The following is a 114450-nucleotide window of genomic DNA, read 5'->3' as shown; positions in this document are numbered from 1 at the left end:
TTTCTATATAAATAGCTCGATAAGCTTTATTTAAGCGAATGGAGCGTTGACCCATCCGATCTCCTTTCAATGGCTCATCATGATAGCCCGGGACAGTTCTCACTTTACTAATCCCTAAACGCTCTACCGAATCAATCCACAAGAGTAACTTTTCCTTTATGTAGGTTGGAATTTTATTAATATCCTTTTGAGCCCCTCTAGTTAACTCAATTTCGCATGGCTTTATCAATTTCAATTCTACCTACTTTTTTATTTAATAGTACACTAAATAAGTGTACTTATCAATTAACTTAGCTGGGTAAATACAAAAAATTTCAAGCCCATTCGCCCTAAACAATCTTTACGAGTGATGTAAATATGTTACACTAGATCGCATAATCAAGAACAAAATTAAACTTTATGCCAACGAAGAATCCACGAATCAATATTACTTTTGAAGAAACAACAGCTAAGTTGTTATCCGAAATTTCCAAGAAAGAGCATAAGTCTGTTTCTGGCTTGGCAAAAGAATTGGTACTGGAGGCATTGGATAGACGAGAGGACTTGTTTTTATCATCTGTTGCCAAGGAAAGAGATTGCTCCACTCCTACACATAAAGCAAAAAATGTCTGACTATAAATTATATCAAATACATTATTTGCAATCGGTTCTTGAAGAAGATATACCAAATTTGACAATGGCAGCAAAAAAAGTAATTAAAAGTGCAGTCGTGGAACAACTAATGATTGACCCTATTGGCTTTGGCAAACCATTGCGTTACAGCCTCAACGGTCATCGGCGATTACGCGTATGTGAATATCGAATTGTGTATCGCGTTGAAGTAGGCGCTCACTTAGTAATCATCATTGCTATTAAGAACCACCGGGAAACCCATAACATAAGGAATGGATAAATCAGAAATTGATGTTGTAAAAAAACTTCTTCAGAAAGAAATTACAGGTTATTTAAGGAGAGACTGTATTGATGGCCTTAAAGGCTTTGCCGATGCCATTAACACCGTATTTCCGGAAACAAAAATCCAGCTTTGTATTGTCCATATGGTACGCAACGCCATCAAATATGTGCTTTGGAAAGACTACAAGGCTGTAACCGCGGATTTGAAGCTGATTTATAACTCTGCAACTGAGGAAGAGGCATTGCTGGCGCTAGAGCAGTTTTCCGAGCGATGGGATAACAAATATCCGCAAATAAGCCGTTCGTGGCGTAGCCATTGGCCTAATCTCAATACCTTGTTTAATTATCCAGAGGACATCCGAAAGGCTATTTATACAACAAATGCTATTGAGTCATTGAACAGTGTTATTCGAAAGGCTATCAAAAAAAGAAAGCTCTTTCCTTCTGACGACTCTGCTAAAAAAGTCGTTTATCTTGCTATAATGGATGCATCCAAAAAATGGACTATGCCCATTAGAAATTGGAAGGCCGCTTTAAACCGATTTATGATCGAGTTTGAAGAGCGATTGATTGATTTTGTTTAACCAATGGCAGTTACACAGAATTGTTTACAGGGTCTTCACAACCAGTAATACATGCTCCTCTTTACATTGCTCACTGTACTTAAGTTCACGTTCTTTTTTGCGCGTTTAAGACAATCCTCTTTCCATTCGCGCCATTCACGCTCTTTTGCTTCTGGATCATTTTTAAGCTCTTCCTGACTTGCATCAGGAAACTGATTGCGCAAATCATAAAGACTGAATGGAATACATTGTCCGTAAACGCTTGTTTACTTTACTTTAACAGTATACCTGGTCCTGCACGGCCTTTTGTTACGAGCTATAAACAATGATCCTGAACGTGTTTGGCTGCGCAGGTTTCTCTGTAGTGATGATTTTTATTTTTTTGAGCACACCAAGCAACGATCCCTCAACGCATTTGAAGTGCGATTAATGTGAGGTGATTTAATGGAATTGGACACACCAAGTTAAGAGCTAATAAGTTAACTGGAGTAAACAAGATGATTAACGCCCTTTTACTGCCTTAGCCTGTATGCTTTTTTTCAATAACTCCATAATATCGGTGACTTTTTCCCTTGCTGGTGCAGGTTTTGCTGTTTTCACTTTTTTTCCCTTTGCTTTAGCCTCAATAAGTTTTTTAAGATCATCCATATAAGTATCTTTAAACACTTCTGGTTTAAATTCTTCTGTTAATTGCTCGATCAATTGCATCGCCATCTTTAATTCAGCAGGTTTGATGTGTTGAGCTTCGGGTAAATTTAATGATTTGGTTTCGCGAATATCATCCTTATAGCGCAGTTTGTTTAGCAATAGTGCATCATGGTAGGGCTTGATGATTACCAGGCTTTCGTGGGTACGTAATACAAATTCGCCTACACCAACTTTTTTGGTTTTTTTCAGCGCTTCACGCAGCAAAGCATAGGCTTTTATGCCGTCTTTCTGGGGTGCCAAATAGTATGGCGTTTCATAGAAAATAGAATCAATTTCTTCTTGCAACACAAATTCACTGATTTCTATAGCGTGTGTTTTTTTTACATTGGCTTCTGCAAAATCTTTTTTTTCCAGGAGTACAATGTCACCATTGCGATACTCATATCCTTTCGCAATATCTTCCCAAGGCACTTCTTTTCCATCCGTTTGGCACACGCGGGAATAGCGGATAGGACATAAATCCTGACGACGCAATAAATCCAAATTTAAAGTATGGTTTTCTACGGCGCTATAGATTTTGACGGGAATATTAACCAAGCCAAACGAAATGGATCCTGACCAAATGGCGCGCATATTAATCCTTATCCGTGTGGGGAGCTTCATTGCCAGCCGGTTTAATTTGACTATCTTTTAAATTTTGTAGCCATTGATTGCGGATTTCATCTCCCATATCCGTTTCTTTAATTACATAATGCAAGACATAAAATCCATCTTTGCCCTTGGTTATCTTTTGCAACTCGTCTTGTTTAAGATTCTCTGGAGATGCAATGCTAAATTCAAAAATCACTTGCTCAGGTGTTTTTTGATGAAAGGTAATCTTGGGGCTCAAACCTGAGTTTTGCAAATTTTCAATCACTGAATTTGCAAAATCCATAGGGGTAATCGAGTCTTGAATGCCTGGAATGAATTGGCTGGTAACTAATTCACGCCATTCCATAATTTTTCCCTCAGCCGGTATGTATTCAATCGTCACCACTGCATCAGTTTTTTTCCCCCAGGCAGCACGCCAGGTGCGCGAGTCAAACAAAATGTCTTGTTTCTCGTCGGTTAATACATCGACATCGATTGCCCCAGTGCTTAATGCTTTCGTACTGCAATATACCTGGCCCGCGTAATTATAATATTCTACACACCGGGGGTTGTTTTCTTTGGAAACTTTAATCAAATCTTTAAGGCTCACCTCAGCAAAAAGCGGGGTGGAAGCAGACACCAGCAACAAAATTAACCATCTGAATTTATTTTTCATTTTCCATTCCCTGGAATTTTATATCCCGCTATAAATTAGTTTATACAGAATTAGCAAATTTTCACGGGCGGCTATTTCCGCTTGATTTTTCATGTACGACAGGAAAGGGAGAACAATATATGTTGCAAGTGAAAACACATTTAATTATTGATATCCATGCGCTTGTTATCATTCGCGAAAACCCGTTTTCACCTGGGGAATGTGAACTGAATTTTAATTCTAACTTTAAAGATTTATTAAATTCTTGCTTGAACAAGATTGCATCTGCTAATACTCCTCAACCAACAGAAGATATAATTCTCCACTGTTTAGTAAGCCCAATAGAAAAAACAAATAAAAAATTTAAGAAAAAAACTTACCAGGAGGAATTTTTAGAAGTCCCCTTGCAATGGCTATATAACACCCTGGCAGAAGAGGAAATTCATTTTTCCAAGGAACCTATATCTTTATGCAAAGACCAGGCTGGACATTTTATTTACGATAAAGTGAGTATTAAAAAACAGATAGACAGGCAATTCCCTGCTGAAAAATTTAAAAATCAATATATTTTTATTACCTTAGACAAATTTTTTTATCAATCTTTATGCGAGAAAAATGTTAAATCTTTATGTTTATATGACAGCGGTGATATTAATGCAGATGATCAAAAAATTTTTAATCAATTAAGCTTTGCCAGTAAAAAAAAATATATATCGCTGGACATCGATGATACTACTTTCCTGCGCTCCCACTCCATTTTATCGGAAGAAACAATAATTAATAAGAATATTGTGCCGCTATATGAAAAAATGGGACAAGATACTTACGCTGCTTTCCTTACTGCAAGAGGGAATCCGCAACAAATATTAAACGGATTACCTAAAAGCATCCAAGCGTTTAAAAAAGAAATCAAACAGTGCAAATTCGACAGCCAAAACTTGAAAAACCGAGTACAAAATAATGGGAAATTTTTTTCCAACGAGCTGGTCAAAACCACCACATCTGCCACGTTCTTGCAAACTACCATGCAGGCATATGAGTATAAAACTACCTACGCTTTACGCAATTTAACTCAAAAACTTGACGACATGGAGCAATGGTTAACTGAAGCTAATGCGCTGGTGCAAGCGTATAAACAGGAACAACAAAAATTTTATTCCGCCCACGCTGTCGCTGCGAAGTATAAAGAACATAATATGACCATTCATATTCGCCCTGAATGTTTTATGAGTACCGTCAACACACGCCAGCCTAAAATTACAAGACTGGCGGCCATTGCCCAGGAAATGGGTGAGGGAATTCTGATTCATCTCGATGATAATATTGAAGAACTGAATTTGATGCAAAAGGAAGTTCATTCGATTAAAGAGCAGTACAATGTCACTTTTATACCCATGCGCGTGCATTTTTGCGGTGAATTTGCAGAGCATCATAGTGAGCGCTTGCAACACTTCATCATGCAAGGCTACACCGAAAAAAATGAATATTCCTTATTAACTAAACCTATTCGCTCCGATGGATATTTTCCTTTACCAAACTCTTTGGGAGATGAAAACGACACCGAAGAAGATACGCATGCGGGTTGCTGTTTTTGTATTACTTCCTAACATAACAAAAAAATTCTGGCTGTGTGGCACCTACGGCCAGAATTTAACAATTTATCTTAATTTTACGCTCATTATTAGCGAGGCGGATTAATCGACATTTGCTGCTCTGGAGTAAGCGGTGCAACTTGTTTGCTGGTACAATACTCCAAATTAATTCGCTCTGCCGCTGTACCATTACAAACGATCATGAGTCCTTGTTTGTTAAATAAAGTCAGGGTAAAAGACGACACCAGATATTCATTGGGATCATCCATATTCATATACACTTGATAACCATCCGGATTTTTAGTTTGTTTTAAAACAGATAATACGCATTTTGCCAGTTCAGCTTTTCTTTTTCCTTGCAACTCATAACATCCATTTAAAGTTTCCAATACAAATTTAAGTTGCACAACTGGCTCTTCCGCACGTAGCGGCATCGCGAGCAGCAGACAAATGAAGGTGAGACTCAAACGTTTCATAACGCATCCTTTCGCAAATTATAATCAAAATATAGTTTAATTTTATAAAATTTGGCTAAAATTAGCCTTCTCATTACGGCCCTTGTGAATTTAAAATGTCAAACCTTCGCATAGATCGCACCCCACGCCAATTAAGCCTGTGCACTTATGGGACTGAGATACAACAACACACGCATGGGTTTGCTCAATTTGTACTGCCTGTCCAAGGGAGTCTTGAACTGGAAATGGGTGGAGCAGCAGGAAAAGTTACCACTGAAACCGCGGCACTTATTTTGCCCGACACGGTTCACAGTTTTGCCGGCAGCCCGAATAATTCATTTATAGTTTTTAATGTGCCGGAACAAGACATCTGCTTAAGTCAGGTCCCAACTTCAGGGTTCATCAATTTAAATGAAGTTACAAAAAAATTTCTGCACTTTACGCAAACATATCTGGCTTTAAATAATCCTTCTCATGCAATTTTGGATACGGACATTTTGTTACAAAATTTATTGCTGAATCTTCTGCATAGATTCCCTCGCAACGAGGATAAATTAGTCGGGCAAATTAAAAAATGGATTGATAAAAATTATGCGGCCAAAATTCAGCTAAAAGAATTGGCTAAAATTTTCCACTTAAGTCAGTGCCAGCTACAGCGCCGCTTCAAACATTGCACGGGTTTGGGGCTAGCGGAATATTGGCGTAATAGACGGATAGAACACGCAAAATTGCTTTTGGAATTTTCAAATTCAAACGTTAAAACCATTGCTTATACTGTGGGTTATGAGAATATTTCAGCATTTACCCGGCGCTTCACTGCCCTATATGGCATTCCACCTTGTACATGGCGAAAAATAAAACGCAACCATTTTTAAGCCTATAGGTTTAGTAAGGACATTGACTCTGGTGTGCATTTAATTATATAATTGCGCCATTATTAAGCAAAATTCACAAAGCAGACCTTTCTTCCCATTAACTTTTGAGAATTTATGCTGATTTTATCCCATTGTTATTCATTTTAATTGTCATCCGGCTTTATTTTCAGGATGCATCATCGTGCAATCCCTGGCGCTTTTTTCTTGGTTAACTCATCTTATCGGTGAAATACCTTGGGTCTAATAATGCGATAATCTAGCAGCAATTATTGCAAAATTTGGAGCAATTTAAATGAGCGCTTTTTTCCCAAAAACACTAACCATCCGGGAATTCTTATGGAGCATTATTAAACCGTATCGCTGGTGGTATATCCTGCTTTTCCAAGCGTCTTTCGTAACCGCTTTATATGTATTTGCTAATAACTATTCCTTAAAGTTACTGGTGGACGCTTTTTCCCTAGAAACCAGTGCAGGCGAAATGCATCATCTTATCTACCCGATTACGCTGTTCATTGCAGCACAGATTATATTGGATATTTCCTGGCGCCTGAGCAATATTGCAGCCTGGAAGGCGGAACCGCATATCCGCCGCAATTTATTATTAACTGCCTATGATTATGTTCAACATCATTCATATGCTTATTTCCAAAATACACAAAGTGGTTCTGTAGTTAGCAAGTTAAAAGGATTATTAGATAAATACGACAGCATTTTAAACAATATTAACCATGTAATCGGCAAAAATTTCTTTGTGGTTGTTCTATCTATTTTTGTACTTTTATTGGTGAATACTGCTGTATTTATTTTTATGCTGGGATGGTGTGCCCTGGTAGTGGCAGTCCTGTATCCAATGGGCTTAAAGCTTAATCAGTTGTCAGAAGATGCGGCGGAAAGCAAGCATACGGTCATAGGCTTATTTGCAGACAACATCACCAATATTTTCTCCTTATTTCATTTTGCAACCCGCCGTCTGGAATTGGAGCGTGCTCAACAATTTATGTCTAAAGATTATGTGCCGCGCCATGTCAACCTGCATAAATATGATTTTAAATTCAACCTGGTGGGGACTTTCCTATACTGGTTCATGATCATTGCGGTTTTTATCTTTATGGTCTATCTACGCGAACAAGGAAAAATCTCCATCGGTGATTTTGTATTTGTCATGCTGACCGCAATTGCGATTTCTTTTGACTTATGGGCACTTATCGCAGGGTTATGTGAGTTTATGAAGGAAGTTGGCGATTTTAAATCTTCTTTCTCGGTGTTAGCCACACCCCACAGTATGCTCGATCATCCCACAGCTAAACCCGCCACCCTGGTAAAAGGGGCGATTGAATTTAAAAACTTGTCATTTAAATACGATGCTGAAAACACGGTATTCGAAAATCTGAATCTAACTATCGCGGCCGGTGAAAAAATTGGCTTAATCGGTCATTCCGGTGCCGGAAAATCAACGCTGATTTCATTACTTCTTAAAAATTTCCGTCCCGCTTCAGGGGAGATTTTGCTCGATGGACAAAACATTGAAATCATTACTGCCGATTCCTTGCGCAGGCAAATTGCCTTGATACCACAAGATATCATGCTTTTTCATCGTAGCATCGGGGAAAATATTGCTTATGCCAAAGAAGATGCGTCCCAGGCAGAAGTACAAGAAGCAGCGCAACTGGCCAATATCCATGCCTTTATTATGTCGCTCCCGCAACAATACGGCACTGCAGTCGGTGAGCGTGGCGTGAAATTATCAGGAGGGCAAAGGCAGCGTATCGCCATTGCACGCGCTTTTTTGAAGAAAGCACCGATTATCGTCCTTGATGAAGCCACATCGAGTCTTGATAGCATCACGGAACAACAAATTCAGCAATCGATTGATGCCATGCTGACCCAAAATAACGCGACCGTGATTGCGATTGCCCATCGCCTATCAACTATACGCCACATGGATAGGATTATTGTTTTAGGGGACGGAAAAATTATTGAACAAGGCAGCTTTAACGAGCTTATTGATAATGCGGGTTATTTCAAAAAGCTTTGGGACAGTCAAGTGAATGGCATGGTCTTATAACTTCAATGCGGATAAATTCTGGCCATGAGGATGCGTGACGCCCGCATTTTTTCAATCACCACATCAAATTCTTCAAAGTGGATTCTATCGCCTACTTTCGGGATTGAGTGCAAACGCGTAAAAACTAGCCCTGAGAAAGTTTCAATCTCTTCTTCGCCGGGATCAATTTCAAGATTTAATGCCCGCTCCAGGGAATAAATAGAACAATCACCTTTTACGGATAAACTGCCGTCTGGGTTAATCGTCCAATCTTCCTGGGTGCGGTGAAACTCATCTTTGATGCGCCCTATTAACACATGCAATAAGTTATCCAAAGTTACAAATCCCAACAATGCTCCTTTTTTACTGTAGACTAAAGCAAAATGTGGCATGCCTTCACGAAACTTATGCAATAAATCCAGAGTAGACCAACGCTGCGGTACTTTAAGCACGGGACGCAACAACAACTTAAAATCTGGAATTTTCCCATGCTGATATAACGCGGTAAATAAATCTTTCACATGAATGATGCCGCTAATTTCTTGTGTAGCGGCATCATAAACGGGATAACGACTGTAACGGTGCTGCATCACGATGTTCATATTCTTTTGAACCGACTCATTTAAATTCAGCATGACCATTTCTTCCCGCGGCCTTATCACTTCCGTTACTTTAAGATCGGCAAAATCTAAAGTATGTTCAAGGATTTCCACTTCTTCTTTACTCAATTCACCATGCAAATGGCTGGCGCTTAAAATCAGCTTAATCTCATCCGTAGAATAAAAGTGCTCGCCATGCTGACTTCGTGCCAAGCCTGTTATTTTTAATAAAAAATTTGAACAGAAATTTAAAAACCAAATGGCAGGATACATCAGCCAGTAAAATCCATATAAGGGAACCGCTGTCCATATGGAAACTTTTTCCGATTGCCGTATGGCCAGGGATTTAGGCATTAACTCACCCACCACGATATGCAAGAAAGAAAGAATGGAAAATGCGATGATAAAGGAAACGGCAGAAGCATAGTGCGGCTTTATCCCTAAAAAGGAAAAAATTGGTTGCAGCAATTCGGCAACGGCTGGCTCGCCAACCCATCCCAGCCCGAGGGAAGCCAAGGTGATGCCCAGCTGGCAAGCGGAGAGGTATGCATCCAAATGTTGATGGATGTAAGAAAGAATACGACCGCGGAATCCATATAATTCCATAATCACGGCGACCCGGGTATGCCGTAATTTTACCATCCCAAATTCGGCAGCAACAAAAAACGCATTCAACAATACCAATGCGAACGCTATTAAAAGCAAAACTATCTGCATCATGGCTGCGTCCTTATCTTTGTGGCTTGTTTATTTCTATACAAATAAAAAGTTCTAAAGCAAAATAGCGAAATTTACAAAAACATGTGCCCACCAAAGAGTATACATGAGAGAATTCGAGCAAAACATCATGAACCTGTTCGGCTCCCAAGGCAAATCTTGGTTGCAGGCATTACCTGCAACCTTGAAAAAATTAGCGACAGAATGGAAATTATCTGATTTAAAACCCTTGCCTAATTTGAGCTACAACTTCGTCGTAAAAGCCATGCACGGCCAGCAACTCCCTGTAGTTTTAAAACTAAGTTGTGATGCAACCTCCATGCGAAATGAAGTTAAGGCATTACAGCACTTTCAGGGACATGGTTGCATTAAGCTTTTAAAAATAAATTGGCAGCACCATGCCATTTTGCTGGAACAAGCCATTCCAGGCCAAACATTAAAAACTCATTACCCGCTACAATTTTCTGAAGCCGTGAATGCTTATGCAAGTGTTGTAGAAACACTTCTTCATAAAGCTACTATTTCACAACGATTTCCAATGGTACATGATTGGTTAAAAGCACTGGACGAAGCTTGCAATTCCCATATTCCAAACTCACTACTCTTGCAGGCAATTGCCCTGAAAAATGATCTTTTAAACTCTCCCGAAAGCTATTTTGTGCTGCATGGTGACTTGCACCATGACAATATTCTCATGCATAAAGGCCAATGGGTTGCTATCGACCCCAAAGGCATCGTTGGAGAAAAAGCATTTGAAGCTGCGGCATTTGACTTCATAACTCGAGCTGAATTAGCCAATGAAGCAGATGTTAAAGACATCTTGCAAATGCGGATCCATATTTTGGCAAACACTCTTAATTTAAGTCCTGTACGGTTAACCCAATGGATTTTTGTGCGCCTGATACTTGCAGCAGCCTGGTTTGCCGAGGATAAAGGTGATCCTTCCTATCCACTTATCTTGGCCAGGATTTTGCGTCCCCTGCTTTAGCGATCAGCCCAATTTGCCCGATCTATTGAGTTATTTAATCGTTCTTACCTACCCATAAAAATTTTCCCTGTTTATCCCATGCATTTTTCGGCAAAGTAATTGCATCTTGCGGGTAATCCCTACCATCCTTAACGCGGATATAATGAAAGTTTTTATACTTAAGGAGTAAATATGATGCTGTCCTATCAAGAATTCGCACAAATTGATATCCGCACCGGCACCATAGTAAAAGCAGAACCCTTCCCGCGTGTTAAGAAGCCTGCCTATAAAGTGTGGGTAGATTTTGGTGCGGAACTGGGGATATTGCAAACTTCCGCGCAAATTACCATCCGGTATGCTCTTAAGACGCTTATTGGCCGCCAAGTGTTGGGGTGCATTAATCTTGGTGAAAAAAATATTGCCGGGTTTATTTCACAATTTTTATTATTAGGATTTGCTGATGAAAATGGCGCTATTTGTTTGGCGACTGTGGATCCGCGTGTACCTAATGGGCAAAAAATGCACTAATCTTATTCATAGAACCCTGCGAGATATTATGAAACTGGTTATTAAAGTTGGAACACAAAGCATTCTGGCGGCGGACGGCACCCCATTTGAGCCGGTTATGGAACATTTGGTCGAGCAAATTGCGCTGTTTAAGAAAGATGGACACCAGGTGGTATTGGTCAGTTCCGGAGCCGTTGGCTCCGGACGCAAAATTGCAGAGCAGCTTCTTGGCCGCACTTATGGCAATGCAATTGGTGAAAAGCAAGTGCTGGCTTCATTGGGCCAACCTGAACTCATGCACCGCTATGCCCTCATGTGTAAAAAACATGGATTATTAGCTGCGCAATTGCTGCTGACTAAGCAAGATTTCCATACCCGCCAGCATTACTTAAATATTGCAAGGCTTTTGCATGAAGTATTTAACCACAAGATCATCATCCCCATCATCAATGAAAATGACAGCGTCGCCATCGAAGAGCTGATGTTTACCGATAATGATGAATTGGCAGGATTAATCGCAGCACAAGTAAATGCCGATAAATTGATCATTTTGAGCAATATTTCCGGAGTATATACAGCTCATCCTGCAAAAGCTGGAGCAGAGTTAATTTCCTGCATTCATCCAGATGATCAGTGGCCGGAAGTTTCCGCGCTTAAAAGTCAACATGGACGTGGCGGCATGCTGAGCAAATTGGCGATTGCGCGGAAAATGTCAAGCTTAGGCATTACCACCCATATTCTTAGCATGGATATGCCGTCCGTTCTTACACGCATCTTAAATGATGAGCCAATCGGAACTAAAATTTTGCCGCGCAAGAAAAAATCCCCCCTAAAACGCTGGATTGCATTCAGTGAAAAACAAGCAGGCTCGATAACAGTCAATCCTTGTTTATTTGCTATCTTAAAAGAAAACTTACGGATCATCAGTTTACTGCCGGTAGGCATTCAATCCTGCCACGGAAATTTTAAAAGAGGGGATTTAATTGAAATTTTAGGCCCTAATCAGGAACGACTAGGGGTTGGAATTGCCCGCTATGGTGCCGAAAAACTACAAGAACTTCTTGGTCAAAAGGGTAAACCAGTCTTTATTCATTATGATCATTTGCATATTTTTTAGGAATTCAAGATGGATGAAGTTTTACGTCGCTTAACTCAAATAAAAGCAGGAAGCCATTGCCTGAGCTTAATGCCCGCAGAAATCCGGCAAAAAATCTTGTTGGATTTAGCCAAAACATTAAGGGAAGAAAGCATCACTATTATTTCCGAAAACCAAAAAGATTTGCTTTTAATGCAGGAAGATGATCCCCGCCACGATCGGTTGTTGCTGAGCCAGGAACGCATTGATTCCATAGCAAACGATGTAGAGTCCGTGGCTTCTTTACCTAACCCTCTCGGGGGCATCCTTGAAAATAAAAAGCTTCCCAATGGCTTGGTGCTGCAAAAAGTCCCGGTGCCGCTTGGTGTTGTATCGGTGATTTATGAATCCAGGCCCAACGTGACCGTGGATGTATTTGCTTTGTGCTTTAAAACCGGCAATGCCTGCGTTTTGAAAGGAGGGAAGGAAGCGTATCACAGCAATGCCTGCCTGGTTTCCTTAATCCATAACGTGTTAAAAAAACACTCTGTTTCGCCTTTAGCCATTTATTTGTTGCCTGCAGAGCGCGAAGCTTTGCACGTGTTATTAAAAGCTGTGCATCTGGTGGATGTTTGCATTCCCAGAGGCGGACAATCCTTGATAAATTTTGTACGGGAACATGCCCGGATCCCTGTCATCGAAACCGGAGCAGGCATTGTCCACACGTATTTTGATGTCAGCGGCGATCTCGAAAAAGGACGGCTGATTGTACACAATGCAAAAACCAGGCGCGTTAGCGTATGTAATGCCTTGGATACATTGATTATTCATCAAGGACGCTTATCCAGCCTGCCTGCCTTGGTGGAGCTACTGGCAGCAAAACAAGTGGAATTATATGCTGATGAGACGAGCCATCAGGCTCTTTTGGGGAGTTACCCACAAGCCTTATTACAGCACGCGCAGAAAGAAGATTTCGGACGCGAATTTTTATCTTACAAAATGGCAATTAAAGCCGTTCCTTCTCTGGAAAGAGCGGTGCGGCATATTCAGCAATATACATCCGGACACAGCGAAGCCATTATTGCCGAGGATAAATCAGCCATTGCTTATTTTACCCAGCAAGTGGATGCAGCAGCCGTGTATGTGAATGCTTCAACGGCATTTACCGACGGCGGACAATTTGGGTTGGGCGCTGAGATTGGCATCAGCACACAAAAACTGCATGCACGCGGCCCCATGGCTTTGGAAGCCTTAACCAGCTACAAATGGCTGGTTTTCGGCGAAGGACAGATACGCAGTTAACTGGCATGATTTACTAAAACAGTATTATCCGTGCAAGATCATGCACGATGTGCTGAGTTTACTATTTACCAAGCAATATTTGCGGGGCGGAAGAATCAGATTGTACGGACGGTTCCGTTGCTTTGTTAAAAAATGTCTGGCGCAGGCTTTCCAGAGTATCTTTGCTCAAATGTTTAGGATCAACATTCGTGGGATTGAGGAGGGAAATTTTTCTACCCGGCTGGTTTTTATCTTGCGGGCTTTTCAAACTCCAGTTAAAAAACATCGAGGAAGAAGACGAAGTCATTTCTTTAACCTCTAATTGAGCTCTTACCTCGCTCCAATTACCTTCTGGGAATATTTTCTTTTCTTGAAAAGCTTTTAGTCTTCGGCCGAGAATCTGATAGGAAACACCAAGATGCGCAGCAGCTTCGCTTAATGAATTGCAGTCACGCAATAAACCATGCATTTGCTCTGCAGTTATTTTAAATTGTGTTTTAGGATTAAGATAGTTTTCAGGTGTGGTTACAGACCATCGCCTTGGCGATCGTTGTGGAGCAGTTTTAGTTTTCATTGTGCACCATTGATTATTAAATAAAAACAAGATCGTTAAATTTTAATCCTATTGAATTTTTTGTGCAACTACTGTCTTTTTTTTGACACTTAAGTTATGGAAGCATAGCAGGGTTTTAAACATAAGTAAGATAGGATAACCATAAATTTTTACCAATCGAGATTGAAATTACCAAGCTAAGGTTGCACGCTACATCCTATTTTTCACTTATGCAGCTTGAAGCAAGTCATAAACATTACGTGTAACCTTTGTGCTGCATAATAAGGTCTTTGCAATATTTACCATTCTTCCGTGAGTTCCAATTGATTTTGATATTCTAAAATACGCCGCTTTGTGGCCGGTGAAACATCGGGTGGCAATTTCTTGAGTGGGAACCATTTTTGCTCTGCAATTTCCGGAGAATTTACTGCTTCCTGTATAAAGTGTTTGCATATAAACAAAATGATGTAATCATCCCAATGATGACGTTTATGATAAACAGAAAATAATTGTGGTTTGTGCGTTAAAATGATGCCGACTTCTTCCTTTAATTCCCGGATAATTGCTTGCGTTGGAGTTTCCCCTGCCTGAATACCGCCCCCTACTGTATACCATCCGGCAGCATACGTGTGTCTTACTAAAAGTACTTTATCATTGTCGATGATTAATGCTCGGGCGCCCAAGGTTTTTTTGGCAAAAAAGAAACAAAATACATTTCTTAAATAATGAAGGATTTTCCACATGGCTTAAGATGAACAATGATTTACAATTCACTATAGCAGCAAATGCATTTAAGCTCACTTGCACTTTAAGTAAAGCCGTCTAGGCTTTATTTGCCCACTTGCAGAGAAAGGAGCCGAAAAATGTCGCATGAAAACTATCAATCCTGCATTGATGCCTGCCATGCCTGTGCCACAGCGTGTGAACATTGCGCCAATAGCTGCCTTGAAGAGCAAACCATTCAACAGCTCGCGTCTTGTATTAAGCTGGACATCGATTGTGCCGACATTTGCATTTTGACCGCCAAATTGCTAGCTCGCGGCTCAGAGTTTGCCTTACCTGTTTCCTTGCTCTGTGCGGATATTTGTAAAACTTGTGGCGATGAATGCTCAAAACATCAAGATATGGAACATTGCAAGCGTTGCGCCGAAGCATGTTACCGCTGTGAAGCAGAATGCAGAAAAATAGCATCGGCCTAACCATGCTACCATGGTAGCACCTTAATTACTGTGGTTTGATAAGCATGGCAATTCCATGCTGTTCTAGCCCCGTTAATGAGAAAGTAAACTTGTGTAGCTTGGTCAAATACGGCATCGGTTTGCGTATTTAAAGTACATATTTTATCAACGCCATCCATAGTAATATATAAATAAGTTGTATTAGGCGAAATAACTTTTGCAGGAGGAAGAAGATAAACCTCATTCCTGTATTCCAATGCCATGGGCAATCCTTTAATGAAGATCGTCGCTCCAGCTGAGACGGAACACATACTCATGAACATAAAAAATAGAACAGGCTTCATACCAATCCTTTGCAACGCCATTATTGATCATATTATACGCAAATTGTTACGTTTTTTCATGATAAATGCGGACGGTATGAACGACAAGACAAACAACTGGTTAAATACAAATAACCCTGGCGCGACCTAAACAACAGGTCTCGTCAGGCCAAGGAATGAAGTCTAAGCCTCACCACCTTTCTTACCCATTTTAACAAAAGCATCCGGGTCTTTCTTTTTGCGGGTTTTCGCAGCTTTCCGTGCAATTTCGGTTTCTTCTTCGGCAGAAATATTATGCCGTGCTTGCGCGCCAAGTTTACCTGCTTTTGAGCGACTCATGGTGTGATACTCATCTTCTCGCCCACTACCACTTCTTCCCTCGTCTTCATTCTCATCATAATCACGACCCCAACGCGCCTCAGCACCCCGTCTGCCTGCTTCTTCCCGGCTCATGCGATGCTCATCATCGTCACGGGAACTGCGGCCTTGGCGGCTTCTTTCATAATCATCATCGTAATCACGGCCCCAGCGCGCCTCAGCACCCCGCCTGCCTGCTTCCTCCCGGCTCATGCGATGTTCATCATCGTCACGGGAACTGCGCCGTTGACTGCTTCTTTCATAATCATCATCGTAATCATGACCCCAGCGCGCCTCGGCACCCCGTCTGCCTGCTTCTTCCCGGCTCATGCGATGTTCATCATCGTCACGGGAACTGCGCCGTTGACTGCTTCTTTCATAATCATCATCGTAATCACGGCCCCAGCGCGCCTCGGCTCCCCGCCTGCCTGCTTCTTCCCGGCTCATGCGATAATCATCATCGTCACGGGAACTGCGACGTTGGCGGCTTCTTTCATAATCATCATCGTAATCACGGCCCCAGCGCGCCTCAGCACCCCGTCTGCCTGCTTCTTCCCGGCTCATGCGATAATCATCATCGTCGCGGGAACTGCGCCGTTGGCGGCTTCTTTCATAATCATCATCGTAATCGCGGCCCCAGCGCGCCTCGGCTCCCCGCCTGCCTGCTTCTTCCCGGCTCATGCGATAATCATCATCGTCGCGGGAACTGCGCCGTTGGCGGCTTCTTTCATAATCATCATCGTAATCGCGGCCCCAGCGCGCCTCAGCACCCCGTCTGCCTGCTTCTTCCCGGCTCATGCGATAATCATCATCGTCGCGGGAACTGCGGCGTTGGCTGCTTCTTTCATAATCATCATCGTAATCACGGCCCCAGCGCGCCTCAGCACCCCGTCTGCCTGCTTCTTCCCGGCTCATGCGATGTTCATCATCGTCACGGGAACTGCGCCGTTGGCTGCTTCTTTCATAATCATCATCGTAATCACGGCCCCAGCGCGCCTCGGCTCCACGCCTGCCTGCTTCCTCCCGGCTCATAGAACCATTATTCTCCTTGTAACGACTCATAACTCCTCCTTGTCAATCCATTAGAAAATATCTGTAGTCTTATCTGTATTGCGCAAATACTTATAAGCTCAGGTAAGCTTAGACTAAGAAAAAAAATGTGCCATCTCGAAAAAAGGTTAAGAATTTCGGTGCAAGGTTTGCCCGATTTTATTAGCTTGATAACAAATATTATTTTCGTAAAAATAATATTTTTCTTAATTAGAAAAGAAATAAAGAAGCGCGCAAAGATAACAACTCAACAGCACGCTATAAAAAATAAGATAATAAGGTCTTTAAAAACAATTAATGAAAAACGCTTCATACTAGGCTCAGCTCAGAGAACGGAGCCATACCCCCCATTAAGCATCTAACAGCTTTTTCACCAATAATGCTATATCTATATTATTTTGCTTGAATGATGTCATATCAAATCAAGTAAATATGCTGCAAAAATGTTGAAGTCACCAGAGCCACTTTTTTTAACGGTGTGTGTAACAGGATAGGAAGTAAAGGGCATAGATGCACGTACTAAAATTTATTAATTGGTTGGACGTAGCGAAGCCAAAATGTATCTCCTTTTGGTCAAATCCTGAAATTTGAGGATAGTAATAATTTTGTAAGTTAAATGCTTGCATATTGCTAAAGGATTATTCGTTTGCGCTAAATCTTCAGTAGCAGTTGCCTGTGACGTAAAAATAATAACGGCGGTAATTTACCACCAATCTAAAAAAATTCATGAATGTCCTTTAGAAGAAAAGAGAAAGCCTCACCCTTTATCTGATAAGGCTCTGAGTTTTTATTGGTTTGGGGTCACAATGTTAAACCAAAAATCAAAGTTATCGATAAAGCCTAACAACTGCTTTAATGATTCTTGGTTACCATCAATTTTTAGTTCTTTATTTGCTAAAGTACTTTCCACTGTTTTTTGTTTGAGAATAATTTGATTTAACGTTTCTCTGTTAATGCTAATCGTTGCATCTGCTTTGTCTGATTGATAGCCCTGAATATGATGTAAACTACCATTATTAAGTTCGACAATGTATTTTTCATTGATATCAGGAAAAACAAAATTTAAGGTGATTGTAGTGTTTGCAGCCTTATCTCCATTTAACTTAACTCCCATATAATCAAAAAATAAGTCAGTGCTCATTGCGCGAATAGTATCAGGGCTTGCAGTATCGGGAGTTGCCAGTTTTTGTACCCCATTACGCAATTCCTTAGCTCCGCTAAGATAAAAGTTGCGCCAAGGGCCTGATTCCGCTTGATAGCCTAATTGTTCTAATGCATCCGCTTCAAGATTTCTGGCTTCTTGATTATTCGGTTCAGCAAAAACTACATGGTTCATTACTTCAGCAACCCAGCGATAATTTCCTTGTTCATAATCTTTGCGGGCTAGTTCCATAATTTTTGCAGCCCCACCCATGTAGTCTACATATTTTTTGCTGCCTTCTACAGGCTCAAGGGGATGCAAGGTTGCAGGATTGCCACTAAACCAGCCTAAATATTTCACATAAGTCGCTTTGGTATTATGATTCATCGTCCCATAATAGCCTCTATTTGACCAATAATGACTTAAACTCTCAGGAAGCATCACTTTTTCAGCGATTTCATCCATGGTGAAACCCTGATTCGCATAATGCAAGGTTTGGTCATTAATAAAACGATACATATCGCGCTGTAGTTTTAAATGTTTGACGATGTTTTCTTTATCCCAAACAGGCCAATGATGTGGTGCAAATAAGACTTGCACATCATTTCCCCAAAGATACATTGCTTCATTTAAGTATTTTGACCACGCGAATGGATCTCTGATTTTTGCACCTCGTAGAGAGTAGGTATTATGCAAGGTATGTGTTGCATCTTCAGCTGTGCATAAAGCATGAAATTCAGGTATATAGAAAAACATTTCAGATGGTGCTTCAGAATCAGGGGCCATATAGAAAACAAAATCAAGGCCTGCTAATTTTAGGTGTTGTTTATTGGTTTTGATAATCTCAGTAGGAGGAATAAGTGACACGGTTCCCGAAGAGGTCGTCATGCCTAAACCTGCCCCTACCTGACCCGTCGGTGACATAGGTAATAAATTGCCATACATATAACTGGCACGTCGACTCATGGCATTACCTGCCATTACGTTTTCTGCAGCAGCACTTTCAATAAAGCCAATAGGCGCTACAATTTTTACCTTTCCTGACTTTACGTCGTCTTCAGAAACAACGCCTTTAACACCACCGTAATGGTCTACATGACTGTGAGTATAGATGACTGCAACGATAGGTTGTTTCGGTCTATGTTTAAAATATAAATCCAATGATGCTTTTGCTGTTTCTGTTGAAATTAATGGGTCAACAATAACGATACCTTGCGGCCCTTCAATAAAGGTAATATTGGATAGATCTGCCGTTCGCACTTGATAGATATGTTCATTAACTTGAAATAAACCACCCATTTTTACAAGCTGGGCTTGTCGCCATAAACTGGGATTGACCGTAGTGGGTGATGAAATGTCATTTTTGATGAAAGAGAAATTACCTAAATCCCATATCACATCCCCATTAGTATTTTTAATAATTCCATTATTAGGTAACGGGGCTATAAATCCTTTGGATGCATTGTTAAACGATTCCTTATCGCTGAAAGGCAGTTTTTTTAATAATTCATTATTTAAGGTTGTTGTTGATGAAGAAGCTTCTTTGGGGGACTCACTTGCATGAGCAGTATTTAAAAAAAAATAGAGGGGATGCAGCTAGAATGCTGAAAGCCAGTTTTTTCATTTTCATATCAATCCTTTGATTATTTAGAAAGTATAATATTATCATTCAGAAAAAATAGGTTTAGTCTTCATTGTTTCATTTTAATGTCAAGGAGTATCCTCACTTATAAAAAACTTAATAGCAACATAAACATCACCAAATACAGAACCAATAAATGAGTAAGGTCACAAGCACCCACGGCAACCCCTATTTTTACGGCCATATGCCCAAGGCCGCTTAACCCCACAACCCCTACCCGGCTTTCAGGCCTGGCATTCAAGATGCGCAAGGGAGAAATAAGCAGTAATGCCTGCACATAAAATGGGGCACAATTGCCAATACCAAACCTCCGGAAACACGTAAAACGAATTCTTCACGCACGGCAAATATACTTAGAATATCCGCCCTTGGTAGACTCTCCTGTAATGCGATCTATTCCGCAATAGTTCCTGTGTTTCCTTCCTGGCAAAATTGTTCCTGGCTCTTATGACATCGATCACATTCTGGCAGCTATCCACCATGTAACCTACCGCAACGCAATCGCCCGCTTTGTATTTTTACCGCAGATCCCACTTCCATAACTCGGCCTAAAATTTCATGCCCTGGTACGATAAGGTGTTCAGTCCAACCCCAATCATTTCGAACAATATGCAGATCGGAATGACAAACTCCGCAATATAAAATCTCTATCGCCACATCATTTTCACGTAAATTACAGCGTTCAAAATGATATGGACAATTTATCTGTAGTTGAATGGGCAGCGTATCCTATAGTTTTCATGAGCAATTTTACTTAACGTTTAAGTAAGCTTATATCTTTTTCCGCAAAAAATGTGAGCAATTTATAGGAAGATTAGTGCACACGATAACAGGTATTTTGTTTACTGTATTTAGGGAGATTACCGGGATTCGGCCAGTTTGTTTGTTGCGTATCCTTCTTGGCCCCCGCTAGAATTTACTTTTAAAACTTGGCATGTGAGTCAATATCCCTTCGCCGCTTAAATTAATTCACTTCACCCAAGCACGTGCGATGAAGTGAATTAAATGGTAGGAGCTTATTTACATTTTACAGCGAATTGTGCTTTCTCCAAGCCGGCACAAAATGCAGCTTTTGCTTCACCGTTTAGGGAAACAAAAGAGCCGTTTTCATAAGAATTACCATCATCAAGTAACCTTGCATCATTGAACCAACCCACATTAAATGGCACACATCCGCCTATGCTGCTTTGAGTTTGCGTCTCTGATTTACAATCTGGCGAAGACCGTTGGGCACCATCAAAGCCATAGCGAAAATCATTGTTTATATACACTATCGCTTTTATCGTTGAAGATAAATCAATGACAGGATTGTCTTTGTCTGACTTACATGCCGGGGATTTATTCGGATTCGCCGGATTACAATTTATCGGCACCACACCATTGTAATTAATTAAAGCAAACAAGCGATTCACCCAAGTTGTAGATGCTTGTTTGTAGGCAGTTTGCCAAACAAAATTATTCCCGTCATGAGGATGGCTTGCCGATCTATCAACATAGTTTGTAAGCGCCGACTCGGATAGGATAACTGGTTTCCCCACCGCATTTGCAAAAGCCACGGCTCCGAGAATATTCCCATCGATTGGTAAACGCTCATTACCGATATTACAAGTTGAATTGGCAACATAATTAGTTGCAGGAAAACCATTATACCCATAACTTGACCCATTAAAATGAGGCAGACATAAGTCGTGCTCAAATACACTCAAACCGATCCAGTCAACTACATCATTTCCTGGATATAAATCTTGATATTCGCCACGCACTGGATGATATACGTAATATACTTTCGCACCGCTCTCTTTCGTGCCATTGCTAATTAAATTACGTAAATGTTTAAATGCTTGCTTGTATACCGCGCAGCCAATTTTGGGATCTGTATTTGGATCGCAAAAAAAGTTTGAACTGACTTCATAGTCTAAGCGTATCAGGTAAATAGGCTTTGGATTGGCATTAATATATTTAATTAAATTTTGGTACAATCCATCGCTTTTTCCATCCGCAACATCATGAACGGCAGCAACGGATGCCTCGAGAGTGGTACATTCCCCTGGCTTCGCACCATGTGGACAGCGGGTACTATTTGGCGGATTATCCTTAATACTCACAGCCAATTGAATATATATGTCTTTTTGCGCTTGATTGGCCTTATCAACCAAATAGGCATAATTCTCTTTGGCGCTACTCAATAAATCGCCGGAAGTGTCACCTTCATTGGGCCTGGATTGATAATAGATGGAACCACCGTCTGGTATTTGTCCATCAGCTAATATTGCCGCTAAATTATCCCAAGCTTCATTATTATTTTGACCAGTTAAAAGTAAACGTTGATTAGGGATTAAAGAATTGGTTGCAGAACCAGAAATATGATTGGACACTGCTTCATGAGTGCTGTCAGCGCAATAACCATTTGCTGCCAATGTTAATGCCAGAATAACGGGGAATTTTTTTTTGTTAACTTTCATGCTTTATCCTTAAGTCACGAGTTAAAAGAGAGATACTACTAACAATGATTAGTTAAAATTTTAGAGAGAATTATTCTGTAGGCTGTTTCTTAGCCAATGGTCCCACCCCCTGAAATAGCATGATGATTATCAGAACTGTTTACCATTTTTATCTGCGCAGGTAACAAATAATAATGAGAGCGAACTATCTAACAGATTAAAGCTGATTTACCTATACCATTCAAACACTTAAATTGTAGTAAGCCAATCCTTTTTTTCCAGCTTTAATGGCTTTATATGAAAATAAAATAGTCAAATATAAATATATGTTATTGATATTTAATGAAAAAAATTCAAATATTTGTTCAGATTATTTTACAAATTTTATTTCGCAACCACTCTTTAGCATTAAAGAGTACAACGCTTTATGCTTCCTGCTAAAGAATCAATTTCCCCAGTGCATTTTATTAATGCACTGGGAGTCATGTAATTGGCTAGCATCTGTCGCAGAGTTGAGTTGATGTGCTGACTATTCTGATAATATTCATGTAAATCTGAATTTCCCAATGCCTCAATAATCAATTGACTGGCATGTTGAATAATATCCCGCGCCAACAGCAGTACTTCTTCCGAGGTAAAATCGGTTTTTTCATAATTGCATGCAATAGGTAACTTCTTAGTAGACACAATCTGGCGCAGTTGCATATAAGCATTATTAACGAGCAGCTTAAAGTCACGCTGGCCATAATGACATTTCCAGATCACATCGTAGTAAGGCGACTGAATATTTTCTGCCAATGTAATATTTTGTAGAAAAAGATTCGCTACCATTTCCACATTTTTTATTTCTTTTTCATTCGCCAACTCCCGCACATGCACCAGAACTTTTTCAATTTGCGCTTTATCATTTATTGGCTTACCGAGCGGCAATTTCGCAGCAGCCACAGCCCGCATGCATTGAAATCTTAAATCCAATGCTTCCAATAACTGCTTGGAAGAACTAGAGTCGATCACCTCTTGCAATACCTGCTGCTTTTTAAGTCGATACGTTTTAAAAAAGCCTTGTATTTTAAGTGCTGCTATGTCCTGCTGCATCATTATTCCCTACTTCACGCAATTTATGCTTGGAAGCGTCATCCGCCTATGATCTACTATTTGTCATTCATTTGGCTACAAGTTGCTTCAGATTGTATGCCATCCTCAAAGCAAATGGTATTACCATAATTTTTTTTCGCTTTGTAACAAGCCGCATCAGCCTTTTTCAGAGCGGAATCAATAGAAGGTGAGCTATGAATCAATTGGCTGATGCCAATGGAACAACCTAATATTAAATTGCCTTGCTTTAAAATTTCCTTGGTTAGTTGCGATGTGATTTTAATTATTTTTTGTCCAATTAACCCTGCTTTTTTTAAATTGATATTTTCAATTAATACCACAAACTCATCACCACCGTAGCGCGCCATAACATCTTCTTTACGAAGCTGTTGCCTTAATAAATGACAAAATCGCTGCAGGATATGGTCTCCAAAATCATGACCATATTCATCATTAACTTTCTTAAAGCCATCCAAATCAATGAAAATAACGATTAAATGACCGCTATTTAATTTAATTTTTTGGTAACGATTGTCTAATATTTCCATTAGATAATGACGGTTATAACACCCGGTCAGCTTATCGTGTTCAGCTTGATAGCGAATTTTTTCATATTTTAATATTAAATCATCTATTATCTTTGTTTTTTCAATGGTTTTTGCGCTCAAATAACTGACCCAGAAGACATAAATTCCCCCCAGTAAAAAAATCGTAGAATAAAAATAATTGGTAAAAAAAGGGTTGCCCCATACACCATAGATGATGGCAAAGAGATAACTGCATAAAAAGAAACAGATAAGGGTAAAATTAGCTACCCATTGTTGCTGATAATGAGACGTTTTCTTTAGAAGAGGCCAGGTGAAATAAGCTCCTCCGGCAAGAAGAAATGCTCCGATAATAATCATGAAGTGCGATAAATGCATCAAGCTGGATTATAGGATGATTTATTTTATATATAGCAAACAATAGCGCACATTTTAAAGACACGCTTGAAGCTCCCGACCTTTTGGCTCAAAAACCTGATGCTTTGGACTAAAATATTGCAACGGCTGATTAGACGAAAAATTAAACATATTCAAGGCAACCACTTCATTGCGGTGTTACCTTTTCCCAGATATAAGTCTTTTTATTCGAAAGTTTCTGGCTTTTTCCTAAACCCTTTTAATTCACTTCGTTTTGATTTTTCATCTAAAATTTTTTGTTTCGCGCGCCTTGAACGTCGTTTCTTTTGGCGTTTTATTTTTTCAACTTTTTGCTGTTCCTTCGTTTTTTCATCACTAATCAACGCATGTAATTTTTCACAGAGGCGTACCCTTGCAAAATAGCGATTATCCTCGCGGCTTCTGGATTCCTGACATTTTATTTCCAAACCCGATGGCGCGTGTTTTAAATAAACAGTAGCCGCCGTTTTATGCAATTTCTGCCCACCCTTACCGCTGCCCAGAATAAATTTTTCGACAAGATCAATTTCATCGATATGAAGCTTCGTCATCCATTCTGTCAATTTCTTCCATTTCTCTTTACCGACCATACTTTCCTGCGAAAATAAAATTTAATGGCATCACCCTGTAATATATAGGCACGAATTAAATACAATGAGATACAGCTAAAAACTGCATTTAGACGTACTTTATTTGCCGCATCATTCTCCCATTGACTTTTATATGTAATCTTTTAATTCTCTGAGCGCAAAAGCAACCGAAGTCCCTACAGAAAAACATTGATATTTTTTGTCATTAATTTGGCTTACTGGTTGAATACCTATGAGCGCATTGGTCAAAAAAACCTCATCGGCACTCAGTAACTCAGCAGGTGTGATGGATTTCTCAATAATGGAAAATTTAACCGTTAATTCTTTCAAAAGAATATTTCTAATAACCCCAGGCAATGCTCCATCAGCAATGGGCGGCGTATAAATTTGCCCATTTTTAACCATGAACACATTGGTAATGGCTCCATCAGCCACATTCGATCCCGTATTCAATAAAATAGCTTCATCAAATCCTTGCATCATGGCTTCTTGTTTCGCAAGAATGTTGTCTAAATAACTAATTGATTTAATCCTTGCAGCGATTGTTTTTTCATTCTTTCTTGTGCTTACAATCCGTGCCGAATAAGCCAGTTTGGCAGGATGAGCAAACGCAAAAGCAAAAATAGTAAAATTTGGTTCTGGACGTGCCTCAGGGAAGATACCCCTTATAGATTCCCCGGCAGTAATCGTTATTCTTGCACCGGCAATTGTTTCCTCTAAATTATTTTCTGCGATTAAAAAAAGAAGCATTTCTGTTAATGCTTCTTTAGAAAATGGCAAATTCATGCTAATCAGTGGTGCACTTGTTTCAAGCCGATGCCAGTGATAATCGAACGCAGGCATTGCACCTTTATTAATTAGTATCGTTTCAAAAAGACCGTGACCCAATGTAAAGCCGCGATCATTATGTTTAATGCATGGCTGATTTGAGGAAAGCGGATTACCGTTGTAGATAATTATCGACATGTAAAACCAAGTTTATGGATGTGGATTACGATTATACTAAGGGTTCTAAAATTACTTGCATCGAACTGCAGCAAATACTTTGTATCAAGTTCATGATTATATAACGCCCAGAAGTTTACCTCCCTTTGGAGCCGCTGATTAAATCTTTAAGCAAAACGCCAAACTCCTTAAAGTCTCGTGTCTGAACTGCAAGCACTACCATGACCTGGGCCACGTTTTAACAAACCTAATTATGACACTTAAATCTGTGGCTGCAATTTAAAGTCTTCTTGACTTATGACTTAATAAATTCATTTAGAAAAAGCTTGGGATGGTTTAAGCAATTCCCATATTTTTTCAGGCGGTCTGGCAATGATAGCCTGGCCGTTACAAGTCACGATTGGGCGTTGCATTAAAATCGGCTCTTTCAGCATGACTTCTAAAATTTTAGCCTCATCCTCTAAAACCAAACCCAAATTCTTAAAAACAGGTTCATTCGTCCTAACAAAGTCTTTTAAATCAAAATGTGATCGTAACTCAAGCAATTGCTCTATATTAAGCGGTGTCTTAAGGTACTCCACTATAGTCGGGTTAATATGACAACTTTGTAATATTTGCAAAACTTGTCTTGATTTAGAACAGTTCGGATTATGATAAACTATAAATTCTTTCATTTAAATTCTAGCTCTTTAGATGATTCAGCTTCTTAACAAGCAATAAGATAACACTGATCTGTTTTTCTTAAAAAAAGTTCTTTTACCGCCATGTGTATGCAGTTAATACTTTTTAGTTAGCCAATAATTCTTTAAAGAGTTCGCTGGAATTTTGGTGTATCCTCTGGCTATTAGATTCTTGGCCCTGCAATATTTAAGATACGAATATTATTTTTACTTATCCATTCTTTAATTTTTTCTACTGCATCTGCCTTTTTATCCAAGCTAACAATCAGATATGGTTTTTGTTGACGCTTGTGTTCTCAATGGTTAAAGCATTCACCTTTCTTTACTCAGCAAAAGCTCTTAACGGATGGCAAACGATAGTGTACAATTCATGTTCCTTTTGCTCAAAACTTACAAATTACTCACAAAACAAGCCATGACTTATGTTGAATTGTTTAAATGCTGTTTTGCATAATGGATCCCCGTTTGTAAGTTTATAACCAAAGTATAATTATGAATCGTATTAACGTATTATTTTTTAGTCTGAAAGTTATTGTTTGCTTAGTCTTGCTTACGCCCTTGGCTAATGCAGAAGATGTTGAGTTAATTGGCTCGTTAAATCAAACGTTGAAAATTCATGCCTCAGGCAATCAATTGGAACAAGATTCCAGGGGATTGGAGCTAACTGAAAAAACCATTAAATTGCTGCATGTGCGCTTAGCTGAGGATAAAAAAGCAGAGCTTAAATCCCAAGCACAAGATTTGAATAAACATAGAAATGGATTTACATCAAGCAATCGGGCAGCTGCTTCGCTGGAATTACCGAAAGCGGTTTCATTAAATATGAACAACGTACCCGTATTAGACCAGGGAACTCATGGTACTTGTGTTACCTTTGCTGTTTCCGGTGGTTTAGATGCTGTAATAGGAAAAGGCGACTATATTAGCCAATTGTGCCAATTGCAATTAGGAAATTATCTGGAGCAACATGGTTATGGCATTAGCGGTTGGGATGGTTCTTTTTCTGGTGAAGTTTTTGGCCAAATGGCCCAATACGGTGTTATAAATGTGGACAATCAATGGAAGAATGGATGCGGTGGTTATTATGACTACCCGAAATATTCGAAAAGACCACAAACTTATATCGCTCCTGAAGATTTTGCTAAGATGAGTGAACCAGTTTTAGGGACTTATGCTGCCATTAAGGACATTCGCGTTGCAAGGAATTTTGAAGCTACTTTGGACAATGTGAAAAACGCACTGCATGCGGGTGATCGCGTTGTATTTGGCGTTTTACTTCCCAGAGTGGATTTAGGAACAGCTGGGGCAGTAGGGAAATATCGTACTTGGTTTACCCAAGATACCTGGGTTTTAAGTAAGGAAGTTATGGATGGAATCAGTGATATTGAAGCCGCGCATGAAATGATCATCACCGGTTATGATGATAATGCAACCGTATATGATGACCATGGGGTTGCGCATAAAGGTTTGTTGACACTAAGAAATTCCTGGGGAACTTCTGTTGGTTATTGGGGCGAGTTTTATATGTCTTATGATTATTTTAAATTGCTAAATTTAGAAGTCACCGAAATTCTTCCAATCAATCATTAGCATTTAACGATAAACTAACTTACTAAACAGCCTGCACCAAAAATTCAACATGGTGCAGGTTGCAATAGCGCTTTGCTCGAAAAAAAATGTTGGCCAGTACGAGTGCTTTCAGAGTCTGCTAAAGAGCTATTTGACACCTATTCCTCATGAAAGTAGTCCAAAATGAGCCTTCCCTTGCTCATCCAACTTGCCCCCTGTTTTAATTGAAGGCACTGTAGTTCCTTTGAGGGAAGAAAGGTGATGCATTGTCAAGATAGCAATCGAATAGAAAAGTAATATTGTATAAATTTCTTGCCAAATGTGATTTGATAAAACTCCTGCAAAATAGTCTATGGGAGCGTTCGCAAATGCCATCCGTTTGCAGTGATTGCACCTTGGTTTTGGTGTGTTCGATATTGTTGCGGAAGCAAACACAACTATTTTACCCATCGACGTAATAATAGCTAATATGCTGGCTGGGTGGAATGGCCATTGAGGGACCTCCGATTGGTGTTCAGACTCCACATCAAGGAGTCTGACCTCATCCATGCTCGATATCTCTAAATAATTAAAATCTTAGTTCCGGGGTTGGCTTTGACCCAGTTAGCCACATACTCAATATAGTTATTCTTGCCAACAGCAATGCAACCCCGGGTGGAGCCTGGTAAGTTGCTTAGCCAACCCAACAAACGAGATGACTGATTGGGGCCATGAATCCCAACATCCCTACCTGTATATCCTGCAGCTAATTGCTTTGCTGTGGGATAGAGAATTGGAATAAAAATTTTAAACTGAGCGGATTTTCTTGGATAAGCTAACCCGTATAAACCAAGGGGGGTTTTATTATCACCCGCCCTTTTTTTACCAAGGCCTTTATTCCCGAGCGCTACTTTAAAGGTTTTAATGACAGTGCCACGTTTACAAATATTTAAGACTCGCTTAGTGGTCAGTACATTGATTCCGTTTGCTAAAGGACAAATCACGTTACTAGCAAATAAAGAAATGGGGAATAAACTAATAACGATCAAAAAAACTGCTTTAATTTTCATATAAATAAACAAATATTATTGAGGTTGGACAATAATTATTCCATAATTTTACTTTTATTTATAGAGCATTAATTCCGCACTTGTTAGGATTAAAATGATTGAGCCGGATTAATTCATTCAGCATATCGTCGAATAGATGCACTTGTTTCAGCGAGCCCGAATGTTTATATAGGAAAGGGGGAGGGGACTTTATCCGTAATAACCGATTAAATGTCTGATAATCAACTTGGAAATTTCGCCGGAGAACCATAATTCATCCTGCTCGTTTGCTTAGTTTTACGATTAATCAGACTTTGTAAAATTAATATAGATATGAATATACAATACCGTTTTCCTTGGAAAACTATTTTTGAAATATTATGGATAAAAGATCTAGTACCTTATTTTGGTCTTTTTTTTCAATAACGCCTAATTTTTTTAAAATACGAGTCCGATCAATTGACCTCAGTTGATCAAGCGCAATCTGCCCTTTTTTATCTTTAAATTCTGTTAATATTCTTGTTGGAAAATTGTCTTTGATGGTGCTTGTCATCGGCGCTATAATAACTGTTTTTAACCTGCTCAAGTTCATTGAGTCCGGTGATATAATTACTGCTGGGCGTGTTTTTGTAATTTCAGAACCAATTGTAGGATCGAGGTTTACTAAAAAAACATCAAACCTTTTTATTTTTACCATGTCCATTCATCCAGATCGAAATCATTGCTTAAATTTAAATGAGCCTCATCATTGCTATTATCTACAACAGCATTGAATTGCTCTAACCATCCTTCTTGCTGATTTTTGATTGGAATTAATGTGAGCACACCCTTTTCATCTGCTCTAATTTCCAATTCTTCACCCGGATGTAAATGAGCTTCTTTAATGATAACAGAGGGGATACGAATCCCGATTGAATTTCCCCATTTGGTTAGCGTAACTGTAGACATTGTAATTCCCCATATGTATATTCATAGTATAATTATACATGGTATATACACATATTCAAGCTATTTCAAACGAAAATGAATAGCTTATAAATCCGTGTAATAAAAATAAATTAAGGGGGAAGTTCTTTAACTCCCCCACCACACTCTAGAACGTATAGCAGCATTGAATTTGGTCGTCCTAATGAACGAAGAGCAAAATTATTAATTCCTCTCTTCCTTTCAAGAAATGCCCGTAACTCGCTGTAATAATTATGCGTGGAAGAAAGCATTACTTAGAGCGAGTATAGAGGATTTTCGTTGGCATGATTTACGCCACACATGGGCCAGTTGGCATATGCAAAGCGGGACGGCCTTACATGAGCTACAACAATTGGGGGCTCTCCTCCAAATGAACACATCATTACCCATAAGTATAAAAAGCAGTTATTTTTTATAATAATTCGTATACTGCAATGCCCAATAAGTCAGGATGATAATCATGAGCTGGGCAGCAGAGGAAATGCAACAATTGATTTAGGCGATAAAAGACTTAATGCTCGGTTACTTTCTTTATTTGATAAGTTAGGCAATGCCCCCAATCTAAGTATACCTGCGGCATGTGGAGGCTGGCATGAAACCAAAGCAGCCTATCGGTTCTTTGATCATGAACAAGTCAACACAGAAAATATTTTAGCGCCCCATATAACCTCTACGCTTTAACCAAACGTAATCGCTATTTGGAACAGCAGCCCGCCATTGCTGCCATTTATGATTTTAAACAACAACTGCATCAACTATTAACCAAGAAGCATTGTACGGCTAAAGAGTGCAAGCGTTTGCTACCACAATTCTTGGAAATGGTGAAAGAACTAAGGCAGAGCCCCTTTCAATCACTTAAAACATTAGGTAATACATTATTTAAATGGAGAGAAGAAGTCGTTAGAATGCTTCGCTTTACGAAGAACAATGGAATAACTGAAGGGTTTCATCGGAAGATGAAATTGATTCAGAGAAGAGCTTACGGATTTAGAAATTTTGAAAATTATAGGTTGAGAGTTAGAGTGCTGTGCGGATAAGTGAAGTGCCCCCGGATTTGGGGAAGACCCGAAAATTATAGGTTGAGAGTTAGAGTGCTGTGCGGATGAGTGAAGTGCCCCCGGATTTGGGGAAGACCCGGGAAGACCCTTTAAATGGCGCGCTCGGAGGGACTCGAACCCCCGACACCTTGGTTCGAAGCCAAGTACTCTATCCAGCTGAGCTACGAGCGCCTTTGTAAGAGGTGTGATGGTGGGCCGTATAGGATTCGAACCTATGACACAGAGGTTAAAAGCCTCCTGCTCTACCAACTGAGCTAACGGCCCGTAGTTCTTATTTTAAATTAAACACGTTGTACTTCGAGCATTCGGAAATGCAAGCTATCTAAATATTTTACCACGCCCAGCAAAAAGTAGCCAAATACTGGTGGGCCGTATAGGATTCGAACCTATGACACAGAGGTTAAAAGCCTCCTGCTCTACCAACTGAGCTAACGGCCCTAAAGAGGCTGAAATCATACCGGATCAAGGTGAAATTTCAAGTGTTTTGCGCGGATTATTTTCAATTAATGGAGATTTTGTGTACAAATTTTCACTGGTCGCTAAAATAGGCCATTCATCTTGCTGCAAAACATTGCAAAAAGAAGATAATTTTTCCGCGGGCACTAATAATAGTAAAACATCCGCTCCTAATGCCCCGCACCCTTTTGCAGCAGCTACCTGTGGATACTTATTGAGAATCTGCAGCAATTGCAAACTGTGTTGGCTTACTAAATTAAATTTTGCTAATTGCTGATGATATTGCTTCACTGCATCAATCAAGCGCCCGCTGTCTTTGCATGCAAATGCTTCCCTGGCCAAACATACGATTGATGCCAATTCTTCCACATGCAAGAAGCGGCGGCTTTGCTGTAAATGCTCGTGAGTGGCTAATTTTTTGCCCGTGTGCAGCAAAACAAAACTCAAGTCTGCAAAAACCCAAGGCAAACTTTCACAAATCCCCTGCTGCTTATGAATATAAACACAACCCTGCATGGATTGGGCCAACACATCATAGCCGCTGGGAGGAAGTCCTTGCCCCTGCCAAGCGCAGGATAGATATGCTTCCAACAAATGCTGGTGGCCAGGCTCTTTTTTTTGTACGGTTTGGCAGGCTAGATACACCCCTAAAAATTGTGCGCTGGAAGCTCCCATGCCACCTCGTCCATGATAAGGATCATGCCATGACAATCCGGCATTTTCAGGAGCATTTTTTGCCCACCACACCCCAGCTGGAGATAAAGCATGCACCCCATCCGTATTGCCTGCGTAAGTTAAGTTTACTGCAAAACAAGGTTCTGTGGTCAGCAACAGAGCAGGACCACCGGCAAGCGCTGCATACTCTCCTAAAAGAAAGGTTTTTGCCGGTATTTGCCATTTCATAAAATGGATTGCGCCTGTCTGATTTCAGCCAATAATTCGCAAGCTTTATGCAAACTTACCCGCTTGTGTAAAACCAACCATTGTTTTAAGCGCTCTTTTAAAAGCGGCATTTCTCCATCATTTGCCCCAGCCACCAACAGTAAATTATCAATATGTAATTTCATATGCCCCTGAATGATTCCCTCAGTGCATAACGCTTTAATAGCACCTAAGTTTTGCACCAACCCCACCGCAGCTATCACTCTTGATAAATGATTAGCGGATTCGATGCCCATCATGCGCAAACACATTTTGGCTGTAGGGTGCACCGCGGTTACCCCCCCCACTGTGCCTACAATAACCGGTGCTGTAAGCTCCCCTTTGAGAATGCCATCCTGGTAACGCCAGCGCGTGATCGCTTGATAATGTCCGGAGCGGGCGGCATAAGCATGCACACCAGCTTCCACTGCCCGCCAATCATTGCCTGTGGCAATCAAGACTGCGTCCATACCATTCATGACCCCTTTATTATGGGTAGCGGCGCGGTAAGGATCTAATTCTGCAAACAAAGATGCTTCTTGCAAGCGTTCACCGAGGGATGGGTCGATATCATGGATTTGCACCTGGGCCGTTGTCAGCTTTTGATCATTTAAGTTAGATAAAATGCATATGCTGACGTGCTCACCGCTTAAATTTTCTATCGGTGTTTTTAGGTATTCCAATACTTGATTGATGATGTTAGCGCCCATAGCATCGCAGCTGTTCATGGTGAGATGGATCACAGCCATATCACCGCCATCTGGTCGGGCTAAATGGCGCAATTGCAAATCCATTACTCCACCACCGCGACGCACCATGTTACCCGCCACATCCTCATTGGCTTTTTCAATCAAAAATGCCTTATTTTCAGTGAAAATTTGCGAAAAACGCGCGAAATCTTTAACTTTCGCCAATTGAATCTGACCTACAATGCATTCACCCGCTACCGAAGTCGTAATTTCGCCGCACTGGCGGATCCATCGCGCTGTTTTGGACAAAGCCGCTACGATAGACGTTTCTTCAACGGCCATGGGGATGACATAATCGCAGCCATCGATGCAAAAGTTGGTGGCAACACCTAAGGGAAGTTGAAAATAGCCAATGACATTCTCAATGAGTTTATCGGCGAGGTCGGTATCTCGCACACCGCCTTGATTTAAATAAACAATGTCTTCAGACGTCATCGCACCCATTTGCAATAAGCGCTGGAAACGTTCTTCGCGATTTAATTTAGAAAAACCTTGAAACAATTCACCGGCATTATTTATTAACGACATGCCTTCTCCTTCAAATCATCTAAAACGCGGCTGCCTGTACAAAACATAGCGACCCTTAGTTCGTATTCAATTGCAACCATGAGTTCACTTACCGCTTGCGCTGACTGTAAAGCAGCATCCAGCATGGGCTTGGCAAAGCCAATGGTCGTGGCTCCCAGTGCAATTAATTTGGCTGCATCCAAACCATGCCGTACACCGCCAGATCCCCAAATTTCAAATCCAGGTGCTAAAGAATGGGCGTCGCATACGCTTTGCACTGTATTAATTCCCCAATTGCGAAATGTGGCGGCAGCCTTATGGCGTAATGGTTCATCCACGGCTCGATGCCCTTCAATGCGCCCCCAGTGCGTACCTCCCAATCCGCTCACATCCACTGCTGCGACTCCAATATCATTTAAACGAAGCAGTGTTGTATAGGAAAAACCACACCCGGTTTCCTTCACAATGACCGGTAAGGGCATGTTTTTAACGAGATTCTCCAACGCCTGCCAACATCCCTTAAATAAAGGCGTGCCCTCCGGTTGAATGCACTCTTGTAAAGGGTTGCAATGAATAATTAACGCATCTGCCTGTAACGCATCGGTCAAACGCTTAATCTGCACTATTGGAGTGGTAATCAGTTGCGCTATGCCTAAGTTACTGAATAAACTGACTTCTGGAAACTCATGCCTTAAAGGTTGCCATTCGTATGCAGCCTGACTATCCGTAAGTTCCCGGCGCTGCGAACCAACCCCCATCGCCCACCCATTTTGTGCGCAAGCAGTAATAAGGTGGCGGTTGATATCCAGTGCATGCCGATGTCCTGCCGTCATGGAAGCAACCATAAACGGCGTAGATACCTGCTCTCCAAAGCGACTTGCAGAAATATCTATGTCGTTAAAATCAAGGTCGGGCAATGCTTCGTGGATTAAAGTGACGCCATCGAGCGCATTTAACTCCTGCGCCTGATTGTCCGGCATCAATGCAAGCTCAATATGATCTTGTTTGCGTTTTTCAAATTGACTGTAATCGTCCGTCATGCCCGTCACACAGTAATAAAATGGTTTGAATTTTACCATAAAACCATTCGGTTTTGCGATGATATACGGTTTCGTATTATCCTAGAGTATTTTACGCATGCAATCTCTTTATGACAGCGAACGAGTCACCTGCTCAACTGCAATTTATAGAAGAAAAAAACCTTTACTGTTGTCAGGGGAACTGGTCCATACTTGCTATGGATAATTTATTTAAACAATTCCTGCGCACGCAATTACCTTCCTCACAAAAAATCACCATAAGTGGCAAAGAAATTACTCATTTTGACAGTGCAGGTGCTCTGACGCTATTGCGTTGCATTGAAGAGTTGAACAAAAAAGACAATTTAGTCGAACGTGTGGATTTTAGCCCGGCACAAGAAGATTTATATAAATTGGTAGAGGCAAAGCGCGAAATACTCGATTATTCTCCCCCAAAACCTAAAAAAGAAACTATTTTATATCAAGTTGGCGAAGAAACCGTACATAAATTAAATCAGGCCCGAGGCTTGATCGTTTTGATTGGTGATTTAAGCGATAAATTATTCAGAGCATTTGGCCAATGGCGGCGTTTTCAATTTCCAAGCATTGTGCATACTGTGTACACGACTGGAGTAACTGCCTTGCCCATTATTGCCTTACTTTCATTTTTAATTGGAGTAGTCCTTGCCTATCAAATGGGATTGCAATTGGAAACCTATGGGGCAAATATTTTTATTGCTTATCTCTCGGGTATGGCGATTTTCCGTGAATTTGCGCCTTTAATTACAGCGATTATCGTGGCAGGACGTACCAGTTCCGCTTTTACCGCGCAGATTGGCAGCATGAAAATTAATGAAGAAATTGATGCATTGTGTACGATGGGGTTATCCCCTACGGAATTATTAGTAGTGCCTAAGGTGCTTGGATTATTGCTTTTTTTCCCGATGCTTATTTTCTGGTCTGATTTTTTCAGTACCCTAGGTGCTATGCTCATGTCTAAATTCATGTTAAACGTGGGTTATGTTGAATTTATGCGCCGCTTGCAGGATTCAGTAGGCTTAAAACAATTAATGCTTGGTTTATACAAAGCCCCGGCTTTTGCCTTGCTCATTGCCCTAGTCGGCTGTTTTCAGGGGTTTCGCGTACAATCCAACGCAGCAAGCATTGGCACACAAACCACGAAAAGCGTGGTACAGGCACTGTTTTTAATCATTATCGCCGATGCTCTGTATTCGGTGATCTACAGCTGGCTGGACGTGTAACATGTCTGAGCCTGTCATTGAAATTAAAGGATTAAAAAATTATCTGGGCAATCAATGGGTGCATTCGGATGTTAATTTAACCGTCAACCGCGGCGAGATTCTCGCTATAATCGGTGGCAGCGGCAGCGGAAAAACCACCATTTTACGCAGCATTCTCATGCTATTGCAGCCAACCGCAGGTACCATCCGCGTTTTCGGTAACGATTTGGCACACTTGGATGAAGCCTCCGCAAATGCTATACGGCGGCGCTGGGGAATGTTATTTCAGCATAGTGCTCTTTTTTCTTCGATGACTGTGCTTGAAAACATCATGTTCCCAATGCGTGAGCTTGCTGTGCTTGATAAAAAATTTATGCAAGAATTAGCAATGCTTAAGCTTTTGATGGTGGGTTTGCCTAAGGAAGCCGCGGAAAAATACCCTGCTGAATTAAGCGGAGGAATGCAGCGCCGCGCTGCCGCAGCGCGAGCCATTGCCATGGACCCTGAACTTTTATTCTTAGATGAACCAACATCGGGTCTTGATCCGCTAAGTGCCAAACAGTTTGATGAATTAATCGTATTTCTGCGCAATGCACTAAATTTGACGATCGTCATCGTAAGCCATGATATTGAATCATTGCAACGCACTACCGATCGCGTGGCATTTGTGGGGAAAGGCAAAATAATAAGCGTGGAGCCAATAAAAGAATTGATGCAAAATAAAAACCCTCTCATTGCTGATTATTTCAGTAAAATTTAAACTGTTTGAGGTTCAATCAAGAGCTATCTTCCTCTTGATGCATAGGAGACAGGCTTGGAGTCAAATGCTAATTACACCATAGTAGGCTTAACGGTTTTAATCTTAACCGCTGGATTAATTATTGCGAGCCTATGGTTATCCATTGGGTTTGAAAGAAAAAAATATAATTATTACACCGTCTATACGCATGAATCCGTCGCAGGATTGACCGAGGAATCATTGGTGAAATATAACGGCGTGAAAGTGGGCATGGTCGATAAAATCGAACTCAGTCATTTTGATCCACAACAGGTAAAAATTCTGTTAAAGATAAAAGAAGGTACCCCAATTACGGTGAGTACGCATGCCATGCTGATCACTCAGGGCATTACCGGAACCACCTACCTTGGGCTGTCTGCGGATTCTTCCTCGTTTGTACCATTGCAACGCACACCCGGCGAACCCTATCCTGTCATCCCTTCGAAACCGTCTTTCTTCAACCGCCTTGAAAAAAATATTAATGATATTGCCACCGGGTTTAAGCGCGTTTTTAATGCGGAAAATGCCAAGAATTTAAATAAGTCTCTCGTGAATTTGGAAAAAATTACCGAAGCCATTGCCAAAAACGATAATAATATCAATAAAACATTGCGAGATTTACCCCTGGTAACAAAAGAACTCAAGGCCGCTATCCATAAATTTACTGCTATGGCAACGGATATGTCGGTGGCAGGCCGTCAAGTTACCGCCACCATGAAAGCTGGTAAAAATGGCATCGATAAAATTTCCCAGCAGGCAATTCCTCCTACCATTTTACTTCTAAGACGTCTGGATTTAATTGCAACCAATTTGGAAAAAGTCAGTGCCCAGATGCGGCAAAATCCTGCCGTTTTAATTCGTGGCAGCACGGCTCCAAAACCTGGTCCTGGAGAATAATGTGAAAAAATCAAGCACTATTTTTTTAATTTGCATCCAGGTTTTTTTACTCGGTTGCGCGGTTAAAACTACGGTAAATAACCAGTATAAACTAGACGCGTTTAGCCGTAAGATGCATACGACAAAAAGTGCGACCACCATCCTGGTGACCCAACCTGAAGCGGCTGCAGGGTATCAAACAGAACAAATGCTCTATAGCGTCAAACCCTATGAAGTTAGTGCTTTTGCACGCAATGCCTGGGTAGGAGCGCCTGCCAACATGCTGGCGCCGTTGATCATGCAAAGCCTGCAGGCAACGGGTTATTTCCATGCAGTGACCTCCACCCCCTACTCCGATAAAGCAGACTACAGGCTGGATACGCAACTTATCAAGCTGCAGCAAAATTTCATTTGTAAACCAAGCCATATTGAAATGGTCGTGAAAGTCGTATTGACGCATGTAGAAGATAATCAGGTTCTCGCCTCGAAAATCATTACAGAAAAAATCCCCTGTCCTGCCGATACTCCTTATGGCGGCGTCATAGCAGCGAACCATGCCAGCAAAGCACTTACAGCTATTTTGGCTGAGTTTGTCATAGCACAAATCAAACACTTTAAACAGAAGTGAGTCATACCAACTTCCAAGTCCATGCACTAAGCTCTCATGACCCTATGTGTACTTTATTTTTCAAATATGCTGAAATAAATTGACTTGTGTATTATAATTTATCAATTTTTACGCTTTAATATAAAAATGCCTACCTTTTTTGCCAAAGTCCAAAAAATTAAAGAAATTTCCACAGCTTATATTACCCATAATAAAAAAGAGCTGGAAAATCAGAATTCTCCTTTAGGAAAAGGATTTGATCATTGGCTGGATCATTTCAATCAAAATATAAATTCTATCCTTTATCCCAATACAGCACCTCAGCTTCAACCACGTGAACACGCAAAATCTTCTCTTGACGGGGAAGGAGAGCGAAAATACGAGCTTGCAACTCTTCTAACAAGCATCATGACGTCTATTCAAATTGAATGTGAAACAAGACATTTCAAATTTAACTCAGCAAGTTGCTTCAGTTTTGCCTCCAAGGAATTGCTCGATCAAGTTAACATACTAGATCGTGTGTTTAGGCAAATAGATGAGATACCTGTTGCTACTAAAGCAGGTGAAGAAAGCAAGCACTTTAACAATTTTAAAATCAAAGTCGCGCGATTAAAGAGCGAACTCGATGCTGCAAAACCTGTTTTCTATGCTTATGCGAAAAGGCTGGTGATGCAAGAACTCGTCGAACGTTTAACCTTATTTAACCATGTTGACTTCGATAGCAATCTCCGGGAGAGTTTTGCAGAACATACTTTATATAATCTTAAAACTGAGTATTTAAATAAAAAAATTATCAATGAAACGCTTCGCTTAAATCGGCAAAGCTTCATGGAAGTTTTCTTAAAAATTCTTTCCTGCGTTTCCATACCCCTAGGGATCGGTATTTTAACCACCCTCATCTTGATTATAAAACGCCATATTGATTCACAAGGCGCAAGTTGGAATTTTTTCAAGCCACTTTCAGAAAACGTACTGGAAAATATTGAACAATTACTCGATGATGTAGAAGAGCCGACAATAACCACCCCGCCTATTGATATTGAAAACCAGTATGGCGATATTGATTTAGATGATGAGGTTTTCAAAGCCTGGGGGATAGAACCTCTGTTTCCCTGGCATTAAGGGCACGTTCATTTATCTCTAATCTCTGCAATAATCCATTACCTTGAATTCCGTGCGTCATGGTCGATGAAATAAGGCCCGCGCAAGCAGGCCATCCCAGCGCAAATTCTGAAAAACAAAGCTTGAATTTACTGCAGCAAAACATTCTGAATAATCCAATTCAAGCAATAGCAAAAAATTCAAAACAATTGTACAATGTGCCACCATCAAACTAGGCCTGTTACTGACAGAAAAAATATAATAAGGAGAACTTAGGATGAATATACGAACCATGATTAAATTGGGCTTTTTAGCAGCCAGCATTTTGCTTGCTTCTTGTTCAAAAACCCCTGGCAGTGCAGATGGCATCCCGGATGACGGTGATATGTCAGCCCGCGGCCTTGGTCAGCTAAACAGCCGCTTTGCAGGACAAGAGCAAGGTGAAATCTACACCACGCAAGCCCCGCATAATCAAATTTATTTGTTTAATTATGACGACAGTAACTTGGCTGCAAAATACGTACCTTCAGTAAATGCCCAAGCTGAATATTTGAAATCTCATCCTGGTGCACGTATTCTGATTGCTGGTCACACAGATGAGCGTGGCAGCCGTGAATACAACGTTGCCTTGGGCGAGCGGCGTGCCAATACCGTTGCACAATTGATGCGCATGGCTGGTGTAAGTCCACAACAAATGCGCGTGGTCAGCTATGGTAAAGAGCGTCCCGTTTATTTTGGCCATGATGAAGCGTCTCACCGTCAAAATCGACGCGTGGAATTAACTTATGAGGCTACCCGATGATTAAATCCCGATTTCTTCTTGCGGCATGTTTGAGCTGTTTTCTGATACCTTCTTTTGCCGCAGCGCCGGTGATTGATGACAGCGAAAACTTCATGCTTCTGGAAGAGCAACAGGATGCTTATGAGCAGCCTGTTGCTCGGGCTCCTGTAGAAATTTACGACAACGACGATGAACCGGCTTTAGCTTATGATACTGCCGAACCGCACAATAGAAATGACAATTCCATGCTGCTTGCTAAAATTCAAGGGTTACAGCAAGAAATACAAGAGTTGCGCGGCCAGTTAGAAATACAAACCCATGATTTAAAATTGTTGCAGCAACAGCAATTAACTTTTTATAAAGATTTAGATGAACGCATAAGAAATGCAGCGGCGCAGCAAGCGCAAAAAGCACCAGCGCAATTATCAGCAAAAGAACTGAGCGAGAAGCAGCCAAGCCCGCATTTATCTACACCCACTGCGCAAGCACCCAAAGCGCCAACAGCAAACGCTCCTGCAATTGTAAAATCCCAGCCTGCAAACGCGGCTAGCCACCATAATCCAGCCGATGAACAAATTAGTTACCTTGCAGCTTATGAATTGGTAAAAAATAAAAAATACGATGATGCTTTAACCGCCATGCAAAATTTTGTTAATCAATATCCGCAAGGTGGCTATACGGCAAATGCTCAATATTGGTTGGGCGAACTTTATATGGTTAAGAAAAATTATTCACAAGCCATCAGCCATTTTGAAGCAGTGTTGCAACAATTCCCATCATCCAGCAAATCCGCTGCAAGCCTTTTAAAAATTGGTTACGCTTTGGCTGCATCAGGCAAGAAAACTGAAGCAAAACAACGTTTGCAAGAAGTAATTAAAAATTATCCTGATACCAATACAGCACAGCTTGCCACCGCAAAATTGGAAACGTTAGGCAGTTAATGAACCGCAGAGCAAATCAACTACGAATTACTGAAATTTTTCATTCCCTGCAAGGTGAATCCGTTACCATGGGTTTGCCCACTGTTTTTGTGCGCCTTACCGGCTGCCCACTGCGCTGCCAATATTGCGATACAGCTTATGCTTTTCATGGTGGTCAGCTACGGGATATAAGTGACATTCTGGCCGATGTTGCCGCTTTCAACTGTTCTCACGTCTGCGTTACAGGCGGAGAACCTTTAGCGCAGCCTGGCTGCATTGATTTGCTGCAGCAATTATGTGAGAACGGTTACCACGTTTCATTGGAAACCAGTGGGGCACGGGATCTTGCAGGAGTCGATCCTAGGGTTATGATCGTCATGGATTTAAAAACTCCAGATTCAGGAGAGTGTGAAAAAAATAAATATACAAATCTTTCCTACCTCAAAGCAACCGATCAAATTAAGTTTGTATTATGCAGCCGGGAAGATTATTTATGGGCCTGCGCCATAATATCCGAATATAAATTAACCAAGCGCGTTCATATTCTTTTTTCCCCAAGCTGGGGCCAGTTACATCCCACTGAACTCGCCAATTGGATAATAGAAGATAAGCTTTCCGTACGCTTTCAATTGCAATTGCATAAAATATTATGGAATGACGCACCTGGGCACTAAAATAGGCGCTACGTAAATTTAGGAGAATAAACATGCCGTGGTTCGCGCAAGCACCATCGAATATTGCTCTGATTAAATACATGGGAAAAAAAGAAGGAAAAACCAATTTACCCATCAATTCATCATTATCTTATACTTTAAACAATTTATTAAGCAGCGTTGCACTGGAAACCCAACCTGGAAAAAAAGATTTCTGGGAACCGTTGAATATTCCCGGTGCTTTAAATTTTGAGTTATCGACAACAAGTCAGGAACGATTCCTCAACCATTTGGCGCGCCTGAAAGCTTTTTTTAACTACCAGGGTGCATTTGTGGTGCGTTCCAGTAATAATTTTCCACACGGCAGCGGACTAGCAAGTTCAGCATCCAGTTTCGCCGCCTTGACCAAATGCGCTGTCCTTGCTTTAAGTGAATTAACCAATACTCCCCTCCCATCGATTGAAATCCAAGCCAGCCTGAGCCGCGAAGGTTCCGGCTCCTCATGCCGCTCATTTTTTTCCCCTTGGGCTTTATGGCAGGAAGATAGAGTAGAAGCCATTGAATTACCATATAAAAATTTACTGCATCAAGTGATCATCATCAGCCACGAAGAAAAGAAAATCCCTTCGAGCGAAGCTCACATCCGCATTCGTACCAGTCCATTGTATGCTAAACGCGTGCAACGCGCCGAAAACAATTTAAAATTATTACTTGCCGCATTGGAAACAAAGGATTGGGCATGCGCCTACCAAATTTGTTGGCGCGAATTCCAGGATATCCATGAATTGTTTGCCAGCAGTTCCCCTGCCTTTTCATACATGACCAAAGAAGCGCGTGAAGTCCTTAGAACTCTCGAAGAATTCTGGCAACAGACAGGCGATGGCCCGCTGGTGACCATGGATGCCGGCCCTAATATTCACCTTCTGTACCGTCCTGAGCAAGCCAGCATGGCAAACCAATTTAAAAAAGATTATTTGGTGGGCAATTACGATGTTTTATGATTTTCAAACAACCACTTATGGAAAGTGGATTCTCGCCGGCGAACATGCTGTTATTCGCGGGCACGCAGCACTGGTATTTCCTGTCAAAGATAAAAAGCTTACCTTAAGCTATCATCGTTCCACCTCAGAGTTGAATGCCCATTATGAAGGCGAAAGCGGTGCAGATACTCACTTGCTATTTTGGAGCGTGCTCGAACAAGGCATGCACTTGGTGGGGAAATCATTAAATACGCTAAATGGGCACTTTCAGTTATATAGTAATATTCCCGTTGGTGTAGGCATGGGAGCTTCAGCAGCCCTTTGCGTTGCAGTAGCCCGCTGGTTTTCAGCGCAACAATTATTAGCTGACTGGGACATTTATCACTTTGCCAAAGAATTGGAAAATTTATTCCATGGAAAAAGTAGCGGACTTGATATTGCCGGAGTTTCTGCGGAAAACGGTATTTTCTTTCAAGAAGGTCAGTACCACCCTATTAAACAAGTTTGGCAACCGCAATGGTATTTATCATCTTGCGGACAAATAGGCATCACATCCCATTGCATTCAGCAAGTGCAAACGTTGTGGGAAGAAGCCCCTGAGCAAGCCTCTCAACTTGATGTGCAAATGATGCAAAGCGTGCTGAGAGCGGCAGATGCTTTAGAACAACCTGCTGCCCTGGAACTGCTGGCGCAGGCAATCAATCAAGCTTCCGATTGTTTTAAGGCATGGGGCTTAATCAGTGAAAGCTTACAAAAGCATATGCAAACACTGCGAAATGCAGGTGCCGTAGCAGTCAAGCCCACAGGATCAGGCGGCGGCGGTTACACCCTCAGTTTATGGGCTTCCCCTCCCCCGGCAGACTTTAAGGATGCCATGATTAAAGTATAAATTCGTAATGGCTGCCAATAATATATTAAATTTCAACTGCATGCTGTTTTTATATGCAATCTAGGTGAATTCCAGTCAAATATTTTATATACTGTTCATGCGTTTAAATCCAGCGTCTTGCCGGCGTTGTGATTTGGATTTAATAACAAGAATTCAGGATTACCATGAAACGCATCATGACATATGTTCTTCTTTTCATTGCAGCATTTAGCCATTTTTCGGCACACGCATACGGATATGGGAATTATCCGGAGAGACATTACCATGGACATAATGACTATTATAATTATTGGGGTGAGCCGCAAATCATCGTGTCCGTGCCGAGAACCCCAAGACCTTATGTATATGAATGTGAAACCATCGAAGTATGTGATGATTACACGGATGAATGCTGGTTAGAGCGCCATTGCCGCTAAAGCCTACTGCGTCTACATCCGTTTATTCCTGAACTCGCGTCTGCTCAAAAAGATAGCTGCATGGCATGCCTACCTTTTCAACGCAGGTTATTCGATAACATGATAATAAGTCTCACCCTTTTTAATCATACCCAATTCAAAGCGCGCCTGTTCTTCGAGAGCCTGCTCCCCAGATTTAAGTTCTAGAATATCGGCTTCAATATGGCGATTGCGTGCAGCCAGCTTCTTATTTTCTTGTTTTTGCATTGCCAGTTTTTTTTCCAGTTGCAGCCAGTGCAAAATGCTGCCATCGCCCAGCCATAACTTGTATTGCAAACCTATGAGTGCAAGCAGTAAGCAAGCTATGATGATGCGCATGAAACCTCTCGAAATAGACTCTTGTCTTATTGTAGCTGTATAAAAAGTTAAATAAAAAGCCGTTCATCAATCTTCGGCAGGGTTAAATTGAATACTTTTTACGATGCGGTGCGTTTTGTTATCAATGATTTCGCCTGTTATTTCGCTAAATTTTTTTTGTGCCAACTCATGCATCCAACGCACCAACTCATCCACATTGTTTGCAAAATGTTTAGCAATGTGGTCATCTTCAAAATGCACCTTTCCCAAGTATTTATATTTCATTTTTCATCCTGAAAATTTTGCTACTGCTCACTCATTGAGCATTGTCCCATCCCTTGACCGGAGCTTTAGTTTATCTTTAGATGGCCAATAAAGAAATAGGATTTCTTCGCATTATTTCATCTTGGCGACTCACAGAAATGCCAAATTCGGTAAATAATTTACGCGAGTGATTAATCCAGTGCGCAACACCCATTTGCTTGGGCTGTCCTAAATCTGAGCTGTAAATCACTCGCGGCAGAGAAGCAAGCACTGTTAAAAAATCAGCCTCGCTTTGATGCCCGAGAACATAAGTTAAAAAAGTTTGCTCTATCCACACAAATTCGTGTTTTGCCAGCGCCCGTAATTCTTCTGCCGGAAGCCCCGTCAACGGATTAGCAGGTTGATTTAACAACAATGCCGGCACATTGTATTGAGAGCATGCCTCAATCAAGGCATAAATTTCCTCTTTGCAAGCATGGCCAGTCGTCAGCACAATGGGATAATCTCTGGCCATTTTCAAAATATCAATGACTTCTTTACGCAGTTGCTGGCGTTCATCAAACACAGTTTCCGCAGCAAGGGTAAATTTTTCCAAAGCTGGGTGCAACAATTGTCTTGGAAGTTTGGACGTGTATTTACGCCCGGTAATAGTCGGGAAATCAACCAGCATGCGGGTATGCGGATGTGCCTTATATTCAGCCAAGGCACGGCATATGACGCGATAATCAATGCCACCGGCAATTGCATTTAATGCTACCGAAGGGAAAACGGGCAAGCCATGATGTTGGGCAATTTGTGCCTGTATACTGGTTGCGCCTAAATGGCTTTTCAAAAACACAGCCCCTTGCAATGCCTGATATTGTTTGCCTGCTCCCCATACATCCAGACTGCGTCGATATAAATCGGGATCAGCATGGTAATGAATATCAATGAAGCGGTACTGTTCCAATTCATGCAAGCGCATAATGAGTTCCCTGATTAGTTATCCGATTTGTTGAACCATGGCATATCATAACAGTAATCTTTGCGCGCTTGCCTCAAGCTCGCCCCTGCATCGATTGCGGCAATAATTTTTTTCTCATTATCCTGAATAGCTTGTGCTTTGTGCAAAACTTCCTGCAGGCGGGAAACGGGAATGACTACTACACCATTCTCATCAGCAAAAATGATGTCTCCTGGTGTAACGGGAACGCCATTGATGATAACCCTGCATTGCTCGCCGTCTTTATACACGCGATTTTTTCCAGAACGCATATAAACAGCAGAGCAAAATACGGGATAGTTGCTGGCACGGATGAATGCCGCATCGCGTATAGCACCGTGAACGACAGTGCCGGCCAAATCTTTTTTTAGTGCCGTATGCGTCAGGATGCTGCCCCAGGTAGTACAATCAATGCGTCCTCCATTGTCTATCACCACAACATGCCGTGCAGGTATGGCATCAATATAATCAGCAGCACCTTGAAAACCAGTTGGTTTTGCCGAATATGGAGCATATTTAATCGTGTAAGCGGGACCGATGATGCGCACTCCAGGGACTAGGGCGTGAAGATTGAGTAGAGCACCCTCGCAACCACAGGCGTCTAAGGCATCGGAAATTTCCGCTGTGTTAAAAGCAGCTAACTGTTCCATCGAATTCATATTCCCTCACTATGCACCGCCTGCTCGATAATGGCTGCAGCCATTTCCTGGGTGGTGGCATGCCCACCCACATCATAGGTTATAAATTGCTTTTGCATGACCACCCTGACAATTGCCTGGCGAATTTGTTTTGCTTCCTTATGATAGCCTAATTGTGCCAGTAACAAGCTTATGGTTAAAAACATGGCGCTTGGATTCGCCGCATTTGGCCGCATGCGTAAGCCGCTGCCGTGAACCGGTTCAAAATAACTGTAAGTTTCCCCTATATTTGCACTAGGGGAAAATCCCAACCCACCCATAACTCCAGCGCCTACATCGGATAAAATATCACCAAACATATTTTCCGTTACAATAACGCCAAACTCTTCTGGTCTTCGTATAAGCCATAGTGCCACCGCATCGATATTTAATATATCGGCTGTGACTTGGGGAAATTGCTGCGCGACTTCTTCAAATAAGATGCGCGCGAACGCGCTGCTTTCACGCAAGACATTGGGCTTATCTGCAAAAGTCACTCGCTTAAACCCATGTTGCTCGGCATACGCAAAAGCAAATTGAAAAATTCTTTGCAAACCTTTCTTACTCTGCAAGCGTAAGGTACAACTTGCGCCACTTCGAGAAACATGCCGCCAGGATTGCTTTAACTGGATTAGCTCATGCAAATATTCTGGCAATGGATAATAATCAAACCCGGCATATAAACCTTCGGTATTTTCGCGAATGATGCAAAAATTAAATGCTTTCGTATCCTGTTTAATATTAAAACAAGGCCTGACATTGGCGAATAAATCCAGTTTTTGTCTAAGTTGAATAATGGGAGAAACATATTGCGGCGGGGAAATTTGTAAATGCGCAGGCAACTCCTGCATGGCTTCGCGGGTAGGCTTGCTGGTAATAGCCCCCAACAAAGCAGCATCGGAGCGTTTAAGCAAATCCCAAGTTTTATCAGGAACCGGTGTACCCTCTTTCTGCCAGCAAGACCAGCCAATTTCACCGAATTCAAGATTAAGTGGCAAGGCGAATGCCTTAAAGACAGGCAATGCTGCAGTGAGCACTTCAACGCCAATTCCATCGCCGGGAAGAATGGCTATTTTAAATGTGGTCTTGTGCATCACCATTTAACCTTTGCCAAATCAGTGCCTGGCAATGTTGGGGATTATCTTGTAGTACCCGCATCCCTGCATTCGGAATGACACAAAGCCGCCCGCGTTTGGCAACAACAACATTCTGTAAATTAACCAGATTCGATTGTGCCCCGATAAAATGCCAATATCTCACTTCCGTTGTATGGAGTATTGCCCTGGAATCGCTGCTCAAAACGCGCTCAAGCCCCAAGATCAAGCGCCTGGCAGCCGCGGAAGAGTCATCCAGCTTAAAATTTGCAGGGCCAGGCTTACAGGCAACATAATGGTGAAGCTGCAATAAAGCAGCCTGCACCTGATTTTCCTTGCACAAGCGAATCACTTCGCCCAATTTTTGCACCAAGGTTTCATCTGCAAAAGATGGCGTTGAAAACAGCATGATAGTTTTTTGTGCCGATGCGAATATGGGGAAACATTGCTGCAAGATAACCCCACCAAAAGAAAAGCCTAAAAATACTTCGTAAGAATTTATTGCCTCGCTTAATTTTTTTTGCCATTGCAGATAAAATTCTGCAGGCGAAGCATCCCTATACTGCGACAATGGATCAATATAATCCAATTCATACTCCCCTGCGAGGAAAGCTAATGAGTTCGCAATGGCCTTAATATCCGTGCTTTGTGCGAGGACCGGGGCGATAACCAACATTCTTTTTTTAGTTGAAATCATGATGCCTTATTATTAGTAGAATTCTTAGTTTTTATTTCAGCCGTGGATAAATCCAAAATTCCACGCTCAAACTCATCCATAGGAATATTTTCCTGTTCAGTGTGAAACATTTTACGCACATAATTGGCGGCTGGTAATATACTCTCAAGCCTGTATTTCTTAATATTCAGCGCATGCAGATAAGCAGTAAAATATTCCGTGCGCAAATTTCCTATTCCCTTTCCCATCCCAGCCAAAGAAAAATCAATGTAGCTAACGCCAGCCCCTGCGGCGGCAATTGCATTAGCCTGTGCTAAACCTAAGTTATCATGCGCGTGAAAGCCAAATGCCATCGAATATGCATTGACGTATTTTTCATACATTTTCTTCACTTTTGCGGGCAAAAGACTGCCATTTGAATCGGCAAAATAAACAATATCAGGAGAAATTTGGCTGATTTGCTCGACCGCCTCATCCAGTTCAGGCTCATGATATTGTGAAATATGAATAAAATTGGCAGAAGTGATAAAACCCAGTTTACGGCAGTCTTGCATGATGGAATATGCAGCCTGCACGCCGCCTTTTGCAATGCAAATCCTTATCATGGAAATGCCGAAAGACTTTAATTCCTCAAGATCAGCCTGCGTTAAATTTTGCGGATGCGCCATCACTGCAATCCGGCTGTGATGAATGAGCGACGTACAATAGGCTAAATAATTTTTTGCGCACAATCCCGCTCTACCTAAATCAGGAATGGGATGAATGGAGCCATTGCGATAACCAATTTCAATGTATTCGATCCCGGAATTATCTAGTCCGCTTAAAATATGCTGAATGTCTTCGTCGCTAAAATGAAAATTGGTGCGATTGCCTCCATCGCGCAATGTCACGTCTAAAGCTTGAATGTTCATAGCAATAACTGGTAGCCCAGCCCTAAAAACAATAATAATATGAGTAACTTCACATAAAGGCTCGCTTGTTTATGTTTATAAAGCCCATAAACATAGGCGAAAGGATGACGCAAAATAAGCCGCCGCAGTATTTTTTTAGTTACATAGTTAGGTGCACCCTCGATAGGTTCTTCATGAATGCGGATGCTAGGATTGTAATTCGCTTCAACTAGGATACCCGACGACTTTTCAATGGGTGTATTAATATGTTTACAAAGCACATCTAACCCTACCAATTTCAAGTTTAAAACCCCGGCGGCGCGGGTGAGCAATTTCTTGTTTTCTTTACAAATTTTTGTACTTAACGTCTTGTACATTCCACCGCGTGTTGCATTAGAAGTATAGCACAAAGTAACCCGTTCATCCGGGGCGGGAACAGCGTCGACGCTAAGTCCTAATTCACGCAAGCGGATGCGACACTCATCATCAATGACAATGGGTTTTAAAATTTCATTTGTTTGCTGGCGTTGCACATTCGTGAGTTCGACCAATTCTTTTACGCTATGCTTGCCATCGCCAATAACATACGCTGCTTCGCGTAAAACAACCCCAATGATTTTTCCGTAGAAAATTAAAACCCGGTAACATGTCAGGTTAGCATGAAACTCTTCAATGCTGACTTCATGATAAGTTTTCAAATAAGAACTTAAATGGCTTTTTAATTCTGCCAGCGTCTGAATGTTACACAGCACATCCATCCCCTGGCTCGTGCCAGCCGTTGGTTTGATGACTAGCGGGAAAGCAAGGCCGGCAATTTTTGCCTCCCATTCACCCTGGGTAAATTCATGCCGCTGGATGCATGTAGCCTTGGCGACTGGAAAGCCGGCTTCCCGCAATAAACGATTGGTACGATATTTACTATCTACCAAGCCTACGCTACCCGCATTATTAAAAGGAGTTAAGCAACCTCTGAAAAAATATCGTTTTTTACCCAAGCTAATTGCAAAACCATATATACTGGCGACTGGAGTAGCAGGCATGCCTAAATTCAGTGCACTTTCATAATAGCGCTGTGCATTTTTATTCATAACGGTTACCTGTTACTCCACTTGCACGTATAATAAAACCGAATCGAATTAAACTTCAAATTCGTCAGCCTTTTTTACACACTCTTTGCATTCTTGCCTAAATTTGGAGTAACGATGCATACTGAAGAACTTATTTATTGCGACGGTCCACTCACTTGCAGAGGGTTTATCGCTTACCAAAGCGATGGCAGGGAATTTAAACCTTGCGTTTTAATCGCTCATGACTGGACTGGAAGAAGTGAAGCCATGTGCCAAAAAGCCATGCAGCTAGCGCAAGAAGGCTATGTGGGCTTCGCGATCGATGTCTACGGAGATGGCAAACTGGCGCAAACAACAGAAGAAAAAAGAGCATGGCTTTATCCTTTCAAAGAAAATCGCCTTTTAGTCGCCCAACGCATGCTCATGGCTTATCATAGTGCCGCTGCCTTGCCTATGGTTAACCGCAAGCAAATAGCTGCCATCGGTTATTGTTTTGGCGGTATGTGCGTGCTGGATCTCGCACGTACAGGAATCGACATAAAAGGAGTGGTGAGCTTTCATGGCTTATTGAACGCCCCACCAGAATCAAAATCCGATTCTATAAATGCAAAAATTTTAGTATTGCATGGTTATGAAGATGCTTTTGTACCCCCACCGCAAATTTATCAATTTGCAGAAGAGATGAGCAGTAAAAAAGCCGATTGGCAATTCCATACGTACGGCCTCATTCATCACTCATTTACCAATCCCTTGGCTGACGATGCTGAATTAGGCTTGCATTATAATAAAGCGGCCGATCAACGCTCCTGGCAGAGCATGAAGCAATTTTTGCAGGAGTTATTTTGTTAAAACGCATGCACCTATTCACACCCGGTTGTCCCAATAACTAAAAAGTTTTGCAAAGACATGCAACCCCCTGTATCTTCTGCTTGCTTGCACCAGGGATCTTAACCTGAGATTGGAGGTTTACATTCATGAATTCTAACACCTCGATAAGGCTCGCCACGATAAGCGATGCCGCAGCAATTGCTCACGTCCATATTCGCTCCTGGCAAATGATGTACAAAGATTTTATTCCTGAATCCATCTTGATGAACTTATCCTTGAAAGAACGTACGCAACAATGGCAAACGTTAATTCAGCAAAATGTTAATGTCTTGGTTACTACGGTTGATGATCGTATCGTGGGTTTTGCAAGCTTTTGTGCTTTTCGCGACGCAGCCGCTAAATCTTCTGCAGGCGAGATAAGCGCTATTTACTTGCTCCCTGATTATTGGCGCCAAGGCTTGGGAACAAAGCTTTGCCAAATGGCACTTGCAGAACTGATGCAGTTGGAATTCAAAGTAGTTTATCTTTGGGTGTTAAAAGCTAACGCACAGGCAAGAAGTTTTTATGAGTCGCTGGGGTTTACCGAACTCCCCGACACGAAATTGGAAGAATTTTATGAAGGCGGCGCATTATTAACAGAAATCCTTTATAAAAAAACTCTATAAGCCGCTTCTGACTTGCATAAGGCAGAGAGAATTGCCAGTTTAAAATAAGTTGTCACTTGTAACCACGACTGCAGAAACAGCGATAACCGCTGCTTCTGCTTGTTTGCTAGCGTGACTTGCCTGCAATATAAGACATCCCTGCAAAGGGTAACGCCGCCAATTCATGAATCCGCAGCAATTCGTTGTATTTTGCCACGCGATCAGTACGGCAAAGTGAACCAGTTTTTATTTGTCCGCACCCGGTCGCCACAGCCAGATCGGCGATGAAGGCATCTTCCGTTTCCCCTGAGCGATGGGAAACCACACAATTGTAACCATGCTGGGCAGCAAGACGCATGGTTTGCCGGGTTTCGGTTAAGGTGCCGATTTGATTCAATTTAATCAATACGGCGTTTGCCACTTGTTGTTCGATGCCTTTTTGCAAAATGCGCACATTGGTTACGAATAAATCATCGCCCACTAACTGCACTTTATGCCCTAATACGCGTGTAAGCTGCTGCCAGCCGCTCCAGTCGCTTTCATCCAATCCGTCTTCGATACTGGCAATAGGATAATGATGCAGCAAGTCACTGTAATAATGAATCATATCTTCACTGGAGAAACTTTTACCCTCCAGTTGATAACGCCCGTTTTTATACAATTCGGACGCCGCCACATCCAACGCAAAAACCAGATCCTTACCTAAACGAAACCCGGCCAGATCAATCGCCGCTGACAGCATATCCAAAGCTTGCCGATTGGATTGCAAATTAGGCGCAAATCCCCCTTCATCACCTACAGCGGTGTTTAATCCTTGTTTTTTAAGCACGGATTTTAAAGCGTGGAATGTTTCTACCCCCATACGCAAAGCAGTTAAAAAATCGGGGGCACCGACAGGCATGATCATAAATTCTTGAATATCGACATTATTATCTGCATGTGCGCCGCCATTTAGCACGTTCATCATAGGGACCGGCAACGACATGGTTTCATCCTGGTTCAAGACTGCAAATAAAGGCAATTGTGCTGCATTGGCATGCGCTCTGGCACAGGCCAGTGACACGGCAAGGATTGCATTAGCGCCCAACCGTGATTTATTTTCCGTACCATCCAACTCACATAAGCGGGCATCAATTTTCTCCTGCTCGGTCACTGCAAAACCTTGCAGAGCATGGCAAATATCTTCATTGATGTGCTTAACCGCGTGCAGCACGCCTTTTCCTGCATAACGACTCGCATCCTGATCGCGCAGTTCACAAGCTTCGCGGCTGCCAGTGGAAGCCCCGGAGGGCACGCTGGCGCGCCCTATCGTGCCGCTTTCCAAAATAACATCCGCCTCAACCGTCGGGTTACCGCGAGAATCTAAAATTTCACGTCCTTTAATACTGGCAATTCGCATAATCCATCCTCACAATTTTTTGCTGTATTGTTTTGGCAGGAAGAAGATATGTCAAGTAACGCGTTCCAGTGGCACGTTTTAAGCTTGTTGAGTCATCGCATGAATGCATATACAACATAGGGGCGCACGATATTTTTCATCTTTTCATACATGCCTGTCTGCTTGCTCGCCTAATGGCAATAAGGTTTGTGAAGCTTGAAAAAACAATGTCGAATGTATTTTCAGGATAAGTAAGACTTGCATTTCGAATCAGTTTAAAACAATGTTTAAAGGATCTTTTAAATTACAGGTTTCTTTTTTTATAAATTTTTCGATATAATCCTCCTAGTTTTAAGCCAACAGGTATCTTGATTCTATGAGTCGCATATTTAACATGTTCGGGCCTTCTCCCATTAGGCCAATTGAGCAGCATATGCGCAAAGTGTACCACTGCGCCAAGCAGCTTTATCCTTTTTTTGAGGCTGTACTTAGGCAAGATTGGCAAACGGCAGAAACCATTAAAGAAAAGATTATCGCCGCCGAAAAAGAAGCGGATTTAATAAAACGTGATTTGCGCCTGCATTTGCCTACCGGTTTATTTCTTCCCGTCTCAAGAACTGATTTGTTGGAATTGTTGGGCGCGCAAGATCGCATCGCAAACAAAGCCGAAGATATCGCCGGCCTTATCATCAGCAGGCGCATGGTCATTCCTCAAGCTCTTTCCATCTTGTTTATGCCCTTCCTAGCCCGCTGCCTCGATGCCGCCAAGCAAGCTTGCAAAGCCATCAATGAACTGGATGAATTGCTGGAAACGGGATTTCGCGGCAGTGAAGTGAATATCGTTGAAGATATGATAGTAACCCTCGACGAAATCGAACATGACAGCGATGATAAATTAGCTGAAATTAGACACAAAATTTTTGAGTTGGAAAAGGACTTGCCTGCTATTGAGGTAATTTTTCTCTATAAACTGGTTCAATGGATTGGCGAGTTGGCTGACCATGCCCAAATTGTGGGCGGTAGGCTGCAAATTCTCATTGCCCGGTAATTTCCTATGGATTTTTCAATTGTATATGTAGTTCTAGCGGTTACTCTTTGTTTTTTAATGACATGGGGTGTAGGTGCTAATGATCTCGCCAATGTGATGAGCACCACCATGGGATCCAAAGCAGTTACGGTCAGGCAAGCCATGCTCATCGCTGTGATATTCGAATTCGCTGGCGCTTTTCTGGGCGGCACAGGCGTAACCGAAACCATGCGCGACGGCATCATCAACACCAGTGAATTATCCGGACAGCCTCTCATTCTAATTGAAGGAATGCTGGGAGTGCTGCTGGCTTGCACCATTTGGATGAACCTCGCCAGCTATCTGGGCGTTCCTGTTTCCATCACCAATGCTTTAGTTGGCTCCATGGTGGGCTTTGGCAGCATGGTTTTAGGCAGCGATGCCATACATTGGAATCAAGTATCGCACATCGCCATTGGCTGGGTAACCTCGCCGCTCATCTCCGGTACAGCCGCCTATGCTTTGTTTATCAGTATCCAGCAAGCCATATTTGTAAAAAGCGATCCTTTAAGCAAAGCTAAATTTTATATTCCAGTTTATTTGTTTCTCATCGGTTGTATCCTTTCCTTCATTACCGTATTTAAAGGCTTAAACCACTTCGACATTCATTTAAATTTTAAACAAGACATAGCTGTAACCCTGGCAACCAGCATCACCATCACCTTTCTTGGCATTTTATTCATTAAACGGCTACCGGAAAAAGCTAACTTGCGCCGGCGCGAACGCTTCTTACAAGTTGAAAAATATTTTGCTGTACTCATGGCAATGACGGCATGTGCCATGGTATTTGCGCACGGCTCAAATGATGTGGCCTTAGCGGTGGGTCCTCTGACCATTATCTACAGTTTGGTTATGAAGGCAAATCAACCGTTTGCCGTTACAGATTATCCGTCCTGGATTATTTTACTGGGCTGTTTTGGAGTCATCACCGGATTGCTCATGTATGGTAAAAAAGTCATTGAAACCGTGGGCAGTGCAATTACGGCTTTAACACCCAGCCGTGCTTTTGCCGCAACACTTGCCGCCGCCACCACCGTGGTTGTGGCAACCAGCCTGGGAATTCCCGTATCCGCCACGCAAACGCTGGTTGGCGCCGTTTTAGGCGTAGGGCTTGCACGTGGTATCGGTGCATTAAACTTGATCGTTATCCGCAATATTTTTACCTCCTGGATCCTGACTCTACCAGCAGCCTCATTGTTAACGATTATTTTTTACAAGATGTTGCATGCTCTTTTGGGATAGGAAAATCAGCGCATTGCCCAGGCGCCATTTGACTGAAAAATAAATTTGCAATACGCTTAATCTATATGCAATGCAAGCGGGGTTGGTTATTGCCCGACCCTATCTTCTCGCAGCAAGCCTTATATTAAGCGAGACTGAATAAATACCATCCATATTCAGTTGCAGTGATGGAGGTGCTAAAACATGCCTTTGCCGAATATTGGTTGGAATTTTGACAACACTTATACAAGACTCCCTACGCATCTTTTTACCCGCATACTTCCGACTGGCGTTTACAAACCGCAGCTGCTGATGTTTAATCATGCCTTGAGCCAGGAACTTGGGCTTAAGCTTAGCTTGCTTGACAACGAACAACAGGCGCAATTGTTTTCAGGAAATATATTGCCGCAGGGTGCAGAACCCATTGCCCAAGCCTATGCAGGACATCAATTCGGCCATTTTACTTGTTTGGGCGATGGAAGAGCTCATTTGCTTGGCGAGCATAAAATATCGGACGGCAGGCGAGTCGACATCCAGCTTAAGGGCTCGGGAAAAACACCTTATAGCCGCAGCGGCGATGGCCGGGCGGCACTTGCCCCCATGTTAAGAGAATACCTCATCAGTGAAGCCATGCATGGTTTGCGTATTCCCACTACACGTAGCTTGGCAGTCGTAACCACAGGCGAACAAGTTTATCGGGAAACCGTATTGCCGGGAGCTATTCTTACCCGCGTCGCTGCAAGTCACCTTAGAATAGGAACTTTCGAATATGCAGCGGCAAAAAACGATACAAGGACTCTCAAGGCACTTGCAGACTATACTATTGCCAAACATTTTCCTGCTCTCAATGCATCGTTGCAACCTTATCTGCAACTGTTGCACGCAGTCATAAAAAAACAAGTTGATTTAATTGTGCATTGGATGCGCATTGGCTTTATTCATGGGGTGATGAATACCGACAATATGGCATTATCTGGAGAAACCATCGATTACGGACCTTGCGCCTTTATGGATGTTTATTACCCAGCCACCGTGTTTAGCTCTATAGATCGCCTGGGCCGGTATGCTTACGCCAATCAGCCGCTGATTGCGCAATGGAATCTAGCGCGCTTTGCGGAAACCCTGCTCCCTCTTTTGCATAGTAATCAGGAGAGAGCGATTGCTATGGCTGAAGAAATCTTAAATGAGTTTCCTGAGCTATACCACAATAAATGGCTGACTATGATGCGTGCCAAACTTGGCCTTTTTGGCAGGCAACAAGAAGATGAACAATTAATTATTGATTTATTAAGCTTAATGCAGCAACACCATGCAGATTACACGAATACCTTCCGCGATTTAAGCCAAGCAGTAAAACCTGGCGGTAAATTTTACGATGATAACCATCTATTTCAAACTTGGTATGAACGCTGGCAGCTACGCTTAAAGCAAAATAAACAACCACTGGCGACGTCGTTTCGTCTGATGCGTGAAATGAACCCTGCCGTGATCCCCCGCAATCATCAAGTAGAACAATCGCTGCAAGCAGCTATGCGTGGTGATATGAAACCATTGCAGGATTTCCTGATTGTGCTTAAAGAGCCTTACACGGAACGTCCAGAACTCAAACCCTATCAAGCTACGCCAACAGCAAGCGAGCGAGTCTATCAAACGTTTTGCGGGACATGATGAAATTTTTTAACACAAATCAACTATTAAGCTTTTTGAAATTTGACTGATGCTCGTTTACTTCTTCAAGAAATCGCTCCCCCGCTCCTTTAAAAAAATTACCATAAGTACGGGAAATAGAGCCGGTTGTGGCATGGACGGCTATCAAGGCTGTTATGCCGGGAAGGATGAAAACCAGAAAAGCAGCCACCGTGGCCAAAATTGCCGCAACACCTTTCCAGTATTCTTTACCTGAGTCGTCACGAAGGAGACAAGTCACACCCGTTTCATAGAAATTAGACTCATGAACCGGGGAATTCAGCACTTCATAAAATTCTTTAACTTTATTTACTGCATCCATTTCTTTGTTTTCTAAAATTGCTTTTAATTTTTTTGTTAGAACATATTGTGGATCAGACGTTTTATTGGCTGCCAGAAGATGGGCGCGATAAGTTTCGGTCTTAATGAAGAGTTTGCATAAATTTAATTCCAATAAATCCAATTCTTCTTTGGGAAGAGAATAATGGCTCCCTCCTCCCGGTTGTTGAATACTTGCCGATGCAGGTTGGGAAGCTACGCGCTCAATGGGGTTTATTTGCTGCAATTGTTCAACTATTTCTTTGGCCTTATATACTTGCGGATACATCACCACTGGAAGGCATTTGCTACAATTTTCCTTTATAGCGGGAGCAATCTCTGGCGGTAGGTTGGCAAAGAAATCCTGACGTTCAGAGGAGGATGCTTTACTTATGAACAGGGCAATATGCATTTTGCATTTAGTTAAAACTTCTTTTTTCAATTCAAGCTGTTGGCAGCGGTTAAAAAAACTGGAGTAATCTTCTAACGATTTGGGCAAGATCGAAAAATACCGATATAATTCCTGATACTCTAAGTCCTCCGTACGCGGTGTGAAGACAACTCCTCGATTACGAGCCATTTCCATTAAGTTACCCATTAAAAACTTTTGCGTCTGTGCATCCTGTCGATAAAAAGTTTTCTCAAACCGTTCGAAACTGTCATACAGTAATGAACAAAGAGTCGCAGCGCCTCCACCTTTTGCCCCGGCAAAGATAGCCTCGATTTGCTCTTTATTGCCTGAAAGCAAAATCTTATCGAAAAATTCAGGATTTTTGCAGCAAAACACATGGCCAAGTCCAATTAAAACCGCTGTCTGTTGCTTTGCACTGAGTTCATTATAAAAAGGAGCCAGATAATTAAATACATAGTTTTCAGCAATTGGGTTTTGGCTAAGAAAACGATTGTCACGAATACTTGTAAATACCAAGGTAATATCTTCATTACTGATATTCTGAAGGAAGAATTTTATATCGGCTGGATTTTTAAATACCATATGCAACGGCTGTGAGGAATCTTTAAAAATTTCATCTAAAATTTCAGCCTTGACTTCAGGGTCTTGAGAACTTAATTGATAACTTAATTCCCCTAAAGTTGTTAAATGACTTGGCATAAAATCAATCCAAAAATATATCTTTTCATTATACAATGTGCCTATTTTTTGTCAACACTGTCCATGCGCATTGTCGTACCTTCATAAAAAATGTCACACGCCATACTTTCTAATCGGTCGTGCTGAATCAAAACATAAGGCTTTAGATAGGCAGCAACAATGCTCACTTGGCAGAGTGGCATGAACCCCCAACAATCATTAGCTTGATTCACTGGCTGCTCATTTATGGTTGTACAAGTCAATCTTGGTTTCCATGCATGTAAAATTACACACAGGCATAGGCTCGGGTACTTAGCATAAGCGTAGTTAGCTATTGCGGAATAGATAACACAAGATTCCTCACCTTTATTGATTTAAAGAATAAGAAGCCTTGGCATGAATAGCTTGTGAGAATTGGATAAAAATAGTAAAAGCACACTTTGCTTAACGGAGGAAACATTATTCCGTGGTTTATTAAGATTGTTTTGGTAAGGAGTTATCTTATATTGCCAGACGGGTACAAGTCATGGAGCCAATTTTTTATAAATAGCCAGCGAAACCGTATCAGTGCGCTGGCATTGATAATATCTTTAAAGCAAAGGATAATTAAAAAGTGGTTTATCTTTTTAAAAATCTTTCCAAATTTCTTCTCCCTCTTTTTGCACCGGCGCATGATCCCGTAATGCCGAAATACGGCGGTATTTCTCAATTTCACGCATTTGTGAAGCTGATTTCTGATGGGTTAAGTCAAATTCAAACAAAAATCGATCAATGGGGCTAATGTATGCTTTATCAATATCAGAACTGCTCATAATCTTCACTCACGACCAAACTTGCTGGTAATTTTAACGGGTTTTTATTAAAGTTGCCATGTTCTATAACCTGGAGAAAAACCATGGCAGTAAAAAAGGCGGAATTGCACGTGCATCTTGAAGGAACGATTTCTCCTGCATTGGCAAAAACCCTGGCAAAACGAAATAAATTATCCCTTCCTGATAATTTAATTTCAGCAGATGGTAAAAGCTACCTCTCACGTGATTTTATGCACTTTCTGAGTGTTTATGATATCGTTGCCGATCTTATTAAAAGCCCGCAAGATTATTATGATGTGACCTTCGATTATCTGCGCTCCAATGCGCTGGAAGACACGATTTATGTTGAGATGATGTATTCTCCTGATCATGCGGAAAAAGCCACGGGGATTCCCTCCATCGAACATTTAAATGCAATCCAGCAAGCCATTCGTGACGCTGAACATCAATTTGCTATTGTGGGGCGCATTATTATTACCGCCGTACGGCATTTTGGCGAAGAAGCAGCTATCCGGGTTGCTGAATATGCGCACAAACATCCTGTTGCATGCGCCACCGGCTTCGGCTTAGGCGGGGATGAAGTGAATTTTCCGCCAAAATTATTCCGCAAGGCTTATGAAATAGCTGCAGCTTCCGGTTTATCTTGTACCGTGCACGCAGGCGAATTCGCTCCAGCAAGCGGCATGCTGGAAGCCATTGCGCATTTACCCATCAAACGCATTGGACACGGGGTGCAAGCCATCCATTCGCCGGAAACAATGGCCATTCTAAAAGAAAGAGATATCGCCCTGGAAATATGCCCTTCCAGCAATGTTAAATTCAATCTCTTTAATGACTTGAGCGTCCATCCCTTCCCCGAATTGCTGGCAGCAGGCATTAAGGTAAGCATTAATTCAGATGATCCGCCCTTTATCCCAACGACACTGGCGCATGAGTATGCACGCGTACAAGAAGTCTATAACTACAGTGATGAAACGATGCAATCCATTACTAGAACAGCAATTGATTGTGCCTTCATTGATGAGGAAACTAAAAAGAAATTACATGCAAAAATAAAATAACAGAAGGCTGGGCGGCATAAAGCCGCCCATAATTTGTATTACATTTCTTCCATATATTGACGCAATTTTTTCATGGCATTTTTTTCAAGCTGACGTACCCGTTCTGCTGATACACCATATTTTTCTGCAAGGGCATGCAAAGTAGCCGCTTTATCATCAACCAGCCAGCGCTGCTGCAAGATATCCTGGCTGCGTGCATCCAGGCGTTCCAAAGCCACATGCAACTTCTCATTACCTTGCACGTTACTGTCTTGCCGTTCCAGTAAATAGGCTGGATCCGTATGCGGATCGTGCAGATAGTTCGCAGGGACTTTATAGGATTCATCGTCCTCTTCCGAGCTCGTCATATCATAACAAGTATCCATGGCATTCAAACGTTGTTCCATGATTAAAACGTCTTCACGGCTGACGCCTAAATCCTGCGCCACAGCATCCACTTCTTCATTGGTAAGCCAGCCTAATCGTTTTTTCATTTGGCGCATGTTAAAAAATAATTTACGCTGGGCTTTAGTAGTGGCAATTTTAACGATGCGCCAGTTTTGGATAACAAACTCATGGATTTCAGCTTTAATCCAATGTACAGCAAAAGAAACCAGGCGCACGCCTATGCTTGGATCAAAACGCTTGACGGCCTTCATTAAACCGATATTGCCTTCTTGAATGAGATCACCCAGTGGTAACCCATACCCTAGGTAACCGCGCGCCACGCGCACAACGTATCGCAGATGGGCAAGAACGAGGCGGCGCGCCCCTTCCAAGTCACCATCCTCCCGAAAACGGCGAGCGCATTCGTTTTCCTCTTCTGCGGAAAGCATGGGGATTTGATTGACCCGATGAATATACGCATCAAGACTACCGATAGGTAAATTCATTTGCGAAAGTTGCATTTGCAGACTCATGTTATCCCTCTTTTAAATTACACGGTCAAAATCAGGAACCAACACAATTTTGAAAAATAATTATACACTAATTATAAGGTTCGATAGAAGATAGTTGCCTTTTCACGGACAACCTGGCTCCGAGCCAACCTAGTATAGTGGCAGAAAGAATGAGGAGCAAGGCTTGCCGGACAGACAACCCCAGCAGCGGATAATGCATCTGATAAACGGCAGCTAATTGTTTCACAGCCACCGCTAAACTCAGCATGAAAATATTAACTAAAAAAACCGCAAGCACAGCGCCGGCAAGTCCATACCAAATCCCTGCATATAAAAAAGGCCGAGCAATAAAAGGATCGGCTCCGCCAATTAATTTTAATACTTGTATCTCCTCATGGCGATTCTGAATAGCCAAACGCAAGGTATTGCCGATGATCAAAATAACAGCGGAAGCAAGCAATATAATTAAGCCATAAGCCATTTTGGCTACCAATCCCAATACAGCATGTAGGCGACTAACCCATTGTATATCCAGTTTGGCTTGTTCTACTTCCGGATTGGCTTTCAATTCATTGTGCAATTGTTGCAATTTTTCAGGCGTGCTCATGTTTGCTGCCGGAGTGACTTCAATAACGGCAGGCAGTGGATTTTCAAGCAGAAAATTGGTTATATCCGGCATCCCTTCTTGCGATTGCAGTTCGGCTAGCCCTTGAGCTGGCGTTTTCAAATCTGCATGGGCGACACCTTGCAAAGCTGAAACTTTTCTTAATACAGCTTCTTCCTGTACTGGAGTAGAAGGCAGCTTCAAGTAAAGAGAAATGCGACCACCTTGCTTCCAATTTGCCGTCAAAGTTTGCAAATTGTCAGCAAACACCCAAAATAATGCAGGCAAAGCGAGCGTAATCGCAATCACCACAATAGTCATCATCGTAGCAAATGGCTTATTGCACAAGTAGTTAAAGCTGCTTGCAGCCGCTTGCATGTGTTGTGGAAAAGAGACGCGAAAATATTTCAGCACAATCGCCCCCCTTTTAACATGACAATTCGATGGCGCATTCCCGCAATCAATGCCAAATCATGCGTGGCAACTATAACGCTTACGCCAACCTGGTTAAACTGTTCAAACAGCTTAATCACCTCAATCGATAAAGTAGGGTCTAGGTTGCCGGTTGGCTCATCGGCTAATAATACAGACGGTTTATGCACCACGGCCCGTGCTATCCCCACGCGCTGTTGTTCGCCGCCCGACAAATGAAGAGGCAGCATTTTTTCACGGCTTAACAAACCCACCATGTCCAGAGCGGCATGCACCCTTTTGCTGATCATTTGCGCTGTGTATCCCTGAATTTGCAAAGGCAAAGCAACGTTCTCAAAAACAGTCCTGTCATTTAGCAGATGGGGGGATTGAAATATAATACCCAAAGAACAACGATAATGAGCCACCTCATGTTTTTTAAGTTGGTTCAAACGTGTCCCATTTACAATGATTTGCCCGGCGGTAGGGAGTTCCAACATGCCGATTAATTTCAGCAGGGTGCTTTTCCCAGCCCCCGAAGGACCTGTGAGAAAAGCCATTTCCCCTTTCTCTAAGGAAAAGCTAACCTCGCTTAATGCCTCGAAGCCACCGGGGTATCGTTTGCTTACCTGATTAAATGTGATCATCATTAAAAATTGCATCTACAAATTGCGAAGCGCTAAAGGGCCGCAAATCATCAATCCCTTCACCCACACCAATATAGCGAAATGGTATTTCCAGTTCATTGGCAATAGCAAACAATATACCGCCTTTCGCTGTGCCATCAAGCTTTGTCATGGTAATTCCTGTGACACCTACAGCTTCATGAAACTGACGTGCCTGATTCAATGCATTTTGCCCGATACTCGCATCTAAAACCAGCATGGTTTCATGTGGTGCGGTGGGATCAAGCTTTTGCATGACGCGTTTAACTTTTTTTAATTCTTCCATTAAATTTTGCTGCGTGTGTAACCTGCCGGCCGTATCAGCTAGCAAAACATCCACATTGCGAGCCTTTGCAGCTTGCAATGCATCATAAATCACGGAAGCACTATCTGCCCCAGTATGTTGCGCGATGACAGTAATTTGGTTTCGCTCGCCCCAAGCCTGCAATTGCTCAATTGCCGCTGCACGGAAAGTATCGCCTGCAGCCAGCATCACTTTTTTGCCCATGGCTTGATATTGTTTAGCCAACTTGCCGATCGTTGTGGTTTTCCCGGCACCATTAACGCCAACCATTAATATGACAAAAGGGCGGTGAGTAGCCATATCAAGCGCAAATGGCTGCTTTTCACCAGTCAGGATGGTTTGCAATTGCGTTTTAAGAGCGGCAAAGACAGCTTCTCCGTCAGCCAGTTGTTTTCTTGCCAAGCCATCGCTTAATTGCTGCACGATATTTTTTGTGGTTTCAATTCCTATATCCGCACTAAGAAGTATGGTTTCGAGTTCTTCCAGCAAGGATGCATCAATTTCTTTTTTTCCAAGTAACAAACGGCCAATCCCGTCGCCCAGTTGGTGCCGGGTTTTACTCAAGCCTTGCTTGAAACGGGTAAACAAAGTTTGTTTGGGCTGTTTCTCTTCTGGAGCTTGCTGCAAATCCGTTGCCGGGGTCATAAGCTCGGTATCGGCAGTTTTTTGCGGGTCTGGTGTATGTTGATTGCGCTTAAACCATTTGATCATAAGTCTTTGCCTCATGGAATAGATGAATATTTGACAAAATTTTATTAAAAAAGAGCAAATCCTTTATCTTCAGTCTTGGAAAGTATACAAAATAAACGAAATATGGAATTCTATCACTCTTTTTTCAAATTGGGGGTGTATCATGCGTCCTGTGTTAATTCTGTTATTAACACTGCTTTCCTGCCAATCCTATAGTCAAACGCAACAGTTTACCTTAGATAATGGCTTGAAAGTAGTAGTAAAAGAAGATCATCGCGCCCCTGTGGCTGTAGCCATGATCTGGTATAATGTAGGCTCTGCGGATGAACCGGGCGGCATTACCGGAATTTCGCATGCGCTGGAACATCTGATGTTTAAAGGCACAGAAAAATTCCCTTTGGGTGTGTTCTCCAAAACCATTGCTGCCTTGGGGGGACAGGAAAATGCCTTTACCAATAACGATTACACAGCTTATTTTGAAAAAATTGCCACTCCCCATTTAAAAACCAGCTTTGAACTCGAAGCTGACCGCATGCAAAATTTATTGCTGGATAAAGAAGAATTTGGCAAGGAAATCAAGGTTATCCAAGAAGAACGTCGGCTGCGCACTGACGACAACCCGCAGGCATTGACCTTTGAACGCTTCATGGCCGCAGCGCACCTGGCTTCTCCTTACCATCATCCTGTCATAGGCTGGATGAGTGATTTGGAGCAAATGAGCGTGGAAGACGCGAGAGCATGGCACCAAAAATACTATGCGCCCAATAATGCAACTTTGGTAGTTGTCGGCGATGTTATTCCTGCACAAGTCTACGAATTGGCAAAAACATATTTCGGCAAAATCCCTGCGCGAACTTCTGCCCCACGCAAATTGCAATTGGAGCCGCCAGCCTTGGGCAAAAAAACCATAGAAGTTCATGCCCCGGCGCAGATCCCTATGCTTATGCTTGGCTACACGGTCCCTTCCGTGAAAACAACCAGCCCTGAAAATGAAGTTGAACCGTACGCCCTGGAAATCCTTGCCGGCATCTTAGATGCGGGTGACAGTGGGCGCTTCACCAAAAATTTAGTACGCGGCAAGCAAATCGCCAGCACCGCAGATATTTATTACAATTTATACACCCGCTATCAAACTCAATTTATTCTCTATGGCACGCCAAGCCAGGGACATACGCTCGATGATTTAAGAAAAGGGTTTTTAGCCGAAATCGAACGTTTAAAAACTGAAAAAATCAGCGAGCCGGAATTACAACGCGTAAAAACCCAAATCATTGCGCAAAAAACGTTTGAGAAAGATTCTATTTTTGGGCAAGCCATGGAAATTGGTTTATTGGAAACAATAGGGCTTGGTTGGCAAACAGCTGATCGCTACGTTGAACGCATCAATCGCGTAACCCCGGAACAATTGCAAAGAGCAGCACAACGGTATTTTGCTGAAAATTATCTTACGGAAGCACGTTTAATTCCAGAATCCTAATTTAAGGGGTAAGTATGAAACCGTTTTACATTCGTATTTTTTTGTTTTTAGCCTGTTGTACATTTAACCTTTCCGAGCAAGCGATAGCTGCCAAATCTTTCCAGACCGAACAGTGGCTAACTGCAAACGGTGCCCGTGTCATTTTTTATCAAGCGATGGAAGTACCTATGCTGGAAATCAGTGTAGCCTTTGCCGCAGGCTCTGCTTATGATGGGAAATACCCTGGCTTAAGCGCTTTAACCACCCGCATGTTGAATCAGGGGAATGCCGGTTTAAATGCCACGGTAATTGCCGAAAAGCTTGCCGATACAGGAGCTCAGTATAGCAGCGAAGGCAACCGTGATATGATTGAGTTGAGTTTAAAAACCTTAATCACCCCAAAAGCACTCAAAGAATCCTTAGACATTTTTTCTTTAATCATTAACAAACCTGATTTTCCTGAACAAGCTTTTTCCCGGGAAAAAAACCAGCAGTTAATGGCTATAGCCCAAGCAAAAGAATCGCCGGATGAAATAGCCAATTTGACCTTTTTTAAAGCCCTTTACCAAAATCATCCTTATGCACATCCGATAAACGGTTATGAAGACAGTGTCAAAACATTAAACGTTATGAATACACGTAATTTTTACCGGCAATTTTTTGTAGGTAAAAACGCCGTAATTGTGCTGGCAGGTGCTATCGATACCAATACAGCACACCAAATAGCGGAACAATTGGTTGGCCAATTGCCAGTGGGACAAGAGGCGCCACAAATTCCAAAAGCTAAACCATTAAGCAAAGAGCATAATATTGAAATCCAATTTCCCTCATCCCAAACCGTGCTGCGTTTAGGCCAAATAGGAATTAACCATAACGACAAAAATTATTTCCCCTTACTGGTTGGTAACTACACCTTAGGTGGTGGCTCTTTAGTTTCAAGACTTGCACTTGAAGTTCGTGAAAAAAGAGGTTTAACCTATGGAGTTTACAGCCAATTTATTCCCATGCCTGGCCTTGGACCGTTTATTATTAGCCTTGCCACTCAAAACAAGCAAACGCTAAATGCCGTTGAGTTGACCCGCGAAATATTATCTTCTTTCCGAAATTCAGGGCCTAGCGAGGCAGAATTGCTCGCCGCCAAACAATATTTAGCAGGCAGTTTTCCCTTGGCTCTTGCCAGCAACCGCAGCATAGCAGACATGTTGCTGAAAATTGCCTTCTACCGGCTGCCTAATGATTATTTAGATACTTATGTTTCCCGTGTTAATGCAGTAACCGCTGCAGAAATCCAACAAGCTTTTCAGGAACTTATTAAACCTGAGCAATTGGTGCAAGTTACAGTAGGCAAAATGTGAAGCAAAATGTACGTATAATTGGTGGGAAATATAGAGGCAAAAAATTATATTTCCCGGAAGCACCAGGATTAAGGCCAACACCTGATCGGGTGCGTGAAACTCTTTTTAATTGGTTAATGCATGATATACGCGGGACACGCTGTCTTGATGCTTTTGCAGGAAGTGGAGCCTTAGGCTTTGAAGCCTATTCCCGTGGCGCCTTAAAAGTCACCTTGATTGAGCAATCCCCGTTAGTCTTTGCCAATCTTTGCAAGAATGCCTCCGCATTTAACGACCCTGGCATATCCGTTGTGAAAGCAGACGCTTGCACTTATCTTTGCGAAAGCAAGGAACAATTTGATATTGTATTCTTAGACCCCCCTTTCGCCCGGGATTATTTGCCGCAATGCATTTCCTTGCTGGCTGAGAAGGATATTTTAATTGCAAATGGACTTTTATATGTTGAATCACCCGTTGAACTTGAACTGGAATCCAAACAATGGGAAACCGTTAAGCTAAAACGTGCAGGGCAAGTTGTATACGGGTTATACAGAAAATGCTGAGCAGCCTTTTATCCTGCTTCATTAATAATGTGTAAAAAATGTATATCCGCTTGACAAGCTCTCATGCTCCTGTTTCAATCAATGCTAATCTCATAGTTTATAAAACGTAGGATGAATAACAAGCTTGTTATGCTTTTTTTGGCATGCACCATACTTGCCGGTTGCACTACTGCCTCTTATAAAAAGCCACCTTATAATGAACCAAGCGACGATGCCACGATTAAACTAGCAGAGGCTGCCAATTCCGTTAGTGATTCGATGCTGGAAATGGCACGCATTGAAAAAACCATTTTGCCGGCAAACAAAGATAACACGCTTACTATTCCTAATGCTTTTAATTTACAAGCCCGTGCAACTGTAGATTGGTCTGGTCCCATCCAAGAACTGACAGCGCGCGTAGCTAAAGCCGCACACTACCGCTTGCGTGTTTTGGGCAGAGAACCGGCCATCCCCGTGTTGATCAGCCTCAATGCTAAAGACCAAAGTTTAGCTGAAATTTTGCGCGATATAGATTATCAAGCTGGAAAAAAAGCCAGTATTTACGTTTATCCTAATAGCCAGGTTGTTGAATTGCGTTATGCCAAACTTTACTCATAGTCTCCCGGTCATCCTGGCAGGATTACTGATGGCCTGCTCTTCGCAAACCTCCATGCAAGCGGGAAATACAGATTCCCTTGCTGGCTTGCAGGCTATGGCTGCCGCAGGCAAAAAAGGTGCTCTTACCCGTTCCAGACCCGGCATGGGTAAAATTAGAGAAATGGCTTTACGGGAAACTGCTTTGAGTTTAGGGGCACAATCCGGATTGGCTTGGCGTGCAAAATTCATCGACGAGGAACTCACTCGCGAAGCCCGCAATCTCGACGCTATTTTCGATTTTAATTCACTTATCCTCCCCCACAATATTTTACCTCCCGTGCTTTTAGAGGGCAGAAATACCTTGAATTTGGCTGACACACAAACCATTCGTATTTCCGATAGAACATATAAAGTCGCGAAACAAGCACGATTTGTAACTACTCCTCCCAACTGGCGTCAATATTTATGGATGGATTATAAAAAACCCGATTATCCTGACGTAACACTTTTACCAAAAACAAGGGAAGAGCGAATTGTTTGGATGCAATGCGTGGAAAAAGGCTGGAAAGATGGCGTTGAACAAGCCAATGTCATTTTGGAAGAAAGCATTGCCCGCATTAAAGAAGATTTCAATGGTATGATTCTTTATCGGAAATTGCTGGCCATGAATATGGTGTCAGCGCCTTTTGTATCGCACACTGACCTTGGCGTAACCGGTGACGGCGCAGAAATCCATATTGACGACAGGGTGTTGCGTATAACGGCTCTGCCGGCATTGAATACAAACAGCAAAGAATGGCGCGCCGCTGTTGCCAAAGATGAAGATGCCCTTGAACAATTCCGACACATGGAAAAATTGGTAAAAGGAGCTAAAATTACTGTAACCAGTAAAGCTTGGCAACCTGTTATTGCGCCGATCCCTGAATAACCGAGAAATACTTATTTTAATTAGGATTTCCAGAGTACTTCTAGAAAACCTAATTTCTTGGTGAGCATCCAGTTGTATGAAGCACTAGAAGCATCAGATCCTCTTGCACTAAGTACGGCGTCGCGCATTATACTTGGGCAAGCTTAATCATGTGAGGAATGAAGCTTGGATACTAAGATAACACAAACTAATTTAATGCCAGATGAACCCACCCGTTTCACCCCTGGTTTCATGGATAAAATGCTTGAGCATGCCGAAAGGCTTAATGCGTCTGACATTACCATTCAAACCGGCGAACCCATTTATGCTGAGGTTTATGGGCGTTTGCTTAAATTAACCAATCGTCGCCTCTCGAATACGGAACTCGGCGATTTAATCAATTCCATATATGGCCCCAATGCCACCACGCAATTACTCTCAGGGGTAGACATTGATACTCATTATGAATTCCGCCCAAACCGAGGGGTTCGTTACCGCTATCGCGTCAATGCTACTGCCTGTCTGGTAGAAGGCCATGATGCCATACAAATTACATTGCGTACCATTCCAACAACGCCTCCAAAAATTGAAACCATGGGATTGCCCGATCACATCCTGGAAGCCATTGAACCGCAAGAGGGAATTGTATTCATTACCGGCGCGACCGGCTCCGGTAAGTCTACACTGCTTGCCTCAATTATCCGCAGCCTCATTGAAAAAGAAGATTCCCACCGTAAAGTGCTAACTTATGAAGCACCCATCGAATTTGTTTATGATGAAATTGAAACCACCTCGGCTGTCGTCAGTCAATCGGAAGTGCCTCGACATATCCCTACATTCGCGGAAGGAGTTCGCAATGCTTTACGACGCAAGCCACGCTTAATCATGGTAGGTGAATGCCGTGACGCAGAAACTATAAGCGCTGCTTTAGAAGCAGCGCTTACCGGGCATCCCGTGTATACCACCTTGCACACGTCTGGCGTAGCAGAAACGATGCGCCGCCTGGTAACCTCATTTTCCGGAGAAGAGCGCATAGGGCGCACCATTGATATTTTGGAAACCATCCGCTTATGCATCTGGCAGAAACTTGTGCCTACGGTAGACGGCAAACGGGTGGCTTTGCGTGAATATTTAGTATTCGATGAAGAAACAAGGGATATTCTTTTGGAAAGCGATCCGAATGAAGTAACCAATGTCACGCGTAAATTGGTGCGCCAAAAAGGCCATCTGATGACGGTAGATGCTACGGAAAAATTTCAACAAGGCCTAATTAGCGAGCGCGTATACAAACTGATTATTGCCGGAACCAAAGAATACGCAAAATCTTTTTCGTAAGCCGGTGCATGCAGCTTATTGGGCTTGTCGGGCTTAGCCCGGTGCAACTGTACCGCTACTGCTTGCCGAAGCACTCGCCTCACCACTAGTTCCAGCACCGCTGCTCGTACTAGTGCTGGAACTTGTACTAGTATTGCTGCTGGTACTGGTGTTTCCGGACGTATTCCCGCCTGAATTGCCCACTTGGCCAGAATCATCCTGTGATTGTTGCTGCTGACTTTCTGGCTGGTTTTCAGCCTTAATAGAACCGCCACCAGAACCTTCGTATGCTTCCCGAAGCTTCCCGGCACCTTTTGCAGCATAACCTGAGAGCGCTTTCTCACCAGCAGCCTTGGCACCTTGCACTTTTTCACCTTCGCGTTCTACTTTACCTTTAACTTCTTCACCCCATTGCGCAGCTTCTTGGCCTATGCTTTCGGGTTGTCCGCCGATCCAGCGCAGTACCTTATCCGGAAGATAAGAAATTAATGAGAAGGAACGTTGCACAATGACCAGATATAGCGATGTATAAATAAGAATCGAGAAAAAGTAGGCAAAAACAGCTGCCCAACTGCTATACCCGCCCGAAATAACTCCTGCTTGCGTCGGCACTGGCGTTAAATTTATATTTAAGCCGCGCGCCAAATCAAAGGAGCTCCCTGTACCTGGCAGCTCATAGGCATTTGTATCCCCTTTAAATAAACTTTGGAAAGCATCTCCGATGGTACCTGCTTTGCTACCGAATTCAGCGCCACCTTGCATGAATGCTACCGCATTATCAAATCCTGCATTCAATATCCACACCCCCACATACGATAAGGCGATACCGGCAATATAACCAATAATCATCATGGACGGTCTTAAAAAAACGTTCATTAAAATCATGATGGCCTGCTCGCCCTTACCAAAGGCTTCATGCCCTTCAGGATGTGTCACGCCAAGAGCAACGATAGGAGCCGCCACCATGGCTTCAATAACTGAAATCAACCAAGCTATCGAACCAAACGTAAATATTATGTAGGGCAATACGGGAACATAATAAGCAGTGACAAAACCCACTAATACCATGATACTGGTCCAAGCCATCAACAATGGCATGGAGAGAGCGATGATCACCATGATGGCAATTCCAAAACCGGGTATTAAAATAGTGGCTATTGAAAGCTCCAATAAAAGCAACCAAAGTTGTGAAGAAAAATTAATGTAGTAAGTACCCATATTGGCCAGTGCTACAATCGGGTTAACCCCGGGTGCGGAAATAATTGCAATGCCTTCCCTAAAAATCGCAGCCATTCCCTGGAGAGGGATCAATAGGAAAGCCATGATGATTTGTTCAATCATTTGGTTAAAGAAACTCAAGAAAAGGTTATAGATTAAGCGGAACAGGATGTTATAAAACAAGTTTCCTAACATTTCTCCAACGCAGATCGTAATAAAACCAATTTTTATTCCACCACAATCAAAATTAGACCATGGCAACTGGAATGGCTCAGGATGAATAGTGGTTTTCATGGTAGAGGCAAAGCTTAATGGCTTTTGCCCAGGCTGGCCAGGTAATTGGATAATCGTGGAATTGTTTGTAAAGCCATAAACGGTTGAAGAAGCCAGACCATCGGTAACAGCGCGAGTTTTCCCTGGGCTTAAGTCTTGCGCATTAATGGCAGGAACTGAGCCACCGCCTGTAATTAAATATACCACTGGCTGTACCTTGGTGACGTCCCCACCAAATAACTCACACATAAACATTTGGTAAGTCTCGGTACCCGTGCACTGCTTGCCCGTGCCGAATGCATTAGTAAGCATGCTCACATTGAACTTGCTTTTCTCAAGCCCCGTATTTTCATCAAACAAAGAAGAGCCGGTCGTTGCAGCTTGGTTTAAATTAACCAAATTAAAAAAGTAACTTCCCGCCATGATCCATCCTTGCGCGGAAGCTTTTTGTATGAAAGCCCGGCTGGCATTTGCAGCCCCTACATTTCCTGCCTGCCTCAGCAAATTTAAAGCGGGCAGCATGATGCCATTGTAATCAGCTAACGCACCCTGGAATTCTGTGCCATTAAATAAAGCGCCAGTCGTCGTGCCGGAAGAAGATCCCCAGGCTGTGCACCCTTGCTCCCTCGTATCCACGCAAACTTTTCCAGATCGATTTTTTGGCACGCCAAATTGTTGTTGGGCAATGGGGGAAAAATAGTTAGCATCTTTAGGAGGAGCTCTTCCTGATAATGCCGGATTATTATTGATCATCACTTGAGCAACCAAGGAAAGATCGATATACAATTGCTGGATGGCGATAGCGCGCGACATTTTTGCCGTGTTGACGTCTTCTGTGCCAATAGTACTTATTCTTTTAATGTTATCGGTGTTGAAGGTAGCCCAGGAAATCTCACCACACACACCATTTAATTTTGCATAGATACCACTGCTAAAATTAGGCATGGTAACTGTGTATGGCCCCGTCTCACTATTTGATTGTACGGAAATGATGTTGACGGTATTCATGAAATCCGGGACGGCTGAACTGCAAAAAGCTTGCATGTCAGCCGATGACGGTTCATAGCAAGGGCCCGTTTTATCCTGTTTTTGCCGTAAATAAATTTGGCGCTGATTTTCTAATTGCTTTTGCAGCCCAAGCATGCACACTTGGCCGGCCAAGATGGTTTGCGCAGCACCGCTTACTCCCATATTACCGGAAGCGATCAAACCGCGGGTCGGATCTTGTTGCGCTTGGATAATCACTCCACCCCGATTTAAATAATTTAAAGCCGCATTCCAAACTTTATCTGCAGCACCGACGCCTTGCACAATAATCCACATTACAAAAATCTGCATCAAGCAATAACCGGATGCTTTGGGGATTAATAAAGCCAAACCTATTGTTGTTCTGATAGGAACCCAGAGAGAAGACCACTTCTGCCCTAAAAATTGGCCTTCGTGAGCGGTGTTCATCGTAGAAACTAACAGCGTATACATAATGATGATGCCGCCAATAGCCAGCACGGCTGCGTTGAACACTGCAAACATGCTGCCCATAATTTGGCTGCCTGTTCCATGCAATACGCCATCTACCACGCCAAAAATATTACCCAGAAAAATTACAGAATAGTCGCCGGGAGGTGGGGTAAACCCCAAGGTATTATCCGCAGCGAAAGCTAGGAAAGGACATAATGCAAGCAATAAGCTGAATATAAATCTAATCATTATTTTCACCCATTATGCCCTGTCTAAACCATTCATTTAGAGTGCACCCTAATTTCCGCTTTTTAATTTGAAAGTACCAAAAGTGATAGCGAAAGGCTAAGACTGCTGCAATTAACATGACGATGAAACTGAGCAAGAAAGCGAGGACATTAAAAAATATAAGTTGGTAAACCGCATAAAGAAATAAAAAAATTGCGATGGCAAACATAAGCACGCTTAGGCGGAACAACCCATTTTGCCTAGCCAGCAACTCGCTTTCGGTTAAACGCAACCGTGCCTTTGCGGCTTCGAACGATTCGCTGCGCCGCCCGCGTTGCGGGATAAATAACTTACGAAATCCAGCGGCTAGGTATTGTGTAAATCCTTTTATGCGCTCCCAGTCAGCCCATCTGCGAATATTAAAAATTCGTTTTATGACCGAAGCCGTTCGCGAGCCAAATTTTTTCTTCATAAGAATTTACTCTTAAGAGCGTTATTTTCTTACTATATTATACCCATTTATAAATCCGCAATGACTCCGCACTTTTGTAAAAACGGTAAAAAAAGAGTAAAAAAATTAAAAGAAGCAGTTTTTTTATGCGCTTTTTGCGAAATTTTAACTTTTTCTGCGTAGACTTTTCTTTTTCACCTTTTATATTATATAAATACTATATGTTTGAATTGTTTATCCCGCAAGAGAAACGATGCCTGATTTAAGTCATAAAGCTTCCGCCCAATATTGGCACGAATACGTTGATCCCATGATTTATCGCGTTGTAACTTTTATGGAAAGCGTTGAAGATTGGACTTTGGATGGCGACCCTAAGCTTGAAGAAGCACTCACACAACTTGGAAAAGAACTGGATGATATAGAAGCTGTGGACATGAACATGCTTGGCCATGAGAACAAATTCATCCGGCTGGTTGGCAATATTAAATCCGGACGTGGTCTTAGGCTACTGCAGGCTATTGATACCGTTCACCCGGGGAGTGCTTCCAAAATCCTTATCTACGCAGAAGAACACAGCTTGTCAAGTACAGATCCCGCCGGCTTTTTTCTTAAAAGAAATATCATTTTTGAACGATTACGTTTACTGTCCCGGGTATTTTCTGAATATCGACTTAAACTCGTAGCGCGTGCTTTTGAAGGGGAAGAATAATGAACGCTATTTCGCGTCTAGCTGTATCTGGTTTACTGTTCGCAGCAATTTTGCCGGCAACTGCACAAAATTATGACTCCTATTATGGGGAAGAAAGCAGTCGTAATCTAAAAGAACTTATAAAAATGTTCGAAACACTGGGTAAATACTTAGGCTTTGACTTAAAGCAGGAAGCGCCCTCTAGCATTGAAACGGCAAAAGAAGCGCTTGCGAAAACCCGCTCCAGAACAGATAATGCTTTTGCAGTAAGTTTCATGGTGGGTGCCATCCCTGTCAATGCATTCAGCAGTGCCTTGGCTTTTTTTGTACCCAATAACTCAGCGCTGCAAGCTTTTAACCGGCTCGCGAATCAAACGTTTAACTCACAAAATTATCAAAGCGAAAGCGGACGGAAGGATGGCAAGGTATCTGTCAGTCCCCTTATCGACCAAAAAATCTACCAGACAGACCCAGTAAGTCAAAGCCTCCTCAATATTGTCGGCACCCCCAGTTATACTTATTGCATGGATGAGACTGAAACAGCAATATCCCCTGATTGTCAACTGCTTAGTGAATCGCAAGTATTAAGTAATGTAGTTGGAAGCCTGCCCAAGCCAAGAGACTTTTTTTCTTATGATTACAACCAGCGGTTTCTGGCGCAGTTAAACAGCAATTCTTTAATAGCACCTTTCCGCTATTCTGACGAAACCGCACCACCTTCTGGCAGCTCTGGAGGCGATAGCGGGCAAAGTCAAGGGCTGGAAGCCCAAACGCAAGCCCAGGTAGCCCAAAATTTTATTCGTTATGCCACGGGCTCGGTAAGCCCTATTCCCTTGCCGAAGCTTAGGGATTATACGGCTTTGTACAATCAAGCCGTAAAATTAGACCCAACTACCACAGAGGCAGCACAAAAACAGGCGCAAAGGATACTTACCACTTATCTAACGGACTTACGCGTTTATGCCGCGCAAACTTCCGTGGCATATGGAAATTTATATTCCATTTTGTCTAAAAGATTAACGCAAGACATGGGAGATAGAAATAACGCCACCAGCCAAGCACAAAGCGAATTTGAAATGGCCACCTGGCGGTTGTTCAAACCTGGCCAAGACGAAAATGAAGATTGGATTTATCAAATCAATAATGCACCTGATTCTGCCGTACAACGCCAAATAGCCATACTGCTAGCAGAAATTAATTATCAATTATATTTAAGCAGGCAACAGCAAGAGCGGTTATTGTTAACGAACAGCATCCTGTTACTGCAAAATGCACGGCAATTGCAACCAAGTTTAATCACTAACCCAAGCGTGCAGCAATAACCTCCATTGCCGGGGATAAACCATAGCCTTGTCTTTCGGCAAAGCTGCGGTACACAAGCGTATTTGCATACACTATCTACTCCGGTGCGTTACAAGCGAGAAGTCAAACGCTGCGGCGGCTATATCCCAACTGCGACAATACTTCATCTATTTTTTGAATCACTGCTTCTACCGGAATCAACTTCATGGTCTCATCACCGTGGACATGGGTTCCCCAAACGTTATCTTGTGGCGAAATTTTTAAAATTTTCTCCACCGCTTCGGTGTAAAAATCAACGGCAAGATTACGGTAAACATAAGGACCCGAGACATCCGCACTAGTCACTGCATGTAATGCGATCACCGGAGTGGATACGGCAGCAGCCATATGAGAGGGGCCTGTATCTGGACATAAAACCAAATCACACTGCTGGATAACGGCCAATAGCTGCTTGGGCTTGGTCTTACCAACCAGATCCGTGGCCTCGACTGCCTGCATGATAACATCGGCAATGGCACGGTCTTCTGCACCTGGGCCACCAGTCAATACAACCTGCGCTCTCCAGGAGGTTTGCACGTATCTAATCACTTCAATATAGCGTTCGAGCGGCCAATTACGCTCCTGCTTACTGGCTGCCGGATTAAGCAATAAAATCGGGCCATTTTTTTGCGGAAGATGTGCTTGCGCCCATTGCCGGTGTTCCAGGGCAATCGGTAAATTCCATTGAATGACCTTTTGCTCAATCCCTAAAGTACTTGCAAATTTTAAAAATCCATCCAAGGTGTGATCATTTCCCGGGGTTATGGCTTCATGAATAAACCATCCATGCCCATCTTTGGCGCGCAGGCTATCATAACCTATTTTGCGTTTGGCTCGCACGAAAGGATATAGCAAGTTGGCACGAAAGCTGGCTTGTGCCGCCAGCAATACATCAAAATGCCTGCCACGCATTTTCTGTCTAAATTGCCAGTAATCGGCAAGCGTGTTGGGTTTATCGATGACAATAAATTCAACACCATCCATCCCCGCCACCAAGTCATACGCTGGACGCGAAATGATCCAGGTGAGTGCTGCATTGGGAAGACGGGCTTGTAAGGTGCGCACCAAGGGTACCAGCATTAATACATCCCCCAATGCGGAAAGACGCACGATGCAAATCGAATCAATCATGGGTAATTCGCTGAAAATCAATTAAAAAAAGCTAAGCTTATTCTTTATGTAGAACAAAACGCGCCCCGCAATAAGGGCAAACCTCAACACCCGTTCGTTCAATAGGTAAATAAACTTTAGGGTGGGCATTCCATAATTCCATTTTATCCGTAGGACAACTTAGCGGCAGTTCATGTGGATAAACAACATAGTTTTTTTCTGTACATGCTGGCTCTTTTTTTACTGGTTCAGACATTCATTTCTCCTAGATAAATTCAACATGCCATGCTAGTTGCCGGGCTATGAAATTTTGCGCTTATTATCCAGTATTTTCTTAATAATGACTATGATTTCGCCGAAAACGCCGGGATTTTCCGCAACACAGGTGAAACCCTCTGGCCAATGCCGCAACCAAGTCAATTGTCTTTTTGCCAGTTGCCGGGTAGCGGCAATCCCTTTCGCGCAAAAAGTGGGATAATCATATTCCCCTCTAAGATATAAAAATGCCTGGCGATAGCCCACGCTGCGTAAAGCGGGACAATCCAGAGTCAAGCTCCATTTGTCCAGTAATTGCCGCACTTCATCAAGAAAACCTGCATCTAACATATGGGTAAAACGCGTGGCAATGCGTTCATGTAGCCATTGCCTATTTTCAGGCATTAACATGAGATTGATAAATTGATAATCCGAGGCATGCATTTCTGCCTTTAAACATTCTGAAAGGGGCTTTGTCGTTATTGCATACACTTCCAAAGCCCGCTGTATACGCTGCGTATCATGTGCGTGAATCCTTTGTGCGGAGACTGGGTCTACCTTCTTAAGTAATTCATGCATATACGCCCAGCCGTGCTCCTGAGCTTGTGCTGAAAGTGTTTTCCGAATCGCATCATCCGCTTGTGGTAAAGCAGACAATCCTTGCTGCAAGGCACGGAAATACATCATGGTCCCCCCTACCAATAACGGGATGTTGCCTCTATCATAAATTTCGCTGCAGAGTTTCTCAACGTCATCGCAAAAATTCGCTGCTGAATAATGGTCAGGAGGATTAAGAATATCCAGCAAGTGATGGGGGGCTTTCGCTAAAATCTGAGCGTCGGGCTTGGCTGTGCCAATATCCATCTCACGATAGATTAAAGCGGAATCCACGCTAATGATTTCAAATGGAAATTGCTGTAACAACTTACATGCAATATCGGTTTTTCCAGAAGCAGTAGGCCCCATTAAACAAAAAACAAGTTTTGCCATTATTTACAAATTCAACAATTATTTGCCAATTATAGCTTTAGAGAGCAGAAGCCGACAATTTTCTCGGGTTAATTGCAGATAAAATGAAGTATTCTTTTCAGGAAAGGATGCCAGATGAGCATATAACTCATCCTTTTCATCCAAGCTTAATTGCTCGGCATGGAATGCCTGACATTGGACCAGAAATTTTAACCAATCGTCGCGAGCATCAAGACGTTGTTCGCTTAAATTTAGAAAAACCTGCTTTATATCAAGATGCGGCAAACATTTTGGAATGCTGCGTATTGCAATTTGCACATCGCTGACAAAATCAAATTGTATACCTACTTTCAGTAATGCCTGTTGCTGTATTGCCACTGCCTTCACCTGGGCAGGCTGCAACGCAATGATAATCGGTACAAGCAATGGCCTATGCGGCAAAGGAAACCCTGCCTCCATTAAAAAAGCCAATTTTTGTTGGTATTGCAATTGTTTAATGTCCACAAGAAATGGCACATCTTTTATAAATATTAAGGTAAATTCATCATTTAAGGGCAGCCATGCGCTGGTGTTGTCTTTGCCTATAGGGGAGATGGAAAAATCTGCATGAGGCTCACGCAATTCTGTAAATTTGTTAGCAACAGGCGGTTTAATAAAATGATTTACAGCAATTTTTTCTTCCGGGATTAAAACTCGTTTGAGTTCAGTAGTAATGAAATCATGCACAGCTCTTGGCTGCTGAAAGCGCACTTCATGCTTGGTCGGATGCACATTGACATCAACTTGCTCGGCCGGCAATGCTAAATATAATACGCAAACAGGAAAGCGACCTGGATGTAATATCTCCTCATAGGCTTGCCTGATTGCATGCTGTACCAATTTATCTCTTACCATACGCTGGTTAATATAAAACCATTGCTTATCATTTTGGCTGCGCTGCAGATTCGGATTGCTAACCCAACCTTCAAGTGAAAATTGCCCCTGTTTCACATTGATGTAAATTGCATTTTCAAGAAATCCTTTGCCCAGCAATTTTTTTATGCGTAACAATTTTGTATTTTCACAAGCCGCTGCAGCGAGTGCAAATATTTGTTTGTCGTTGTGTTTTAATGTCAAGGCGATATGCGGATTCCCCAAGGCAAACCGCTTGGCTACTTGTTCAATTGCCAGGAACTCATGACGTTCAGTTTTGAGGAATTTTTTGCGCACGGGCGCGTTAAAAAAAAGGTCCAACACTTCAACGGTCGTGCCGGGAGCACGCGCACAAGGCATTATATTTATAATAGAATTTTCAACTTGCAAATGCATGGCATGCGGTTGCAAAGCAGGTCGTGAATAAAGGTCTAACCGGGATACGGAGGCAATACTTGCCAAGGCTTCTCCGCGAAATCCCATGCTGGTTATGGCGTATAAATCTTCCAGTTTTGTAATTTTACTGGTTGCATGCGCCATAACAGCCAACGGTAAATCTTCAGCAAGGATTCCACAGCCATTATCACTGACTTTAATGCGGTTTAAACCACCGAAATCCACTTCAATGTGGATTGCATCAGCACCGGCATCCGTCGAGTTTTCCAATAATTCTTTTACTACAGATGCCGGGCGCTCCACCACTTCACCGGCAGCAATTTGATTGGCGATTTCAGGAGGAAGTTGATGGATACGGTAGCTCATCTTGCCGACACAATGAGTTTTTGTCCAACGCGGATGCTTTCACTGTTTAAGTGATTTAAAGCTTGCAAGCGGGCAGTGCTTAAATGATAGCGTGCGGCTATTTTAGATAATGATTCTCCACGCTGCACAATATGCCGCGTGGGAGCTGGGGCGCTCGCTCTGAAAGCAGCAACATTTGTTCTTTTCTGTGGAGGATGTTGCATGAAATATTGCTTAATGCCGCGAAAGATAGCTTGTGTCATCCGCGCCTGATAACGACTATTGGTCAAATTGCTCTCTTCACGGGGGTTGGAAATAAAACCTGTCTCGATCAAAATCGATGGGATGTCCGGGGATTTTAAAACCACAAAACGGGCTTGCTCGACTGCATTGTGATGTAAATTTGTAATATTGTCCAAGCTCCTTAGCACGCTAGCCCCCATCTGCAAACTTGCGGTAATCGTAGCAGTCTGCGAAAGATCGATTAAAACCGTTCTAACCAAGCCATTTTGATCATCCAAGCCGGATAAATTGACTCCTCCCAATTCTGAGTAGTTTTCTTTTTCAGCAAGCCACCGGGCAGCTTCACTCGTTGCTCCAGTTTGTGAAAGCGCAAACACCGAGGCGCCACTGGAATGTTGATTAATGAATGCATCTGCATGGATGGATATAAAAATATCAGCATTGTATTTGCGCGCAATGTTCAAACGCTCGCGTAATCCTACATAATAATCACCATCACGCGTAAGCACCGCTTTCATGCCTGGCTCGCGATCGATAATTTGTTTTAGCTTCTGGGCAATAGCCAGTACAACGTGTTTTTCAGCATGGCGATTTGGCCCGACAGCTCCGGGATCTTTACCACCATGACCAGGATCTAAAACCACCACAATGTCGCGAGATGATGCGCGCAGATTTTGCGTTACGCGCAAGGGAGGCGGTTTCTTGCCTGCAGGCATTGCCTTGCTGATATCCATTTTCAGTGGCGATGGTCTAACTAAAGTTCTTGGCGCGGCTTGTTTTTCGAGTTCTAAACGTAATTCACGTGCTGCCGGCAGTGAGCGCAAGCGAATAGGATTGCTGAGATCAAACACAATGCGAAGATTTTTTCTATCATCATAGCCGCTGCGTACCCGCGTTATTAACGGGTGTCCATGGATTAAATTTTGCAAATCTAGCGCATTGGCGGATTTACCTAAATCCACCACCAGACGTTCTGGGTTGGGCAAAATAAACACATGATGAATGTACGGATGATTAAATTTAAAATGGATTGCCGTAACATTTTTTTGTTCGCTAACTGCAAATGACTTCAATTCGGTCACCATGCCTGCCGGCCTTGAGTTTGCCTGGGCTGCCCATGAGAAACTAAACAAGGCGAGAAGCAAAAAGACAAACTCGAAATATGCAAAAGCGCGTTCAACAGTGCTCGGTATGTCTCTTGCGATTGACATTTGTATGGGAGCTGGTTGCATGCTCATGATTCACCTGCAAGGCAAGTCAAAATTTCAATACCCGCAGGACTAAAAGCATGAGCATGCATTTCTCGTCCTACGCCTTTCATCATTAAAGTAAAGCCAATATCTGCAAAATCAAGACAATGAACACGCTCTGGCCACTCGATACAACAAATTACATTATCTGCAAAATAATCGCGAAAACCAATGTATTCAAGTTCTGATTCATCGTGAATTCGATATAAATCAAAATGATGAATATGCATGTTAGGGAGTTGATAGCTTTCTACCAAAGAAAACGTCGGGCTTTTTATCGCTGCTTTTATGCCCAAACTTTGCAGCAGGGCGCGGATGAACGTGGTTTTCCCGGCACCGATTTCGCCACTGAATGTAAGAGTCAACGGTGCGTACAAGCACGCAGCCAAGCGCTGGGCTGTGTATTTACTCGCGTCTTCATTTGCTAAATTAATTATTAAGTTCATCGAGAATTGATTAATTGACGTAAATAAGGCATCAAGTCACTTGCCAATAAACCACGCTCACCTTTTTCGTGAACGGCTCTATCGGCTGCATAAGCATGCAGCCATACCCCAAGCTTTGCCGCATCCTGCAGCGTCAACCCCTGGGCAATTAAACCACCAAGCACACCGCTTAACACATCGCCCATGCCAGCACTTGCCATGCCAGGGTTTCCGGCAGTACACAAATAAACTTTATCTGCACTGGTGCACACCACCGTACCCGCGCCCTTCAAAACGATTTGGCCGCCATATTGTTGCTGGATGTGTTCTGCTGCCTTTAAACGATTATTTTGAATCTCCGTGGCTGTACATGCTAATAAGGCAGCCGCTTCGCCAGGATGCGGCGTTAATATCCAATTATCATCGTACTGGGGATTTTGTGCGAGCATATGCAAAGCTGAAGCATCAATCACCAAAGGTAATTGGGCGGCTATAACCGTCGCAAACAAAGCTTTTGCCCAGGCATTATCTCCAAGGCCGGGTCCCACTATACAAATCGAAGCACGCGCCAGCAGAGGCATTAAGTCATTAGCATCTGCGACCCCGTAAATCATCGCTTCAGGTAAAAGCGGTAAAACCTTACCGGCATGCTCTGGCCATGTGGCCACCGTTACCATCCCTGCCCCAATTTTTAACGCAGCCAGGGCAGCCAAATACACGGCTCCCGGCATGCCTGGTCCGCCGCCAATTACAAGAACATGGCCAAACATACCTTTGTGTGAATTCCTTGGACGCGCAACGATACCGGTTAATAATTGTTTATCCAAGGCACAAATAGCGGGGATTTTCGCTAAACAAGGCTCTAATTTCAAGCTGTCGCAAATAATTTTTCCACAAAAATCAGGACCATTTAAAGTATAAAGACCAAATTTACGGGCAATAAACGTGACGGTGACTGTAGCCCGAACACAAGTTCCAAATATCCGTCCCGTATCGGCATCTAATCCTGATGGAACATCAATAGCTAAAACCGGCAAACCGCTGTCATTAATATGGTTTATGGCTTGTGCAATAGGCCCTTTTACCTCGCCTTGAACGCCTATACCCAATAACCCATCAACAATCAGTTCAATGTTATCCTCGATGGGATCTTCAATATATTGGCAAGGAATGCCAGCAGCAATTGCGGTCACAGCGGCATGCCGTGCGGCAGGTGGCAAATTTTCGATGGACTTATATTGATAAATAGTAACCGCTAATCCATGTTGACGGGCAAGATATGCTAAAACGTAAGCATCCCCGGCATTATTTCCTCCACCGCAAAATACAGCAATGGAGTGAACTTCACGGTAGAAGGTTTGCAATGCAGCAAATGCCGCTTGGCCGGCACGAGCCATCAACTCATCCTCAGTCAATCCCAGCTCATCAACGGCATTGCGTTCGCAAATACGAATATCCTTGATTAAATAAAATCCAGTTGCAGCCATGTGATTATGCTCCTGCCCAGAGGATTGCAGCAGTCGGTAAAAACAACTGCTGTAACATGCAGAATTATTTAACCAATTTTAACTTAGGTTTCCCAGTTCCCTTCTCGGAGTTGCTCGCAGGTGGAGGAGTTGTACCGCCTTCATCGTCTTCTGCAAACTCCATCCCCCTGCCATTTTCTTTTGCATAAATTGCCAGAACAGCGCTTGGTGGCAAACAAATTTGCGTAGCTATTCCAGAAAACCGGGCAGTAAATAAAATTTTATCGTTTTCCAGATGCAAACCACGACATGCTTTTGGAGATATGTTCAGCACAATACGGCCACCGTCTACATATTCCTGGGGCACTTGCACAGAAGCCGCATCCGCATTGACCAAAAGATATGGCGTCAAGTCATGATCGATAATCCAATCATAAATTGCCCGAATGAGGTAGGGTTTGTTGGAAGTCATTGTCGTCATTATGCTGCCCTTAGTTGCCTCTCTGCATCGGTAAGGCTGGTTTGAAACGAATCCTTCTTAAACAAGCGTTGCATGTAAGCATGCAAACCTTTGGCTTCAGCAGGAATATTTATACCCAATTGCGGCAAACGCCAAAGCAGCGGTGCCAAAGTGCAATCAAGCAAGGAAAATTCTTCACTGATGAAATAAGGTTTGTCTGCAAACACTGGTTCAAGATTTAATAAACTTTCAAGCAATAATCCACGAGCACCGTCTGCATCTTCATTCTTGTAGATGCGATGCAACAATGAATACCAATCTTGCTCGATGCGGTGCATCATTTTACGCGTTTCTGCACGCGCTACCGGATAAACTGGTAGTAACGGCGGGTGCGGGAAGCGCTCGTCCAGATATTCCATAATAATCCGCGCTTCATACAATACTAATTCACGGTCGATTAAAGTAGGTACGGTACCGTAGGGATTTACTGCCAACAAATCGCCAGGCACCTCCCCTTGTTTGGCCGGCATGATTTCAACATTCACACCTTTTTCGGCAAGTACAATTCTGACTTGATGACTGTAAACATCATCACTGTCAGAATACAAAGACATAATAGTACGCTTTGCAACAATAGCCATTCAAAACTCCTCATTATTCATTAGCACGGGCAGCAGCATTGGATCCTGAAATAATTAACCAGAATATTCATAACACGCGCCATTACTTATAATTCATTACCGAGATGAAACGGCCTGGGAATAAAGATAGACCGTTGTATTTCAGCTACAGATTCATCATCTGCCAGCAAAACTTAATTAAAATATTTAAACCAAAGGTCACTATTTTAGCATATTTTCATCATTCGTGCTGACTTTAGACATAATTAAGATAAATTAATGTATTTTACGCCAATATATTCTTTTTAACAGATAAGCTAAAACCGCAAGCATGCTTAAGAAAATAATTACAATAACTCCCAGTTGATAACGGATCAATTTGACCGGTTCACCGACATACACCAGAAAAGTAATCAAATCCTCCAGCGCACTGTCGAATTGTTGCTGTGTCATTTCTCCACTTTCCAACAATATCAAATTAAAGTTGTCAGGTTCTTGCGAAGCACCATGACGCCTCACTGCAATTACCTCGCCCTGCAATGGAGCCAAAACATTGGGCATTGCCACATCCTGAATGAGTAAGTTATTGGCGCCGAAAGGTCTTTTTTTGTCAATGTAAAAACTTTTCAAGTACGTATATAACCAGTTTGGCCCGCGTTCGCGAGCCGATAAAGACAGGTCAGGTGGCAATCTGCCAAACCACTGTCTGGCATCTTCTTCAGGCATGCTGATTTGAATCGGGTCGTATACGGTTGCTGCAGTAAAAATGAGATTGTTTTTTAATAAATCGCTGTCGATTTGACCATCAAATGTAGTCAAGCCCAAATCTTTTGCCATATGGTTATAACGCATGTGCCGCAATGCATGGCAGCCGGAACAATAATTCATAAACATTTTGGCTCCACGCTGCAATTTGGTTTTATCCCGCAAATCAATTTTTATGGATTTTAACTCCACTTCCGCCGCCGCTTGCACCGAGCTTGCCAGCACCAATGCCAGAAAATAAAAAATAGTTTTCCTCATATGCTTATCCTTTCTGGTAAGGGTTTGCAATTTTCACGGCGTGTATAAAAGGGCATCAGTAAAAAATATGCAAAATAAATAACCGTGCAAATCCGTGTCAACCATTGTTTTGCAGGCGTGATGTTCACTGTGCCCATATAGCCTAAAATAAAAAAGCTCATGACAAATAGGGCTAAAGCAACTTTTGAATAAATCCCCTTGTAGCGGATTGAGCGAACAGGACTGCGATCAAGCCAGGGGACAAAAAATAAAATGACTATACTGGCTAGCATCACAATAACACCGAATAATTTATCCGGAATGCCTCGTAACATGGCATAAAAAGGTGTCATATACCAAACAGGGGCAATGTGCTCAGGGGTAGTTAATGGATTGGCAGGGGCAAAGTTTGCATGTTCCAGGAAGTAACCTCCCATTTCGGGTGAGAAAAAAACAATAGCAAAAAAAAGAATGAAAAAAACCACAATGCCAAAAAAATCCTTTACCGTATAGTAAGGATGAAATGGGATGCCATCAAGCGGTCGTCCTTGCCCATCATGAAATTTCTTAATATCCACACCTAACGGGTTATTTGAACCCACTTTATGCAGCGCAACCAAATGTAAAAATACGAGCAAAAGCAACATGAGCGGAACACCAATCACATGCAAGGCAAAAAATCGTTGTAGCGTGGCATTAGCCACATTGTAATCCCCACGCAGCCACGTCATCACACTTTCACCGACAAAAGGTATGGCCCCGAAGAGAGAGGTGATAACTTGCGCCCCCCAATAAGACATTTGCCCCCACGGCAGCAAATATCCGAAAAAAGCCTCAGCCAAGAGTAAAACAAACAAAAAAACCCCTAAAATCCATACCAATTCACGGGGTTTTTGATGCGATCCGTACAGCAGACTGCGAAACATGTGCAAATAAACTACAATGAAAAAAGCGGATGCTCCCGTTGAATGCATGTAACGCAGTAACCACCCGTAATTTACATCGCGCATGATGTATTCGACCGAATTAAACGCATCAGCAGCCGTGGGTGTGTAAAACATCGTCAACCATAATCCGGTAATGAGCTGGTTGGCCAATACGACTATGGCTAATGAACCGAAAAAATAATAAAAATTAAAATTTTTTGGCGCATAATACTCACTCGCATGCTGCTTCCAAGTAGTCAGCAATGGAAAGCGATCGTCAAGCCACTTCAACAATCCGTTCATTGTTAATAATCCTATTTTTCGTCTTCGCCGATTATAATGGTATGGTCGTTGATAAAACGATAAGGAGGAACAGCCAAATTGATTGGCGCCGGCACACTCTTAAAGACCCGCCCCGCCAGATCAAAGCTGGAACCATGGCATGGGCAAAAAAAACCACCTGGCCAGTCGGGGCCTAATTCTTTTTCGTACGGCTTATATTTGGGAGAACAGCCAAGATGAGTGCATATGCCGATTAGCACCAAATATTCAGGCTTAATGGAACGATATTGATTGCGTGCATACTCAGGTTGCTGCTCAACTAAGGATTCTGGATCGCGCAAACGGGATTCGATATCGTTTAAATGCTTCAGCATTTCTTGGGTGCGACGGATAATCCAGACGGGCTTGCCCCGCCACTCGACAGTTGCTTGCTGTCCCGGTTCGAGTTTAGATAAATCGACTTCAACAGGGGCGCCCGCCGCTTGTGCTTTCGCACTTGGCATCCATGATGAAATAAATGGAGTAAGCGCGCAAACAGCTCCAACTCCCCCCAACACGCCGGTTGCTGTTAGCAAAAAACGCCTTCGTTGTTCATCGACAAGATCATCGTGGACTTCGGAATTTGAGCCGGGTTCAATTTCATGATTCACGCCACATCATCCTGATATGCAAAGATTAGTATTTTATATCAAAGAATTGCATGTTTGGAAACGACATAAATAAAAAACCCCGCATGATGCGGGGTTTTTTGCATAATTTTGCCTTAACGCTTGGAGTATTGGGTTGCACGTCTTGCTTTGTGTAAACCCACTTTTTTTCTTTCTACGCGACGAGGATCACGTGTGAGCAAACCACGAGCGCGGAGTTTTCTTCTAAATGAATCTGGATTTGGTTCAGAAGCTTCAGGCAGATCCTGCTCGTCATACTCGACCAGGGCTCGAGCAATACCTAAACGAATTGCACCAGCTTGACCAGAAATTCCGCCGCCGACAACGGTTGCATAAATGTCAAACTTATTTAGAACATCAACTGTTTCTAATGGTTGTCTTATAATCATGCACGCGGTTTCACGACCAAAATATTCTTCCAAAGCACGGTTATTGACTTTTATTTGACCTTTACCAGGGCGTAAAAAAACCCTTGCTACCGAGCTCTTTCTACGACCAGTGCCATAGTATTGCTGCATTTCAGCCATAATACTTATTCCTCAATCTCAAGTTTTTTAGGTTGCTGTGCAGCATGCGGATGCTCAGCACCTACGTAAATTTTTAACTTACGATACATTTCTCGGCCCAGTGGGTTTTTCGGAAGCATGCCTTTCACTGCGCGCTCAATGATTCGCTCAGGATTTGTTTCCTGTAATTTATCAAAAGAAACAGATTTTATACCACCAGGAAAACCAGAATGGTGATAATACATTTTTTCTTTAAACTTACGGCCTGTTACCATCACTTTTTCTGCATTGGTAACAATGATGTAATCGCCGGTATCCACGTGAGGGGTATATTCGGCCTTATGTTTGCCACGTAAACGTCGTGCGATTTCAGTGGCAAGACGCCCCAACACTTGTTCGCTGGCATCGACCACATACCAATCACGCTTTACTTCATGTGGCTTGGCGCTAAATGTTTTCATTAACTAACTCCGTACCGCCTTAAAATAGTAATCTTCAATCTTGGACGGGCGATTTTAACCAAAACTGGATGAACCTACAAGTAGGAAAACAAAATTTATGACATAGTATTTTATTGAGATCGGATTTTTAACCTTGAGCCGGGAAATCTGAATCGATTAATAACCGCTGTACGACTTCTCCATTAATCAACTGACTGCTGATGATCTCATCTATGTCATCGGAAGAAGCGTAAGTATACCATACTCCTTCCGGATAAATCACTATGCAAGGCCCTAAACTGCAACGTCCCAAACATCCTGATTGGCTCACTCGTACCTTTCCCGGACCAAACAAGTTCAGGTCTTTTAATTTATCTTTTAAATAATCAAAATAATGCTCAGCGCCTGCATTTGCACAGCATTTTTTGCCGGGGGCTTTCTGATTAGTGCATATAAAAATATGTTTTGCATAAAAAGACAAAATCAAATCCTCGTGAAAATTAGGAAAGTTGGCGGCTTAGAATTTGGACAAGATAAATCTACTCAGCGTTCAGTTATTGCCGTGTTTCTATTTTGGTTTTTAATTTAAGCCCCGGCTTAAACGTAACGACCCGGCGTGCTTCAACCGGGATTTCTTGCCCAGTTTTTGGATTTCTGCCCGGCCGCTGGGGTTTGTCGCGTAAGGTAAAATTACCAAACCCGGACAATTTTACATGCTGGCCATTTTCCAAGGCATAGCGGAGCTCTTCAAAAAATTGCTCAACAATTTCCTTGGCATCCGGTTTGGCCAGTCCGATTTCACTACATAAGGCATCAGCAATAATGGCTTTACTCAAGGCATTCACGATTAGTCCCTCAATGTAATGGCAAACTTTTGATCCAGTGTTGTAATTATAGCATCGATTGCCGCATTGATCTCTGCATCGACCAGAGTGCGATTATCATCTTGCAAAATCAATGTGATAGCCAGGCTTTTTTTATCTGCAGGTATAGAACCGCCTTTATAAACGTCAAACACATCAAATGCCTTCAACCAACCTGGCTGCACCGTTTCCCGCACAATTTCTTCGATTTGTTGTGCCGTGATTTCCTCACTTACCAACAAAGACAGATCGCGTTTAATTTGTGGGTATTTGGAAATGGGCTTGTAGCGCCTATCTGTTTTTTCTAAAAAGGGAACAGCTGAGAGTTCAAATGCAAATACTTCACTGCTTAAATCCAAAGCATCCAACAATCGGGGGTGTAAGGCACCTAGCCAACCTGCTTTCTTGCCATTAAGAATAATCTGCGCAGATTGCCCTGGATGTAGGGCCGGATGTACAGCAGGTACAAATCGCACGTCTTGGATATGAAACGCTGCAAACAGCGCTTGTAAATCGCCTTTTACATCATAAAAATCGAATTTTCTGGACATTTCACTCCAGTTTTGTGTGCCATGCTCTCCTGCGGCTAATCCTGCCAAGCATAATTCTTCCTGTAAGTTTTCTTCATCCACTTTAAAAACCACGCCTGCTTCAAAAAGCCGAATGCTGGTTTGCTGGCGATGCGCATTATAAATCATCGACGCAAGCAACCCTGGCCACATTCCCGCACGCATTTGCGACAGCTCCTGCGAAATAGGATTTAACAATTGCATGGCGTGGGCCTGCGGGTAAATTGCTTCTTGCAGTTCCGGATCAACGAAACTGTAACTAATTGTTTCAAAATAGCCGCGGGATTTAAAAAAAACAGATGCCTGTGTTATAAATTGCTCTTCAGGATTTATTTCTCCTGCCGTAACGGTGCTTATCATCGGGTCTGCAATAATATTTTCATAACCGTGCAAACGAATAATTTCCTCAACCAAATCAACTTCATGCCGAATATCGAAGCGATGCGCAGGCACTTGTATCTCCCAGTTGGCTTCACTGCACATCACATTCATGCCCAGGTTTTGTAAAATCGTCTCCATTTCAGCCTGCGACACGTGCACACCACTCAAACGTTCGACTTTTTCCGGGTTAAACTGGATGACTACCGCTTGTGGGAGGAATTCCGTTTTATTGCAAACAGAAATCGGGCCTGCCTCACCGCCTGCAATTGCTTGCAATAATTCCGTAGCGCGTTCCAGTGCCAAGGTCTGGATGCTCGGATCCACACCCCGTTCAAAGCGCTGTGAAGAATCCGTACATAAGCCATAACGTCTGGCAACACCTGCAATAGTGGTCGGATTGAAAAAAGCGCTTTCCAAGAAAATATGAGTTGTTTCTGCTTGTACTGAACTGGCTTCGCCGCCCATTATCCCAGCAATTGCTAATGGTTTTTCTTGATCAGCAATGACCAAAACATCTTTCCCCAGGCGTACAGCTTGTCCATTTAGCAATTCCAACTCTTCGTTTTCCTCGCTGAAACGGACTTGAATATTTCCTGCAAGCGTTTGCAAATCAAATGCGTGCATGGGCTGCCCTAATTCCAGCATTACAAAATTGGTCACATCAACCACCGGATGCAATGGACGAATACCGCTGCGCCGTAAGCGCTCTTTCATCCACACAGGCGTAACCGCATGTGCACTAATCCCTGTAATCACCCGGCCGCAATATTGTGGGCACGCGTGTTCTGCTATTAAGTCTATTTTTACCATTGCATCGGTTTGCGGTTGTACTGATTTAACCGATACGGGTTTTAAGGTAAGCTTGGTTAACGCAGCCACTTCTCGCGCGATCCCTATTACGCTAAAACAATCGGCACGATTGGGAGTTAAATCAATGTCCAAGACATGATCGTGCAACGATAAATATTCGCGCACATCGATGCCTGGCGGTGCATCTTCTGGTAATTCCAAAATGCCATTTGAGCTTTCTTCCAATTTAAGCTCCGCTGCCGAACACAGCATTCCTTGAGAAATTTCACCGCGCAACTTCGTTTCTTTTATATGAAGACCCCCAGGCAAATGAGCTCCTGGTAGAGCCAATGCAACTTTAAGATTTGCTCGCACATTTGCAGCGCCGCACACCACTTTAAGCATGCCGCTTCCTGTGTTCACTTCGCACAGGGTTAATTTATCGGCTTGCGGGTGCGGTTTGGTTTCTACCACTTCCGCAACAATGACGTGGTCAAATTCGCCAGCCACAGGATTGCGTGCATCAACCTCCAATCCAGCCATGGTCAACTGAGCAGCCAACTGCTCCCCCGTCAAAGCGGGATTAACCCATTCACGCAACCACAATTCACTTACTTTCATGAAAATTCCTCAGATTCTGGCTAGATTAGAATTGCTTTAAGAAAGCCATGTCATTCTCAAACATCATGCGCAAGTCATCGATGCCGAAATACAGCATGGCCAAGCGATCCATGCCCATCCCGAAAGCCCATCCTTGATATTCATCAGGTGATATTTGCACCGCTTTAAGGACGTTGGGATGCACCATTCCGCAACCAAGGACTTCAAGCCAACCGGTATATTTACAGGAGCGGCATCCTTCTCCTGAACACTGTGTGCATTCAATATCAACTTCCGCAGAAGGCTCTGTAAATGGAAAATAAGAAGCTCGGAAACGTACCGCTAATTTACGCCCGAAAAAATGGGTAAAAAAATCTTGCAACAATCCTTTTAACCCAGCCAACGTGGCTTGTTTGTCAATAAGCAACCCTTCCACTTGATGGAACATGGGAGTATGGGTCATGTCCGAATCGCAACGGTATACACGACCTGGAGCAATTAAGCGAAACGGTGGCTTGCGATTTTCCATCACATGGATTTGTACCGGGGAAGTATGGGTTCGCAGCAGGCGGCCATCACCAAAATAAAACGTATCGTGCATTGCACGCGCCGGATGATGTTCCGGAATATTTAATGCTTCAAAATTATAAAATTCGGTTTCAATTTCAGGGCCTGAGACAATATCAAAACCTAAGCGACTAAAGTAGTCATTAATGAGTTGTTTGACTTGGGTGACTGGGTGCAGCGATCCGGATTGTTTTAAACGTCCCGGTAAAGTGACGTCTATTTTTTCTGCAGATAATTTTTGTTGCAGCAGTTCTTCTTTAAGTTGCAGCAATTTATGTTCTATGCGTGCGCTGATTTCACGCTTTGCTTCGTTAACCAATTGGCCTGCTTTAGGCTTTTCTGCGGCAGGCAATTGTGCCAATCCTTTTAACAGATCGGTTAATTTGCCTTTTTTACCTAGATAATCGACGCGAATAGTTTCCAGGTTGCTTATATCAGCAGCATTGTCGATGGCTGCAAACGCTTCTTGTTGTAACCTCGTGATGTCTTGCATAGTGAGCCTACAAGAAAAAGGAGGCCAAAGCCTCCTAGTTAGAATTTATGGTACATTAGGATGCAAGTGCTGCTTTGGCAAGCTCTGCAATGGCTGCGAAAGTTGTTTTATCGTGAACGGCCATATCTGCCAGTACCTTACGATCCAATTCGATTTCGGCTTTCTTCAAACCATCGATCAAACGGCTGTAGGATAAACCGCACTCTCTAGCTTGTGCATTAATACGGGTAATCCATAACGCACGAAACTGTCTTTTTCTTTGGCGGCGGTCACGATAAGCATATTGACCTGCCTTAATAACGGCTTGCTTGGCAACTCGATAAACCCGGCTGCGGGCACCGTAATAACCTTTGGCTTGGCTTAAAACTTTTTTATGACGAGCTTTTGCTGTCACTCCGCGTTTAACTCTTGGCATAATTCATTCTCCCCCTTAACTACCATGCAACATGCGCTCAGCAAGACGAGCATCACATGATTTTAAAGTGCCTGAAGCAACACGCAGATGACGTTTTTGCTTGGTTGATTTCTTAGTGAGGATATGGTTGCGGTACGCACCACGACGCTTCACTGCCCCACTTGCTGTTTTTCGGAAGCGTTTATGCGCTCCACGATGTGATTTTAATTTCGGCATAACAAATACTCCGCATTAATGATTTGTCTGAAGGCGGACACATTCGGCTATAAACTGCAGAATGTGAATTTCAGTCATGCTTGGTGAAGTGAATCATTCAGATTAACAGAAAGCACCCAGACAAATTTACAATTGCTACTTCGTTTTCTTTGGGGACAACACCATCATCAACTGGCGACCTTCGCGTTTGGCTTGCTGCTCAACTACTGCGAACTCAGCCGTATCCTGCTGCAAACGCTCGATAATTTTCATGCCAATATCTTGGTGCGCTACTTCACGTCCACGAAAACGCAGCGTGATTTTGACTTTATCCCCGTGATTAAGGAAACGTATCAGGTTGCGTAGCTTGACCTGATAATCCCCTTCTTCCGTCGTGGGACGGAATTTCAGCTCTTTGACTTGAATTTGCTTTTGCTTTTTTCGAGCTTCTGCTTGCTTCTTGCTTATTTCAAAGAGAAATTTACCATAATCCATAATCCGGCATACAGGTGGCTTGGCCGTTGGTGAAATTTCTACCAAATCCAAACCACTTTCCTCTGCAGCACGCAAAGCTTCCCGTGTTGATACTATCCCCGCCTGGTTGCCATCTACATCAATTAAGCGTACTTCAGGTACATTGATCTGTTCATTAATTCGCGCGCGATCGCCGTCACGCTTAGTTGATGCACTAATGGTCAACCCTCCTCAACGTTAGTTTGCACAACACTCTTTGCATTAATTTCCTGCTGCAGAGTACTATAAATATCATCGATTGTCATTGTGCCCAAATCCCGACCATCGCGACTGCGCACAGTAACCAAATTATTTTCTACCTCTTTATCACCAATAATGAGCAAATAAGGTATCTTTTGCAAAGTATGCTCGCGAATTTTAAAGCCAATTTTCTCATTTCTCAAGTCAAAATTGGCACGAACCCCTTTATTTTGTAAAAATTGCTTCACTTTTGCAGCATATTCATGCTGCTTTTCGCTGATGGTCAACACTGAAACTTGCATCGGTGCAAGCCATAATGGCAAATTACCAGCATAATGTTCAATTAAAATCCCCATGAACCGCTCAAACGATCCCAGGATAGCACGATGCAGCATAACGGGAGTTTGTTTGCTATTGTCTTCTGCCACAAATTGCGCCCCCAGGCGCTCTGGCATGGAAAAATCCACCTGAATGGTACCACACTGCCAAATACGGCCCAGGCAATCCGTGAGCGAGCACTCGATTTTTGGCCCATAAAATGCCCCTTCGCCATGCGCATCTTGCCACTCAATGCCCCGGCTCCTCATGGCTTGTTGCAAAGCGGCTTCTGCCTTGTCCCAGACAGCATCTGCACCTACGCGCTTTTCAGGGCGTAATGCCAAGCGATAAATGATATTGCTAAAGCCAAAATCAGCATATACTGATTGCACAAGTTCGAGCATCATGGCTACTTCAGATTGAATTTGATCCTCAGTACAAAAAATATGCGCGTCATCTTGTACCATATTGCGTACACGCATTAGCCCATGCAATGCGCCTGAAGGTTCGCAACGGTGACAATTACCAAATTCGGCTAGACGCAAAGGTAAATCACGGTAACTTTTAAGCCCTTGATTATAGACTTGAATATGGCAAGGGCAATTCATTGGTTTCACCGCATAAAGCCGGTTTTCGGTTTCGGTAATAAACATTTCATCGCGGAAATTATCCCAATGCCCTGATTTCTCCCATAGGGAACGGTCAACTAATTGTGGGGTTTTAATTTCTTCATAACCGAAATCCTTGAGCCGACCGCGCATGTATTCTTCAAGGATCCTATAAATAGTCCATCCTTTCGCATGCCAAAACACCATGCCGGGCGCAATGTCCTGAAAATGAAATAAATCCAATGCCTTGCCTAATTTTCGATGATCGCGTTTTTCCGCTTCTTCCAAACGATGCAAGTAAGCATCCAGCGATTTTTTGTCGGCCCAAGCAGTACCATAGATGCGCTGCAGCATTTCATTGCGAGCATCACCTCGCCAATAAGCCCCTGCCAGCTTGGTCAATTTAAATGCCTTTAAAAAACCAGTTGCCGGAACATGCGGCCCGCGGCATAAATCTTCAAAATCACCCTGACGATACAAAGAAATGGTTTGGTTTTCCGGAATTTCAGCAATAATTTTCGCCTTATATTCTTCTCCCAATCCTTTGAAATAGTTTATCGCTTCATCCCGCGGTAATTCACGCCGGGTTACAGGATAATTGGCTTTCGCCAACTCTTTCATTTTATTTTCGATGGCTTCTAAATCTTCTGGGGTAAAAGGACGCGCATAGGCAAAATCATAATAAAATCCATCTGCAACCACAGGACCGATGGTTACTTGAGCTGTTGGAAACAATAACTTTACGGCTTGAGCCAATAAATGCGCCGTGGAATGCCGAATAACCTCAAGGCTTTCCAGATCTTTCTCGGTCAGAATAATCAACGAGCAATCTTGCGTGAGAGGGTAGCTAACATCAACCATACACCCGTCCACCTTTCCGGCAATGGCTGCTCTTGCCAATCCAGGACTAATGTTGGCTGCGACGTCTAAAACAGTTAAAGGGTTTTCAAAATGTTTAACGCTTCCGTCAGGCAATTTAATATTGGGCATCTTGTTCCCTCTTGATTCGCAATGAAAATAAGCTTGTTAGCTTACAAGCTTAATGTAAGAGATCCAACAAAAAAAAACCCTGCATAGCAGGGTTAACTTGGTAGGCACGAGTGGGATCGAACCACCGACCACCACCATGTCAAGGTGGTGCTCTACCACTGAGCTACGTGCCTATAATTCATTCTACAATAGTAATTGTTGGCTATTATATCAAGGTACTTATGCAAAGCAAACTCTTTTGTAGATTAATCTCATTAATCCTTACCATTGTGGAAATGATTTATTTGTGTAAATGCGAGTTTGAGCGCATCATGGTCCAACTCGGTTTTTACAAGTCGCCCATGTAAATCCTCCAGGCGGAAAAATCCTAGCGGATGGGTAATGGCAACCAAGCCTTGCAGTGGGGAAAATACAGCAGTCTTGGCATAGCTTCCTAATAAAATAATTTCTCGTGGCTCGGCAGAATTGAGGTTTTTCCCCAAGCTGTAATCGTGCAGCGGATTTTTAACTTTTAATATCTCCTGCAAAAGAGTTGGCACGAAATCGTAGTGGCTGGTCACGTGCTGATAGTCAACACGTTCATGCTGCCTGGGCCAATGAACTACCATGGGGACATGAGTTTGCGCTGCAGTAAAATTACTGTTATGCCCCCAGTAGCCTAAACCATTGTCATCAAATTCTTCGCCGTGATCGGAAGTAAATACGATCAAGGTGTTATCCAAAGAATTTTGCCGGCTTAACTCGGACAAAATTTCTTTGACCAAGCCATCTATAAAGTACAATGCGTTGTAATATTGATTACGATACTGCAATTGGGCTTTTTTATTATGCAAGCCTAAATGGCTAACTCGGGCGGCAGGCTTAAATGGCGGATTGAATGCTTCATCCGGATAAGTGTAGGAATGTGCGCTGTCATAAAAAATGAAAGCAAAATAAGGCTTTTTATTCGCACTGGATTTTCTCATGAATTCTTTAAGGCGTTGTGTAGCTGCCTTATCACGCTCAGCGCTATTATTTCCGGGAGTATTGGGTTCAAATTCGCGCACATTCACAAAAGCCGTGCGATGAAATGGCGGCGATATAGCCGATGCGCTGGGGAAAACACCGACTTCATAACCTTGCCGATAAAGCATATTGAATAATACGGGACCTATTCCGGCTTGATAAAACGCATCAAAATCACCCGGATTGACACTATAAAAAAGGCTGAATAATCCGGCGCGGGTGCAATTGCCGCCACTATAATGCTGGGTATAATGGCTGGCACGCTCACTGAATGCTGCTATGTTTGGAGTATATTGTTCATTTAACCCATCATAGCGCCATGCATCAATGGCAATGACTAAGATGTTGGGTTTTTCTACCATTTCCTGGGTTTGCAAAGGCTGCAACGGATATTGCAGCCGTGCGGAAGGCATTGTTAATTGCGCTTGTCTATTATTAACGTCAAGCAAATGATAACGGGCAAAAAATCGTTTTGCCGTTATACCAAAAAAACCAGGTGACAATTCCGTGGGCAATAATATTCTGGGTTCATAAACCGCATCTGCCCAAGCATAAGCACTTTGCGTTAAGATAATAAAAGTCATTACCGCGACTTGGGTAAAAATTGCAAACCGATGTACATTCGCCTGCACGTTTCGAGCGATTTTATATAATGCTATTTGCAGCATAAAAATTAATGCAAACACAGCGCTTAAACTTAAGTATTCACTCATGGTGAGGGCAAATATTTGTCCCCGAGCCGGACTCAGCATCATGGCAAGCAAAGTCATATTAATGTGGGTACGGAAATAAAGGTAAGTAAATGCATCCAAAACCAGGCAAAATAAACCCGTGACTGCAAAACTTAAGGCAAGCTTCGCCGCACTTAGCCTTTTAAAGCTTGCCCAATATAACAAATACGGTGCGGCAAACAGCAGCAACCAAGAAATCAAACCGGCATGGCCCAGGCTTAACAGGATAAAATAAAGCAAAGATACGGTATCTTGCGCTAAGGATTTATCACCATACGCCAAAAAAAGAATGCAAAACAAAGGATAATTGAACAGCCAAAATAAAATTAATTGCCGCTGCCTGGCCATAAGATTTTTCATGAAGTTACCAATCGAAAACAAGCGCTATCACCGCAAGAACGCATTTACAAGCATAATTTTTATCCATTGTAAAACAGTTACCCTTTTTTGCGCAATTTTATGGCAGCGTTTTAGTTTATATATCGATTGGGCAATGATATGATCGTTTTTTTTATGAGCAGTCATTATGGTTCTACATTATTTATTTATTATCGGCATCTGTGTAGAAGCCATTACTGGCGCGATTGCCGCCGGGCGTAAAAAAATGGATTTCTTTGGGGTAATGCTTATTGCTTCGGTTACCGCTTTGGGAGGGGGCACTGTACGCGATGTGTTATTTAATACGCCGCCCCTGACTTGGATTGCACACCCGCATTATCTGCTCTATACCTGCATCGCTGCTTTTTTGACTATTTTCGTGGCCCACTCACTGGTTCGCATCATGAAAGTTTTTTTAATTCTGGATGCATTAGGCTTGGCTGCTTTCGTCATCCTTGGTACACAAAAGATTCTTACCTTCGGGATGTCGCCCATTGTTGCTGTCATAGGCGGAATGATTACCGGGATTAGCGGCGGCATGCTGCGCGATATTTTGTGCAATGATATTCCTTTGGTATTACGCAAAGAATTATATGCAGTAATTGCATTGGCGGGCGCTTTATTGTTTATTATTTTGGATTACCTTAACATCCCTGAAAATATAAATATTGTTATTACCTTGTCTTGTATTTTTATTACCCGCGTTTTGGCAATTATTTTTCACATAGAAATCCCTAAATTTGATTTTGCAAACAGCTTGCGGAAACGCAGTTAAGCCGCTGTCCAATCGAGTCTTACGGTTACTATCGAAACGGCCGTTAGCCTGTAACCTTCTTGCAAAACCGACCATGGCGGAAATTTAAAAGTCTATACTTCGTAGCCGTTTAAGATTATATTTTTTAATGGGATTTAACTTATAAGGATATTTTATGACTGTAAAAACAACAAAAATTCCTGCTGGGCTACAGCGCAGCTGGGGTTGGTTATTGGGCTTGGGGATTTTGTTCGTCCTTCTGGGCGCAATCGGGCTAGGCATGGTGGTTGGGCTAACCCTGGCTAGTGTTTTAGTTTTAGGTGTTTTATTAATCATCGCTGGCGTTATGCAAATTATTGATGCCTTTAAATGCCGTGACTGGAATGGTGTTTTGTGGCATGCCTTGATTGGCGTTTTATACATCGTCGGGGGCGGCATCATTGTTTATGATCCGATTTTTGCATCGACAGTACTCACCGCATTGATCGCTGCTGTATTAATCGTCATAGGAACCATTCGGGTCATCATGGCACTTGCCTTACGCCATTCCCGCGGGTGGGGCTGGCTTTTATTAGCTGGTTTAATTGCGGTCCTGCTCGGCATCCTCATCCTCATGCAATGGCCGTGGAGTGGGTTTTGGGTAATCGGTTTATTTGTGGCAGTGGATTTGATGATAAGCGGCTGGACTTATATTTTCATGGCGCTTGCCTTGAAACGAGTTTAAGCAAAAAATCTTGATTAGCATGCCAGCAATGGCCAAGCATATAGCCATCCTGGGTAGCGATTCATGCCACCCAGGATGCAGAACTTACTGTTTAGAATGGTTTTCTTGGTAACGTGCAACACTCCCCAGTATTTCTTCATGCGCCGCCTTCGGGCCTTCCCAGCCATCAACCTTCACCCATTTCCCCTCTTCCAAATCTTTATAATGTTTGAAAAAATGCTCAATGGATAAAAGCAATGGTTGCGGCAAATCTTTATACGTTTCCACGTTTTCATACATTTTACTGAGTTTGCTGATAGGAACTGCAATTAATTTCGCATCAACCCCTGATTCATCCGTCATTTTAAGGACGCCTACGGCACGGCAACGGATCACGGCACCACTAATCAAAGGAACTGGCGTTACCACCAACACATCAACCGGGTCGCCGTCTTCGGATAATGTATTTGGGATATATCCGTAGTTTGCCGGATAATACATAGCCGTTGTCATAAAGCGGTCAACAAACAACGCACCTGTTTGTTTATCCACTTCATACTTAACGGGCTCCCCGTGCATTGGGATCTCAATGATGACGTTAATTTCATTGGGCACGTCACGGCCGCATTTGATTTCCATTAAACCCATTATCATACCTGTAGGCTATTAAAAAGACGCAATATTATGCGCAATTTACTGATGAAAGGCAAAAACTGGGCGTTTTTCCGATTCTACGCTCGCCTCATCGTCCCCTTCTACCGTTTTTTTATCCACCACAAATTTTCCAAATTGCCTCGTCAGTTTCTGCGGACTTTCTTCCAGAAAAAAATTCACTCTTTTTTTAAATTTTGCAGCGGGTGGGGACATTAGTATTGGGATAGGTTTTCTTTCTGTACCCATTAAATCATCCTGATTTTCTTCTAGCGCAGCCAAAGGCTTCAGGGGCGAAACCAACGTTATTTCTGCACCTTGCGTTTTTACGTTTTTGTTAATCGAGATAGAAATATTTGCACCTGCTACCTCTTTAACCTTGATTGGTTTTGAAAAATCTTCCAATATTTCGCCATCAATAAAATAAGCGAGAAAAATAGGTAAACCTTTCCCGGCGCCGCCGAAAAAATAATTTTCCTGTTTTTCACTGGGTTTAGCCTGGAATTTATATGACTTCTCATGCAGATAATTTTGAAAATTCCTCATATACTCTTCAGGAAAACCGCAACCATTATCAATCATAGAGATAACCAAATCATCCCTGCACTCTTCGCAATCTCCACCCACCTTGCTCTTAACCAGCTTGCAAGCAATTAACACCTCTAAAGTCGTGGTTTTTCCATCGCTTAAATATTTCTTAATAAGAGCATCAACCCAATTTTTAAGCAATTCTGGAAAACTACCATTCAGGCTTTCAAGCGCGTGGGGAGTGCCATTTTCTTCATTGGACCTTAAATAACTGGAAAGCAGATTGTGTTCCACAATACTTTTATCGCATTGCTCGGCGATAAGTTCTTTGATGGCAATCCAGATGACATCAGCGGAAAGATCGAGAATGGCATCTTCCAATTTTTTCCGCTCTTCGGCAAACTCATTTAAGCTGTCCGCCTCGAGTGGAACCAGAGTATCCAACGGGATGAGGGGTGAAGAAATAGGTATGTTTTTTAAGTACTTGGTTAAATCCAATTTCATCCTAACACTTAAATTTCCTTCCTTGTGCAAGTTTACTTTATACATAGGCACCTCCTCATGGATGGTTTATCATTATGTAAACGGATTTTAAAAATCGTCAACTAATCCTGCCTATAAAATTCAAAACCGGTTGCATACATCATTAGCTCAGACCTTTACAGCATATTTTTTGAAAAATTAAACAAGCAGCGGTATCTCTGACTAAAAAGAAGTTTTTTGTTATAATCAATGCATTGTTAACAATAATCAGGACGATTATGAGCTGTTTATTTTGTAAAATTACCAGGGGGGAAATTCCTGCAAATATTGTCTTTGAGGATACGGAAATCATGGCGTTCCGTGACATAAACCCGCAAGCGCCTACGCATATATTGGTTATACCCAAGCAGCACATTGCCACGATTAACGATGCGGATACAAAAGATGAGCAGTTATTAGGAAGAATGCTGTTAGCAGCCCGTAAAATTGCACAAATAGAAGGATTGGCTAAAGGTTACCGGCTTGTTTTCAATGTAAATTCGGATGGCGGACAAGAAGTTTACCATATTCATTTACACGTTTTAGGTGGCCGCCAGATGACATGGCCACCCGGCTAGTCAAAACCAGCGAGCAGGCTAAAACAAATCATCCAAGAAAAAGTTTCGGTAAAAGGGTTAAAAGGCGAAAAATAATTGATAGTTTTCGCCTAATTGCCCTGCAATAAATATTTCAAATCGAGTTTTTGCTCGATATCAGGTATGTATAGGAAGCCTGGGGGGTTCAGTGCATCCGACCCCAAAAATAATTATTAAGTGATAACCCAGGTATCATCAAAGTAAAATATTCTGCTTAATAATACACTTGCTCCGTTTTCCAAATCGACTCTAATCCCGGATGGTAAAACAATAGGCGTATAAATTTGTCCTTGAAAATCAAGCTTATCCCCATCCACATTAAAATCAGCAATTGTATTAAGCCCAGCTGTTAAGGTGGTTGGAAAAATAAAGACATTTTTCCCTCCGTCACCATAAATAGTATTGTCAAAAGAACGGGTAATTTTTAAGGTATTCCCCAATTTTCCCCCCCAGATAGGCATTCCTGAGCGTTGAATTCGGGAAGTAATGGTTATCTCTTTCGCATTCCACTTCCTTTGGTGATAAGTATTATTTTCGTTATCGCGTAAGAGATTGTATTCAAATGCATTATCAGGACCAGTCGCCGGTCTTAAAATAAAATCTTTTTTAAGATAACGCGATACCTTGCGAAAACCAGGAGGCAGGATGGCCGCATCAAAAGCAGCTTTAACATCAGTCGGATTATCCTGGGCTGATGCATGCATGATGTATTCATTTCCCCATGGGTCGATCAGATAAAATCGAAGAATAGGCACAGCCCCTGGTGTTCCAGGAGGTACGCCATTTTCATTCGCATAAAACTTCATTTCTTGTGCTTTGTAATTAGCAGTGACTTTAACCACACCGGCAGGTGGGGTCGTGGTAAAGTTTCCAGCTTCAAAAGGGCCAAGGTTAGACGGAGGATCTGGATATTGCGCGGCATCGTAAGGCCACATGGCATTTATCGCATTAGACATCGCACCCCGAGTGTAGCCTGAAGGGGTTCCTGCTGTGTTAATGTAAGTGGTGGAGCCCACGGGTTGCCCAGGTGAGGCCAGGAAAATTTGTTCATTAAACTGTAAATAGCGTGTTGTATTTTTGGTGTAGCCGTCTGGAGGAATAAATGCATTCCACTCTGCATCTGTAGATACTGGATTAGGACCGGCATCTTTATACGTTTGTACAAAAGAGCGTGGATTAGTTGCGGCATTTGCTATGTAAACGATTTCATACGCCACAGATAAAGGAATCCAAGGGTCCACTAATTTCACATTCAGTTGGGGAGATGCTCCAGCACAACTCAACCCACCTGGAAAACAAACAAAAATCAGATGATTGGGATTGGTATCATTTCCATCTATCGCACCCAGAATATTAAGTTGTAAGGTACAGCTATCCCCACGAGCACCTTGAGGAGCAAGATGAAACTGGGCTCCGCACGTGTCTGGATAAGTTCCATTGCTGCGCACTTGTACAGCATTTTTAGGTAAACTACGCACAAAATTCCCACTGCGGGGAGAAGCTGTATTATTGGTAACGGTATAATATGCGGTTGTTGGAATTACACCGTTATAGGTAGTCGGTAACGTGGTGCCGGCTTTACTTGCCCTTATAATATGGTGATTTTTCATATTCACCTGAGTCATGATAAATTTTAACTGCCTGCGTCCCTAATCCCAAATTAGCGGGTTTAGCAAAAGCAAATTGAGCAAACGCAAGAGCACATACCAGACTAAAAGTTAAATTTAGGTGGTGGATTAATAATCAAGTCTTAAAAATAACTCAAATTGAATCAGTAATGGGTATTCTTTGCTGTACCCAATTTTCGAAGGAATTGCAGTTCTTGCATAAGCCAACACTTCTTTTTTCTGTGAATATTTTTTTTCGAAATGATTGATACTTTTCCCCATTCCATACGTTAAGAAAACCACTCTCGGTAATATTTCCTAAAGGTACTTTCGCATAGGCATCATAGCAACAAGGTACGACCTCTCCATCCCAAAAAACACAAGAGCTGGAATACATCATGAAACAAGATTGATCAATGCTTCTTTTGTAATCAGCAATACCATTGCAAGACGTGTAAATCGCATATTCATCATTACTAGGCTTATATTTATCCAATAATGCTTTTAATAGAGCTGGCCGTACTGCCTAAAAATAAAATAACGTAATGTGACTTCATTCGCTCCAACTATTTTTGCTAATTGCACAATATCATCCACTTCGTGCTCATTGGTTTTCATTAAAATAAATTGCAATTCAATGAAAGGGGTTTTAGAGCCCAATCTTTTTCTAGCCTCACTTAACTTTGAACGCCGTCACGAACGGTTTCAAACATATTCTTGCCTCTAAATTCCTTATAGGAATGATTGGTAACACCATCCAGTGATATGGTTATTCGGTCGAGGCCGGTTTTAACAATTTTTTCGCAATTAGCCACGTTATTTAATGTGGTTCCATTTGTATCCATTTGAATATAAATATTTTTTTCTTGGCATAAGTCAGCATTTCAGCATAATGGGGATTTAATGTGGGTTCCCCATAATTCCAGAAAAATAGCTGCACAAGATAATCACCCACTTCATTCCATTAGATTTTTAAATAAATCCAATGACATATGACCTTTTTTTCTGGTGAGGGTATTATTACCAGTTGGGCAAGAAGGACAGCTTAAATTACAATGTTAGGGCGTGTTTTTAAAGTTTTTCAAACTATTAAAAATCTGATAAAAAGCCTCCATAGTGAAAATGGAGCAAATGGATGTCAAGATTTGTTATTGATGACAAAATGTGGAACAAATTAGAACAATTACTGCCATCTCCTAAAGGTCGCCATGGGGAAAATGATCGATTATTTATTGAGGCAGTTGGCGAAACGTGGTGTTGAGGCCGTTATTCCAAGTAAAAAGAATCGAATTATTTTTATTGAGCATGATTCCCATATTTATAAAGAAAGGAATCATGTCGAACGATTTTTTAACAGAATAAAAGGTTTCAGAAGAATTGCTACGCGGTATGATAAAACTGCCGCCATGTTTTTGGGTGCATTAATTGTAATAGGTATTTTGCTGTGGCTGAAACTTTAAAAACACGCCCTACATTAATATTTTTTAAAGCATAACGACTCAATGCGAGCTCATATTTTGATGCTCCTGTATCTAAGATAACGGGTATCTTTTTTCCCTGTATTTCTATATCGCATGAAGGTAAGCCATGTATTTCATTACCCGTGTTAAATTTTAATGGTAATACAGCTTCTTTAATTTCTGCATATAATGCACCATGAAAAACAATATAAGTTAGAAAAGCAATTACAATATTTCTTAGAAAACTTTGCACTTATTACTCCATGTTATTATTTCTCTAGCAATAAATTATTAGTAGGTTTGTTCAGGCAAAAAACCACCTACTTGCACATTCCACAAAGATTGATATTCTTTTGATTTAATTAATAAATCTTCATGCGAACCATCACTAATAATTTTTCCTCTATCAAACACAATAATACGATCCATTTCTAACAATGTAGATAGACGATGAGCAATAACAAGAGCTGTTTTTCCTTGCATAAAGCTCCATAACGAATCGTGTATGTTTTTTTCAGTAACAGAGTCTAATTGTGAGGTTGCCTCGTCTAGTATAAGAATTGAGGCATTTTTAAGAATACATCTGGCAATGGCTATGCGCTGCCGTTGTCCGCCAGACAGTTTCAATCCTCTCTCACCCACTATTGTGTTATATCCTAAAGGAAGCGAAGAAATAAACTCATGAATTTGTGCTTGTTTACATGCATCAATAACCTCGTCATCACTTGCATTAATTTTTCCATAACGTACATTATCCATTATTGTACGATGAAATAATGAGGGTTCTTGCGGAATAACACTAATAGCAGAGTGTAATGATGTTTGAGCCACATTCCGAATATCATGCCCATCGATAAAAATACTTCCCTCATTAACGTCATATAATCGAAGAATTAAATTAACAAATGTCGATTTTCCTCCCCCAGAATGACCCACCAAACCTATTTTTTCTCCTGCTTTAATAGTGATTGTTTTATTTTGGAAAAGAGGTGATAATTCGTGATACTGAAAACTCACTTTATCAAATAAAATTTCACCCTTGCCCACAGAAAAATTTATAGCATCGGCTTTATCTAAGATTTCAGGGGTTGTGTTTAATGTTTTTAATGCTTGATCAACAGTACTCCAGTTTGTTGTAAAATCACGAAGATGATTAGAAAGTTCAAACATCGTATCTGAGATCTTGAAGTTAAGCATAAAAATTAAAACAAAATCTCCAGGAGAAATTAGATTTTTATGCTGTAAATAAATAAGTCCTATTAAAAATGACAGGGTGTAAATAGAAAGCGTACCTCCTTGTATCATATAAAACCGCATCAAAAAATAACCTTGAACACGTCCCTCTTTTCTAAAATGTTCTGCTATAGCGCGAAGTTTGCTCTTTTCCATCGGTACATTTGTAAACAACTTCACATTCAATATATTTACTAAATAATCTGTTAAATACCCCCAAAGTTTAGATCGCGCTTCGGCATAACTCTTTGAAACGGGGACGACTTTTTGTAATCCTATAAAAGTCATTAAAGAAAAAAATAACATCCATACAAATAGCCCTACTGCAAATAAGACATGAATCTTAGCTAGCAATAATAAGGTTAGAAAAAATGTAACTCCAAATTGAATAAACTGATGACCGATAGTAGTAATGAGAGTAGGAGTAAGACTAAAAGCATCACTAATTTTGGCCAAGATACTTCCACTTAAATTGTTCTGAAAAAAAGCATACGAATAATAACTCACTTTATCAGCCAATATTGATGCTATACGCGCTCTATACGATGGTACAAAATTAGCGTGCAGCCAATCGCTAAAGGTCCAAGCTAACGTTGTAAGAATTTGAAATCCGGCATATGTATAAACTAAGCTCCAAAAATTAAATTTGCTATATCCAGAAGCAGTATCTACTAGCAGCTTAATAAGATAGGGTTTAACATTATTATCTAAAGAAATAACACATACCACTAAAAACATACCTGATCCCTCCTCGATTAGCCGTACACCTTGTTTAAGAGATATAATCTCATCAACAAGGAGTAGCAATGGTCAGAAGTATCTACACAAAAGAGTTCAAAGTTAAAGCAATTGAATTTCTAGAGCAAAGTAATAAGCCATTAAGACAAGTAGCGAGAGAGCTAGGAGTGGCAGAAAATAGAAGTCGTTAGAATGCTTCGCTTTACGAAGAACAATGGAATAACTGAAGGGTTTCATCGGAAGATGAAATTGATTCAGAGAAGAGCTTACGGATTTAGAAATTTTGAAAATTATAGGTTGAGAGTTAGAGTGCTGTGCGGATAAGTGAAGTGCCCCCGGATTTGGGGAAGACCCAATTACCCGGCATGTATTCACAACACAGTTATGGACGCGCCATTGATATTAACCCGCGAATTAATCCCTACGTAAAAGGGAAAATCATATTGCCTTTAAATGGCACCAAATTTATAGACAGACAGGAAACCTATCCTGGGAAAATTACCAGCATCAGCTTAGTTTATACAATTTTTAAACAGCATGGGTGGGATTGGGGCGGCGATTGGTACGATGTGCAAGACTATCAGCATTTTGAAAAAAGAGTTCATGGTGAAAAACGTAATCCTTACGGATATAAACCATGGCTATGGGAATAAATAACCGCGACAATTGGCTTTCGCGGGCGATGTTGAAAATATAATTCCAGGGATGCTTATGCGGTTTCAGTAAAGATAAGAGGATCAACGACTATAATGCCTTCAGGGCCCTTCAATAAAGTGATGATGGATAGATCCGCTGTACGCACTTGAAAATGTTTACAGGCTCCTTGAACAACCCGACCAAACTAATCAGCTTCGCCTGACGCCACAAGTTGGGATTTACAGTTTTTGGCACATCTGCATTATTCCGAATGAAAATTTCTCTAACAGACTCTTATGATAACGACATGCTTCTTTTAATAGCAATATATTAAATTACAAATTAACTTATCTAATCAGGTATAAGCAAAATTTAGACATAATTTATTAAAATATAGTACATTTTTGGTAAGCAAGCCGTACGATAAACCGACTTGCTTGTGCTTGAATGAAACAAAAAGGTCAGTTAAATATTTATGCTTTGATAATACTGAAGCTTCCTGTCATGCATTTGTTCTTTAATCATGTAGGCATCTTCCTCAGACAATACGTCTTTGGCTTGATCAAAGATTTCGCTTTCTTCTTCGTCTACATGGTGCTCCACAATTTCCTTAAGCTTCTGCACCTTTTTTTCCAAATCAGCCATGGAATCCATAGAATTCATGACTTCTTTTAGCTGCTTTTCAATGTCTTGATGCTCTTTTCTGCCGTGCAATACTTCTTCTTTGCTTTCATTAAAACTTTCTAGCAATTTGTAAAAAGTATCTTGCTCGGACCGAGCATGCACCAGTAATTCTTGCGCCAGAAAATCAATAATTTCTTTTTTGCGCTCATGCGTTTTAGCATCTGCAAATTGTTTAAATAAATCAGAAACTTTCCTGTGGTCCTTCTTTAAATAGTCATAAATATCCATAGCCTACTCCTTATGGCGTCATTACCACTTTAATGCAGCCATTTTCCTTTTCATTAAATGTTTCATAAGCTTTGGGAGCATCTTTTAATTTGATTCGATGCGTAATAATGGCTGAGGGATCAATTTTGTCATCGACAATGGTTTTAAGTAGAGGCTTTAGATAACGCTGTACATGCGTTTGCCCCATTTTAAATGTTAATCCTTTATTCATGGCTGCACCAAAAGGAATATTATCCAGATTTTGCAGGTAAACTCCGGGTATGGAAATTGTCCCTCCTTTAGCACAGCACCGAATTGCCTCTCTTAATACATGCGACCGATCAGTTAATAAATAAGCCGCTTGTTTTATTCTATCCATAATCGAATCAAATGTTGGACCTACATGAGCCTCGCAGCCTACAGCATCGATGCAGCATTCTGGACCCTTGCCCTTAGTGATAGCCATTAACGCATCGTATACATCTTCTTCGGTAAAATTAATAGTTTCCGCCTTCCCTAATTTCTCTGCCATTTTTAGGCGCTCGGGTACGCAATCTATAGCTATAACCCGCCCAGCTCCCAACATCCAGGCACTTTGAATGGCGAATTGTCCTACCGGCCCGCAACCCCAAATAGCGACTGTATCACCTTCCTGAATGTTGCAATTTTCAGCTGCCATATATCCCGTGGGAAAAATATCTGTTAAAAATAAAACTTTTTCATCCGGTATTTCATTTGGAATTTTAATAGGACCAACGTGCGAGTAAGGTACGCGTACGAATTCAGCTTGACCGCCGGAGAAACCGCCCAATAAATGCGAATAGCCAAAGATACCAGAAGGCGACATGCCCATTTGCTCGCGAGCCAATTCAGCATTGGGATTGGTATGATCACAGTGTGAAAATAATTTCTGTTCGCAATAATTGCAGTGCCCGCACGAAATCGTAAAGGGTACGACCACCTTATCGCCGACTTTTAATTTGCGGTTTCCGCGCCCTACTTCCACCACTTCGCCCATAAATTCATGGCCTAAAATGTCTCCTGATTCCATCATCGGGAGCAAACCATTAAAAATATGAAGATCAGAGCCACAAATCGCGGTCGATGTAACACGTATTATCGCATCATGATCATTGATTAATTTGGGCTCAGGCACTTCATCAATTCTTACATCCCTTTTTCCATGCCAACATAACGCTTTCATAACCACCTCCATGTTTTTTGCGTGCTCCTATCCTTTAAGTACGCTAAAGTTAGTATAGCAAACTCAAATTGCTTATCAAAAAGTCATTTTGGATTAAAATATTCCAATTGACATGGCAATACCATTTCTTTTCTTATTCTTTGGCGAGAATGAATGCTTCTTCGAGCCACAATGACAGCAATTAATCAGGTCAAATTTTACTCGCAACATAGAATTTGTTTTTGTAAAAAAATAAGCAATTTTTTTACAATTCTGGTGAATTATTTTATCATCTTGCCTCCCGGCTACTTAGTTATTTCCTCAACGGATCAGATTGAATGCAAGACTGCACCAAAACAGATATTTGGAAAAAATTAGAAGAGCTTGCTCGCCTAATTCCATTCAATAAATCCACGGTAAATGCCGCAAAATTAGTTTCTGCTTGCAATATTACCCTTGATTATCGCCATCAATACTTAAATGAGGAAATATTTGAACTGTTGCTAGTCCTAGCCAATCATTGTGAATTAAAACAAAAAATTGAAGCTTTAATGCAAGGTGAGCAAGTAAATCACAGCGAACAAAGACCTGCACTGCATACTGCTTTGCGTGCGCCTGATCACTTGTCTATTCAGGTCAACGGCCAAGACGTGATGCAACAAGTGCGTCAAACCAGACATGATATTAAACTCATTGCTGAAAAAATTCGTAGCAAAAAATGGTTGGGATATTCAGGAAAACCCATCACTGATATCATTAACATAGGCATTGGCGGCTCTGATTTAGGACCGCGGTTTTGCCTGCAAGCCCTAGCCGAATTCACTGCCCCTGAACTCAATTATCATTTTATTTCAGATGCCGATCCGAATCGCTTTGAGAAAACAGTAGCCCGTTTGCACCCGGAAACCACCCTTTTCATTGTTGCTTCCAAATCATTCACCACTCAGGAAACGCTGTGGAATGCCCAAAAAGCTATAGCCTGGATTGGAAAAAAAACTAATTGGCAGCAACATTTCATTGGTGTAACAGCCAATCTTGACGCAGCACATGCATTTGGATTACGTACCGTCTTGCCCATATGGCCTTGGGTAGGAGGACGCTACTCCTTTTGTTCGGCAATTAATCTTATTGCAGCCATCGCACTTGGCTATGAGCAATTTAATCATTTGTTGGCAGGCGCCCACAGCATGGATGAGCATTTTGCCCAAACGTCTTTTGGCGATAATCTGCCGGTCTTACTAGCCTTGTTTGGTATCTGGAACAATAATTTTCTAGCCATTCATAATTTACTCATCCTGACTTACGCACAACAACTCGAACAATTTGTCCCTTATATTCAGCAATTGGATATGGAAAGCAATGGCAAATCGATAGACCAACAGGGTAAAAGCGTACATTATGCTACCGGGCCTTTAGTGTGGGGAGGTTCAGGCAATCAAGTGCAGCACAGTTATTACCAATTGCTTTGCCAGGGAACTCATAAGATCACTGCAGATTTTATCACCATGGATGCCTTCAATGGTCAGTTTATCAATGAAATAGCAGCGGCGAAGATGCAGGTACTGGCTCACGGCGTAGCTTCTCATGACAATCCCAACGGGTTTATCCCAGGGATCCCTTTAAACCACATTCGCATGAAAAATTGCACGCCCTATAGCATTGGCGCTTTAGTGGCTTTATATGAGCATAAGATTTTCACGCAAAGCGTTATATGGAATATCAACCCTTTTGATCAACCCGGAGTGGAAAGTGCAAAACAGAATGCGGCATTCGCAACCAAAATAAATACTGCGATTTCATAAAATGAATTGCTTTATTTTTTGACAAATTGCTCCCATGTACTATACTTAAATTGAAGATAAGTGATTCCTTTATGGAATTGGATCTTCGACAGAAACCACCCTTGCGGTGGTTTTTGCCTTTTATAGGATTATTCTTCATAAGGATGCTCATGAAACATTCAAAATATAACCCGCAACCGCACATGGAAAAAAGTTCAAAAATCAATCGCCAGGATAAACAAAGCAATTTACACGGTAGCGAAATGGATAAAACGGATAAAAAAAATAAAACCATGACAAGGGAGCACAATCGCAAACAGGATTAAGGGATACAAGGGAGCTTGTCACTCAGCCACTTGAGTAAAATTTTATCTTTATTACGGCTGCGGATTAACACATGATTTTCCTCAATCCATTTTTCTAACCGTTTGTCTTGCCACCAGGCGATGATATCGGGCTCAATATAGCTTTTTTGACAGACAGCAACGGTATGGCCCAGTAATTGAGCCACTTGTTTAATGACGGCTTTAAGCTTTCCTTTTTCTGTAGGAAGTTGCAGCTTATGAGCACAGATAAGCCCATATAGAGTTTCGCGGCATGCAGTCCAAGTCCTGAAATCTTTTGCCGTGAAGGGCTGTTGTGTTATCTCTTGCAAATAACCGTTTACGTCTTGTGACGTGATTACATTAATTTGATTTTGCGCATCAAGATATTTAAATATTTCATACCCAGGAATTTCTTCACATTTTTTAATAAGATTGATTATTTTTTTATCGGTTAGAATAATATGCCAAAATTTTCCGTTTTTTCCGACAAAGTCCAATATGACTTTATTTTTGTGGATGCTTACGTGTTTTTTACGCAATGTTGTGATCCCATAAGAATTGTTCTGCTTGGCATAAACAGGGGTACCAATGCGTATGCAAGCATGGTCAAGCAAATAAATAATGGCGCAAATGATCTGCGATTTGCTCAAGCTTAGAGGTTTATTCAATTCATAGCGGATTTTTCTGCGGATACGTGAAAGGGAGTGGCCAAACTGCACCATAGACGTAAATTTTTGCTGTTCGCGCAGTTGCCGCCATAATGGATGATAAATGTATTGTTTACGCCCACGCTCGTCCCTGCCCGTTGCTTGAATGTGACCATTTGCATAGCGACAGATCCAGACATTCTTATACGCTGGCGGAATGGCCAATGAGTTAATTCGTTCTAAAATTCTTGCCTCCGTCACTTTTTCCCCGTTCATCCAGTAATAAACGAACCCCCGACCAAATTTACGCCGGCAAATGCCAGGGGACGTATCCTTTACATAACGGAGCGATGCTTTTTCTGCAATTTGCTCACACTCTTCTATCGTATACATTCTTACTTTAATTTAAGGGCTACCTTAATCCAGCCTTCCTTGCGAGCATCGAATTGCTGATATGCTTGCAAAATATTATCCATCGGTTTTTTTTGCGTGAGAATATGTAGTGGAGCGATGCGTTTATCCTCAATTAAGGATAATAATTTTGGGATATAAGCCCGATGTGGACAATTACCCATTACAATGCGTAAATTTTTATTCATCGCATCACCAATCGGGTAAACTTTAAATTCCGGCGGATAAACCCCCACAATAGAAATCGTGCCGCATTTAGCCGCCAATTTTACTCCTTCCCGCAAGGTATAACTGGGCGCATTTCCTGGTATCCAATGCTGTTTTTGGTTTTGATAATTGGGCACTAAACTTACGACTTCTTCTGCAAATTCAGCCTTATTTTTCTGGGCGATGGCAGCAGCAGGGCCATGCTCTGGGGCAAATGCATCAATTCCCACGGCATCAATCACCACATCCGCCAAAGAACCATTGGTTAGTTCCTTGAGTACAGCCACTGGATCATCTTCATTAAAATTAATGCATTCAGCGCCTTGATCTCTGGCCATATCCAAACGCGATGGAAGTGCATCGACTGCAAATATCCTTGAAATCCCGCGCAATTTTAAACTGGCAATCACAAATTGTCCGACAGGGCCACAGCCCAAGACCACAGCCACCTGACCGGGTTTAACTTTGGCCATGTCCACGGCAAAATAAGCCGTAGGAAAAATATCGGAAACAAGAATAGCTTCATCATCTGACACTGCATCGGAGAGTTTAACAAGATTGTTATTGGCAAAAGGTACGCGCACGTATTCGGCTTGGCAACCATTGAGCGGTCCTGTTGCTTCCGGCCCCCCATAAAATGCGGTTCCTGCCTCCGGGCCGTTAGGATTAGCTTCATCGCATTGAGAATAACAAGCTTTGCGGCACATGGGGCAATAGCCACAAGACACGGTAGAAGGGATGACTACCCGCTCGCCTTTTTTTAAATTACGTACTCCTTTTCCCACTTCGACCACCACCCCCACGGCTTCGTGGCCTAATATAGTGCCTTCTTTCATGGGACCCATGGTGCCGCGAATAAAATGTAAATCGGTGCCGCAAATAGCTGAAGTCGTGATTTGTACGATGGCATCATATTCATCTTCGATAGAAGGCTCATCAACTTCATCCAAGCGGATATCGCCTATGGCGTGGAATACTAAAGCTTTCATATAACCTCCCTGTAGACAAGGTTTCAGCATTCTCATATTGCCAAGAAACCAAGATAAGCCGTTCTGCACGGTTTTTGCAAAGGCTTATGGAGCGATAAGACTCTAAATTAAATAGTAGTAAACGCCAATAATTTTGGCAATTTACCCAATTAATATCCAATGGGTCCCTATTAGCGAACCTCAGAGGCTAGCAAGGCGCCATCTTCCAACGAAAAACGACAACCTTTGACCAAAATATTAACGACTAAATTTTCTATAAAGATAGGCTCTCTTTCCCGAGCTTTGGAGAGGTTGGTATTTTTAACAAATTTACCATTAATGGTTACGACGGTCCCGGAACCAATGCAAGTGGCTTCCGTACCTTTCTTGACACTAATCGCTGTATCTTCACCCAAGCCTATACCCAGATGTTCAGAATTACTAATTACTGCCTGTGCCAAGCGTCCAAACCTTCCTCTTTTGATGAAATGAGTATCGATGATACAAAAAGGCACTACCCCAAATCCCCCAGCTACCTTGACGGTATCTTTTAATAAAGCTTCTGTGACCGGTGCTTCCTCTATCATGAGTGCGGATAAAAACATGGCACCGGCACTGGTGCCGGCTATCAAAAAATTGGCATCTTCTTCATAACGCTTTTTAATTAACTGGGTAAGTGGAGTTCCGCATAAAATTTGGGCAAGGCGGGATTGATCGCCCCCGGTAAAAAACACCACGTCCGCTTTTTCAATACGAGCCAAGATGTTTTTATCATGAGCTTCTTCTTTTTCCTCGATATAAGTAAAATTAGGACAAGAATACCCCATTTTATCAAACGCTTCTTCATAGCGCGCCCTGACGGCTTCTGGCTGACGTGTTCCTGTAGTAATGAATTCAATGCGATTATCCCGCGATGCTTTGTTTACCACGTCCTTTAAAATTTCAAACTCTTCGAATTTTCTGTTTTCTTCTCTTTCCTGTTGTGCATATTCATCGCCAATATCTTCTGCGCCACCAATTAACAGCAATTGTCCCTTACAGTTCATAGTTTAGCTCCTTAGCTTGCCCTGCTCGTTCTATTGCTTGCAAATAATCAAGCGTTGCAAACACATTTTCAGGACAGATTACGATAAAACAGTCAGAGTCAGCTTGTGCGATCGCATGTTGAAGCGCGGTTAATTCGTCAGCAATAACCAAAACAGGAATGCAGGGATTAAACTCCCGGATTCCTTCTTGCAGATAATGCGTGATGGCATCCGCTGTTTTCCCCCTGCCGTCTTTATCCAAGCGAATGATAATTTCATCATACATTTGC

The 114450-nt window shown here is 42.2% G+C and carries 119 protein-coding genes, 4 tRNA genes and 8 pseudogenes (2 of these 131 only partly in view); 49 read left to right on the top strand and 82 right to left on the bottom strand.

Features of this window, described 5'->3' with window-relative positions; genetic code table 11:
* Positions 1-235, bottom strand: the 5' portion of a protein-coding gene (locus tag NKV53_RS09960) for a type II toxin-antitoxin system mRNA interferase toxin, RelE/StbE family (protein WP_233581877.1). 59 nt of this gene lie to the left of the window's left edge; the window shows 235 of its 294 coding nt (coding positions 1-235); its start codon is at positions 233-235; its stop codon lies beyond the left edge, outside the window.
* A gap of 164 nt (positions 236-399) precedes the next feature.
* Between NKV53_RS09960 and NKV53_RS09955 the strand changes: the two genes are divergently transcribed.
* From NKV53_RS09955 to NKV53_RS09945, 3 genes and pseudogenes are all read left to right on the top strand, one after another.
* Positions 400-612: a hypothetical protein gene (locus NKV53_RS09955; RefSeq protein ID WP_126954201.1), complete on the top strand. Its 213-nt coding sequence runs from the start codon at positions 400-402 to the stop codon at positions 610-612.
* Positions 605-892, top strand: coding sequence for a type II toxin-antitoxin system RelE/ParE family toxin (locus NKV53_RS09950; RefSeq protein ID WP_127057544.1), 288 nt, complete (start codon positions 605-607; stop codon positions 890-892). Before NKV53_RS09955 ends, NKV53_RS09950 begins: the two co-directional genes overlap by 8 nt.
* Before the next feature lie 64 nt (positions 893-956).
* Positions 957-1478 (top strand): annotated as a pseudogene (locus tag NKV53_RS09945) (transposase); the annotation flags it as partial.
* A gap of 480 nt (positions 1479-1958) precedes the next feature.
* Here NKV53_RS09945 and NKV53_RS09940 read toward each other — a convergent pair.
* Positions 1959-2738 carry a Ku protein gene (locus NKV53_RS09940; protein WP_127057543.1) on the bottom strand — a complete coding sequence of 260 codons (780 nt, stop codon included), beginning with the start codon at positions 2736-2738 and terminating at the stop codon, positions 1959-1961.
* A gap of 1 nt (position 2739) precedes the next feature.
* Positions 2740-3411 carry a hypothetical protein gene (locus tag NKV53_RS09935; RefSeq protein WP_127057542.1) on the bottom strand — a complete coding sequence of 224 codons (672 nt, stop codon included), beginning with the start codon at positions 3409-3411 and terminating at the stop codon, positions 2740-2742.
* Between the two features lie 119 nt (positions 3412-3530).
* Here NKV53_RS09935 and NKV53_RS09930 point away from each other — a divergent pair, with 119 nt between their 5' ends.
* Positions 3531-4997 (top strand): hypothetical protein, encoded by a 1467-nt coding sequence (locus NKV53_RS09930; protein WP_127057541.1) that lies wholly within the window; start codon positions 3531-3533, stop codon positions 4995-4997.
* A gap of 74 nt (positions 4998-5071) precedes the next feature.
* Here the strand turns inward: NKV53_RS09930 and NKV53_RS09925 are convergent, their stop codons facing one another.
* Positions 5072-5458 carry a hypothetical protein gene (locus NKV53_RS09925; protein ID WP_127057540.1) on the bottom strand — a complete coding sequence of 129 codons (387 nt, stop codon included), beginning with the start codon at positions 5456-5458 and terminating at the stop codon, positions 5072-5074.
* A gap of 95 nt (positions 5459-5553) precedes the next feature.
* Between NKV53_RS09925 and NKV53_RS09920 the strand changes: the two genes are divergently transcribed.
* A complete protein-coding gene (locus NKV53_RS09920) occupies positions 5554-6312 on the top strand; it encodes an AraC family transcriptional regulator (RefSeq protein WP_127057539.1) in 759 nt (252 codons plus the stop codon).
* Between the two features lie 292 nt (positions 6313-6604).
* The gene (locus NKV53_RS09915) at positions 6605-8377 is read left to right on the top strand and encodes an ABC transporter ATP-binding protein (protein ID WP_126954965.1); all 1773 of its coding nucleotides are present in this window, start codon (positions 6605-6607) and stop codon (positions 8375-8377) included.
* A gap of 2 nt (positions 8378-8379) precedes the next feature.
* On the opposite strand, the gene NKV53_RS09910 is transcribed toward NKV53_RS09915, so the two are convergent.
* Positions 8380-9675: a hemolysin family protein gene (locus tag NKV53_RS09910; RefSeq protein WP_126954964.1), complete on the bottom strand. Its 1296-nt coding sequence runs from the start codon at positions 9673-9675 to the stop codon at positions 8380-8382.
* Between the two features lie 103 nt (positions 9676-9778).
* On the opposite strand from NKV53_RS09910, the gene NKV53_RS09905 reads away from it, so the two are divergent.
* The 4 genes from NKV53_RS09905 (at position 9779) to NKV53_RS09890 (ending at position 13523) form a co-directional block, all read left to right on the top strand.
* Positions 9779-10660 carry an aminoglycoside phosphotransferase family protein gene (locus NKV53_RS09905; protein WP_253351051.1) on the top strand — a complete coding sequence of 294 codons (882 nt, stop codon included), beginning with the start codon at positions 9779-9781 and terminating at the stop codon, positions 10658-10660.
* Positions 10661-10831: 171 nt separating this feature from the next.
* The gene (locus tag NKV53_RS09900; protein WP_126954962.1) at positions 10832-11167 is read left to right on the top strand and encodes a tRNA-binding protein; all 336 of its coding nucleotides are present in this window, start codon (positions 10832-10834) and stop codon (positions 11165-11167) included.
* Positions 11168-11195: 28 nt separating this feature from the next.
* The gene (gene proB / locus NKV53_RS09895; RefSeq protein ID WP_126954961.1) at positions 11196-12263 is read left to right on the top strand and encodes a glutamate 5-kinase; all 1068 of its coding nucleotides are present in this window, start codon (positions 11196-11198) and stop codon (positions 12261-12263) included.
* A gap of 9 nt (positions 12264-12272) precedes the next feature.
* A complete protein-coding gene (locus NKV53_RS09890; protein WP_253351048.1) occupies positions 12273-13523 on the top strand; it encodes a glutamate-5-semialdehyde dehydrogenase in 1251 nt (416 codons plus the stop codon).
* A gap of 61 nt (positions 13524-13584) precedes the next feature.
* Here NKV53_RS09890 and NKV53_RS09885 read toward each other — a convergent pair whose 3' ends face one another.
* Complete coding sequence (locus tag NKV53_RS09885) at positions 13585-14076, bottom strand: hypothetical protein (protein WP_127032627.1); 492 nt, start codon at positions 14074-14076, stop codon at positions 13585-13587.
* 278 nt (positions 14077-14354) lie between these two features.
* Positions 14355-14738 carry an NUDIX domain-containing protein gene (locus NKV53_RS09880; protein ID WP_253351046.1) on the bottom strand — a complete coding sequence of 128 codons (384 nt, stop codon included), beginning with the start codon at positions 14736-14738 and terminating at the stop codon, positions 14355-14357.
* Positions 14739-14918: 180 nt separating this feature from the next.
* On the opposite strand from NKV53_RS09880, the gene NKV53_RS09875 reads away from it, so the two are divergent.
* Complete coding sequence (locus NKV53_RS09875; protein WP_127032628.1) at positions 14919-15254, top strand: four-helix bundle copper-binding protein; 336 nt, start codon at positions 14919-14921, stop codon at positions 15252-15254.
* A 5-nt stretch (positions 15255-15259) separates the two neighbouring features.
* Here NKV53_RS09875 and NKV53_RS09870 read toward each other — a convergent pair whose 3' ends face one another.
* The 3 genes from NKV53_RS09870 to NKV53_RS09860 all read right to left on the bottom strand — a co-directional run bounded on the left by NKV53_RS09870 (position 15260) and on the right by NKV53_RS09860 (position 19403).
* Positions 15260-15496 carry a hypothetical protein gene (locus tag NKV53_RS09870; RefSeq protein WP_253351045.1) on the bottom strand — a complete coding sequence of 79 codons (237 nt, stop codon included), beginning with the start codon at positions 15494-15496 and terminating at the stop codon, positions 15260-15262.
* Positions 15497-15739: 243 nt separating this feature from the next.
* Positions 15740-16975 carry a hypothetical protein gene (locus NKV53_RS09865; RefSeq protein WP_253351044.1) on the bottom strand — a complete coding sequence of 412 codons (1236 nt, stop codon included), beginning with the start codon at positions 16973-16975 and terminating at the stop codon, positions 15740-15742.
* Between the two features lie 775 nt (positions 16976-17750).
* Entirely contained in the window at positions 17751-19403 is a 1653-nt protein-coding gene (locus NKV53_RS09860; protein ID WP_253351043.1) for an alkyl/aryl-sulfatase, read from the bottom strand.
* Between the two features lie 43 nt (positions 19404-19446).
* On the opposite strand from NKV53_RS09860, the gene NKV53_RS09855 reads away from it, so the two are divergent.
* Positions 19447-19668: a hypothetical protein gene (locus NKV53_RS09855; protein WP_253351042.1), complete on the top strand. Its 222-nt coding sequence runs from the start codon at positions 19447-19449 to the stop codon at positions 19666-19668.
* Between the two features lie 163 nt (positions 19669-19831).
* Here the strand turns inward: NKV53_RS09855 and NKV53_RS09850 are convergent, their stop codons facing one another.
* The 9 genes and pseudogenes from NKV53_RS09850 to NKV53_RS12070 form a co-directional block, all read right to left on the bottom strand.
* Positions 19832-20023, bottom strand: a complete 192-nt coding sequence (locus NKV53_RS09850; protein ID WP_199740796.1) for a hypothetical protein — start codon at positions 20021-20023, stop codon at positions 19832-19834.
* Positions 20024-20217: 194 nt separating this feature from the next.
* Positions 20218-20403: an alcohol dehydrogenase catalytic domain-containing protein gene (locus NKV53_RS12075; RefSeq protein ID WP_199737873.1), complete on the bottom strand. Its 186-nt coding sequence runs from the start codon at positions 20401-20403 to the stop codon at positions 20218-20220.
* A gap of 359 nt (positions 20404-20762) precedes the next feature.
* Positions 20763-22163, bottom strand: coding sequence for a hypothetical protein (locus NKV53_RS09845; RefSeq protein WP_126955027.1), 1401 nt, complete (start codon positions 22161-22163; stop codon positions 20763-20765).
* Positions 22164-22595: 432 nt separating this feature from the next.
* Positions 22596-23282, bottom strand: coding sequence for a chorismate mutase (locus NKV53_RS09840; protein ID WP_253351041.1), 687 nt, complete (start codon positions 23280-23282; stop codon positions 22596-22598).
* 56 nt (positions 23283-23338) lie between these two features.
* Positions 23339-24187, bottom strand: a complete 849-nt coding sequence (locus NKV53_RS09835; RefSeq protein WP_233588462.1) for a GGDEF domain-containing protein — start codon at positions 24185-24187, stop codon at positions 23339-23341.
* A gap of 221 nt (positions 24188-24408) precedes the next feature.
* Positions 24409-24813: a peptide chain release factor-like protein gene (locus NKV53_RS09830; RefSeq protein ID WP_127057575.1), complete on the bottom strand. Its 405-nt coding sequence runs from the start codon at positions 24811-24813 to the stop codon at positions 24409-24411.
* A 129-nt stretch (positions 24814-24942) separates the two neighbouring features.
* Entirely contained in the window at positions 24943-25779 is an 837-nt protein-coding gene (locus NKV53_RS09825; RefSeq protein ID WP_127057574.1) for an aminotransferase class IV, read from the bottom strand.
* Between the two features lie 290 nt (positions 25780-26069).
* Positions 26070-26432, bottom strand: coding sequence for an arsenate reductase family protein (locus tag NKV53_RS09820; protein ID WP_126955032.1), 363 nt, complete (start codon positions 26430-26432; stop codon positions 26070-26072).
* A 170-nt stretch (positions 26433-26602) separates the two neighbouring features.
* Positions 26603-26716, bottom strand: a pseudogene (locus NKV53_RS12070) (YpsA SLOG family protein); the annotation flags it as partial.
* Between the two features lie 214 nt (positions 26717-26930).
* Between NKV53_RS12070 and NKV53_RS09815 the strand changes: the two are divergent.
* Positions 26931-28028 (top strand): C1 family peptidase, encoded by a 1098-nt coding sequence (locus NKV53_RS09815; RefSeq protein WP_127032635.1) that lies wholly within the window; start codon positions 26931-26933, stop codon positions 28026-28028.
* A gap of 287 nt (positions 28029-28315) precedes the next feature.
* Here NKV53_RS09815 and NKV53_RS09810 read toward each other — a convergent pair.
* The 4 genes and pseudogenes from NKV53_RS09810 to NKV53_RS09795 form a co-directional block, all read right to left on the bottom strand.
* Positions 28316-28428: pseudogene (locus tag NKV53_RS09810) on the bottom strand (IS481 family transposase); the annotation flags it as partial.
* Between the two features lie 139 nt (positions 28429-28567).
* The gene (locus NKV53_RS09805; protein WP_253351040.1) at positions 28568-29056 is read right to left on the bottom strand and encodes a murein L,D-transpeptidase family protein; all 489 of its coding nucleotides are present in this window, start codon (positions 29054-29056) and stop codon (positions 28568-28570) included.
* Between the two features lie 343 nt (positions 29057-29399).
* The gene (locus tag NKV53_RS09800; protein WP_199737870.1) at positions 29400-29732 is read right to left on the bottom strand and encodes a type II toxin-antitoxin system PemK/MazF family toxin; all 333 of its coding nucleotides are present in this window, start codon (positions 29730-29732) and stop codon (positions 29400-29402) included.
* The gene (locus NKV53_RS09795; protein WP_127057571.1) at positions 29726-29983 is read right to left on the bottom strand and encodes an AbrB/MazE/SpoVT family DNA-binding domain-containing protein; all 258 of its coding nucleotides are present in this window, start codon (positions 29981-29983) and stop codon (positions 29726-29728) included. The genes NKV53_RS09800 and NKV53_RS09795 overlap by 7 nt, the downstream gene beginning before the upstream one ends.
* A gap of 226 nt (positions 29984-30209) precedes the next feature.
* Between NKV53_RS09795 and NKV53_RS09790 the strand changes: the two are divergent.
* The 3 genes and pseudogenes from NKV53_RS09790 to NKV53_RS09785 form a co-directional block, all read left to right on the top strand.
* Positions 30210-30359, top strand: a pseudogene (locus NKV53_RS09790) (tyrosine-type recombinase/integrase); the annotation flags it as partial.
* Positions 30353-30682: a transposase DNA-binding-containing protein gene (locus tag NKV53_RS12065; RefSeq protein WP_371923213.1), complete on the top strand. Its 330-nt coding sequence runs from the start codon at positions 30353-30355 to the stop codon at positions 30680-30682. The pseudogene NKV53_RS09790 and the gene NKV53_RS12065, both read left to right, overlap by 7 nt.
* Positions 30679-31038: pseudogene (locus tag NKV53_RS09785) on the top strand (transposase); the annotation flags it as partial. The gene NKV53_RS12065 and the pseudogene NKV53_RS09785, both read left to right, overlap by 4 nt.
* Before the next feature lie 115 nt (positions 31039-31153).
* Here NKV53_RS09785 and NKV53_RS09780 read toward each other — a convergent pair.
* The 6 genes from NKV53_RS09780 to fni form a co-directional block, all read right to left on the bottom strand.
* A tRNA-Arg gene (locus NKV53_RS09780) sits at positions 31154-31230 on the bottom strand.
* Positions 31231-31247: 17 nt separating this feature from the next.
* Positions 31248-31323, bottom strand: a tRNA-Lys gene (locus NKV53_RS09775).
* Between the two features lie 98 nt (positions 31324-31421).
* Positions 31422-31497: transfer RNA gene (locus NKV53_RS09770), tRNA-Lys, on the bottom strand.
* Positions 31498-31521: 24 nt separating this feature from the next.
* Positions 31522-32418 (bottom strand): mevalonate kinase, encoded by an 897-nt coding sequence (locus NKV53_RS09765; RefSeq protein ID WP_126954642.1) that lies wholly within the window; start codon positions 32416-32418, stop codon positions 31522-31524.
* The gene (locus NKV53_RS09760) at positions 32415-33713 is read right to left on the bottom strand and encodes a hydroxymethylglutaryl-CoA reductase, degradative (RefSeq protein WP_126954641.1); all 1299 of its coding nucleotides are present in this window, start codon (positions 33711-33713) and stop codon (positions 32415-32417) included. The genes NKV53_RS09765 and NKV53_RS09760 overlap by 4 nt, the downstream gene beginning before the upstream one ends.
* Positions 33704-34732, bottom strand: coding sequence for a type 2 isopentenyl-diphosphate Delta-isomerase (gene fni / locus NKV53_RS09755; RefSeq protein WP_126954650.1), 1029 nt, complete (start codon positions 34730-34732; stop codon positions 33704-33706). Before fni ends, NKV53_RS09760 begins: the two co-directional genes overlap by 10 nt.
* Before the next feature lie 110 nt (positions 34733-34842).
* On the opposite strand from fni, the gene NKV53_RS09750 reads away from it, so the two are divergent.
* The 11 genes from NKV53_RS09750 (at position 34843) to NKV53_RS09700 (ending at position 43953) form a co-directional block, all read left to right on the top strand.
* Entirely contained in the window at positions 34843-35973 is a 1131-nt protein-coding gene (locus NKV53_RS09750) for an ABC transporter permease (protein ID WP_126954640.1), read from the top strand.
* A gap of 1 nt (position 35974) precedes the next feature.
* The gene (locus NKV53_RS09745) at positions 35975-36712 is read left to right on the top strand and encodes an ABC transporter ATP-binding protein (RefSeq protein WP_126954639.1); all 738 of its coding nucleotides are present in this window, start codon (positions 35975-35977) and stop codon (positions 36710-36712) included.
* A 54-nt stretch (positions 36713-36766) separates the two neighbouring features.
* Entirely contained in the window at positions 36767-37627 is an 861-nt protein-coding gene (locus tag NKV53_RS09740; protein WP_126954638.1) for an MlaD family protein, read from the top strand.
* Between the two features lies 1 nt (position 37628).
* Positions 37629-38234 carry an ABC-type transport auxiliary lipoprotein family protein gene (locus NKV53_RS09735; RefSeq protein ID WP_127033102.1) on the top strand — a complete coding sequence of 202 codons (606 nt, stop codon included), beginning with the start codon at positions 37629-37631 and terminating at the stop codon, positions 38232-38234.
* Between the two features lie 126 nt (positions 38235-38360).
* On the top strand, positions 38361-39335 hold the full coding sequence (locus NKV53_RS09730; RefSeq protein ID WP_126954636.1) for a hypothetical protein: 975 nt from the start codon (positions 38361-38363) through the stop codon (positions 39333-39335).
* A gap of 256 nt (positions 39336-39591) precedes the next feature.
* Positions 39592-40116, top strand: a complete 525-nt coding sequence (gene pal, locus NKV53_RS09725; RefSeq protein ID WP_126954635.1) for a peptidoglycan-associated lipoprotein Pal — start codon at positions 39592-39594, stop codon at positions 40114-40116.
* Positions 40113-41036 (top strand): tol-pal system protein YbgF, encoded by a 924-nt coding sequence (gene ybgF, locus NKV53_RS09720; RefSeq protein WP_126954634.1) that lies wholly within the window; start codon positions 40113-40115, stop codon positions 41034-41036. The genes pal and ybgF overlap by 4 nt, the downstream gene beginning before the upstream one ends.
* Positions 41036-41689 (top strand): 7-carboxy-7-deazaguanine synthase QueE, encoded by a 654-nt coding sequence (gene queE / locus NKV53_RS09715; RefSeq protein ID WP_126954633.1) that lies wholly within the window; start codon positions 41036-41038, stop codon positions 41687-41689. The genes ybgF and queE overlap by 1 nt, the downstream gene beginning before the upstream one ends.
* A 32-nt stretch (positions 41690-41721) precedes the next feature.
* On the top strand, positions 41722-42669 hold the full coding sequence (locus NKV53_RS09710; RefSeq protein ID WP_126954632.1) for a diphosphomevalonate decarboxylase: 948 nt from the start codon (positions 41722-41724) through the stop codon (positions 42667-42669).
* Entirely contained in the window at positions 42659-43537 is an 879-nt protein-coding gene (locus tag NKV53_RS09705; RefSeq protein WP_126954631.1) for a mevalonate kinase, read from the top strand. The genes NKV53_RS09710 and NKV53_RS09705 overlap by 11 nt, the downstream gene beginning before the upstream one ends.
* Positions 43538-43701: 164 nt before the next feature.
* On the top strand, positions 43702-43953 hold the full coding sequence (locus NKV53_RS09700) for a hypothetical protein (protein ID WP_126954630.1): 252 nt from the start codon (positions 43702-43704) through the stop codon (positions 43951-43953).
* A gap of 87 nt (positions 43954-44040) precedes the next feature.
* On the opposite strand, the gene ftsB is transcribed toward NKV53_RS09700, so the two are convergent.
* The 7 genes and pseudogenes from ftsB to NKV53_RS09660 form a co-directional block, all read right to left on the bottom strand.
* Entirely contained in the window at positions 44041-44310 is a 270-nt protein-coding gene (gene ftsB, locus NKV53_RS09695) for a cell division protein FtsB (protein ID WP_126954629.1), read from the bottom strand.
* 66 nt (positions 44311-44376) lie between these two features.
* Positions 44377-44574, bottom strand: coding sequence for a hypothetical protein (locus NKV53_RS09690; RefSeq protein ID WP_126954628.1), 198 nt, complete (start codon positions 44572-44574; stop codon positions 44377-44379).
* 76 nt (positions 44575-44650) lie between these two features.
* Positions 44651-45517, bottom strand: a complete 867-nt coding sequence (locus tag NKV53_RS09685; protein ID WP_325049565.1) for a DUF6282 family protein — start codon at positions 45515-45517, stop codon at positions 44651-44653.
* 14 nt (positions 45518-45531) lie between these two features.
* Positions 45532-47306, bottom strand: a pseudogene (locus NKV53_RS12060) (isocitrate/isopropylmalate family dehydrogenase).
* Positions 47287-47982, bottom strand: coding sequence for a hypothetical protein (locus tag NKV53_RS09670; RefSeq protein WP_253351037.1), 696 nt, complete (start codon positions 47980-47982; stop codon positions 47287-47289). The pseudogene NKV53_RS12060 and the gene NKV53_RS09670 overlap by 20 nt, the downstream one beginning before the upstream one ends.
* 17 nt (positions 47983-47999) lie before the next feature.
* Positions 48000-48893, bottom strand: a complete 894-nt coding sequence (locus NKV53_RS09665; protein WP_126954626.1) for a 4-hydroxy-2-oxovalerate aldolase — start codon at positions 48891-48893, stop codon at positions 48000-48002.
* Positions 48890-49960 (bottom strand): UDP-N-acetylmuramyl peptide synthase, encoded by a 1071-nt coding sequence (locus NKV53_RS09660; RefSeq protein WP_233579770.1) that lies wholly within the window; start codon positions 49958-49960, stop codon positions 48890-48892. Before NKV53_RS09660 ends, NKV53_RS09665 begins: the two co-directional genes overlap by 4 nt.
* A 114-nt stretch (positions 49961-50074) precedes the next feature.
* Between NKV53_RS09660 and NKV53_RS09655 the strand changes: the two genes are divergently transcribed.
* Positions 50075-50788: a dienelactone hydrolase family protein gene (locus tag NKV53_RS09655; RefSeq protein WP_127057435.1), complete on the top strand. Its 714-nt coding sequence runs from the start codon at positions 50075-50077 to the stop codon at positions 50786-50788.
* Positions 50789-50913: 125 nt separating this feature from the next.
* Positions 50914-51432 (top strand): GNAT family N-acetyltransferase, encoded by a 519-nt coding sequence (locus tag NKV53_RS09650; RefSeq protein ID WP_127033106.1) that lies wholly within the window; start codon positions 50914-50916, stop codon positions 51430-51432.
* Between the two features lie 106 nt (positions 51433-51538).
* On the opposite strand, the gene eno is transcribed toward NKV53_RS09650, so the two are convergent.
* Complete coding sequence (gene eno, locus NKV53_RS09645) at positions 51539-52813, bottom strand: phosphopyruvate hydratase (protein WP_233579771.1); 1275 nt, start codon at positions 52811-52813, stop codon at positions 51539-51541.
* A gap of 352 nt (positions 52814-53165) precedes the next feature.
* Here eno and NKV53_RS09640 point away from each other — a divergent pair, with 352 nt between their 5' ends.
* The 3 genes from NKV53_RS09640 to NKV53_RS09630 all read left to right on the top strand — a co-directional run bounded on the left by NKV53_RS09640 (position 53166) and on the right by NKV53_RS09630 (position 56744).
* Complete coding sequence (locus tag NKV53_RS09640; RefSeq protein WP_126954622.1) at positions 53166-53837, top strand: TIGR00153 family protein; 672 nt, start codon at positions 53166-53168, stop codon at positions 53835-53837.
* Between the two features lie 6 nt (positions 53838-53843).
* Complete coding sequence (locus NKV53_RS09635) at positions 53844-55097, top strand: inorganic phosphate transporter (protein ID WP_126954621.1); 1254 nt, start codon at positions 53844-53846, stop codon at positions 55095-55097.
* Positions 55098-55280: 183 nt separating this feature from the next.
* Positions 55281-56744 (top strand): YdiU family protein, encoded by a 1464-nt coding sequence (locus tag NKV53_RS09630; RefSeq protein WP_127033108.1) that lies wholly within the window; start codon positions 55281-55283, stop codon positions 56742-56744.
* Between the two features lie 19 nt (positions 56745-56763).
* Here NKV53_RS09630 and NKV53_RS09625 read toward each other — a convergent pair whose 3' ends face one another.
* Together NKV53_RS09625 and NKV53_RS09620 are read right to left on the bottom strand one after the other, a co-directional pair.
* Positions 56764-58191: a hypothetical protein gene (locus NKV53_RS09625; RefSeq protein ID WP_253351035.1), complete on the bottom strand. Its 1428-nt coding sequence runs from the start codon at positions 58189-58191 to the stop codon at positions 56764-56766.
* Positions 58192-58796: 605 nt separating this feature from the next.
* Positions 58797-58982, bottom strand: coding sequence for a CBU_0585 family protein (locus NKV53_RS09620; protein ID WP_126954618.1), 186 nt, complete (start codon positions 58980-58982; stop codon positions 58797-58799).
* Positions 58983-59065: 83 nt separating this feature from the next.
* Here NKV53_RS09620 and NKV53_RS09615 point away from each other — a divergent pair, with 83 nt between their 5' ends.
* Positions 59066-60043, top strand: coding sequence for an adenosine deaminase (locus NKV53_RS09615; protein WP_126954617.1), 978 nt, complete (start codon positions 59066-59068; stop codon positions 60041-60043).
* Positions 60044-60081: 38 nt separating this feature from the next.
* Here the strand turns inward: NKV53_RS09615 and rpoH are convergent, their stop codons facing one another.
* From rpoH to ftsY, 4 genes are all read right to left on the bottom strand, one after another.
* Positions 60082-60942 carry an RNA polymerase sigma factor RpoH gene (gene rpoH / locus NKV53_RS09610; RefSeq protein WP_126954616.1) on the bottom strand — a complete coding sequence of 287 codons (861 nt, stop codon included), beginning with the start codon at positions 60940-60942 and terminating at the stop codon, positions 60082-60084.
* 67 nt (positions 60943-61009) lie between these two features.
* A complete protein-coding gene (ftsX, locus tag NKV53_RS09605; RefSeq protein WP_371923188.1) occupies positions 61010-61939 on the bottom strand; it encodes a permease-like cell division protein FtsX in 930 nt (309 codons plus the stop codon).
* On the bottom strand, positions 61933-62583 hold the full coding sequence (gene ftsE / locus NKV53_RS09600; RefSeq protein WP_126954646.1) for a cell division ATP-binding protein FtsE: 651 nt from the start codon (positions 62581-62583) through the stop codon (positions 61933-61935). Before ftsE ends, ftsX begins: the two co-directional genes overlap by 7 nt.
* A complete protein-coding gene (ftsY, locus tag NKV53_RS09595; protein ID WP_371923212.1) occupies positions 62570-63550 on the bottom strand; it encodes a signal recognition particle-docking protein FtsY in 981 nt (326 codons plus the stop codon). The genes ftsE and ftsY overlap by 14 nt, the downstream gene beginning before the upstream one ends.
* A 208-nt stretch (positions 63551-63758) precedes the next feature.
* Here ftsY and NKV53_RS09590 point away from each other — a divergent pair, with 208 nt between their 5' ends.
* From NKV53_RS09590 to dotB, 6 genes are all read left to right on the top strand, one after another.
* Positions 63759-65072: a pitrilysin family protein gene (locus tag NKV53_RS09590; RefSeq protein WP_127033113.1), complete on the top strand. Its 1314-nt coding sequence runs from the start codon at positions 63759-63761 to the stop codon at positions 65070-65072.
* 14 nt (positions 65073-65086) lie between these two features.
* On the top strand, positions 65087-66406 hold the full coding sequence (locus NKV53_RS09585; RefSeq protein ID WP_126954613.1) for a pitrilysin family protein: 1320 nt from the start codon (positions 65087-65089) through the stop codon (positions 66404-66406).
* Entirely contained in the window at positions 66403-66948 is a 546-nt protein-coding gene (gene rsmD / locus NKV53_RS09580; RefSeq protein ID WP_126954612.1) for a 16S rRNA (guanine(966)-N(2))-methyltransferase RsmD, read from the top strand. The genes NKV53_RS09585 and rsmD overlap by 4 nt, the downstream gene beginning before the upstream one ends.
* A 111-nt stretch (positions 66949-67059) precedes the next feature.
* Entirely contained in the window at positions 67060-67545 is a 486-nt protein-coding gene (dotD, locus tag NKV53_RS09575; protein ID WP_127111081.1) for a type IVB secretion system lipoprotein DotD, read from the top strand.
* The gene (locus tag NKV53_RS09570) at positions 67526-68452 is read left to right on the top strand and encodes a type IV secretion system DotC family protein (protein WP_127111080.1); all 927 of its coding nucleotides are present in this window, start codon (positions 67526-67528) and stop codon (positions 68450-68452) included. The genes dotD and NKV53_RS09570 overlap by 20 nt, the downstream gene beginning before the upstream one ends.
* A 195-nt stretch (positions 68453-68647) precedes the next feature.
* A complete protein-coding gene (gene dotB, locus NKV53_RS09565; protein ID WP_126953453.1) occupies positions 68648-69766 on the top strand; it encodes a Dot/Icm type IV secretion system ATPase DotB in 1119 nt (372 codons plus the stop codon).
* Between the two features lie 33 nt (positions 69767-69799).
* Here dotB and dotA read toward each other — a convergent pair whose 3' ends face one another.
* Positions 69800-72943, bottom strand: coding sequence for a type IVB secretion system protein DotA (gene dotA / locus NKV53_RS09560; RefSeq protein ID WP_253351034.1), 3144 nt, complete (start codon positions 72941-72943; stop codon positions 69800-69802).
* Positions 72936-73394: a type IVB secretion system protein IcmV gene (icmV, locus tag NKV53_RS09555; RefSeq protein ID WP_126953346.1), complete on the bottom strand. Its 459-nt coding sequence runs from the start codon at positions 73392-73394 to the stop codon at positions 72936-72938. The genes dotA and icmV overlap by 8 nt, the downstream gene beginning before the upstream one ends.
* Positions 73395-73626: 232 nt before the next feature.
* On the opposite strand from icmV, the gene icmW reads away from it, so the two are divergent.
* Together icmW and icmX are read left to right on the top strand one after the other, a co-directional pair.
* Positions 73627-74082: a type IVB secretion system protein IcmW gene (gene icmW, locus NKV53_RS09550; protein WP_126953347.1), complete on the top strand. Its 456-nt coding sequence runs from the start codon at positions 73627-73629 to the stop codon at positions 74080-74082.
* Positions 74082-75383, top strand: coding sequence for a type IVB secretion system protein IcmX (gene icmX, locus NKV53_RS09545; RefSeq protein WP_127057423.1), 1302 nt, complete (start codon positions 74082-74084; stop codon positions 75381-75383). Before icmW ends, icmX begins: the two co-directional genes overlap by 1 nt.
* Before the next feature lie 103 nt (positions 75384-75486).
* Here icmX and NKV53_RS09540 read toward each other — a convergent pair whose 3' ends face one another.
* The 24 genes from NKV53_RS09540 to NKV53_RS09425 form a co-directional block, all read right to left on the bottom strand.
* Positions 75487-76533 carry a glycosyltransferase family 9 protein gene (locus NKV53_RS09540; RefSeq protein WP_253351032.1) on the bottom strand — a complete coding sequence of 349 codons (1047 nt, stop codon included), beginning with the start codon at positions 76531-76533 and terminating at the stop codon, positions 75487-75489.
* A gap of 37 nt (positions 76534-76570) precedes the next feature.
* Positions 76571-76768 (bottom strand): zinc-finger domain-containing protein, encoded by a 198-nt coding sequence (locus NKV53_RS09535; protein ID WP_126953350.1) that lies wholly within the window; start codon positions 76766-76768, stop codon positions 76571-76573.
* A gap of 44 nt (positions 76769-76812) precedes the next feature.
* The gene (gene miaA, locus NKV53_RS09530; protein WP_127111092.1) at positions 76813-77757 is read right to left on the bottom strand and encodes a tRNA (adenosine(37)-N6)-dimethylallyltransferase MiaA; all 945 of its coding nucleotides are present in this window, start codon (positions 77755-77757) and stop codon (positions 76813-76815) included.
* 18 nt (positions 77758-77775) lie between these two features.
* On the bottom strand, positions 77776-79410 hold the full coding sequence (gene mutL, locus NKV53_RS09525) for a DNA mismatch repair endonuclease MutL (protein ID WP_253351029.1): 1635 nt from the start codon (positions 79408-79410) through the stop codon (positions 77776-77778).
* Positions 79407-80777, bottom strand: a complete 1371-nt coding sequence (locus NKV53_RS09520; RefSeq protein ID WP_371923211.1) for an N-acetylmuramoyl-L-alanine amidase — start codon at positions 80775-80777, stop codon at positions 79407-79409. Before NKV53_RS09520 ends, mutL begins: the two co-directional genes overlap by 4 nt.
* A gap of 89 nt (positions 80778-80866) precedes the next feature.
* Positions 80867-81328 (bottom strand): tRNA (adenosine(37)-N6)-threonylcarbamoyltransferase complex ATPase subunit type 1 TsaE, encoded by a 462-nt coding sequence (tsaE, locus tag NKV53_RS09515; protein WP_127033262.1) that lies wholly within the window; start codon positions 81326-81328, stop codon positions 80867-80869.
* Entirely contained in the window at positions 81325-82794 is a 1470-nt protein-coding gene (locus NKV53_RS09510; RefSeq protein WP_127033260.1) for an NAD(P)H-hydrate dehydratase, read from the bottom strand. The genes tsaE and NKV53_RS09510 overlap by 4 nt, the downstream gene beginning before the upstream one ends.
* A gap of 64 nt (positions 82795-82858) precedes the next feature.
* Complete coding sequence (locus NKV53_RS09505) at positions 82859-83245, bottom strand: ClpXP protease specificity-enhancing factor (protein WP_126953455.1); 387 nt, start codon at positions 83243-83245, stop codon at positions 82859-82861.
* 8 nt (positions 83246-83253) lie between these two features.
* Complete coding sequence (gene sspA, locus NKV53_RS09500; RefSeq protein ID WP_127057426.1) at positions 83254-83874, bottom strand: stringent starvation protein SspA; 621 nt, start codon at positions 83872-83874, stop codon at positions 83254-83256.
* A gap of 255 nt (positions 83875-84129) precedes the next feature.
* Positions 84130-84876, bottom strand: a complete 747-nt coding sequence (locus tag NKV53_RS09495) for a cytochrome c1 (protein ID WP_126953356.1) — start codon at positions 84874-84876, stop codon at positions 84130-84132.
* On the bottom strand, positions 84873-86084 hold the full coding sequence (locus tag NKV53_RS09490; RefSeq protein WP_126953357.1) for a cytochrome bc complex cytochrome b subunit: 1212 nt from the start codon (positions 86082-86084) through the stop codon (positions 84873-84875). Before NKV53_RS09490 ends, NKV53_RS09495 begins: the two co-directional genes overlap by 4 nt.
* 11 nt (positions 86085-86095) lie before the next feature.
* Complete coding sequence (gene petA / locus NKV53_RS09485; protein WP_233579791.1) at positions 86096-86713, bottom strand: ubiquinol-cytochrome c reductase iron-sulfur subunit; 618 nt, start codon at positions 86711-86713, stop codon at positions 86096-86098.
* Positions 86714-86826: 113 nt separating this feature from the next.
* Complete coding sequence (gene rpsI, locus NKV53_RS09480) at positions 86827-87258, bottom strand: 30S ribosomal protein S9 (RefSeq protein WP_126953358.1); 432 nt, start codon at positions 87256-87258, stop codon at positions 86827-86829.
* A gap of 5 nt (positions 87259-87263) precedes the next feature.
* The gene (gene rplM / locus NKV53_RS09475) at positions 87264-87698 is read right to left on the bottom strand and encodes a 50S ribosomal protein L13 (protein ID WP_126953359.1); all 435 of its coding nucleotides are present in this window, start codon (positions 87696-87698) and stop codon (positions 87264-87266) included.
* Between the two features lie 127 nt (positions 87699-87825).
* Positions 87826-88161 carry an NAD(P)H-dependent oxidoreductase subunit E gene (locus tag NKV53_RS09470; RefSeq protein ID WP_253351214.1) on the bottom strand — a complete coding sequence of 112 codons (336 nt, stop codon included), beginning with the start codon at positions 88159-88161 and terminating at the stop codon, positions 87826-87828.
* A 70-nt stretch (positions 88162-88231) separates the two neighbouring features.
* A complete protein-coding gene (locus tag NKV53_RS09465) occupies positions 88232-88522 on the bottom strand; it encodes an integration host factor subunit alpha (RefSeq protein WP_126953361.1) in 291 nt (96 codons plus the stop codon).
* A 2-nt stretch (positions 88523-88524) separates the two neighbouring features.
* Complete coding sequence (gene pheT, locus NKV53_RS09460) at positions 88525-90900, bottom strand: phenylalanine--tRNA ligase subunit beta (RefSeq protein WP_253351027.1); 2376 nt, start codon at positions 90898-90900, stop codon at positions 88525-88527.
* 25 nt (positions 90901-90925) lie between these two features.
* Entirely contained in the window at positions 90926-91939 is a 1014-nt protein-coding gene (gene pheS / locus NKV53_RS09455; RefSeq protein ID WP_253351025.1) for a phenylalanine--tRNA ligase subunit alpha, read from the bottom strand.
* A 55-nt stretch (positions 91940-91994) separates the two neighbouring features.
* Entirely contained in the window at positions 91995-92354 is a 360-nt protein-coding gene (rplT, locus tag NKV53_RS09450) for a 50S ribosomal protein L20 (protein WP_253351023.1), read from the bottom strand.
* 15 nt (positions 92355-92369) lie between these two features.
* On the bottom strand, positions 92370-92570 hold the full coding sequence (gene rpmI, locus NKV53_RS09445) for a 50S ribosomal protein L35 (RefSeq protein ID WP_126953365.1): 201 nt from the start codon (positions 92568-92570) through the stop codon (positions 92370-92372).
* Between the two features lie 135 nt (positions 92571-92705).
* On the bottom strand, positions 92706-93242 hold the full coding sequence (infC, locus tag NKV53_RS09440) for a translation initiation factor IF-3 (protein ID WP_126953457.1): 537 nt from the start codon (positions 93240-93242) through the stop codon (positions 92706-92708).
* 2 nt (positions 93243-93244) lie between these two features.
* Entirely contained in the window at positions 93245-95179 is a 1935-nt protein-coding gene (thrS, locus tag NKV53_RS09435) for a threonine--tRNA ligase (protein ID WP_127057428.1), read from the bottom strand.
* A 98-nt stretch (positions 95180-95277) separates the two neighbouring features.
* Positions 95278-95352, bottom strand: a tRNA-Val gene (locus tag NKV53_RS09430).
* An 81-nt stretch (positions 95353-95433) separates the two neighbouring features.
* Positions 95434-97275 (bottom strand): sulfatase-like hydrolase/transferase, encoded by a 1842-nt coding sequence (locus NKV53_RS09425; protein ID WP_253351021.1) that lies wholly within the window; start codon positions 97273-97275, stop codon positions 95434-95436.
* 166 nt (positions 97276-97441) lie between these two features.
* On the opposite strand from NKV53_RS09425, the gene NKV53_RS09420 reads away from it, so the two are divergent.
* Together NKV53_RS09420 and NKV53_RS09415 are read left to right on the top strand one after the other, a co-directional pair.
* Positions 97442-98068, top strand: coding sequence for a trimeric intracellular cation channel family protein (locus tag NKV53_RS09420; protein WP_126953368.1), 627 nt, complete (start codon positions 97442-97444; stop codon positions 98066-98068).
* A gap of 154 nt (positions 98069-98222) precedes the next feature.
* Positions 98223-98771: an HdeD family acid-resistance protein gene (locus tag NKV53_RS09415; protein WP_126953369.1), complete on the top strand. Its 549-nt coding sequence runs from the start codon at positions 98223-98225 to the stop codon at positions 98769-98771.
* Between the two features lie 84 nt (positions 98772-98855).
* Here the strand turns inward: NKV53_RS09415 and ppa are convergent, their stop codons facing one another.
* On the bottom strand, positions 98856-99398 hold the full coding sequence (ppa, locus tag NKV53_RS09410; RefSeq protein WP_126953370.1) for an inorganic diphosphatase: 543 nt from the start codon (positions 99396-99398) through the stop codon (positions 98856-98858).
* A 45-nt stretch (positions 99399-99443) separates the two neighbouring features.
* Complete coding sequence (locus NKV53_RS09405) at positions 99444-100478, bottom strand: ATP-binding protein (protein WP_253351019.1); 1035 nt, start codon at positions 100476-100478, stop codon at positions 99444-99446.
* Positions 100479-100690: 212 nt separating this feature from the next.
* On the opposite strand from NKV53_RS09405, the gene NKV53_RS09400 reads away from it, so the two are divergent.
* Positions 100691-101029: a histidine triad nucleotide-binding protein gene (locus NKV53_RS09400; protein WP_126953372.1), complete on the top strand. Its 339-nt coding sequence runs from the start codon at positions 100691-100693 to the stop codon at positions 101027-101029.
* Positions 101030-101220: 191 nt separating this feature from the next.
* Here NKV53_RS09400 and NKV53_RS09395 read toward each other — a convergent pair whose 3' ends face one another.
* From NKV53_RS09395 to NKV53_RS12050, 3 genes and pseudogenes are all read right to left on the bottom strand, one after another.
* Positions 101221-102657 carry a hypothetical protein gene (locus NKV53_RS09395; protein ID WP_253351017.1) on the bottom strand — a complete coding sequence of 479 codons (1437 nt, stop codon included), beginning with the start codon at positions 102655-102657 and terminating at the stop codon, positions 101221-101223.
* 151 nt (positions 102658-102808) lie between these two features.
* The gene (locus tag NKV53_RS12055; protein WP_325049676.1) at positions 102809-103051 is read right to left on the bottom strand and encodes an SPASM domain-containing protein; all 243 of its coding nucleotides are present in this window, start codon (positions 103049-103051) and stop codon (positions 102809-102811) included.
* Between the two features lie 280 nt (positions 103052-103331).
* Positions 103332-103514 (bottom strand): annotated as a pseudogene (locus tag NKV53_RS12050) (hypothetical protein); the annotation flags it as partial.
* A gap of 275 nt (positions 103515-103789) precedes the next feature.
* Here NKV53_RS12050 and NKV53_RS11915 point away from each other — a divergent pair.
* A complete protein-coding gene (locus NKV53_RS11915) occupies positions 103790-103915 on the top strand; it encodes a hypothetical protein (RefSeq protein WP_256478907.1) in 126 nt (41 codons plus the stop codon).
* A 119-nt stretch (positions 103916-104034) separates the two neighbouring features.
* Here the strand turns inward: NKV53_RS11915 and NKV53_RS09385 are convergent, their stop codons facing one another.
* Both NKV53_RS09385 and NKV53_RS09380 read right to left on the bottom strand, forming a co-directional pair.
* Positions 104035-104367 (bottom strand): hypothetical protein, encoded by a 333-nt coding sequence (locus tag NKV53_RS09385; protein WP_253351229.1) that lies wholly within the window; start codon positions 104365-104367, stop codon positions 104035-104037.
* A 38-nt stretch (positions 104368-104405) separates the two neighbouring features.
* Positions 104406-106085: an ABC transporter ATP-binding protein gene (locus tag NKV53_RS09380; RefSeq protein WP_148110542.1), complete on the bottom strand. Its 1680-nt coding sequence runs from the start codon at positions 106083-106085 to the stop codon at positions 104406-104408.
* A gap of 165 nt (positions 106086-106250) precedes the next feature.
* On the opposite strand from NKV53_RS09380, the pseudogene NKV53_RS09375 reads away from it, so the two are divergent.
* Both NKV53_RS09375 and NKV53_RS09370 read left to right on the top strand, forming a co-directional pair.
* Positions 106251-106409: pseudogene (locus NKV53_RS09375) on the top strand (transposase); the annotation flags it as partial.
* Between the two features lie 5 nt (positions 106410-106414).
* Positions 106415-106738, top strand: a complete 324-nt coding sequence (locus tag NKV53_RS09370) for a M15 family metallopeptidase (protein WP_253351015.1) — start codon at positions 106415-106417, stop codon at positions 106736-106738.
* 448 nt (positions 106739-107186) lie between these two features.
* Here NKV53_RS09370 and NKV53_RS09365 read toward each other — a convergent pair whose 3' ends face one another.
* On the bottom strand, positions 107187-107633 hold the full coding sequence (locus NKV53_RS09365) for a hemerythrin domain-containing protein (RefSeq protein ID WP_126953985.1): 447 nt from the start codon (positions 107631-107633) through the stop codon (positions 107187-107189).
* A 10-nt stretch (positions 107634-107643) separates the two neighbouring features.
* Positions 107644-108816, bottom strand: a complete 1173-nt coding sequence (locus NKV53_RS09360) for a zinc-dependent alcohol dehydrogenase (protein WP_126953984.1) — start codon at positions 108814-108816, stop codon at positions 107644-107646.
* Positions 108817-109133: 317 nt separating this feature from the next.
* Between NKV53_RS09360 and pgi the strand changes: the two genes are divergently transcribed.
* Positions 109134-110597 carry a glucose-6-phosphate isomerase gene (gene pgi, locus NKV53_RS09355; RefSeq protein WP_126953983.1) on the top strand — a complete coding sequence of 488 codons (1464 nt, stop codon included), beginning with the start codon at positions 109134-109136 and terminating at the stop codon, positions 110595-110597.
* 149 nt (positions 110598-110746) lie between these two features.
* The gene (locus NKV53_RS09350; RefSeq protein ID WP_158614978.1) at positions 110747-110902 is read left to right on the top strand and encodes a hypothetical protein; all 156 of its coding nucleotides are present in this window, start codon (positions 110747-110749) and stop codon (positions 110900-110902) included.
* Here NKV53_RS09350 and NKV53_RS09345 read toward each other — a convergent pair.
* From NKV53_RS09345 to cphA, 4 genes are all read right to left on the bottom strand, one after another.
* Complete coding sequence (locus NKV53_RS09345) at positions 110899-111942, bottom strand: DNA topoisomerase IB (protein WP_127032354.1); 1044 nt, start codon at positions 111940-111942, stop codon at positions 110899-110901. The genes NKV53_RS09350 and NKV53_RS09345 overlap by 4 nt on opposite strands.
* Positions 111943-111944: 2 nt before the next feature.
* Entirely contained in the window at positions 111945-113156 is a 1212-nt protein-coding gene (locus NKV53_RS09340) for an alcohol dehydrogenase catalytic domain-containing protein (protein ID WP_127057033.1), read from the bottom strand.
* 170 nt (positions 113157-113326) lie between these two features.
* Positions 113327-114181 carry a cyanophycinase gene (locus NKV53_RS09335; protein WP_126953980.1) on the bottom strand — a complete coding sequence of 285 codons (855 nt, stop codon included), beginning with the start codon at positions 114179-114181 and terminating at the stop codon, positions 113327-113329.
* Positions 114171-114450 carry the final stretch of a cyanophycin synthetase gene (cphA, locus tag NKV53_RS09330; protein WP_126953979.1) on the bottom strand. It continues 2360 nt past the right edge of the window, so only the last 280 of its 2640 coding nucleotides appear in the window; its start codon lies off the right edge, out of view; its stop codon occupies positions 114171-114173. Before cphA ends, NKV53_RS09335 begins: the two co-directional genes overlap by 11 nt.

The organism is Legionella sp. 27cVA30 (genome assembly GCF_024160945.1).
Classification (GTDB): domain Bacteria; phylum Pseudomonadota; class Gammaproteobacteria; order Legionellales; family Legionellaceae; genus Legionella_A; species Legionella_A septentrionalis.
Note: the sequence above shows the minus strand (reverse complement) of the source record. Positions and strands in the feature narration are given on the sequence as shown.

Excerpts from the sequence above, each read along its gene's own strand:
- NKV53_RS09955 (WP_126954201.1), top strand. The coding sequence starts at position 400 with ATGCCAACGAAGAATCCACGAATCAATATTACTTTTGAAGAAACAACA.
- NKV53_RS09950 (WP_127057544.1), top strand. The coding sequence starts at position 605 with ATGTCTGACTATAAATTATATCAAATACATTATTTGCAATCGGTTCTT.
- NKV53_RS09940 (WP_127057543.1), bottom strand. The coding sequence starts at position 2,738 with ATGCGCGCCATTTGGTCAGGATCCATTTCGTTTGGCTTGGTTAATATT.
- NKV53_RS09935 (WP_127057542.1), bottom strand. The coding sequence starts at position 3,411 with ATGAAAAATAAATTCAGATGGTTAATTTTGTTGCTGGTGTCTGCTTCC.
- NKV53_RS09930 (WP_127057541.1), top strand. The coding sequence starts at position 3,531 with ATGTTGCAAGTGAAAACACATTTAATTATTGATATCCATGCGCTTGTT.
- NKV53_RS09925 (WP_127057540.1), bottom strand. The coding sequence starts at position 5,458 with ATGAAACGTTTGAGTCTCACCTTCATTTGTCTGCTGCTCGCGATGCCG.
- NKV53_RS09920 (WP_127057539.1), top strand. The coding sequence starts at position 5,554 with ATGTCAAACCTTCGCATAGATCGCACCCCACGCCAATTAAGCCTGTGC.
- NKV53_RS09915 (WP_126954965.1), top strand. The coding sequence starts at position 6,605 with ATGAGCGCTTTTTTCCCAAAAACACTAACCATCCGGGAATTCTTATGG.
- NKV53_RS09910 (WP_126954964.1), bottom strand. The coding sequence starts at position 9,675 with ATGATGCAGATAGTTTTGCTTTTAATAGCGTTCGCATTGGTATTGTTG.
- NKV53_RS09905 (WP_253351051.1), top strand. The coding sequence starts at position 9,779 with ATGAGAGAATTCGAGCAAAACATCATGAACCTGTTCGGCTCCCAAGGC.
- NKV53_RS09900 (WP_126954962.1), top strand. The coding sequence starts at position 10,832 with ATGATGCTGTCCTATCAAGAATTCGCACAAATTGATATCCGCACCGGC.
- proB (WP_126954961.1), top strand. The coding sequence starts at position 11,196 with ATGAAACTGGTTATTAAAGTTGGAACACAAAGCATTCTGGCGGCGGAC.
- NKV53_RS09890 (WP_253351048.1), top strand. The coding sequence starts at position 12,273 with ATGGATGAAGTTTTACGTCGCTTAACTCAAATAAAAGCAGGAAGCCAT.
- NKV53_RS09885 (WP_127032627.1), bottom strand. The coding sequence starts at position 14,076 with ATGAAAACTAAAACTGCTCCACAACGATCGCCAAGGCGATGGTCTGTA.
- NKV53_RS09875 (WP_127032628.1), top strand. The coding sequence starts at position 14,919 with ATGTCGCATGAAAACTATCAATCCTGCATTGATGCCTGCCATGCCTGT.
- NKV53_RS09870 (WP_253351045.1), bottom strand. The coding sequence starts at position 15,496 with ATGGCATTGGAATACAGGAATGAGGTTTATCTTCTTCCTCCTGCAAAA.
- NKV53_RS09865 (WP_253351044.1), bottom strand. The coding sequence starts at position 16,975 with ATGAGTCGTTACAAGGAGAATAATGGTTCTATGAGCCGGGAGGAAGCA.
- NKV53_RS09860 (WP_253351043.1), bottom strand. The coding sequence starts at position 19,403 with ATGGGTGGTTTATTTCAAGTTAATGAACATATCTATCAAGTGCGAACG.
- NKV53_RS09840 (WP_253351041.1), bottom strand. The coding sequence starts at position 23,282 with ATGCAGCAGGACATAGCAGCACTTAAAATACAAGGCTTTTTTAAAACG.
- NKV53_RS09835 (WP_233588462.1), bottom strand. The coding sequence starts at position 24,187 with ATGATTATTATCGGAGCATTTCTTCTTGCCGGAGGAGCTTATTTCACC.
- NKV53_RS09830 (WP_127057575.1), bottom strand. The coding sequence starts at position 24,813 with ATGGTCGGTAAAGAGAAATGGAAGAAATTGACAGAATGGATGACGAAG.
- NKV53_RS09825 (WP_127057574.1), bottom strand. The coding sequence starts at position 25,779 with ATGTCGATAATTATCTACAACGGTAATCCGCTTTCCTCAAATCAGCCA.
- NKV53_RS09820 (WP_126955032.1), bottom strand. The coding sequence starts at position 26,432 with ATGAAAGAATTTATAGTTTATCATAATCCGAACTGTTCTAAATCAAGA.
- NKV53_RS09815 (WP_127032635.1), top strand. The coding sequence starts at position 26,931 with ATGAATCGTATTAACGTATTATTTTTTAGTCTGAAAGTTATTGTTTGC.
- NKV53_RS09805 (WP_253351040.1), bottom strand. The coding sequence starts at position 29,056 with ATGAAAATTAAAGCAGTTTTTTTGATCGTTATTAGTTTATTCCCCATT.
- NKV53_RS09800 (WP_199737870.1), bottom strand. The coding sequence starts at position 29,732 with ATGGTAAAAATAAAAAGGTTTGATGTTTTTTTAGTAAACCTCGATCCT.
- NKV53_RS09795 (WP_127057571.1), bottom strand. The coding sequence starts at position 29,983 with ATGTCTACAGTTACGCTAACCAAATGGGGAAATTCAATCGGGATTCGT.
- NKV53_RS09765 (WP_126954642.1), bottom strand. The coding sequence starts at position 32,418 with ATGAAATGGCAAATACCGGCAAAAACCTTTCTTTTAGGAGAGTATGCA.
- NKV53_RS09760 (WP_126954641.1), bottom strand. The coding sequence starts at position 33,713 with ATGTCGTTAATAAATAATGCCGGTGAATTGTTTCAAGGTTTTTCTAAA.
- fni (WP_126954650.1), bottom strand. The coding sequence starts at position 34,732 with ATGACGGACGATTACAGTCAATTTGAAAAACGCAAACAAGATCATATT.
- NKV53_RS09750 (WP_126954640.1), top strand. The coding sequence starts at position 34,843 with ATGACAGCGAACGAGTCACCTGCTCAACTGCAATTTATAGAAGAAAAA.
- NKV53_RS09745 (WP_126954639.1), top strand. The coding sequence starts at position 35,975 with ATGTCTGAGCCTGTCATTGAAATTAAAGGATTAAAAAATTATCTGGGC.
- NKV53_RS09730 (WP_126954636.1), top strand. The coding sequence starts at position 38,361 with ATGCCTACCTTTTTTGCCAAAGTCCAAAAAATTAAAGAAATTTCCACA.
- pal (WP_126954635.1), top strand. The coding sequence starts at position 39,592 with ATGAATATACGAACCATGATTAAATTGGGCTTTTTAGCAGCCAGCATT.
- ybgF (WP_126954634.1), top strand. The coding sequence starts at position 40,113 with ATGATTAAATCCCGATTTCTTCTTGCGGCATGTTTGAGCTGTTTTCTG.
- queE (WP_126954633.1), top strand. The coding sequence starts at position 41,036 with ATGAACCGCAGAGCAAATCAACTACGAATTACTGAAATTTTTCATTCC.
- NKV53_RS09710 (WP_126954632.1), top strand. The coding sequence starts at position 41,722 with ATGCCGTGGTTCGCGCAAGCACCATCGAATATTGCTCTGATTAAATAC.
- NKV53_RS09705 (WP_126954631.1), top strand. The coding sequence starts at position 42,659 with ATGTTTTATGATTTTCAAACAACCACTTATGGAAAGTGGATTCTCGCC.
- NKV53_RS09700 (WP_126954630.1), top strand. The coding sequence starts at position 43,702 with ATGAAACGCATCATGACATATGTTCTTCTTTTCATTGCAGCATTTAGC.
- ftsB (WP_126954629.1), bottom strand. The coding sequence starts at position 44,310 with ATGCGCATCATCATAGCTTGCTTACTGCTTGCACTCATAGGTTTGCAA.
- NKV53_RS09690 (WP_126954628.1), bottom strand. The coding sequence starts at position 44,574 with ATGAAATATAAATACTTGGGAAAGGTGCATTTTGAAGATGACCACATT.
- NKV53_RS09685 (WP_325049565.1), bottom strand. The coding sequence starts at position 45,517 with ATGCGCTTGCATGAATTGGAACAGTACCGCTTCATTGATATTCATTAC.
- NKV53_RS09670 (WP_253351037.1), bottom strand. The coding sequence starts at position 47,982 with ATGTTGGTTATCGCCCCGGTCCTCGCACAAAGCACGGATATTAAGGCC.
- NKV53_RS09665 (WP_126954626.1), bottom strand. The coding sequence starts at position 48,893 with ATGAACATTCAAGCTTTAGACGTGACATTGCGCGATGGAGGCAATCGC.
- NKV53_RS09660 (WP_233579770.1), bottom strand. The coding sequence starts at position 49,960 with ATGAATAAAAATGCACAGCGCTATTATGAAAGTGCACTGAATTTAGGC.
- NKV53_RS09655 (WP_127057435.1), top strand. The coding sequence starts at position 50,075 with ATGCATACTGAAGAACTTATTTATTGCGACGGTCCACTCACTTGCAGA.
- NKV53_RS09650 (WP_127033106.1), top strand. The coding sequence starts at position 50,914 with ATGAATTCTAACACCTCGATAAGGCTCGCCACGATAAGCGATGCCGCA.
- NKV53_RS09640 (WP_126954622.1), top strand. The coding sequence starts at position 53,166 with ATGAGTCGCATATTTAACATGTTCGGGCCTTCTCCCATTAGGCCAATT.
- NKV53_RS09635 (WP_126954621.1), top strand. The coding sequence starts at position 53,844 with ATGGATTTTTCAATTGTATATGTAGTTCTAGCGGTTACTCTTTGTTTT.
- NKV53_RS09630 (WP_127033108.1), top strand. The coding sequence starts at position 55,281 with ATGCCTTTGCCGAATATTGGTTGGAATTTTGACAACACTTATACAAGA.
- NKV53_RS09625 (WP_253351035.1), bottom strand. The coding sequence starts at position 58,191 with ATGCCAAGTCATTTAACAACTTTAGGGGAATTAAGTTATCAATTAAGT.
- NKV53_RS09620 (WP_126954618.1), bottom strand. The coding sequence starts at position 58,982 with ATGAGCAGTTCTGATATTGATAAAGCATACATTAGCCCCATTGATCGA.
- NKV53_RS09615 (WP_126954617.1), top strand. The coding sequence starts at position 59,066 with ATGGCAGTAAAAAAGGCGGAATTGCACGTGCATCTTGAAGGAACGATT.
- rpoH (WP_126954616.1), bottom strand. The coding sequence starts at position 60,942 with ATGAGTCTGCAAATGCAACTTTCGCAAATGAATTTACCTATCGGTAGT.
- ftsE (WP_126954646.1), bottom strand. The coding sequence starts at position 62,583 with ATGATCACATTTAATCAGGTAAGCAAACGATACCCCGGTGGCTTCGAG.
- ftsY (WP_371923212.1), bottom strand. The coding sequence starts at position 63,550 with ATGACCCCGGCAACGGATTTGCAGCAAGCTCCAGAAGAGAAACAGCCC.
- NKV53_RS09590 (WP_127033113.1), top strand. The coding sequence starts at position 63,759 with ATGCGTCCTGTGTTAATTCTGTTATTAACACTGCTTTCCTGCCAATCC.
- NKV53_RS09585 (WP_126954613.1), top strand. The coding sequence starts at position 65,087 with ATGAAACCGTTTTACATTCGTATTTTTTTGTTTTTAGCCTGTTGTACA.
- dotD (WP_127111081.1), top strand. The coding sequence starts at position 67,060 with ATGAATAACAAGCTTGTTATGCTTTTTTTGGCATGCACCATACTTGCC.
- NKV53_RS09570 (WP_127111080.1), top strand. The coding sequence starts at position 67,526 with ATGCCAAACTTTACTCATAGTCTCCCGGTCATCCTGGCAGGATTACTG.
- dotB (WP_126953453.1), top strand. The coding sequence starts at position 68,648 with ATGCCAGATGAACCCACCCGTTTCACCCCTGGTTTCATGGATAAAATG.
- dotA (WP_253351034.1), bottom strand. The coding sequence starts at position 72,943 with ATGATTAGATTTATATTCAGCTTATTGCTTGCATTATGTCCTTTCCTA.
- icmV (WP_126953346.1), bottom strand. The coding sequence starts at position 73,394 with ATGAAGAAAAAATTTGGCTCGCGAACGGCTTCGGTCATAAAACGAATT.
- icmW (WP_126953347.1), top strand. The coding sequence starts at position 73,627 with ATGCCTGATTTAAGTCATAAAGCTTCCGCCCAATATTGGCACGAATAC.
- icmX (WP_127057423.1), top strand. The coding sequence starts at position 74,082 with ATGAACGCTATTTCGCGTCTAGCTGTATCTGGTTTACTGTTCGCAGCA.
- NKV53_RS09540 (WP_253351032.1), bottom strand. The coding sequence starts at position 76,533 with ATGATTGATTCGATTTGCATCGTGCGTCTTTCCGCATTGGGGGATGTA.
- NKV53_RS09535 (WP_126953350.1), bottom strand. The coding sequence starts at position 76,768 with ATGTCTGAACCAGTAAAAAAAGAGCCAGCATGTACAGAAAAAAACTAT.
- miaA (WP_127111092.1), bottom strand. The coding sequence starts at position 77,757 with ATGGCAAAACTTGTTTTTTGTTTAATGGGGCCTACTGCTTCTGGAAAA.
- mutL (WP_253351029.1), bottom strand. The coding sequence starts at position 79,410 with ATGAGCTACCGTATCCATCAACTTCCTCCTGAAATCGCCAATCAAATT.
- tsaE (WP_127033262.1), bottom strand. The coding sequence starts at position 81,328 with ATGAACTTAATAATTAATTTAGCAAATGAAGACGCGAGTAAATACACA.
- NKV53_RS09510 (WP_127033260.1), bottom strand. The coding sequence starts at position 82,794 with ATGGCTGCAACTGGATTTTATTTAATCAAGGATATTCGTATTTGCGAA.
- NKV53_RS09505 (WP_126953455.1), bottom strand. The coding sequence starts at position 83,245 with ATGACTTCCAACAAACCCTACCTCATTCGGGCAATTTATGATTGGATT.
- sspA (WP_127057426.1), bottom strand. The coding sequence starts at position 83,874 with ATGGCTATTGTTGCAAAGCGTACTATTATGTCTTTGTATTCTGACAGT.
- NKV53_RS09495 (WP_126953356.1), bottom strand. The coding sequence starts at position 84,876 with ATGAGGAAAACTATTTTTTATTTTCTGGCATTGGTGCTGGCAAGCTCG.
- NKV53_RS09490 (WP_126953357.1), bottom strand. The coding sequence starts at position 86,084 with ATGAACGGATTGTTGAAGTGGCTTGACGATCGCTTTCCATTGCTGACT.
- rpsI (WP_126953358.1), bottom strand. The coding sequence starts at position 87,258 with ATGGCTGAAATGCAGCAATACTATGGCACTGGTCGTAGAAAGAGCTCG.
- rplM (WP_126953359.1), bottom strand. The coding sequence starts at position 87,698 with ATGAAAACATTTAGCGCCAAGCCACATGAAGTAAAGCGTGATTGGTAT.
- pheT (WP_253351027.1), bottom strand. The coding sequence starts at position 90,900 with ATGAAAGTAAGTGAATTGTGGTTGCGTGAATGGGTTAATCCCGCTTTG.
- pheS (WP_253351025.1), bottom strand. The coding sequence starts at position 91,939 with ATGCAAGACATCACGAGGTTACAACAAGAAGCGTTTGCAGCCATCGAC.
- rplT (WP_253351023.1), bottom strand. The coding sequence starts at position 92,354 with ATGCCAAGAGTTAAACGCGGAGTGACAGCAAAAGCTCGTCATAAAAAA.
- rpmI (WP_126953365.1), bottom strand. The coding sequence starts at position 92,570 with ATGCCGAAATTAAAATCACATCGTGGAGCGCATAAACGCTTCCGAAAA.
- thrS (WP_127057428.1), bottom strand. The coding sequence starts at position 95,179 with ATGCCCAATATTAAATTGCCTGACGGAAGCGTTAAACATTTTGAAAAC.
- NKV53_RS09425 (WP_253351021.1), bottom strand. The coding sequence starts at position 97,275 with ATGAAAAATCTTATGGCCAGGCAGCGGCAATTAATTTTATTTTGGCTG.
- NKV53_RS09420 (WP_126953368.1), top strand. The coding sequence starts at position 97,442 with ATGGTTCTACATTATTTATTTATTATCGGCATCTGTGTAGAAGCCATT.
- NKV53_RS09415 (WP_126953369.1), top strand. The coding sequence starts at position 98,223 with ATGACTGTAAAAACAACAAAAATTCCTGCTGGGCTACAGCGCAGCTGG.
- ppa (WP_126953370.1), bottom strand. The coding sequence starts at position 99,398 with ATGGGTTTAATGGAAATCAAATGCGGCCGTGACGTGCCCAATGAAATT.
- NKV53_RS09405 (WP_253351019.1), bottom strand. The coding sequence starts at position 100,478 with ATGTATAAAGTAAACTTGCACAAGGAAGGAAATTTAAGTGTTAGGATG.
- NKV53_RS09400 (WP_126953372.1), top strand. The coding sequence starts at position 100,691 with ATGAGCTGTTTATTTTGTAAAATTACCAGGGGGGAAATTCCTGCAAAT.
- NKV53_RS09395 (WP_253351017.1), bottom strand. The coding sequence starts at position 102,657 with ATGAAAAATCACCATATTATAAGGGCAAGTAAAGCCGGCACCACGTTA.
- NKV53_RS12055 (WP_325049676.1), bottom strand. The coding sequence starts at position 103,051 with ATGTATTCCAGCTCTTGTGTTTTTTGGGATGGAGAGGTCGTACCTTGT.
- NKV53_RS11915 (WP_256478907.1), top strand. The coding sequence starts at position 103,790 with ATGTCAAGATTTGTTATTGATGACAAAATGTGGAACAAATTAGAACAA.
- NKV53_RS09380 (WP_148110542.1), bottom strand. The coding sequence starts at position 106,085 with ATGTTTTTAGTGGTATGTGTTATTTCTTTAGATAATAATGTTAAACCC.
- NKV53_RS09365 (WP_126953985.1), bottom strand. The coding sequence starts at position 107,633 with ATGGATATTTATGACTATTTAAAGAAGGACCACAGGAAAGTTTCTGAT.
- NKV53_RS09360 (WP_126953984.1), bottom strand. The coding sequence starts at position 108,816 with ATGAAAGCGTTATGTTGGCATGGAAAAAGGGATGTAAGAATTGATGAA.
- pgi (WP_126953983.1), top strand. The coding sequence starts at position 109,134 with ATGCAAGACTGCACCAAAACAGATATTTGGAAAAAATTAGAAGAGCTT.
- NKV53_RS09350 (WP_158614978.1), top strand. The coding sequence starts at position 110,747 with ATGAAACATTCAAAATATAACCCGCAACCGCACATGGAAAAAAGTTCA.
- NKV53_RS09345 (WP_127032354.1), bottom strand. The coding sequence starts at position 111,942 with ATGTATACGATAGAAGAGTGTGAGCAAATTGCAGAAAAAGCATCGCTC.
- NKV53_RS09340 (WP_127057033.1), bottom strand. The coding sequence starts at position 113,156 with ATGAAAGCTTTAGTATTCCACGCCATAGGCGATATCCGCTTGGATGAA.
- NKV53_RS09335 (WP_126953980.1), bottom strand. The coding sequence starts at position 114,181 with ATGAACTGTAAGGGACAATTGCTGTTAATTGGTGGCGCAGAAGATATT.